This window comes from Nonomuraea sp. ATR24, from assembly GCF_041950485.1.
Lineage (GTDB): Bacteria > Actinomycetota > Actinomycetes > Streptosporangiales > Streptosporangiaceae > Nonomuraea > Nonomuraea ceibae.
The window spans coordinates 112,369-227,711 of record NZ_JBGNUU010000008.1 but is presented as its reverse complement, the minus strand read 5'-3'; the positions used below and the strand labels follow the sequence as shown (position 1 = coordinate 227,711).

Below are 115,343 nucleotides of genomic sequence, written 5' to 3'. Positions count from 1 at the left end.
CTCAGCCAGCTCAGCACCTCCTGCACGTCGTGCCGGGCGCCCGCCAGCGGGTCGCGCGAGCGGGCCAGCAGGCCGCCGAACCCGTCACCGCCGAACCCGCCGCCGCCCGGCTCGTCCAGCGCCGGCAGGCACGCCAGCACCGTCCGCGCGTCCATGTTGACCAGGTCCGGCACCGACAGCAGGTCGCGCACCAGCCGCAGTGGCAGCCACCGGAACCCCTCGGCCGCCGCCACCTCCTCGCCGACCTCCACGACCATGTTCCGGTTGCGCTTGCGGTAGAACCACGCGCCCTGCTCCGACTGGCGCACGTCGGCCAGCACCCGGCCGCGCCGCTCCCGGAAGAAGTCCAGGTACGGCACCGCCCGCCCCCGGTGCACGCCCGTGTAGTTGCTCCTGGTCGCCTGCACGGTGGGGGAGAGCTGCGGCCCGTCGACGTTGCCCGGCTCGTTCTTGGCCTGCATCAGCAGGTGCGGCACGCCGCCCGGCCGCTTGAGCAGGATGCCGAGGATGCCCGCTTCGGGCTGGTTGATGATGGGCTGCGTCCAGGCCGGCACCGCCCACCCGGGGCGGCGCACGTCCAGCCCCTCGACGGTGAAGAACCGGCCGCTGCGGTGGTGGATGTTGCCCGTCGCCGGGTCCTCGTGCCAGCCGGCCAGCTCCTCCAGGGGGAGCCGGGTCACGCTCATCGACGTGTGCCCGGCCATCTCGCGCAACCACTCGTGTACGTCGCTGATGGCAGGCTCCTCACAACGGTTTTCCCACCGCCGACGCTGCCACCGGCCACGCGAGCCGCTCAACCCCTGCCTTGCGCCCCCACCCCTGTCCCGCGCGAGGTCAGAGGATAGGGGTTCTGCACTGGGCCGCCGCATTCCTACCCTTCTAGGGTGGACGCCATGACCGATCACCGGGAAGTGCGGGCCAGTGACCACGACCGCGAGAGAGTCGCCGAGATGCTGCGCGTGGCCGTCAGCGAGGGACGCATCAGCTTGGAAGAACTGAACGACCGCGTCGACCGCACCTACTCCGCCCGCACGCTGGGCGAGCTGGACGACGTCGTGGCCGACCTGCCGCACCCCGGCCCGCCGTCCGCGGCGGTCGCGGCGACCGCGGCGCTGCCCGCACCCGTGGGCGGCGCGTTACAGCTGCACACGACCAGCGGCAAGCTCGCCCAGGTGGGCCGCTGGAGCGTGCCCGCCTACCTGAGCGCCAAGGCGGGCCGGTGGGGCAAGGTGCGCGTCGACTTCACCCGGGCCGACTGCCCGCACCGGGAGGTGCGGCTCGACATCGAGATCACCTCCTGGTTCGGCGACATCACCGTGGTGGTGCCGCGCGGCTGGATCGTCCGGGACGAGGAGGTCGTCCGCCGGTGGATGGGCGCCGTCTACAACCGCCCGCCCGTGCCGCTCGCGCCCGACGGCGTGACCGTGCGGCTCACCGGATACGTGCAGACCGGCGACGTCTGGGTGCGCTATCGCCGGGACACCGACTAAGGAGGAGCGCATGGCGTGCCGGATCTGCTCGGGCCGTCTCCACCCTTTCGCCGACTTCGGCCGCCAGCCGGTCTCCGACGCCTTCGTCCTCCCCGCCGACCCCGGGGAGGAGTTCTTCTTCGACCTGGCCGTCGGCGTGTGCGAGAGCTGCGCCATGGTGCAGCTCCTGCACGAGGTGCCGCGCGAGCGGATGTTCCATGACGGCTACCCGTACCTGTCGTCCGGCTCCGCCGTGATGCGCGAGCACTTCCGCGCCCTGGCCGGGCGGCTGCTCGCCACCGAGCTGACCGGGCCCGACCCGTTCGTCGTCGAGCTGGGCTGCAACGACGGCACCATGCTGGCCACGATCGCCGCCGCCGGCGTCAGGCACCTCGGCGTCGAGCCGTCCGGCGGCGTCGCCGACCTGGCCGCCGCCCGCGGCGTGCGGGTGCGCAAGGACTTCTTCGAGGCCGCCACCGCCGCGAGCATCCGCGCCTTCGACGGGCCCGCGGACGTCGTCTACGCCGCCAACACCCTGTGCCACATCCCCTACCTCGACTCGATCATGAAGGGGGTCGCCACGCTGCTGCGGCCCGGCGGCGTGTTCGTCTTCGAGGACCCGTACCTCGGCGACGTCGTCGAGCGCGCCTCCTTCGACCAGATCTACGACGAGCACTTCTACCTCTTCTCCGCCACCTCCGTGCGCGCGATGGCCCGCCGCCACGGCTTCGAGCTCGTCGACGTCGAACGGCTGCCCGTGCACGGCGGCGAGGTCCGCTACACGCTCGCCCGCGAGGGCGCCAGGACCCCCACGGCCGCCGTGGCCGAGCTGCTGGCCGCCGAGGAGGCCGCCGAGCTGGCCGCCCCCGCGACGCTCTCCGCCTTCGCCGGCCGCGTCGCCGGCATCCGCGACGGCCTCGTGGACCTGCTGACCGGCCTGCGCGCGCGGGGTGCCACCGTGTACGGCTACGGCGCCACCGCCAAGAGCGCCACCGTGCTCAACTACTGCGGCATCGGCCCCGGCCTCGTCCCGCTGATCTGCGACACCACCCCGGCCAAGCAGGGCAGGCTCACGCCCGGCTCGCACATCCCCGTCCTCGGCCCGGAGGCGTTCGCCGACCCGTACCCCGACTACGCGCTGCTGTTCGCCTGGAACCACGCCGAGGAGATCATGGCCAAGGAGACGGCGTTCCGCGACGCGGGCGGCTCCTGGATCCTGTACGTGCCGGACGTCCACCTCGTCAGGGGATGACCCGTGCGCCACCGTGAGCTCGCCGTGACCGGCGCCTTCGCCTTCGAGCCCGACGTCTACCCCGACCGGCGCGGCAGCTTCGCCTCCCCCTACCAGGAGAGCGCGTTCGCCGCCGCGGTGGGCCGCCCGCTGTTCACCGTCGCCCAGGCCAGCCGCAACGTCTCCCGGCGCGGCGTCGTGCGCGGCGTGCACTACACCTTGGTCCCGCCCGGCACCGCCAAGTACGTCTTCTGCGCCGGCGGCCGGGCCCTGGACATGGTCGTCGACCTGCGCGACGGCTCGCCCACGTTCGGCCGCTGGGACGCGGTCGAGCTCACCGCGGGCAACGGCCGGGCCGTCTACCTGCCGCCGGGCGCCGGGCACGCGTTCGCCGCGCTGGAGGACGACACCGTCATGTGCTACCTGCTGTCGTCGGAGTACCGCGCGGCCGACGACCTCACGCTGTCGGTGCTGGACGAGGACCTGGCGCTGCCGCTGCCGGCGGGGGAGACGCCGCTGCTGTCGGAGCGCGACGCCGCCGCCCCCACCCTGGCCGAGGCGGCGGCGCTCGGGCTGCTGCCCCGCTACGCGCCCGCTACAGCACCTTCAGCAGCGCCGCGATGACCCGGTCCTGCAGCTCCACCGGCAGCGACGGGTACATCGGCAGCGAGAAGATCTCCCCGGCCAGCGCCTCGGTCACCGGCAGGCTGCCCGCCCCGTGACCCAGATGCGCGAACCCCGACATCGTGTGGACCGGCCACGGGTAGCTGACGTTGAGCTGGATGCCGAAGCCGCGCAGCGCCTCCAGGATCTCGTCCCGGCGCGGGTGGCGCACCACGTACAGGTAGTAGGCGTGCTCGTTGCCCGGCGCCGTCTCCGGCAGCACCAGCCCGGTGCCGGCCAGGGCCTCGGCGTAGCGGGCGGCGACCGCCCGGCGGCCGTCCACGTAGCGGTCGAGCCGGCGCAGCTTGCGGCGCAGGATCTCCGCCTGCACCTCGTCCAGCCGCGCGTTGTGGCCGGGCGTGCTCACCACGTAGTACGTCTTCTCCATCCCGTAGTAGCGCAGCCGCCGCAGCGCCCGCTCCACCTCCGGGTCGGAGGTGATCGTCGCCCCGCCGTCGCCGTAGGCCCCCAGCACCTTCGTCGGGTAGAACGAGAACGCCGCCGCGTGCCCCATCGAGCCGGCGACCCGGCCGTGGTGGCGGGCGCCGTGCGCCTGCGCGCAGTCCTCCAGGATCACCAGGTCGTGCTCGGCGGCCAGCCGCTCCAGCGGCTCCATCTCCACGCACTGCCCGTACAGGTGGACCGGCAGCAGGCAGCGGGTGCGCGGCGTGATCGCCGCCGCCACCCGCTCCACGTCCATCAGGTACGTGCCGGCGCGCACGTCGACGAAGACCGGGACGGCGCCCACGGCGTCGATGGCCACCACGGTCGGCGCCGCCGTGTTGGACACCGTGATCACCTCGTCGCCCGGCCCGACGCCCAGCGCCTGCAGCCCCAGCTTGACCGCGTTCGTCCCGTTGTCGACGCCGACGCAGTGGCGCACCCCGTGATAGGCGGCGAACTCCTCCTCGAACGAGCGCACGCTCTGCCCCAGCACGAGCTGCCCCGAGGCGAACACCGTCTCCACGGCGTCCAGGATGTCGGCTCGCTCGGATTCGTATTCGGGCAGATAATCCCAGACGCGCGTGACCATTCGTCCTCCTGCTGGCTCCGGCGGCCCCAGAATAAACAGCGGGGCCCCGATCGGGGGAACCCCTAGAAAGCGCCGCGAAGGTGAGGGGGAAGCTAGGGGTGACCGATTCTCCCGCCCGTCCATAGATTGGGCAGCGCACGTAAATGCGCAATCATTGCGGGGAGGCCTCACATGACGGGGCGTTTTCTTTTCATGTGCCAGCCCGACCACGGACATGTCATTCCCGGCCTCGCCGTCGCGGCCGAGCTCGTCCGACGGGGCAACCAGGTCACCTATCTCACCTCGCCCGCCATGGCCGGGCTGGTGACGGGAGCCGGCGCCACCCTGCTCCCGTACGAGTCGATCTACCGGGACGTCGACCTGCGCAAGCTGGAGGACGACCCGCTCGGCCTGCTCTCGCTCTTCCTCGACGAGAGCGCGGCGATGCTCGCCGCCGCAGGCCCGGAACACCGGCCCGACGTGATCGTCTACGACGTGTCCGTCCTGCACGCCGGCCGCGTCCTGGCCAGGAAATGGGACGTGCCCGCCACGCAGTTCATCCCGGTGTTCGCCGCCAACGAGCACTTCTCCTTCCTCACCGCCGTCTACGCCGAGGACGGCGGCGGCGGGCCCGGCCCCGAGCTGCCCGGCTGGGTCGACGGCATGCTCGCCAGGACCCGCGACCTGGCCGCCGCCCACGGCGTCAGTGCCGACCCGGCCGAGCTGTGGTGGCAGGTGCAGGACTCCAACGTGGTCGCGCTGCCGCGCGCCTTCCAGTACGCCGGCGACACCTTCGACGAGCGGTTCGCCTTCGTCGGCCCCTGCCTGGACGAGCGCCGCTTCCTCACCGGATGGCAGCCGCCGGGCGACGGCCTGCCGATCGCGCTGCTGTCCTTCGGCACCGTGCTCACCAGCCGCCCCGAGCTCGTCCGCACCTGCGTGCGCGCCTTCGCCGAACTGCCCTGGCGGACCGTCGTCACCCTCGGCGACGGCCTCGACCCCGCCGAGCTCGGCCCGCTCCCGCCCACCGTCGAGGCGCACCGCTGGGTGTCCCACCTCGACGTGCTGCGCCACGCCCGCGTCGCCGTCACCCAGGGCGGCATGGGCACCGCGATGGAGGCGCTGCACTGGGGCCGCCCCGCCGTCGTCGTCCCCGCCACCGCCATCGACCGGGTCAGCGCCCGCCGCATCGCCGAACTCGGCCTCGGCCGCACCCTCGACCCCGCCGCCCTCACCCCCGGACAGTTGGTCGAGACGGTCCTCGACGTCGCCGCCGACGAGACCATGCACCGGGCCGCCGCCGCGATGCGCCGCGAGATCGCCGCCGCCGGGGGCACCGCCCGCGCCGCCGACGTGCTCGAAAGCAGGCTGACCGCCTGATGGACACCGCCTTCGAGTTCCGTGTGCTCGGCCCGCTCACCGTCGTCAAGGACGGCGCCGAACTGCCCATGAGCGCCCACCGCGAGCTGGTCATCCTGGCCAGCCTGCTCCTCAACCCCAACCGCGTGATGAGCGTCGAACGGCTCGTCGAGGCCGTGTGGGCCGGATCCGCGCCCCGCAGCGCCTGGCGGCAGGTCGCCATCTGCGTGTCGCGGCTGCGCCGCACGCTCGGCGCCGGGCTCATCGAGACCTCCAGCCCCGGCTACCTGCTGCGCGCCGCCCCGGCCAGCATCGACTGGCTCCGCTTCCGCGACCTCGTCGGACAGGCCCGGGGCCGGGCCGACGCCGCCGCCCGGGAGGACGCCGTCCTGCTGCTGCGCGACGCGCTCGCCCTGTGGCGCGGGCAGCCGTTCGAGGACATCCGCGGGCTGCGCTACGACGCCGCCCGGATGGCCGAGTCACGGCTGGAGGCGCTGGAGACCTGCCTGGAGCTGGAGATCGAGCTGGGCCGCCACCACCAGGTGATCCCCGAACTGCTCGCCCTCGTCGCCGAATCGCCCTTCCGCGAGCGCGTCCGCGCCCAGCTCATGCTCGCCCAGTACCGGGCCGGCCGCCGCGCCGACGCGCTGCGCACCTACCAGGAGACCCGCCGCTACCTGCTGGAGCAGATCGGCCTCGAACCCGGCCCCGCGCTGCGGCGGCTGCACGAGCAGATCCTGCGCGACGAGTCCGCCCTCATGCGCCCGCCCGCCGCCCCGGCCTCCGCCCGGCCGGCCGGCCGCGTCGTGCCGTGCCAGCTCCCGCCGCGCGTCCTGCCGTTCGTCGGCCGCGAGGCCGAGCTGGTCGCCCTCGACGCGATCCTCGGCTCCGCCCGCGCCCCCGGCCCCATGGTGCTCAGCGGGCCCGCGGGCGTCGGCAAGACCACCCTGGCCGTGCACTGGGCGCACCGCCGCCTCGACCGCTTCCCCGACGGGCAGCTCTACGCCGACATGGGCGGCACCGGGCCCGGCCCGGTCCTGGACCGGTTCCTGCGCGCCCTCGGCGCCCCCGACCTGCCTGCCGACCCGGCCGAGAAGCTCGCCCTCTACCGGAGCTGCACCGCGCGCCGGCGCGTCCTCGTCGTGCTCGACGGCGCCGAGAGCGCCGACCAGGTGCTGCCGCTGCTGCCCGGCGGGCCCGGCTGCCGCGTCATCGTCACCAGCGCCGACGCGCTCGACGACCTCGTCGCCCGGCAGGGCGCGCACCGGGCGTTCCTGCGGCCCCTCGCCGACGAGGCCGCCACCCGCCTGGCCGACCTGCTCGTCGGCGCGGCCCTCGGCCCCCAGGCGGTCGCCGACCTGGTCGGCACCTCGGGCGGCAACCCGCTGTCCCTCCGGCTCGGCGCCGCCCGCCTCCGCTCCAGCGCCGCCGCCTGACGCCCCGGCCCCGCGGCTCACCGTCCGTGCCCCAGCACCCCGGCCAGCGCCTCCGCGAGGGCCCGCGCCGACGCCGGGCCCGCCGCGGACCGCCAGGCGACATGCCCGTCCGGCCGCACCAGCACCGCCCCCTCCGGGCCGACCCCGTACTCCTTGGCCCACGTCGCGGACACGTACGGGGCCCGGGCCGATCCCCCCGCGTCCGGCGGCGCGGCGAGGTCGTCGGGGGCGATCTCCACCACCGAGAGGGAGGCGGTGAGGTGGGCGGACGCCGCGAGCCAGCCGCTGCCCGACGGGGTGAGCAGGGTGAAGCGGGGGCCGAGCAGGTCCAGGGTCGACAGGCGGCCGCCGGGGCCGGACAGCCAGACGTGCGGCGCCCGGTGCCCGGGACGCGCGGCGGGGACGTACGTGCGGTACGGGTCGGCGGGGGCGGGCGGCGCGGTGCCGTCGGGCAGCACGGCGGCGGAGTCGTAGGCGAACCCCAGCACCAGGCCCTCGTTGCTGCGCCGTCCCGCCTGCCGCTCGATCGCCTCCCGCATCGACAGCCGCCCCTCCATCATCTCGAAGGTGATCAGCGCGTTGTTCAGGCTCTCGTCCACGGTACGGACGGCCACGGGCCGGCGCTCGGCCTCGTAGGTGTCCAGCAGCGCCTCGCCCGCGGCGCCGCGCAGCACGGCGGCGAGCTTCCAGGCCAGGTTGTGCGCGTCCTGGATGCCGCAGTTCATGCCGAACCCGCCCTGCGGCGTGGCCACGTGCGCGGCGTCGCCCGCCAGGAAGACGGGCCCGGCGCGGAAGGCGGCGGCGACCTTGGCCTGCTGCAGCCACGGCATCACGCCGAGCAGCGTGACCGGCAGGTCCGGGACGCCGACGGCCGCGCGCACCGCCGCCAGGCACACCTCCTCGGTGAAGTCCGCCGGGCTGCCGCCCAGCTCGGGCTCGTAGCCGGTCTGCACCATCCAGCGCCGTTCGTGGTCCACGGCCTCCATGGCGCACGGCGGGTCGCGCAGGAACGACAGCGCGGCCCGCCGGTCGGGCGGCAGGAAGCCCAGGTCGGCCTCGAACATGATGCTGATCATGTGCCCGAGCGGCGGGGGGCCCTCGACGGCGATGCCGAGCGCGTCGCGCACGCCGCTGCGGCTGCCGTCGGCGGCGACCACGTACCGGCAGGTCACGGACGTCTCGCGGCCGCTCTCGTCGCGCAGGCCCGCCGTCACGCCGCCGGGGCCGGGCCGCAGGCCGGTCATGGTGACGCCGAACCGGATGTCGGCGCCGGGCAGCGACCCGGCGTGGCGGCGCAGGATCACCTCCAGCCGGTCCTGCGAGCACAGGAACGTGTACGTGGGGCTCTGCGGGGCGTCGCGGTCCAGCTCGGCGGCCGAGCGGACGAAGTCGGGCGCGGTCAGGGAACTGCCGACGCCCACCGCCAGGTACTCCTCGCGGGGCATGCCGGCGCGCTCGACCTCCTCCTGGAGGCCCCAGGCGCGCAGCAGCTCCATCGTCCTGGTGGTGATCAGGCGGGCCTTGGGGAAAATCGCCGTGCCCTCGTGCCTTTCCACCAGGAGCACCGATATTCCGTGGCGGGCGAGCTCAATGGCGGCGCACAGCCCGACGGGCCCGCCACCGACGACCAGAACTTCCGCATTGAGCTCATTCATGGCCCCAGAGTCATATATCGCGATTATTCAGGTCAATGCGCAGATATCTGCGTGATACAGGGGTGATATCGGGGCTTAGTAGCTTATGGGGAGAAGATCCAGTTGATCGATCCGGTGATTATCGAATTCCTGGAGAGATGATGCTCTTTGCCCCAGGATCCGTGGCCGTGGTGACGGGCGGGTCGCGCGGCATCGGCCGGGCCGTCGCCCTCGACCTGGCCCGCGAGGGCGCCCACGTCGTCGTGAACTACGCCCGCTCCGAGCACGACGCCAAGGAGGTCGCCGGCCTGATCACGGCGGAAGGCGGCAGCGCCGCCGCCGTACGCGCCGACGTCACCGACGAGGACGAGGTCAAGCGCCTCTTCCGCGACGTCCGCGCCGAACACGGCCGCCTCGACGTGCTCGTGACCAGCGCCGGAGTGACCCTGGACCGCTACCTCATCGCGATGAGCCTGGAGCAGTTCCGCACCCCCGTGGACACCAACCTCGTCGGCACCTTCCTCGCCTGCCGCGAAGCGCTCAAGATCATGCAGCACCAGCGGAGCGGGTCGATCGTGACGATCTCCTCCTCCAGCGGCCTCGACGGCGGCTTCCCCGGCCAGACCAACTACGTGGCGTCCAAAGGCGCGATCATCGCCTTCACCCACGCGCTGTCCAACGAGGCCGCCCCGCACGGGGTCCGCGCCAACGTCGTCGCCCCCGGCTTCGTCTCCACCGACATGACCCGCAAGGTGCCCGCCGACATCAAGAAGCGGTACGAGTCGCGCATCCGCCTGGGCCGCATGGGCCGCCCCGAGGAGATCGCCGCCATCGTCAGCTTCCTCGCCTCGGACAAGGCCTCGTACATGTCCGGCTCAGTGGTCGTCGCGCACGGCGGCGGCCTGCAGTGACCCGCCCCGACCAGCAGCAGCCCGGCGCACAAGGAGAACCCATGACCATCGACGAACTGCGGGCCAGGGCCGCGCAGCGGCAGCAGACCTGCAGCCAGATCAAGAAGATGATCGTCTCGCGGCTCGACCTGGAGATCGAACCCGGCTGGATCACCGACGACCAGCCCCTGTTCGGCCGCGGCCTCGAACTCGACAGCCTCGACGTGCTCGAACTGTACGTCGCCATCGAGGCCGAGTTCGGCGTCGCGCTCTACGACAGCGACATGGCCGTGTTCGGCTCGGTGTCCCGCCTCGCCGACGAGGTCGACCCCAGCCTGCGGGCCACGGCATGACGGTCGCCGAACAGGCGCCGCCCGTCTCCGGGCTGAATCACGACCAGATCCGCGCCGTCCTGCCGCACCGCTGGCCGATGCTGCTCCTCGACCGCGTCGGCAAGGTCGTCCCCGGCGTCAAGGGCACCGCCACCAAGAACGTCACCGGCACCGAGCTGTGGTTCCAGGGACACTTCCCCGGTGAGGCCGTCCTGCCTGGCGTCGTCATGGTCGAAGCCATGGCCCAGCTCGCCGGCGTCGTCTTCGCCCTGGCCGGCGCCAGCGAGATCAGCTACCTGGCGGGCGTCAGGGCGATGCGCTTCCGCCGCCCCGTCGTGCCCGGCGACCAGCTCGTGCTCACCGCCGAGCGCACCGGGGGCGGCGGCGGGTTCGCCGAATACCGGGTCTCGGCCCGCGTCGACGGCCAGATCGCCGCCGAAGGAAACCTCACCATCGCCGACCCGGCGAACCAACGTTCCGTGCGAAAGGTGTGAACATGGCAAGCGTCCTCGCGACCCGGCATCCGGAGGACACCGTCTACGGCCAGGTGGGCGACGTCACCGTACCGCTGCGCTTCTCCACCCTCGCGGGGGAGTACCAGGTGCTGCGCGAACGGGCGGCCGTGCTCGACCTCGGCGGGCACCGCCTCATCGAGATCACCGGCCCCGCCGCCGTGGACTTCGCCCAGCGGATCCTCGCCCGCGACGTGGAGTACCTGACCTCCGACCGCTGCATGATGAGCCTCGTCCTCGACGACTCCGGCCAGGTCGTCGACCAGGTCATCGCCTTCGGCAGGGAGGACGGCCTGCTCCTGGAGAGCTCCTGCGGCGCCGGCTCCAAGCTCCTGGACCACCTGAACGCCCACGCCGTCGACGGCGCCGAGATCACCGACCGCTCCGCCGAGCTGACCGTCATCGGCCTCGAAGGGCCCTACGCGTGGGGCGTCGTCGGCCGGCTCATCGACGGCGAGCTGGCCTCCCTGCCGTTCGAATCGGTCGTGGACGCCACCTGGGAGGACGTGGACATCGTCTTCGCCAGGACCGGCTACACCGGCGAGTACGGCTACCAGATGATCGTCCCGCGCGAGGCCGCGTCCCGCCTGTGGGCCGGAGCGCTGGAGCACGCCCAGGCCGCCGGGCAGGAGGCGCTGGAACTGGCCATGCTGGAGGTGCGCCAGCCGATCCCGCGCCACGAGGCCACCCCCGGCGCCACCGTGATCGAGATCGGCGCCAACTGGCTGGTCGACATCACCAAGGACGACTTCGTCGGACGCGAGGCCGTACTCGAGGCGTTCGAGAGCGGGGACGGGCGGCGCACGGTCGGCTTCACCGGCTGCGAAGGCGTCCCCGCGCCCGGCACCCGGGTGCTCGCCGGCGGCCAGGACGTCGGCGAGGTCGTCCACGCCGTCCACAGCACCGGCCTCGGCGCCACCCTCGGCCTGGCCCGCGTCGACCCCGAGCTCGCGGCGGCCGGACTGGACCTGACCGTCGGCGGCCTCGGCGTCACCACGCTGACCAGCCCGTACATCGTGCCCAAGAGCTGGAGCATCCCGATCATCTGATCGGCCGGTCACGCTGAGAAGGAGGCAGAGCATGGCGCTGCGGCCCGTCGTGGTCACCGGTCTGGGCATCATCTGCGCGGCCGGCAGGGACCCCGCGGAGTTCTGGACGCGGCTCACCACGGCCAGGGGCGGGCTCGCCCCCATCGAGGACCCGGCGTACGCCGTGTTCGCCGCCAGGCACGCCGGGCAGGTGCCCGACGCCTGGATCGACACCCAGCTCCCCGCCGGCGTCGAAGCCGGCGACCGTACCGCCAGGCTCGCCCTGGTCGCCGCCCGCCAGGCGATCGAACAGGCCGGCCTGCCCCTCCCGGACCCCGCACCCGGCCCCGGCCCTGGCTTCGGCTCCGGCGTCGGCGGGCCGGGCCCGGCGGGGCCCGATCCCGGGCGGTTCGGGATCATCCTCGGCAAGTGCCAGGCGACCCCCGGGCCGCAGGGGCGCTACCAGCCGATGCACCACACCGCCGACGTGGTCGCCCGGCGGCTCGGCCTCGGCGGCCCGCGCGTCCTGGTCTCCACCGCGTGCGCCGCCGGAGGCAACGCCGTCGGCCTGGCCCGCGACAAGATCCTCACCGGCGAGGCCGACGCCGTCCTCGCCGGCGGGGTCGACCCGCTCCTGTTCGGCACGTACGCGGGCTTCGCCGGGCTCCAGGCGCTCAGCACCGGGCCCTGCCGCCCCTACAGCCACTCCGACGGGCTCAACCTGGGCGAAGGCGCCGCGTTCCTGCTGCTGGAGCCGCTCGACCTGGCACTCGCCCGCGGTGCCACCCCGCTCGCCGAAGTCGCCGGCTACGGGCTGTCCGCCGACGCCTACCACGCCACCGCCCCCGACCCCACCGGCCGAGGCGGCGCCGGCGCCGTCCGCCGCGCGCTCGCCGACGCCGGGCTCACCCCCGCCGACGTCCACTACGTCAGCGGTCACGGCACCGGCACCCCGGCCAACGACGCCATGGAGGCCAAGGTCATGCGCCTGGTCTTCGGCGAACGCGCCCCCCAGGTGCCCACCAGCAGCATCAAGTCGTTCGTCGGCCACACCCTCGGCGCCGCCGGAGCCGTCGAGGCCGTCGCCTCCGTCCTCGCCCTGCGGCACGGCGTCGCGCCCCCCACGATCGGCTTCGACGACGACTCCCGCGCCGACCTCGACTACGTGCCCAACGACGCCCGCCCGATGACCATCGACACCGTCGTCTCCAACAACTACGCCTTCGGCGGCAACAACGTCTCCCTCGTGCTGACCCGGCCCCGCACCGGCGCCGGGCCCGGCCCGTCCGGCCAACCCCGCCCGCACGACCCGCCGGCCCGCCGCGACGCCGTCATCACCGGGCTCGGACCGGTCACCGGCGCGGGCACCGGCATCGCCGAGACCGCCGCGGCCATCACCGCCGGCCGCCGCGCCGACGGGCGCGCCCCCTCCTTGGAAGGCCGCACGTTCGCGCCCCGGTCGCTGTGGCGGCACATGAACCGGTTGTCCCGCCTGGCCATCGCCGCCTCCCGGCTCGCCTGGGAGGACGCCGGGCTCAAACTGCCCCGCCGGGCGCTCGACGACGTCGCGCTGGTCTTCGCCACCGGCGCCGGGTCCGCCGAGAGCACCGGCGGGTTCGACGACAGCATCGCGCTCAACCCCAACAAGCCCGCCGTGCTCAGCTTCTCCAACGTCGTCCTGAACGCCACCGGCGGCGCCGTCTGCCAGACGCTCGGGCTGCGCGGGCCCACCACGACCATCTGCAACGGCGCGGCGTCGGCGTCCATCGCCCTCGACTGCGCCCTGGAGATGATCGCCGCGGGCAAGGCCGACGTCGTCCTGGTGGTGGCCGCCGACGAAACCCCCGCTCCCCAGGCCACCGCCACCCCGGAGGGCGCGGGCTCCGCGTCCGCCGCCTCCGCTCCGTCCGCGCATTCGGGCTTTCCGTACGGGCTCCCGACCTCGGCTTCCGGTGCCGAGGGGGGCGTACCCGGGGTCGCGGGCGGTGAGGGGGCTTCCGGGCCTGTGGCTCAGGGAGCCGGGTCGGGGGCGGTGGCGTTCGTGGTGGAGTCCGCCGAGCACTGCGCCCAGCGTGGCGGCAGGCCGTACGCGCGGGTGGCCGGGACGCGGCACGTGGCGGGCGAAGGGGCCGAGCCGGTGGCGCGCAGCCTGGAACTGCCCGGTGCGGCGCCCGGCCTGGTCGTCGGCGCCGCCACCGGGCTGCCGCGCGACGCCGAGGAGGCGGCGGCGGTCCGGGCACGCATGCCGGACGCGCTCCTCACCGCCTCGGCGGCCCTGATCGGCGACTGCCAGTCGGCGACCGGCGCCATGAACATCGCCCTGGCGGCCCTCGCCGTCCGCGACGGCATCACCCCCGCCCTGGCCGGAGCCTCCGGTCCGGAGGTTGCCGGGTCCTCTGGCGGTGAGGCGGCCGGCGGGCCGTATGTCGCGGGGCCGGAGCTGGCCGGGGCGGTGGAGCGGGCGGTGGCGCTGACGGCGGCGCACGACTCCGTGCGCGGGGCCGTACTGCTGGAGGCGGTGTGAGCGAGAGGCCGTTCGACGTGGCCGAGACGGACAGGCTGCTGACCACGACCAGGTCGGTGCGTCGGCGGCTGGACCTGGACCGGCCCGTGCCGCGCGAGATCGTGCGGGAGGCGCTGGAGGTGGCGGTCCAGGCGCCGACCGCGAACAACCACCAGAACTGGCGCTGGCTGGTGATCACCGAGGCGGGCGTCAAGGAGAAGCTCGCCGAGATGATCCGCTCGTCGTGGACGTTCCACCGCAACGACATGTGGACCAACGCGGGCCGGCGGCGCAACGACGCGCAGGCCCGGCGCAACTTCGACTCGGCGCGGGCGCTGACGGAGACGATCGCGGCGGTGCCCGTGCTGGTGATCCCGTGCGTGCTGGGCCGGCCGCCGGACATCGCCGAGATCAACGCCCGCTGGCGGGAGCGCATGGCGAGCAAGGTCGCCGAGGACCCCGGCCACCTGGTGCAGCACGGCGAGACGCGGGCCAGCATCTTCTACGGCTCGATCTTCCCCGCGATCTGGTCCTTTCAGCTCGCCCTGCGCAGCCGGGGCCTCGGCAGCACGATCACCTGCCTGCACGTGCCGCACGAGCGGGAGACCGGGCGGCTGCTCGGCATCCCGTCCGGGGTCACGCAGGTGTGCATGATCCCCGTCGCCTACACGCTGGGTGACGGCTTCCGCCCGGCGGCCCGCTACAGCGCCGGTGAACGCACCTATTGGGAGAGGTGGGGGCAGTGACCCGACCCGAGCAGCCCGACGTCGTCATCGTCGGCGGGGGCATCGCCGGCGCCTCCGCCGCCTGCAAGCTGACCGCCGGCGGGTTGTCGGTGGTGCTGCTGGAGAAGCAGGCGACCTACCACGATCTCGTACGCGGCGAGTGGCTGGCGCCGTGGGGGATCGTGGAGGCGCAGCGCCTCGGCGTGGACGACTGCTTCTCGGCCGGTGGCGCCTGGGAGATCCGCGAGTGGATGACCTGGGACGAGGCCGTCACCGAGGACGAGGTCGAGGCGGTGGACATGACCCGGTTCATCCCGGGTGTCGGCGGCCCGATGTCGTTCCCGCATCACGCGGTGTGCGCGCTGATGGCCGAGCAGGCGGTGGCGGGCGGCGCCCGGCTGGTGATGGACGCGGCGAGGATCCGCGTCGTCGCCGGCGAGCGGCCCGTCGTCACCTACCGGACGGAGGAGGGCGAGCACGAGCTGCGCCCCCGCCTCGTGCTCGGCGCGACGGGACGCGGCTGCACCGTGGGCCGCCAGATCGGCGTCACCATGCGCAACTCCATGCACCACTGGGGCGGCGGCATGATGGTCGAGGGCATGGACGGCTGGCCGCCGGACGTGCAGGCGATGGGCACCGAGGGCGACGTCATGTTCATGGTGTTCCCGCAGGGCTACGGCCGGGCCCGCCTCTATCTGAACTTCCCCGTGGCCAACAAGCACCGCTACCGGGGCCCGGGCGGCGTGGAGCGGTTCCTGGCCGCGTACGCGCTGAAGTGCCTGCCCGACCGCGGCAGGGCGGTGACCGGGGCCAGGCCCGCGGGCCCGCTGTCGGTGTGGCCGTCGGTGTCGAGCGTGCCGGAGGGGCCGCCGCTGACCGACGGCGTCGTGCTCATCGGCGACGAGGCGGGCAACGCCGACACGGTGCTCGGCACCGGCCTGTCGTGCGCCATGCGTGACGCCCGTACCGTGTGCGACATCCTGCTGGCCTCCTCCGACTGGTCCCCGGCGGCGTTCGAGCCGTACGTGAAGGAGCGGGGCTCGCGGCTGGAGCGGCTGGACTTCGGCGCGTCCATCATCAGCAGGCTGCACGTGGAGTTCGGGCCGGCCGCGGTGGAGCGCAGGCGGCGGGTCCGCAGGCTGATGGCGCGCAACTTCGCCGCCCAGGTGACCGGGCTGCTCAACATGGTCGCGCCCGAGGACGTACCGGAGTTCGGCTTCAGCGAGTTCTTCGCTGAGCGCCTGTTCAGGGAGACCGCATGACCGAGAAGAAGACCGTAAGCGTCAACGACATCGAGCTCGCCTACATCGACGAGGGGGAGGGCGACCCCGTCATCCTCCTGCACGGCTTCCCCGACTCCTCCTACCTGTGGCGGCACCAGATCCCGGCGCTGGTCGATGGCGGCTTCCGCGTGATCGCGCCGGACCTGCGCGGGTTCGGCGACTCCAGCAAGCCGCAGGAGGCCGAGGCGTACGGCATGCAGACGATCGTCAACGACGTCGTGGCGCTCACGCTCAAGCTCGGGATCAAGCGCCCGCACCTGGTCGGTCACGACTGGGGCGCGGCGATCGCGTGGATGTACGCCTTCCTCATGCCGCGCAGGCTCGACCACCTGGTGGTCCTGTCGGTCGGGCACCCGGGCGTCTTCGCCACGCCGTCGCTGGAGCAGCGGGCGGCCTCCTGGTACATGCTCTTCTACCAGTTCCCCGGCGTGAGCGAGGAGCTGCTGCGGCGCAACGGCTGGCGGCTGTTCAAGGAGATCATGGGCCGCGACGGCGACTACGACCGCTACCTGCGCGACCTGGCCCGGCCGGGCGCGCTCACCGCCGGGCTCAACTGGTACCGGGCCAACCGCTCGCCGGAGGCCGAGCTGCGCCCGGCCCGGCCGTTCCCGCCCGTGTACGCGCCGACGCTCGGCATCTGGGGCGCGGGTGACAAGGCGCTGCTGGAGGAGGGCATGACCGCCTCCGGCAAGTACGTGAAGGGCCCCTGGCGCTACGAGCGGATCGAGGACGCCGGTCACTGGCTGCCCCTGGACGCCCCCGACGAGGTCAGCAAGCTGCTGCTCGGTTTCCTCGGCACCGAGCGGCCCGCGCACGAGGAGCGGCGCCCCCGGCGCCGGCTCTAGAGGGGACGGCACATGCTCGGCTATCTCTTCCCCGGGCAGGGGACGGTCCGCGTCGGCATGGGCGCCTGGCTGCGCCGCAGCCCGGCGGCCCGGCGGCGGCTCGACGAGGTCGACGCGCTGCTGGCGCGGCCGATCTCGCCGCTGTGCGCGCGGGGGCCGCTGGACCGGCTGGTCGCCACCGAGCACGCCCAGATCGCGGTGACGGCGTGCAACCTGGCGGCGCTGGCCGTGCTGGACGAGGAGGGGTACGAGCCCGCCGTCGTGGCCGGGCACAGCGTGGGCGAGCTGAGCGCGCTGCACGCGGCGGGCGCCCTGGACCTGGCCGCGACCGTGCGGCTGGTCGAGCTGCGGGCCCGGCTGATGGCCGGGGTGGCCGCGTCGGGCGGGATGCGGGCGGTGATGGGCCTGCCGGTGGAGCGGGTCGAGGAGCTGGCCGGGGCCGCGTCGGAGCCGGGGGAGCCGGTCGTCGTGGCGCTGGAGAACGCGCCCGGCCACGTGGTGGTGTCGGGCGCGCCGCCCGGCCTGGACCGGCTGGCCGGGCTCGCCCCCGACGTCAAGATCGTGCCGCTGAAGGTGGGGGACGCCTTCCACTCGCCGCTGATGGCCGGGGCCGAGGCCGCGTGGGCGGCGGCGGTGGCCGGGGCGCCGCTGCGGCAGCCGCGCGTCCCCGTCGTCCCGAACGTCACCGGCGAGCCCACCACCGACGTGGACGTTCTGCGCCGCGCCCTGGTCGCCCAGCTCACCGGCCGGGTCCGCTGGACCGCCACGATGGCGGCGGTCGCACCGCTCGCGCCGTCCCTCGTCGAGGTGGGCGACAGCAAGGTGCTCGCCGGGCTGGCCCGCCGCGCCGGGGTGCGCTGCCTGAGCATGGCCGACCCGGCCACGCCGCGACGCCTGGCCAAGGGGGTGGCGGCGTGAGGCGGTGGGGCAGCGCGATCGTCGGCCACGCCGGGCTCGGCGGCCCGCGCGACCTGGTCGCCGGCATGCCGCTGGAGGTCGTCTTCACCCGCGCCGAACGGGTCAGGTCGGGCGGGCGGACGCTGCAGCGCTGGGCGGGCCGGCTGGCCGCCAAGCGGGCGGTGCTGCGCCTGCTCGGGCTGCCGGCGGACGCCGAGCGGCTGGGCCAGGTGGAGATCCTGCCGCTGCCGACCCCGGCCTGCGCCGCGGACGCGGCCTGCCGTGACGGGCATCCGCCGTCGGTGCGCCTGCTCGGCGACCTGCCGGCGCTGGCCGCGTCCGTGCCCGGGTGGATCCGGGTGTCGGTCAGCCACACCGACCTGCGCGCCCTGGCCCTGGCCGTCCGCACCCCCCGCCTCCCCGAGGACGGGTCCCGGACCGAGCGGACAACCCGCCTCCGCGACGAATCCCGGACCGAGCCCACGACCCGCCTGCCCGAGGACGAGGCCCGGGCCATGCGGACGAACCGGCTGATCGAGGGCGGGGGCCGCTGATGGACGCCAGGAAGCTCGCCGAGGCGCATCTGGAGGCGTGGGGGTCCGGTGACGCCGAGGCCGTCGCGGCCACCGCCGCCACCTACGCCGATCCCGACACCGGGGCCCCGCTGGCCGGGGAGGCGCTGGCCGCGCACGCCGCCGCCACGCTGTCCCGCTTCAGGAACGCCCGCTTCGACGTGGAGCGCGTCACCGGCGACGAGGGCGCCGCCGCCGTGTCGTGGCGGCTGACCGCCGACCACCGCGAGCCGTACCTGGGCATGCCCGCGACCGGCGGCGCCGTCGCCGTCGACGGCGTCGACCTGGTCACCGCCGGCGCGGACGGCCCGCACGTGCGGCGCACGTTCGACCGGCTCGCCCTCGCCGCGGCGCTCGGCCACACGGCCCGCTTCACGCCCGGCTCCGACGGGACCCGCGAGTTCGGCGTGAGCGCCAGGGCCGCCACCGGCCGCACCGAGCGGCCCGGCGCGCTCGTCCTGACCTGGCTGGAGATCCGCGACGACGCCGAGGCCGCCGACGTGGACCTGCTCAGCGTCGAGATCGTCAAGTCGCTGCGTGCCACGCGCGGCTTCCTCGGCGTGACCACGTTCGACGTCGGCGGGCGCAAGTTCACGCTGAGCGCCTTCGACCGGCCCGAGTCGATGCGCGCCGTGCACGCCCGGCCGCACCAGCGGGCCATGCGCCGCTTCTTCAGGAGCGGCCTGTGCACCCGCGTCCACACCAGCGTCTGGTACCCCGCCTCCGCGCGGGACTACGCCCGCTGCCCGACGTGCGAGCAGGTCGTCGCCTCGGGGGCGGCCTGCGGGTGCGGCTGGACCCCCGACGACGCCCCGACGCTGTGACTGGAGCCACGATGAGGGAATTCACCACCGAGCACCGGCTCGGCGACGCGGACACCGCCGTGGTGTTCATGTCCGCGCTGTTCGCCGGCGGCTGGATCTGGGACCACCCCTACCGCAGCCTGGAGCGGGCCGGCGTGCCGGTGCTGCGCACGAACGAGCCGATCTGCGGCCTGGACCGGCGGCTGGCCGGCTCCATCGAACGGCTCGGCGACGCGCTGCTCGACGCCTGCGACGCCGCCGGGGCGGACGGCCAGGTCGTCGTCTGCGCCAACTCCCTCGGCGGCCTGGTCGCGATCGACCTGGCGGGCCGCCGCCCCGACCGGGTGCGCGGCATCGTGGTGAGCGGCGCCCCCGGCCTGTCCGCCGACCCCGACGTCGGCCTGAGCTTCGACCGGCGCGGCAGCATCCGGCCGACCGGCGAGGACTTCGGCCGCCGCATGGTCGCCGCCCTGTTCCACGAGGGCTGCCACTTCTCCGCCGAGCGCATGGCGGAGGCGGGCGAGCTGCTGGCCCGCCCCGAGTCGATGGTGTCGATGGCGCGCAGCCTCAAGGCCACCCGCGCCTACCGGGTGCCGCCCGCGCTGGACAAGGTGACCTGCCCGGCCCTGTACGTGTGGGGGCGGCACGACAGGATGACGCCCGTGGCGCCGTGGGCGGAGGCGCTGGCCGGGCGCGACGGGCACGAGCTGCTGCTCGTCGAGGACAGCGGCCACATCCCGATGGTGGAGCGGGCCGAGGAGTACACGGCGGCCCTGACGTCCTTCGTCGCGGGGACCGGCGCGGGGACCGGCGCGGGGACGCTCGCGTGAGCGCGCCGGCCGTCCTGCTGGGCGTGGACATCGTGGAGGCCGACCGGCTGGCCGCGGCCGTCGGCCGGGGCGGGCACCTGCTGGCCCGCCACGTCGCCACCGCCGCCGAGCGGAGCCTGGGAGCCGGCCCGGTCGCCGTCTCGGTCAAGGAGAGCCTGATCAAGGCCGTCGGCGGCCGGCCGCCCGGCTTCACCTGGCACGACTTCGAGGCCGTGAAGGAGTCCCCGGCCGCGTGGGCGCGCCCGCTGCTGGACGAGGCGGCCTGCGAGCTGGCCGACTCCACCGGGCTCCCCCTGACGGGCGGGGCGGCGTACCGGGTGAGCGGCGCCAGCGCCCGCGCGGCCCTGCTCCGGCTGGCAGCTCCGGAGAACGCCCCCGAGAAGGCTCCAGCGGCCGCCGCCGGGAGCAGCTCCCCCGGCGGCGCGCCCCGGTCCCGGACCGTGGCCGCCGCCGCCCGGTGGGGCGAGGGCGGCGGCGTGTTCGTGTCGCTGGCGATCGTCTACCTGGCCGAGAAGGGGAACGCATGTCCGTGACGAGAACCGTCCGCCCCGGCGAGCCGATCCAGCGCGCCCTCGACGAGGCGGGCCCCGGCGCCCGCATCGTCCTGGAGGAGGGCACGTACCGGGAGAGCGTCTGGATCAGGCACCCCGGCGTGACGCTGACCGGAGCCGGGGCCGGGCGCACGGTGCTGGAGCCCGGCGGCGGCGGCCCGGCCGGCGTCCCCCGGCTGCACGACGCCGCCGAGGACGTGGTCAGCGGCGTCACCGTGTACGGCGAGTCCGCCGGCGGCGTGCGCGTCGAGGCGCTGAGCGTGCGCGGCTTCTCCGGCGCGGGCGTCTACGCCCACACCGTCGCCGGGGTGAGCGTGCGGGACGCCGAGCTGCGCGGCAACGCCGTCTGGGGCGTCTACCTGCGCGAGTCCACCGGCTGCCGGGTGGTGCGCTGCCACGCCTCCGGCAGCCAGTACGGCGGCGTCGCGCTCAGCTTCTGCCCCCGCTCCGACGCGGAGATCACCGGCAACGAGTGCACCGGCAACGCCTTCGGCGTCTTCGTCGACAACTCCTCGCAGGCGCGCGTGACGGGCAACTCCTGCCACGGCAACGCGATCGGCATCCTGCTGCTCAACCAGGTGTACGAGGGCGAGCCCGAAGGCGGCGTGCGCGACTGCCTCGTCTCCGGCAACGACCTGTACGGCAACGTGCTCGCCGCGGGCGCCGAGCCGGACGGGCTGGGCGCGGCCGGGCCGCCGATCTCCGGCGTCGGCCTCGCCCTGATCGGCGCGCACCGCGTCACCGTCGTCGACAACCGCATCCACGACAACCACCCCAGCGGCGAGTCGGTGATGGGCGCCGGGCTCGTCCTGGGCTCGTCCAAGGACTTCGGCGGCGACGACGTCGACGGCTGCCACCTGCTGTGGAACCGGGTCACCGGCAACAGCCCGCTGGACTACCAGCTCGGCGCCGACCCCGCCCGGCAGGTGTACGCGGGCAACACGGCGGGCAAGGGCGACCCGCAGGACGCGCCCGGGTGGCGGCGATGACGGCCGCACTCGCCTGCCGGGGCCTCGGCAAACGCTACGGCGACCTGGTCGCCGTGGACGACGTGGGCTTGTCCATCGCCCCCGGGCAGGCGTACGGGCTGCTCGGCCCGAACGGAGCCGGCAAGACCACCACGATCTCCATGCTCGTCGGCCTGCTCCGCCCCGACGCCGGCGAGGTGCTGGTCGGCGGCGTCGACCTGGCCCGCGAGCCGCTGCGCGCCAAGGCGCGGATCGGCTACGTCCCGCAGGAGATCGCCCTCTACCCGGAGCTGACCGGGCGGGAGAACCTGCGCTTCTTCGGCCGCCTGTTCGGCCTGCCCCGGCGTGGCCTGGCCGCCCGCGTCGACGAGGTGCTCGACCTGATCGGCCTGGCCGACCGGGCCGACGGCAAGCTCGGCGCCTACTCCGGCGGCATGAAGCGGCGCGTCAACATCGGCGCCGCCCTGCTGCACCGCCCCCAGGTGCTCATCCTGGACGAGCCGACCGTCGGCGTCGACCCGCAGAGCCGCAAGGCCATCCTCGACGGCCTCGAACGCCTCGTCGCCGACGGCATGGCGCTGCTGTACACCTCCCACTACATGGAGGAGGTCGAGCGCGTCTGCGACCGGGTGGCGATCATCGACCACGGCCGCATCGTCGCCGACGGCACCCGCCGCGAGCTGGTCTCCCTCGTCGGCGGCGCGGACACCGTGGAGCTGGTGCTGGACGGCGACGTCGCCGCCGCGTTCGGGAAGCTGCGCGCGGTCGAGGGCGTGAGCGAGGCCGCCAGGACCGGGGAGTCGTCCGTGCGGCTGCTCGCCGACGGCGGGCGCTACCTGCTGCCATCGCTCATCACCGCCGTGGAGGGACATGCCACCGTGACCGCCGCCCAGGTCGTCGAGCCCGACCTGGAAGCCACGTTCCTGCACCTCACCGGCACCACCTTGCGGGACTGACATGGGGCGGGCCCTGCTCACGGTGAGCGCGCACGAGCTGCGCACGAGGCTGCGCGACGGCACCGCGATCGTCATCGCGCTGATCGTCCCCGTCACGCTGGCCACGCTGTTCGGGCTGGCGCTCGGCGGTGACGACCCGCCGCTGCGCGCCACCATCGGCCTGGTCGACCTGGACGGCGGCGAGTTCCCGGCGAGCGTGCGCCGCGAGGTGGCGGGCGCCGAGGAGCTGAAGGGCAGCGTGACGCTGCGCGACCTGCCGGACGGCGGGGAGGCGCGGCGGGCGCTCGACGCCGGCGAGATCGGCGCGGCCATCGTCTTCCCCGCCGGGTTCAGCGCCCGCGTCGGCGCGGGGGAGGGCGGCGACGTCACCGTCCTCACCTCGGCCGGATCGCCGCTGGCCGGCGTGGTCGCGGGCGCGGTCGTGGACCGCATCTCCGCCGTCGTGGACGCCAGGACGCTGGCCGTGCGGGCCGCGCTGCTCGCCGGGGTGCCCGGCGACGAGGTCAAGGAGCTGGTCGAGCGCAACGGCGCCGCCGGTCCCGCGCTCGCGCTCACCGGCGACCCGCTGGCCGGCGGCAAGGTGGACCTGGCCGTCTACTACGGCTCCGGCATGGCGGCGCTGTTCGCCTTCTTCGTCGTCGGCGCGTCCTTCCGCAGCCTGCTCACCGAGCGCAAGCTCGGCACCCTCGACCGGATGCGCGCCGGGCCGCTCGCCGCCTGGGTGCCGGTCGCGGGGAAGGCCGTCGTCGGGTTCGGGCTGGCGATGGTCAGCGTCTGCGCCACCTGGGCGTCCGGCACGCTCATCTTCGGCTCCTCCTGGGGCGACCCGCTCGCCGTGCTGACCGTGCTGACCGCGCACGTGCTCGCCGCCGCCGCGATCACCATGCTGGTCGCCGCCCGGGTCAGGACCGACGCCCAGGCCGACGGGGTGATCATGGTGATCTCGTTCGTGGCGGCGTTCCTCGGCGGCAGCCTCGTACCCCTGCACAGCCTGCCCGGCCCGCTGCAGACGGCGGCGCTGCTCACCCCCAACGGCTGGACCGCCACGGCGCTGGCCGAGCTCGCCGGGTCCGGCGCGGGCGTGGCCGCCGTCGCGGGCCCCGTCGCCGTCCTGCTGGCGATCGCGCTCGGCGCGGGCGGCCTGGCCGTCCTCGGCCTCAGGAAGGGGATGCTGCTGTGACGCCCCCGCAGGCACCGCACCGGCCCAGGCCGGTGGCCGCGCTCGTGGCCGCCAACCTGCGCAGGCACGCCCGCGACCGCACCGGCCTGTTCTTCATGGTGATCATGCCGTTCGTGTCGATCCTGTTCGTCGGCATGGCGTTCGGTGGCGGCGGCTCCGGCAAGCTGCCCGTCGGCGTCGTCGCCGAAGGCTCCGACCCCGTCACCGCCGCCCTGCTCGCCGAGCTGCGCGCGCACGCCGACCTCGACGTGCGCGCCATGACGGATACGGACGACGTACGCTCGGCCGTGCGGTCGGGGGAGCTGGCCGCCGGGCTGATCATCGGGCCCGGCGCCGGCCGCCTCGACCTCGTCATGACCCAGGCCAACGGCAGCGGCCTGGCCGCCCGCGGCGCCGTCGACGGCGCGGTCGCCAAGGTCGCCGCCGTCCTGGAGGCCACCCGCGCCGTCCGGGCCGCGGGCGCCACCGCCGAGGAGGCCGCCGCCCACGTACGCCGGGCGCAGGCCGAGTCGGGGCGCGTCGGCGTGACCGGCACCGCAACCGGCAGCGGCGACCCGGGCGGCTTCGCCTACACCGCCCCGGCCAACCTGCTGCTGTTCACGTTCATCAACTCGATGGCCGTGGCCGCCGCGCTCGTGGAGAGCCGCCGGCTCGGCATGCTGCAGCGGGCGCTCACCGCGCCCGTGACCCGCCGGTCGGTGCTGCTCGGCGAGGCCGTCAGCCGCCTGATCGTCGCGCTCGCGCAGGCGGCGCTCATCGTCGTGGTCAGCGCGCTGCTGTTCGGCGTCTCGTGGGGCGACCCGGTCGGCGTGGCGGCGGTCGTGGGCGTGTTCGCGCTCGTCGCCACCGGCGCCGCGATCCTCACCGGCACCCTGCTCAGCTCGCCCGACCAGGCCCCCGCGATCGGCCCGCCGCTCGGCGTCGTCCTCGGGATGCTCGGCGGCTGCCTGTGGCCGCGCGAGTCCTCGCCGGACGTGCTCAACGCGATCGGCCACCTGTTCCCGCACGCCTGGGGCATGGACGCGCTGCTGCGGCTCGCCGAGCCCGGCACCGGCCTCGGCGCGGTGCTGCCGCAGCTCGGCGTGCTCGCCGGGATGGCGGCCCTCCTGCTGTCCGCCTCACTTGTCCTGTTCAGCCGCCGCACGCCGGCGTGAGAGAAGGAGTGACGACCATGTCCATGACAGCGCTGTTCACCGGCAGGTCCGCCTCCGACGGCGGGCACGAGACCGACGTCTACCACTACGCGGCCCGCAAGGGAGCCATCGAGGCCGTCGACGTGGCCGCCGCCGACCTGGGCATCGACGTCCACCTGGTCAGCCAGGCCGTCCAGCACCTGGTGGAGAACCGGCTGCTGCGCGCCGACGCCGCCACCATCGGCCGGTACGTGCCCGTCGACCCCGATCTCGCGGTCGCCTCGCTGGTCTCCTCCGTCGAGCGGGAGATCTACCGGCGGCGCGAGCTCATCGACCAGATCCGCGAGGGCGTCGGCTTCCTCGGCGGCGGCGACGCCGCCCGCAGCACCGTGGACTACCTCGTCGGCGACCTGGAGGTGCGTGGCTTCCTCAAGACGGCCGGTGACGCCTGCCGGGACGAGCTGCTCGTGCTCCAGGCCGGGATCGGCGAGGCGGGCGACCTGTCGCAGATGTACCTCGTGCTGGTCGCCAGGGGCGTGACCGTGCGCGTCATCTGCCAGCACCGCAGCCGCGCCGACGTGGCCACCCGGCTGGCGATGAAGCGGCTCACGGACGCCGGGGTCGAGGTCTACACCGTCAGCAACGTGCCCCGCTCGGCGATCGTCTTCGACCGCTCGCTCGTCGCCCTGTTCGGCGACGGCGACGGCGACGTGTCACTGGCCCGGGTGCGCAACCAGGGGATCGCCCGGTTCTTCCTCGACATGTTCAACCACCTGTGGGAGAGCGCGACCCCGCTGGAGGGCGTCGAGTTCGGCTACGGCACCGTCGCCGACGACCTCCAGCAGTCCATCGCCGCCCTCATGGCCAAGGGCTACACCGACGAGGTGGTGGCCAGGAAGCTCGGCATGTCGGTGCGCAGCTGCCGCCGCCACATCGCCACGCTCATGCGCGACCTGGACGCCACCAGCCGCTTCCAGGCAGGGGTGGAAGCGGCCAGGAAGTTCCTCAAGACGGGCTGAAGGGGGCCTGAGCGCCCGTGGCGACGACCACGCCGGCCAGGTCGCGGGCCCGCTCCACGACCAGGTCGAGCCCGAGCACCAGATCCTCGAACGGCATCCGGGCGTCCAGGCAGATCCGGACCGTGCTGTTGGCGTCCTCCGCGTCCAGGCCGATCGCCGTCAGCACGTGCGACGGCTCCTGCGACCCTGAGTTGCACGCCGACCCGGTGGCCAGCGCCACCGACGACAGGCTCGACACCAGGCTCTCCCCGCGCACGCCGGGCAGCACCACGCTGAGCACGTGCGGCACGCCGTGGCGCGGGTCGCCGTTGACCCGCACGCCCGGCAGCCCCGCCCGCAGCATGTCCAGCGCGGTCGCGCGCAGCTCGGCGGCCCGCGCCCGCTCGGCCTCCAGCCGGGCCAGCGCCAGCTCGCACGCCTTGCCCAGCCCCACCACCAGGTGCGCCGGGATCGTCCCGCTGCGCAGCTCGTACTGGCCGCCGCCGAACATCACCGGCCGCAGCCGGTGCCGGATCTCCGGCCGCACGTACAGCGCGCCGACGCCCTTCGGGCCGCGGATCTTGTGCCCGGAGATCGACAGCGTGTCGGCCGCCGCCTCCCGCACCCGCATCGGGATCCGCCCGGCCGCCTGCGCCGCGTCCACGTGCAGCAGCGCGCCCGCCTCGTGGCAGAGCGCGGCCAGCTCCGCCACCGGCTGCACGGTGCCGATCTCGCTGTTGACCCACGCGGCGGTCGCCACCCGCGAGTGCAGGTCGAGCCGCCCGGCCAGGTGCTCCAGGTCGATCCGGCCGTCCGGGCCGACCCGCATCATTCGCACGTCCACGCCGCGCCCGGCCAGCGCCCGGCCGATCGCCAGCGACGACTTGTGGTCCGTCGGGCAGAACAGCCCGTTGACGGGCGCCCGGTCGTCGTGGCCGAACACGCCGAGCAGCGCCAGGTTGTTGCTCTCGGTCGCGCCCGAGGTGAACACCACGTCGCCAGGGTCGGCGCCCAGGAGCGCCGCCACCGACGCGGCCGCCTCGTCCACCGCCCGCCTGGCCCGCTTGCCCAGCACGTGCGGGGACGACGGGTTGCCGTACTCCTCGCGCAGGAACGGCAGCATCGCGTCCAGGACCTCGTCGTCCACCCGCGTCGTCGCGCAGCCGTCCAGATAGATGACCTTCATGGCGTCAGCTCCCGAACGTGCTGACGGTGACGAGCTTGCCGTAGATCTCCTCGGCGGACATCTCGCCGCTGCCGCCAGGATCGGCGATCACCACCCGCATGCCCGGCAGCTCGTACAGGTTGAGCGCGATGTCCACGCCCGTCTGCACGGGCATCAGGCACTCGCCCGGCGCGAAGATCAGGATGGCCCGGTAGCCCGCCCGGTACACCTCGGAGACCATCTCGGTGATCTCGCCGGCGCAGCCGGTGATGCCGCAGCTGATGAGCGTGCGGTAGTTGCCGTCGGCGTCGAGGAAGGCCACCTCGCTGTCGCCGTTCCCCGAGTCGAGGTAGCGCTTCTCCAGCCGGCCCTGCTTGACCAGCCGGTCGGCGGCCTTCTGGAAGCGGTACTTCAGCCACGTCTCCGGGAACGCCAGCGGGTGCTTCCTGCTCGGCAGCACGTCCTCGGCCGACAGCCCGGCCTCGCGCAGGATCTTCTCGTACGAGCCGGGCAGCTCGGCGAAGCCGGCGAAGAACTCCGCGCGCAGCTCGGAGGCCGGGCGGCCCGCCGACGGCACGTACTGCCAGTCGTTGACGAGCAGCAGCAGCCGGGTGTCGACGCCGGCGGCGGCGTAGTCGCGCAGCAGCCCGGCCGACAGCTGCCAGGTGTAGCCGGGGAAGATGCCGACGCGGCCGGCGATCCGGCGGCGCATCGTCTCGTCCGCCTGCTCCTCGATGACGCCCGGGACGAGCCGCCCCGACGCCGCGTCCTCGAACAGCATGAAGTGGCCGCCCATGACGACCAGGTTGGCGAGGTCCTCGCCGGGCAGTTCGCGTGCTATCGCGTCGCGGAGCTCCCGCTCCGAGGCGACCAGGCGCTGTGACCTGGTCACCTGGCCGGTGGATGCGTGGTTCATGGTCTCACTCCGAGTGTGCCTGGTTCTGGTGAAGGCGCCCCTGGGCCAGCCGGGAGGCCAGCGCGCCCAGCGGTGCGGGCCCGGCGAGCTGGTTGAGGGTCAGACCCTCCCAGCCGCGCCGCGCGAGCTCGGCCAGCACCTGCGGGATGCGCAGGACCTGGCCTCCGGCGAGGGTGTAGCTGTCGGAGAGATCGAGGGGGCCGAGGCCGTGCGCCTCCCGCACGGCGTCGGCCAGGGCGCGGGCGGCGGGGCCGGCGTGACCGTGCCACGTCTCCAGCGGGACGGGGGCGGGCGGCGCGCCCGCCGGGGCGAACCCGGCGATCCGGGCCGCCTCGCCGAGCGTCGGACCGGGCGCGCCCTCTTGTGACGCGCGGGCGTCGCAGGTGAGGACCAGCGCCTCCATGCCGCGCAGGAACCGCTCGACGTCGCCGGCGTCCATGACGGACGAGGCGGCGTGCAGCGACAGGGCGACCGCGTCGCGCCACTCGTCCACCCGCAGGTACGTGTCGTCGCCGTGGTGCGCCCACGCCCACGGCACCGGGTTCCAGGTGAAGGCGGTGCGCCGGCCGCCGTACTCGCGGGTGCGCTGCTTGATGAAGTTGATCTCCGAGCCGAGCCGTACGGCGACGCCGCGCCGCGACCCCTCCCGCGACACCATCTCCACGACCTTGTCGTAGGGCACGTACGCGTGCTCCCCGGCCCGCCCGTACGCGGCGGCCACCCGGCGCAGCAGCTCGCCGAACGAGGGGTCCCCCGCGCAGCTCACCCGCACCAGCATCGGCGAGAACATGCACGTCAGCACGTCGGGGCACGGGTGCGACTCACGGTTGCTGACGAACGCCAGGTGCGCCACGTCCTCACGCCCGGTGTAGAGGGCCGCCATCGCCGTGTAGGCGGCCACGTGCACCAGCGACGGCCACACGCCGTGCCGGGCGGCGATCCGCCGCGACGCCGCCAGCATCGGCGGCGAGATCAGCGTCGCGTGCCCGGCCGGAGGGCCGTCTGCCCGCTCGGTCCGGCGCGCCGCGAACGGGTCGGCCGGCAGCACGCCGACCTCCTCCTGCCAGTACGCCATCGCGCGTGACGCCACGATGGCGGCGTCCGCCGACGCCTCGTGGCGGGCCAGGTCGGCGGGCTGGTGGCGGACCGGCGGCAGCGCGGCCGGGCGCCGGGCGACGGCCCCCGCGCTCTGCGTGCGCAGCTCCCGCTTGATCTCCCCGAGCGTCCACATGTCGACCGCCAGGTGGTTGAACACCAGCACGCAGTGCCGCGGCGCCCCGCCGGAGGTGATCAGGCACGCCCGCACCGGCCACTCCCCGGCCAGGTCGAACGGCCGCGTGCTGAGCTCCTCGACCACCTCGGCGGGCGTGGCGCCGCCGTCGCGCTCGGCGGTCACCACCGTGACCGGCAACGGCGCGGGCGGGCGCACCCGCTGCTCCGGCCCCGGGCCGAAGGTCGTGCGCAGGATCTCGTGCCGCCGCGTCAGGTACGTGAGCATCGCCCGGCAGGCCGCGACCGTCAGCCCCGCGGGCAGGTCGAACCGCAGCACCACGTGCGTCTCGTGCTGGTGGCCGGGCGGCAGCTGGTGGACCCGCAGCCACATGTAGCGCTGCCCCCAGCACAGGCTCGCGGATTTCATTTTCTCCCACCCCCGGCGGTCGGCGGACACATTCGAGGATCGGCTTTCGGGACAGCCGGCACAACCGCTGTTCAATGGCAGGTTCCGGCCGTGGGAAACGGCCAGGAGCGCCATTGTTGACCGATGATCCGCCGTTCGGCAGCCTGAATATTCACCACTGGATTGGGGGTAACGCGATGCTGGAAATTCCGGACCGGTTCCAGAGCATTCTGCGCGCGCATCTGCCGTACGCGGAGTCGGCCGGGCTCACCGCCCGCGACGAGCTGTCGGCGCTCGGTCTCGACTCGATGGGCGTGGTGCGGCTGATGGTCGACATCGAGAACGGCTACGCGGTCGAGCTGCCCGACGAGCTCCTGGACGAGTCCACGTTCGCGACCGTCGGCTCGCTGTGGCTGGCGCTGTCCACGCTGATGACGACCCGCCCGGACCGTCCCAGGCCCTTCTGAGCGGGGCCGTCCCGCAGCCGTCACCCGCGCAGGACCGCCGCCACGGCCCGGCGGTCCACCTTCCCGTTGGCGTTGAGCGGCAGCTCCGCCACCGGCGTGACCGAGCGCGGCACCATGTAGCCGGGCAGCACCTGCGTGACCCCCTTGACCAGCGCCACCGGATCCAGCGCCGCCCCGTCGAGCCCGGTGCAGGCGGCGGCCAGCTCCGGCTCGCCGTCCGGGCCGGGCAGCGCCAGCACGACCGCCTCCTGCACGCCCGGCTGCCCGCGCAGCGCGCACTCCACCTCGCCCAGCTCCACCCGGTGGCCGGAGATCTTCACCTGCTGGTCCAGCCGGCCCAGGTGCACCAGCACCCCGTCACGCCAGGCCACCCGGTCCCCGGTGCGGTACCACAGCTCCGGCGCCGCCGTCGCGCCCGTCTCCGCGCCGGTCGCGACCCGCCCGTCGAACGCGGCGAACCGGCCCGCGTTCACCGCCGGATCGGTGTAGCCGGGGAAGCGCTGCACGCCGCGCAGGCACAGCTCGCCCTCCTCGGCCGGCCGCCCGTCGCCGTCGATCACCAGGTGCTCCACGCCCGGGTACGGCAGGCCGATCGGCACCGTCCCGTTGGCCGTCACGGGCCAGCGGGCCGGGTCGGCGGGCAGGCGGTACTCGGTGCAGCTCAGCGTCAGCTCCGTCGGCCCGTACACGTTCTCCAGGACGCTGTCCGGCGCCGCAGCCCGCCACGCCGCGGCCTGCCGCAGCGTCAGCGGCTCCCCGCAGAACAGGCTCCACCGCAGCGACGGCATCGACCCCGGTGCCAGCCGGCGCAGCCGCATCGCCACCGACACCACCGACGGCACCGAGAACCAGTGGGTCAGCCGCTCCCGGGAGACGAACGCGACCGGTTTGAGCAGGTCGTAGCGGCCCGGCACGACCAGCGTCGCGCCGCTGCCCCAGGTGGCGAACAGGTCGAACACCGACAGGTCGAACGTCAGGTCGAAGGTCTGCGACACCCTGCACCCCGGCCCGAGCCCGTACCGGGGGATCACGTGCCGCAGGTAGGCGTCCACGCTGCGGTGACGGATCGGCACGCCCTTCGGCGTCCCCGTCGAGCCCGAGGTGAACAGCACGTAGGCGACGTCGTCGGCCTGCGCCCGCGCGGACGGCGCGGGACCGGACGGGTGCGGCTGCCCGGCGGCGGCACGGACCACGCGGACGCCGTCCGGCAGCCCGGGCGGCTCCAGGCCCGCTTCCGACAGCACCGCGCCGAGCCCGGCGGACGCGGCCACCAGCCGGTTGCGGGCGGGCGGCGCGGCCGGGCTCAGGGGTACGGCCGCCGCGCCGAGCCGCTGGATCGCCAGGTACCCGGCGTAGGCCAGCGGGCCGCGGCCCGCGTGCAGCCCCACCCGCGACGGCGGCCCGTCGCAGGCGCCGGCGATCAGCGCCGCCAGCCGCCCGGACAGCGCCTCCAGCTCGGCGTACGTCCAGCGTTCGCCGCCGGCCTCCAGGGCGACCCGGTCGCCGTGACGCGCCGCCGACGCGGCGAACCACTGGTGGAGGGTGCGTGCCATGGCCTCTCCCTCGATGACGGCCCGCTACCGGGACGACCCAGTCGGGCTCGGCGGGCCGGGCGGGCTGGGCGGGTTCGCCGGGAACAGCGCCGGGGGCAGCTCGGCGCCCGCGCTCCACAGGTCCTTCAGCGCCCGGTCCGGCTCCGTCAGCGCGAGCTGGATCCCCATCGGGATCGTCCGCATGAGGTCCGTCATCGCCTCGGCCGGCAGCACGTCGGGGTCGCCCAGCATGAGCACGCCGGTGCGCCCGCCCCGCACCTCCACCCGCACCCGGAACGCCTGCCCGTACGGCTGGGCGACGGGTGTCCAGGCCAGCTCGGCCGGCGTCTGGTCGGCGGGGTCGCTCGGCCGCCGGTCCACCTGCACGTAGTTGAACCAGGCGCGGAAGAAGTGGTTGACCCAGCAGCCGTGCTCCGGCGCGGGCCCGGCCACCTCGGTGACGCGGTCGAAGTCGTAGCTGCCGTGCCGGTAGGCCCTGGCCCCCGCCCAGTGCAGCCGCTTGATGTGCTCGGCGAGCGTGGCCCGCCGGTCCACCTCGGTCACGACGGGGACGAGCTGGTTCATGGTGCCGATGAGGTGCTGGTCCTCCGGGGCGAACCGGTTGGACGACATCAGGCTCATCGTCACCCGGTCGGTGCCCAGGTGGCGGGCCAGTCCGGCGGCGACGAACGCCATCACCACCGCCGGCGCGGTCACGCCGTGCTTGCGCGCGGCCTCCGCCGCCAGGCCGCCCAGCCGCCGCGAGTGCAGCGTCAGCTCCAGCCGCTCGCGCTTGACCCGCGCGGGCAGCGTCGGCAGCTCGTCCGTCAGCCCCTCGGCCAGCACCGACCGCCAGTAGCGCTCGGCGCCCTCCTGGCGGGGCCGCCAGGCGTCCGCGCGCTGCCGCCGCGCCACCTCGCGCGGCGGCGGGCCCGCGGGCGCCGGGCGGGCGCCCGACGTGAGCGCCTTGAACTCGTCCTGGAGGTGGTGGATCGACCACAGGTCCACGATCAGATGGGAGAACACCAGCGTCAGGTACACCGGGGCGCCGCGCGAGCACACCAGCCGGCCCCGCCAGTTGAGGTCGTCCGCCATCGCGAACGGCACCGCCACCAGCTCCGCCTTGGTCCGCTCGTGCTCGGCCGGGTCGGTCACCACCCGGTCCACCCGCTCGATCGGCAGCGCCACGCTCTCGTGCACGCGCTGCACCGGCGTGCCGCCGCCCGGGTCGTACGTGGTCCGCAGGGCCTCGTACCGGGCGACGAGCCGCTCCAGCGCGGCGGTCACCTGCCCGACGGACAGGCCGCGCAGGTCCCAGGTGGCAGGCAGGTTCGCCTCGGCCAGCCAGTCCTCCGGATACCGCTCGATCTCCCGCCAGCTGAACAACTGGCCGTGACTGAGCGGAGACTCGACGGGCATGCGCCCTCCTCCCGCGGCTTCGTCCGTCCGTCATTCATCCCCGACCGCCGGCGCCCGGGTCAAGGGGCCGGACGGTCGGCGGCGATGGCAACAAATGGCGGCAACAAGGTGCCGCCTGCGACCTGTGCCCGCGGTCCGAACCGCCAATTAGGGTCTCACTCACTATGCAATGGCCGCGAACTCGTCCGGCTGTCGGTAAATGCTTCACAGCCGTTCGGATAAACGGCGTCAATTGGACGCCCGAGGCTTTGGGGTGGCGCATTGATGGGTGAGTCGGGACAGCGGAGCGAGCCGGACGCGATCGCCGTCATCGGCATGGCGTGCAGGCTGCCGCGGGCAACGGATCCGGACAGTTTCTGGAAACTCCTGCGCGATGGCGAGGACGCGGTCACGGACGCGCCCGAAGGCCGATGGCCCGAGGCGGCCGAGTACCGGCGGGGCGGGTTCCTCGACGACGTCGACGGCTTCGACGCCGCCTTCTTCGGCATCTCGCCGAACGAGGCGGCCGCGATGGACCCGCACCAGCGGCTGGCGCTCGAACTCGGCTGGGAAGCCCTCGAGCACGCCCGCGTCGTGCCCGCCGCGCTGCGCGGCAGCGCCGCCGGCGTCTTCCTCGGCGCGATCTCCCAGGACTACGCCGCCCTGCGCGACCGGGCGCCCGGCCCCGGCCGCCACGCCTACACGGGCGTCAACCGGGCGCTGATCGCCAACCGGATCTCGTACGCGCTCGGGCTGCGCGGCCCCAGCCTCACCCTCGACACCGGCCAGTCGTCGTCGCTCGTCGCGGTCCAGATGGCCGCGGCCAGCCTGCGGCGCGGCGAGAGCGACGTGGCGCTCGCCGGCGGCGTCAACCTGAACCTGCTCGGCGAGACCACCGCCGCCATCGGCGCGTTCGGCGCGCTGTCCCCCGACGGCCGCTGCCACGTCTTCGACGAGCGGGCCAACGGGTACGTGCGCGGCGAGGGCGGCGCCGTCGTCGTGCTCAAGCGGCTCGCCGACGCGCTGGCCGACGGGGACCGGGTGCACGCGGTGATCCTCGGCGGGGCCGTCAACAACGACGGCGGCGGCGAAGGGCTGACCGTGCCCAGCGCCCGGGCCCAGGAGGAGGTCATCAGGCTCGCCTGCGCCGAGGCCGGGGTGACGCCCGGCGAGGTGCGTTACGTCGAGCTGCACGGCACCGGCACCAAGGCCGGCGACCCGGTGGAGGCCGCCGCGCTCGGCGCCGCCTACGGGGCCGGGCGGGCCGAGCCGCTGCTGGTCGGGTCCGTCAAGACGAACATCGGCCACCTGGAGGGCGCGGCGGGCATCGCTGGGCTGCTCAAGGTCGTGCTCGCCGTCAAGCACCGCGAACTGCCCGCCAGCCTGCACTTCCGCACGCCGCCCGCCGCCATCCCCCTGGACGCGCTGCGCCTGAGCGTCGTCGCCGAGACCCGCCCCTGGCCGGACGGCGGCCGCCTGCTCGCGGGCGTGAGCTCGTTCGGCATGGGCGGCACCAACTGCCACCTCATCCTCGCCGAACCCCCGCCGCCCGTCCCCGGCGCGGCGGCAACCGCCGCGACCGAAGCCGCAGCCGAAGCCGGGGCCGTGACGGGAGCGGGCGATCAGGCACCGTGGGTGCTGTCCGGGCGAGCGGAAGGGGCCCTGCGTGAGCAGGCCGCCCGGCTGGCCGCGCTCGCGGCGGACCCCGCCGTCGCGCCGGTGGACGTGGCGCTCAGCCTCGCCGCCACCAGGACGCCGTTCGAGCGGCGCGCCGTCGTCCTCGCCACCGGCCGCGAAGCCCGGCGGGACGCGCTCGCCGCCCTGGCCGAGGGGCGTCCCCACGACTCCGTCGTCACCGGCGCCGCCGTGCCCGGCGGGTGCGCGTTCGTCTTCCCCGGCCAGGGCTCCCAGTGGCCCGGGATGGCGCGCGAGCTGATCGACGCCTCCCCGGTGTTCGCCGCCCGCCTCGCCGAGTGCGCCGACGCCCTCGCGCCCTTCGTCCCGTACGCGCTGATGGACGTCCTGCGCGAGCGCCCCGGCGCGCCCGGCCTGGACCGCGTCGACGTCGTGCAGCCCGCGCTGTGGGCGGTCATGGTCGCGCTGGCCGGGACGTGGCGCGCCCACGGCGTGCACCCCGCCGCCGTCGTCGGCCACTCGCAGGGCGAGATCGCCGCCGCCGCCGTCGCCGGGGCGCTCACGCTGGGCGACGCCGCCAGGGTCGTCGCCCTGCGCAGCCGCGCCATCGCCGGCATCACCGGCAAGGGCGGCATGATGTCGGTCGCCGCCCCGCTGGACGTGGTCGAGCCCGTGCTGCCCGGCGGTGTCTCCGTCGCCGCCTACAACGGGCCCCGTTCGCTGGTCGTCTCCGGCCCCCGCGAGGCGCTGGCCGAGCTCGCCACCCGGCTGCCCGGGCACCGCACCAAGATCATTCCGGTCGACTACGCCTCCCACTCGCCCGAGGTCGAGGCGGTGCGCGAGGACGTGCTGGCCGCGCTCGCCCCGATCCGGCCGGTGAGCGTGGAGACGACGTTCGTCTCGACGCTCACGGGCGAGCCGATGGACACCGCCGGGCTCGACGCCGCCTACTGGTACCGCAGCCTGCGCCGCCCCGTCCGCTTCGGCCAGGCGGTGCGCGCCGCCCTGGAGGAGTGCGCGCTGTTCGTCGAGTGCAGCCCGCACCCGGTGCTGGTCACCGGCGTGGAGGAGACGGCCGAGGACGCGGGCCGCGACGTCGCCGTGACCGGCACCCTGCGCCGCGGCGAGGGCGGCGCCGAACGGCTGACCCGGTCGCTGGCCCAGGCGTACGCGCAGGGCGCACCGGTGGACTGGGCCCGCCTCTGCCCCGGCGGACGCCCGATCGACCTGCCCACGTACCCGTTCCAGCACCTGGCCCACGGCGCCTCCGCCACGCCCCGCCGCACCGCGCCGGCGACGCCGGTCCCGGTGGACGCCGAGCCGCGGGAGGCGGCGTCGCGCGGCGGGACGTCGCGCGCCGAGGTGCGCGAGCTGGTGCTGGACACGACGGCGCGGCTGCTCGGCTACGGCGAGGCGGCGGCGGTCGAGCCCGGCCGCACGTTCAAGGACCTCGGCATGGAGTCCGCCACCGCCGTCGAGCTGCGCGACAAGCTGCGCTCGGCCACCGGGCTGCGGCTGCCCGCCGGGCTGCTGTACGACCACCCCACGCCCGACCGGCTGACCGCCTTCCTGCACGGGCTGCTCACCGGAGCGGAGCCGGAGCCCGCCACCGCCGCCGCCGTCACCCCGGCGCGGACTGACGACGACCCGATCGCGATCGTCGGCATGGGCTGCCGCTACCCCGGCGAGGTCACCTCGCCCGAGGACCTGTGGCGGCTCGTCAGCACCGGCTCCGACGCCATCACCGAGTTCCCCGCCAACCGGGGCTGGGACTTCGGCACCCTGTTCGGCTCGGGCGGCTCCGGCACCAGCGACACCAGGCACGGCGGGTTCCTGCACGACGCCGACCGGTTCGACGCCGCGTTCTTCGGCATCAGCCCGCGCGAGGCCACCGCCATGGACCCGCAGCAGCGCCTCCTCCTGGAGATCTGCTGGGAGGCCGTCGAACGCGCCGGCATCGACCCGGCGGCGCTGCGCGGCTCCCCGACCGGCGTGTACGTCGGCGCGATGGCCCCCGACTACGGGCCCCGCCTGCACCAGCCGGACGGCGCCTCCGACGGCCACCTGCTGACCGGCACCGCGCTCAGCGTTGTCTCCGGCCGCATCGCCTACACGCTCGGCCTGCGCGGCCCCGCGATCACCACCGACACGGCCTGCTCCTCCTCGCTCGTCTCGATCATCCTGGCGATGCGGGCGCTGCGGCGCGGCGAATGCGCGCTGGCGCTGGCGGGCGGCGTGACCGTGATGTCGACGCCCGGCATGTTCGTCGAGTTCAGCAGACAGGGCGGGCTGGCCCGCGACGGGCGGTGCAAGGCGTTCTCGGCGCAGGCCGACGGCACCGGCTGGGCCGAGGGCGCCGGCATGCTCGTGCTCGAACGTCTCTCCGACGCCCGCCGCCACGGCCACCGCGTCCTCGGCGTCCTGCGCGGCGGCGCCGTCAACCAGGACGGCGCCAGCAACGGGCTCACCGCCCCCAGCGGGCAGGCCCAGCGCGAGGTCATCAGGCAGGCGCTCGCCGACGCCCGGCTCACCGCCGCCGACGTCGACGCCGTCGAGGCGCACGGCACCGGCACCCGGCTCGGCGACCCCATCGAGGCCGACTCGGTCATCGCCGTCTACGGCGAGGGCCGCGACCCCGGCCGGCCGGTCTGGCTCGGGTCGCTCAAGTCCAACATCGGCCACACCCAGGCCGCCGCCGGCGTCGCCGGGGTGATCAAGATGGTGAAGGCGCTGGAGCACCGGACGCTGCCGCCCACCCTGCACGCCGCCGACCCGACGCCGCACGTCGACTGGGCCTCGGCCGGGGTCGGCCTGCTCACCGAGCCGGTCGAGCTCACGGGGGACCGGCCGCCCCGGGCCGGCGTCTCCAGCTTCGGCATCAGCGGCACGAACGCGCACGTCATCGTGGAGGCCGCCCCGCCGCCCGCCGAGCTCCCGTACGAGGAGCCGGTGGCCGGCACGGACGCCGGGCCGATCGTCTGGGTCGTGTCGGCCCGCACCGAGGCCGCCCTGCGCACCCAGGCCGCCCGCCTCCACACCCACGCCGAAACCCTCATCACCCAGACCCCCACCTCGGAACCGACCGACCCCACCGCCGGGTCGGCCGCCACCTCCGCGGACGCCGACGTCCCCGGCGGTGAGTCCGCCGACGCGGTGGCGGGTGGCGTGATCGGGGTGCTGGTGGACGCGGGGCGGGCGCTGGCGCGGCGGGCGGTGTTCGCGCACCGGGCCGTGGTGGTCGCCGCGGACCCGGACGAGCTGCTGGCCGGGCTCGCCGCCCTGGCCGCCGGGACGCCGCACGCCGCCGTCACCAGCGGCGTCGCGCCCGCCGAGGCCAAGCCGGTGTTCGTCTTCCCCGGCCAGGGCTCCCAGTGGGCCGGCATGGCCGTCGACCTGCTGGACGGCAGCCCCGCCTTCCGCGAGCAGGCCGCCCGCTGCGACCGCGCCCTGTTCCCGTACACCGGCTGGTCCGTCATCGACGTGCTGCGCGGACGTCCCGGCGCGCCGCCGATGGAGGGCTCCGACGTCATCCAGCCGGTGCTGTTCACGGTCATGGTTGCGCTGGCCGGGCTGTGGCGCACGCTCGGCGTCCAGCCTGCCGCCGTCGTCGGCCACTCGCAGGGCGAGATCGCCGCCGCGTGCGCCGCCGGGGCGCTCTCCCTGGAGGACGCCGCCCGCGTGGTCGTGCTGCGCAGCCGGGCGCTGACGAGACTGGGAGACAAGGGCGGCATGCTCGCCGTGTCGCTGCCCGCCGCCCGCGTCGGCGAGCTGCTGGAGCCGTTCGCCGGACGGCTGTGGCCGGCCGTGTTCAGCGGCCCGTCCAGCACGGTCGTGGCGGGCGACGCCGACGCGCTCGACGAGTTCGCCGCCGCCTGCGGCGACGCGGTGCAGACCCGCCGCGTCGCCATCGGCTACGCCGCCCACACCCCGCACATCGACGAGCTGCGTGAGGAGATCCTGCGCGTCCTCGACGGGGTACGGCCCCGCGACACCGAGGTGGCGTTCTGCTCCTCGTACGCGGGCGAGTTCATCGACCCTGGCCTGCTCACGGCCGAGTACTGGTTCACCGGGCTGCGCAACCCGGTCCGGTTCCAGCAGGCGATCGAGGCGGTCGCGGCGGCGGGGACACCGGTGTTCGTCGAGGCCAGCCCGCACCCGGTGCTGACCGGCCACGTCCAGGACACGCTCGCGGCGGCCGGCGCGCCCGGCGGCGCCACGGGCACGCTGCGGCGCGGCGACGGCGGCGCGCCGAGGCTGTTCAAGGCGCTCGGCCAGGCGTGGGTGCTCGGCGCTGGCGTCGACTGGGCTGCCGCGCTCGGCACGGCCCGCCGCCACCACGAGGCCCTGCCCGGCTACCCGTTCGAGCGGGCCCGGCACTGGCTCACCGCCCCCTCGGGCGGCTCGGGAGAGCTGTTCGGCCTCGCCGCGCCGGGCTCCGGGCACCCGCTGCTGGGCGCCGTGCTGCCGGTGGCCGCCGACGACGGGTTCCTGCTGGCCGGGCGGCTGTCCGTGCCGGCCGTGCCGTGGCTGGCCGACCACGCGATCGACGGCGGCGTCCTGCTGCCCGGCACCGCCTTCGTCGAGCTGGCGCTGCAGGCCGCGGCCGCCGCCGGCTGCGACGCCGTCGAGGACCTGACCCTGGAGACGCCGCTGCCGCTCCCGCCGGAGGGCGCGGCGCACGTGCAGGTCAGCGTGTCGGGGCCGGACGAGCAGGGCCGCCGCGCCCTGACCGTGCACGCCCGCCCGGCGGGCGACGCCGACGCCCCCTGGACGCGCCACGCCACCGGCCTGCTCGGCCCCGGCGCCGGGGACGCCCCCGAGTGGCTGCCCGGCTGGCCGCCCGAGGCCGGCCCGATCGGCCTGGACGGCCTCTACGAGCTGCTCGCCGAGCGCGGTTACGCGTACGGTCCCGCGTTCCAGGGGCTGCGGGCCGCCTGGCGCGACGGCGGCGACGCGTACGTGGAGGTGGCGCTGCCCGAGCAGGCGCGCGCCGACGCCGGCCGGTTCGTGCTGCACCCGGCGCTGCTGGACGCGGTGCTGCACCTGGTGGTGCTGGAGTCGGCCGACGACCCGTCGGCGCTGCTGCTGCCGTTCTCCTGGAGCGGCGTGCGCGTCACCGCGCTGGGGGCCGAGACGGTGCGCGCCCGGATCACCGACCTGGGCGACGACCGGATCGCGCTGGCGCTGTTCGACGGCACGGGCGCCCGGATCGCCGCCGCCGAGCTGGCCCTGCGCCGCCTGCCGCGCGGCGCGGCCCGGCCCGCCGCCGGGGCCGCCGGGCACACGCTGGACTGGACGCCGCTGCCCGAGCCGTCCGCGGCCGGGGCCGGCGGCTGGGCGCTCGTCGGGTACGACGAGGCCGCCGACGAGCTGGCGGCCGAGCTGGAGCGGGCGGGGATCGCCGCGCCGCGCCACTACGACCTCGCCTCGCTGGCCGGCATGAACGCGGGCGGCGTGCCCGCCACCGTGCTGGCTCCTGTCCACGTGGACGGCGACGACCTGCCGTACTCGGCGCACGACGCGCTGCGCGAGGTCCTCGACCTGGCGCAGGGGTGGCTGGCCGACGATCGCTTCGCCGGGTCGCGGCTGGTGTTCGCCACCCGGCCGGGCGGGCCGGGGGCGGCCGCCGTCTGGGGCCTGCTGCGGTCTGCCCAGTCCGAGCACCCGGGCCGCTTCGCCCTGGCCGAGGTCGCGCCCGGCTTCACCGCCTGGGAACGCCTCGCCGCCGCCGTCGCCTCCGGCGAGACCCAGCTGGCCACGGCCGACGAGCAGTTGCTGGCGCCGCGCCTGACCCGGCAGGAGCTCACCTCGGGGACATTGCCCGAAATTTCGGGACCTGTGCTGGTGACTGGTGGCACGGGTGGTCTGGGCGCGCTGGTGGCGCGCCGTCTGGTGACGGTTCACGGTGTGCGGGATCTGCTGCTGGTGTCGCGGCGTGGTGAGTCCGCTCCGGGCGCCGGTGAGCTGGTGGCCGAGCTGGAGGAGCTGGGCGCCCGGGTCAGGGTCGCGGCCTGCGACGTGTCGGACCGCGACGCTCTGGCCGCCCTGCTCGCGGACGTGCCCCTGGCCGGGGTCGTCCACACGGCGGCCGTGCTCGACGACACCGTCCTGGAAGGGCTGTCCGGGGCCCGGCTCGACGCGGTGCTGGCGCCCAAGGCCGACGCGGCCTGGTACCTGCACGAGCTGACCCAGGATCGCGAGCTGTCCTTCTTCGTGCTCTTCTCGTCGCTGGCCGGGGTGCTGGGGAACGCGGGCCAGGGCAACTACGCGGCGGCGAACGCGTTCCTCGACGCCCTCGCCGCCCACCGGCGGGAGCTGGGCCTGGCGGCGGTGTCGATCGCCTGGGGCCTGTGGGACACCGCATCGGGCATGTCGGGCGGCCTGTCCCAGGCCGACGTGGCCAGGCTGGCCCGCGCGGGCATCGCCCCGCTCACGGTCGAGCAGGGCCTCGACCTGTTCGACACGGCCCTGACCAGCTCTGAGCCGCTGATCGTGGCCGCCCGCTGGGACACCGCCGGGCTGCGCGCCCGAGCCGAGGCGGGCGACCTGCCGCCCATGCTCCGCGGCCTCGTCCGCACCCCTCGGCGCGCGACGACGGCGGCGAGCACGGCGGCCGTCGCCGGACCCGGCGGGCTGACCGAGCGGCTGGCCGGGATGGCCGAGGCCGACGGCCGCGCCCACCTGGTCGAGCTGGTCCGCTCGCACGTCGCCGCCGTCCTGGCGCACGGCAGCCCCGAGGACGTGGACGTCGACCGGGCCTTCAACGAGCTGGGCTTCGACTCGCTCACCGCCGTCGAACTGCGTAACCGGCTCAACGCCGACGCCGGGCTCCGGCTGCCCGCCACGCTGGTCTTCGACCACCCGACCGTCACCGCGCTGGCCGCCTACCTGTTCGGCGCGCTGGCGCCCGAGGCGCCGTCGGCCGAGGACACGCTGCGGGCCGCCGTGGACCAGGCCGAGTCGATGCTGCGGACGGCCAACGGCGAGGCGGACGCCATGCGCGGCCAGCTCGTCGCCATCCTGCAGAGCGCTCTCACGAGGATCGGGGCCACCAGCGCCGTCCCCTCCGCCGACCCCGCCGGCAGCGGCGGCGCGGCGGAGATCGGCTCCGCATCGGACGAGGAGATCTTCGCCCTGATCGACAACCGGGCGATGACGTCCCCCCTGTCTATGGAAAGGCCAGAACGTGGCGAATGACGAGAAACTCCGTGCCTATCTCAAGCGTGTGACCGTCGAGCTGGCGGAGACCCGCCGGCGGCTGGCCGACGAGGAGGGCCGCCGGCACGAGCCGGTGGCGATCGTCGGCATGGCCTGCCGTTTCCCCGGCGGGGTGACGGGCCCGGAGGAGTTGTGGGACCTGGTGGCGTCCGGGGGCGACGCGATCACCGAGTTTCCCGCCGACCGGGGCTGGGACGTGGACGGGCTGTACGACCCCGACCCGGAGGCGTCCGGGAAGTCCTATGTGCGACACGGCGGGTTCCTGCACGACGCGGGGGAGTTCGACGCGGGGTTCTTCGGGATGAGCCCGCGCAGCGCGCTGGCGACGGATCCGCAGCACCGGCTGTTCCTGGAGTCGTGCTGGGAGGCGCTGGAGCGGGCCGGGATCGACCCGGGCACGCTGCGCGGCAGCCGCACCGGCGTCTACGCGGGCAGCATGTACGAGCTCTACTCCACGCGCTTCCTCGACCGGGTGCCCGAAGAGGTCGAGGGCAGCCTGCTCACCTCCAGCACGCCGAGCGTCCTGTCCGGGCGCGTCTCGTACACGCTGGGGCTCGAGGGACCGTCCATCACCGTGGACACGGCCTGCTCGTCGTCCCTGGTCGCGCTCCACCTCGCCACGCGCGCCCTGCGCCAGGACGAGTGCACGCTCGCGCTGGCCGGCGGCGTCACCGTGATCGCCGCGCCGGACATCTTCGTCGAGTTCTCGCGGCAGCGGGCGCTGTCGGCGGACGGGCGGTGCAAGTCGTTCTCCGCCTCGGCCGACGGGGCGGCGTGGTCCGAGGGCGTGGGCGTGCTGGTGCTGGAGCGGCTGTCGTCGGCGATCCGCAACGGACGGCGCGTGCTCGCGGTGATCCGCGGATCGGCTGTCAACCAGGACGGCGCCAGCAACGGGCTGACCGCGCCCAGCGGCCCGGCCCAGGAGCGCGTGATCGGCCAGGCCCTGGCGGACGCGCGGCTCGACACGCGGGACGTGGACGCCGTCGAGGCGCACGGCACCGGCACCCGCCTGGGTGACCCGATCGAGGCCGGGGCGCTGCTGGCCACCTACGGCCGGGGCCGCGCCGACGACCGGCCGGTGTGGGTCGGCTCGGTCAAGTCCAACATCGGCCACACCCAGGCCGCCGCCGGGGTGGCCGGAGTGATCAAGATGGTGCAGGCCATGCGCCACGAGGTGCTGCCGCCCACCCTGCACGTCACCGAACGCACCCCGCACGTCGACTGGGAGTCCGGGCGGGCCGAGCTGCTGACCTCGGCCCGCGCCTGGCCCTCGGGGGAACGGCCGCGCCGGGCCGGGATCTCCTCGTTCGGCATCAGCGGCACCAACGCCCACCTCATCATCGAGGAGGCCCCCGCCGCCGAGCCCGCCACCGAGCCCGAGCCCGAGCCCGGGCCCGTGACGCCGGAGGCGCCGGAGCAGGTCGCCTGGCCGATCAGCGCCCGCAGCCCCCGGGCCCTGCGCGCCCAGGCCGCCCGGCTGCACGCCGCCGTCACCTCCGGCGAGCCGCCCCGGCCCGCCGACGTGGCGCGCACCCTCGCCGGACGCGCCGCCCTCCCGCACCGCGCCGTCGTCCTCGGCCCCGACCACGCCGCCCTCACCACCGCCCTCGCCGCGTACGCCACCGGCACACCCGCCCCGGCCGCGCACGCCACCGGCACACCCGCCCCGGCCGCGCACGCCAACGGGAGCTCCCCGAGCGGCGGGCCCGCCGCGGCGGCCGTGGTGGAAGCGGCAGTGGTGGAAGGGGTGGCGGGGGAGCAGCCGAGGACGGCGTTCCTGTTCACCGGGCAGGGCGGGCAGCGGGCCGGGATGGGCCGCGAGCTCGCGGCGGCGTCGCCCGTGTTCGCCGCCGCCCTGGACGACGTGTGCGACGCGCTGGGCCCGTACCTCGACAGGCCGCTGCGGGACGTGATGTGGGCCGAGCCCGGCAGCGCCACCGCCGCTCTGCTCGACAGGACCGCCTACACGCAGCCGGCGCTGTTCGCCTTCGAGGTGGCCGCACTCAAGCTGCTCGCCTCGCACGGCGTGCGGCCGGACGCGGTCGCCGGGCACTCGGTGGGCGAGTACGCCGCCGCGTACGCCGCCGGGGTGTGGTCCCTGGCCGACGCCGCCCGCCTCATCGCCGCGCGCGGCCGGCTCATGCAGGAGCTGCGCGAGCCCGGCGCGATGGTGGCCGTGGAGGCCACCGCCGAGGAGGTCGCCGGGTCGATCGCCGGGCTGGAGTCGCGCGTGAGCGTCGCCGCCGTCAACGGCCCCGCCGCCGTGGTCGTGTCCGGCGCCGAGCGGGAGTGCCTGGCCGTCGCCGAGCAGTGGCGGGCCCGGGGCCGCCGCATCCGCCGCCTGCCGGTCAGCCACGCCTTCCACTCGCCGCTGATGGAGCCGATGCTGTCGGCGTTCGCCGCCGAGCTGGCGGGGGTGACGTTCGGCAGGCCGCGCACCACGGCCGTCCCGGGAGCGGGCGGCACGTGGGCGAGCACCTCCTACTGGCTCGACCAGATCACCGGGCCGGTGCTGTTCCGGGCGGCGATCTCCCGCCTGGAGGACGAGGGCGTCGGCGTCTTCGTGGAGGTGGGGCCGCAGGCGGTGCTGTCCGGGATGGCGCACGACTGCGTCACCCGCGAGGACGCCGCGATCGTCCCCCTGCACCGCCGCGACCGTACCGAGACCGACGGGCTCGCCGGCTGCCTGGCCCGCGCCTGGACGGCGGGGGTGCGCGTGGACTGGCCCGCGCGGGCGGCGGGCGGCCGGCTCGTGGACCTGCCGACGTACGCCTTCGAGCGCGAACGCTACTGGCTCGCCCCGCCCGCGCCCGCCGCCGACCTGGCGGCGGCCGGGCTGCGCGAGGCCGGGCACCCGCTGCTGAGCGCGGCCGTCGACCTGCCCGAGGACGGGCCCGTGGTGCTGACCGGGCGCCTGTCGGTGGCCACGGCGCCCTGGCTGGCCGGGCACGCGGTGTCCGGGACGGTCGTGCTGCCCGGGGCGGCGCTGGCCGAGCTGGTCCTGGAGGCGGCCGGGCGGGTGGACTGCGACGCGGTCGAGGAGCTGGTGTTCGAGTCGCCGCTGACGCTGCCGCCGGAGGGCGCGGTGGCCGTCCGGGTGGTCGCCGAGAGCTCCGACGACGCGGGGGCCAGGCCGGTACGCGTGTACTCGCGGCCCGCCGGCGACCCCGACGCCGACTGGACCCGCCACGTGTCCGCCACCGTCACGGCGGGCGGCGCCCCGCACGCGGCCGCGTACCCGTGGGCCGGGACCTGGCCGCCGGAGGGCGCCGAGCCGGTCGAGGTCGAGGGCGGTTACGAGCGGCTGGCCGAGCGCGGTTACGAGTACGGCCCGGCCTTCCAGGGGCTGCGCGCGGTGTGGCGGCGCGGCGACGAGCTGTTCGCCGAGGTCGCCCTGCCCGGCGACGTGGACCCCGAGGGGTTCGGCATCCACCCCGCCCTGCTCGACGCGGCCTTCCACCCGCTGCTCGTCGCCGGGGACGACGAGAGCGTGCGGCTGCCGTTCGAGCTGCGCGGCCTGCGGCTCCTCCATCCCGGCGCGGACCGGCTGCGGGTGCGCCTGACCGGCGCGGGCGGCGACGAGTGCGCGCTGGAGGCCGCCACCCCGGCGGGACAGCCGGCGCTCTCCTTCGCCTCCCTGCGCGTGCGGGCGGTCCCGTCCGGGACGCCGGCCGGGCCCGCGCAGGCGGTGTACGCCGTGGAGTGGTCCGAGACGCCGCCCGGCAGCGGCGTGGCCGAGGCCGTCGTCATCCCGTGCGTCACCGACCGTCCCGGCGACGTCCCCGCCGCCGTCCGCCGGCTCACCCAGCAGGTGCTGACGGCGATCGGCGACGCGCGGATGGCCGAGTCGCGGCTGGCGTTCGTCACCCGCTCCGGCGACCCGGCGGGCGCCGCCGTGTGGGGGCTGGTGCGCGCGGCGCAGGCCGAGCAGCCCGGCCGGTTCGTGCTGGCCGAGGTCGAGGACGGCCACGCCGACTGGGGCAGCCTGGCCGCCGTCGCCGAGCCCCAGGTACGGGTCCGCGACGGCAGGGTGCTGGCCCCGGCCCTCGTCCGCCGCAAGCCCGAAACCCGCCCATTGCTGGAAATTTCGGGGCCTGTGCTGGTGACTGGTGGCACCGGTGGTCTGGGCGCGCTGGTGGCGCGCCGTCTGGTGACGGTTCACGGTGTGCGGGATCTGCTGCTGGTGTCGCGGCGTGGTGAGTCCGCTCCGGGCGCCGGTGAGCTGGTGGCGGAGCTGGAGGGGCTGGGCGCCCGGGTCACGGTCGCCGCCTGCGACGTGGCCGACCGCGACGCCCTGGCCGCGCTGCTCGCGGACGTGCCCCTGGCCGGAGTCGTCCACACCGCGGCAGTCCTGGACGACGCGCTGATCGAGAGCCTGACCCCCGAACGCATGGACGCGGTGCTGCGCCCCAAGGCCGACGCCGCCTGGCACCTGCACGAGCTCACCCGCGACCGGGACCTGGCGTTCTTCGTGCTGTTCTCGTCGCTGGCCGGGGTGCTGGGGAACGCCGGTCAGGGCAACTACGCGGCGGCGAACGCGTTCCTCGACGCCCTCGCCGCCCACCGGCGGGAGCTGGGCCTGGCGGCGGTGTCGGTCGCCTGGGGCCTGTGGGACACCGCATCGGGCATGTCGGGCGGCCTCTCGCAGGCCGACGTGGCCAGGCTGGCCCGTACCGGCATCGCCCCCCTCACCGTCGAGCAGGGCCTCGACCTGTTCGACACCGCGCTCACCAGCCCCGATCCCCTCGTCGTCGCCGCCCGCTGGGACACCGCCGGGCTGCGCGCCCGAGCCGAGGCGGGCGACCTGCCGCCCATGCTGCACGGCCTCGTCCGCACCCCCCGCCGCACCGCCAAGCCCGCCGGCGTGGCCGAGCTGATGTCCCGGCTCGCCACCCTCACCAGGGACGAGGCGCTGCGCCTGCTCACCGAACGGGTGCGCGGCCACGTCGCCGTCGTGCTCGCCCACGGCAGCCCCGACAAGGTCAGCGTCGACCGCGCCTTCAACCAGCTCGGCTTCGACTCCCTCACCGCCGTCGAACTGCGCAACCGGCTCAACGCCGACACCGGCCTGCGCCTGCCGCCCACGCTCGTCTTCGACCATCCGACGATCAGCTCGCTCGCCGAGTACCTGTTCAGCACCCTCGCGCCCGCGCCGCCCTCCCCGGAGGAGACCCTGCGCGGCGCGCTCGAACGTGTGGGATCCATGCTCACCAGCGCCACGGGCGACGGCGAGGCCATCCGCAGCAAGCTCGTCGCGGTGCTGCAGAGCGGCCTGGCCAGGTTCGGCGCGGCTCCGGACGGCGCGGGCCGTCCCGACACGGTGATGGACAAGATCGATTCCGCTTCCGACGAGGAGATCTTCGCCCTCATCGACAACGAGATGTGACGCCATGACCGAGACCGGAAGGGCCAGACCGATGGGCACCGAGGACAAGCTCCGCGCCTACCTCAAGCGCGCGACCGTCGAACTGGCGGACACCCGCAGGCAACTCGCCGACGAGGAGGGCCGCCGGCACGAGCCGGTGGCGATCGTCGGCATGGCCTGCCGCTACCCCGGCGGGGTGACGAGCCCCGAGGAGCTGTGGGACCTGGTGGCGTCCGGGGGCGACGCCATCACCGAGTTCCCCGCCGACCGGGGCTGGGACCTGGACGGCCTCTACGATCCCGACCCCGAGGCCGCGGGCAAGTCGTACGTCAGGCACGGCGGCTTCGTCCACGACGCCGGGGAGTTCGACGCGGGGTTCTTCGGCATGAGCCCGCGCAGCGCCCTGGCGACGGATCCGCAGCACCGGCTGTTCCTGGAGTCGTGCTGGGAGGCGCTGGAGCGGGCCGGGATCGACCCGGGCACGCTGCGCGGCAGCCGCACCGGCGTCTACGCCGGATGCATGTACGAGCACTACTCCACCCGGTTCCTGGAGCTGGCCCCCGGCTCGGTCGAGGGCACCCTGTTCACCTCCAGCGCCTCCAGCGTCCTGTCGGGGCGCGTCTCGTACACGCTCGGGCTGGAAGGCCCCAGCCTGACCGTCGACACCGCCTGCTCCTCCTCGCTCGTCGCCCTGCACCTGGCCGTGCAGTCGCTGCGGCGCGGGGAGTGCGCGCTCGCCCTGGCCGGCGGCGTGACGGTGATGGCGTCACCGGTGCCGTTCATCGAGTTCTCGCGGCAGCGGGCGCTGTCGGCCGACGGGCGGTGCAAGTCGTTCTCCGCCTCGGCGGACGGGGCGGCGTGGTCCGAGGGCGTGGGCGTGCTGGTGCTGGAGCGGCTGTCGTCGGCGATCCGCAACGGGCGGCGCGTGCTCGCGGTGATCCGGGGTTCGGCGGTCAACCAGGACGGGGCAAGCAACGGCCTGACCGCCCCCAGCGGCCCCGCCCAGGAACGCGTGATCGGCCAGGCCCTCGCCGACGCCCTGCTGGACACCCGCGACGTCGACGCCGTCGAGGCGCACGGCACCGGCACCCGCCTGGGTGACCCGATCGAGGCCGGGGCGCTGCTGGCCACCTACGGCCGGGGCCGCGCCGACGACCAGCCCGTGTGGGTCGGCTCGGTCAAGTCCAACATCGGCCACACCCAGGCCGCCGCCGGCGTCGCCGGAGTGATCAAGATGGTGCAGGCCATGCGCCACGGCGTGCTGCCGCGCACCCTGCACGTCACCGAGCCCACCGCGCACGTCGACTGGGAGTCCGGCGGCGTCCGCGTGGCCACCGAGGAGGTCGCGCTGCCCGCCGACCGCCCGGCCCGCACCGGCGTGTCCAGCTTCGGCGTCAGCGGCACCAACGCCCACGTCATCCTCGAAGCCGTCCCCGCCCCCACCGGCACGCCCGCCACGACCGGCGAGCCGCTCGTCTGGACCGTGTCCGCCAAGACCGAGACCGCCCTGCGCGCCCAGGCCGCCCGCCTGCGCCGCTACGCCGCCACCGCCACCGACGCCGACCTGCGCGCCACCGGCCGCGCCCTGGCCCGCCGCGCCGCGTTCGCGCACCGCGCCGCCGTCGTCGCCGACGGCCGCGCCGAGCTGCTCGACGCGCTCGACGCCCTCGCCACCGGCGCCCCGCACGCCGCCGCCGTCCTCGGCGAGGCGCTGCCCGCCCCCCGGCCGGTGTTCGTCTTCCCCGGCCAGGGCTCCCAGTGGGCAGGCATGGCCGTCGACCTCCTCGACACCAGCGACGTCTTCCGCGACCGGCTGCTGAGCTGCGACGAGGCACTGCGCCCGCACACCGGCTGGTCCGTCGTCGACGTGCTGCGCGGCACCGGCGGCGCCCCCGCGCTCGACGGCACCGACGTCATCCAGCCCGTCCTGTTCGCCGTCATGGTCTCGCTCGCCGAGCTGTGGCGCTCGCTCGGCGTCCAGCCCACCGCCGTCCTCGGCCACTCCCAGGGCGAGATCGCCGCCGCCTGCGTCGCCGGGGCGCTCACCCTGGAGGACGCCGCCCGCGTCGTCGCCCTGCGCTCCCGCGCCCTGCTGCGGCTCAGCGGCACCGGCGGCATGATGGCCGTCGCCCTGCCCGCCGCCGACACTCAGGCGCGGATCGAGCCGTGGGCGGGCCGCCTCTGGGTGGCCGTGCACAGCGGCCCCGCCTCCTGCGTCGTCGCCGGTGAGGACGCCGCCCTGGACGAGTTCGCCGCCGCCTGCGGCGACGCCGTCCGGACGCGCCGCATCGCCGTCGACTACGCCTCCCACACCCCGCTCGTCGAGCCCATCGCCGAGGAGCTCGCCGCCGCCCTCGACGGCGTACGGCCGCAGGACACCGGCGTCGCCTTCTGCTCCTCCCTCGACGGGCGCTTCGTCGAGCCGGAGCGGCTCACCTCCGGCTACTGGTACGACAACCTGCGCAACCCAGTGCTGTTCGACGAGGCGGTCCGGGCCTTCGCCGGGACCGGCACGCCCCTGTTCGTCGAGTGCAGCCCGCACCCGGTGCTCGGCGCCGACGCCGACGACAGCCGGCACGCCGCCGGCATCACCGCCGGGGTCTGCGCCTCCCTGCGGCGCGGCGCGGGCGACTGGCCGCGCATGCTGGCCGCGCTCGCCCACGCCTGGGTGCTCGGCGCGCCGGTCGACTGGCTCACCGCCCTGGCCGCCGCCCCGTACCCGGCCGCCGAGCCGCCCACCTACGCCTTCGAGCGGCGCCGCTACTGGCTCGGCGACCACGAGGCGCCCGCCCGCCCCGCCGGCGCGGGCATCGACGGCTCCCGGCACCCGCTGCTCGCCGCCGTCGTCCCCGTCGCGGGCGACGCGTACGTGCTGTCCGGCCCGCTGTCGGCGCGGGGCGCGCCCTGGCTCGCCGACCACGCCGTGGAAGGCGGCGCGCTGCTGCCCGGCGCCGCGTTCGCCGAGCTCGCGCTCGAAGCCGGCGCCCACGCCGGGTGCGGCCGCCTGGACGAGCTTGTCATCGAGGCCCCGCTGCCGCTCCCCGACAGCGGCGCCGTCACCCTCCAGGTCACGGTCGACCCGCCCGGCGACGAAGGACGCCGCGCCGTCGCCGTCCACTCCCGCACCTCCGACGGCTGGCAGCGGCACGCCTCCGGCGCCCTCACCCCCGGCGCCCCGCACACGGCCGCGTACCCGTGGGCCGGGACCTGGCCTCCGGAGGGCGCCGAGCCGGTGGAGGTCGACGGCGGTTACGAGCGGCTGGCCGAGCGTGGTTATGAGTACGGTCCCGCCTTCCAGGGCTTGCGCGCGGTGTGGCGGCGCGGCGACGAGCTGTTCGCCGAGGTCGCCCTGCCCGACGGCGTCGACCCCGCGGGGTTCGGCATCCACCCCGCCCTGCTCGACGCCGCGCTGCACCCGCTCGTGCTGGCCGGCGGCGACGACGAGCTGCGGCTGCCGTTCGCGTTCGGCGGCGTCGCCCTGCACGCCTCGCAGGCCCCCGAGCTGCGCGTACGCCTCGCCGTGGACGGCGACGACACGCACGTCGAGGCGGCCGGCCCCGACGGCGCGCCCGTCCTGTCGATCGGCAGCCTGCGCGTCCGCGCCGCCGCGCCCCGCCGCGCCGCCACCGGCACGGCCGCGCACGGCGTGGACTGGGTCGAGGCCCCCGCCGCCGCGGCCGGAGCCGCCGACCCCGTGGTGATCCCGTGCGTCAGCGACCACCCCGACGTGCCGTCCCGCGTGCGCGAGCTGACCACGCGCGTCCTCGACGCCGTCGCCGCGCAGCCCGACGACGCCACCGTGGTCTTCGCCACCCGGCCCGGCGACCCGGCGGCGGCCGCCGTGTGGGGGCTGGTGCGCTCGGCGCAGTCGGAGCAGCCCGGCCGGTTCGTGCTGGCCGAGGCCCAGGAAGGCCACACCGACTGGGCCCTCGTCACCGCCACCGGCGAGCCCCAGGTCCGCGTCGTGGACGGCAAGGCCCTCATCCCGCGCCTGGCCCGCCGCAAGCCCGACCCCCACCCGTTACCCGAAATCTCCGGAACCGTGCTGGTGACCGGCGGCACCGGCGGCCTGGGCGCCCTCGTGGCCCGCCGCCTCGTGACAGGCCACGGCGTACGGGACCTGCTGCTGGTGTCGCGGCGCGGCGAGGCCGCCCCCGGCGCCGCCGGCCTGGTGGCGGACCTGGAAGAGCTGGGCGCCCGCGTCACCGTCGCGGCCTGCGACGTGGCCGACCGCGACGCCCTGGCCGCCCTGCTCGCGGACGTCCCGCTGGCCGGGGTCGTCCACACCGCCGGAGTCCTCGACGACGGCCTCGTCGAGAGCCTGACCCCCGGCCGGATCGACACCGTGCTGCGCCCCAAGGCCGACGCCGCCTGGCACCTGCACGAGCTCACCCAGGACCGCGACCTGGCGTTCTTCGTCCTGTTCTCCTCCCTCGCGGGCGTCCTCGGCAACCCCGGCCAGGGCAACTACGCCGCGGCGAACGCCTTCCTCGACGCCCTCGCCGCCCACCGGCGGGAGCTCGGCCTGGCGGCGGTGTCGATCGCCTGGGGCCTCTGGGACACCGAATCCGGCATGACCGGCGCCCTCACCCAGACGGACGTCGCCAGGCTCGCCCGCGCCGGCATCGCCCCCCTCACCGTCGAGCAGGGCCTCGACCTGTTCGACACCGCGCTCACCAGCCCCGACCCACTCGTCGTCGCCGCCCGCTGGGACACCGCCGGACTGCGCGCCCGAGCCGAGACCGGCGACCTGCCGCCCATGCTCCACGGCCTCGTCCGCGCCCCCCGCCGCACCGCCGGCGCACCCGCCGGAGCCGGACCCGGCGCCCTCGCCGCCCGCCTCGCCACCCTGCCCCGCCAGGACGCCCACCGCCTGCTCGTCGACACCGTACGCGCCCAGGTCGCCGCCGTCCTCGCGCACGGCAGCCCCGACAGCGTCGAACTCGACCGGCCCTTCAACCAGCTCGGCTTCGACTCCCTCACCGCCGTCGAACTGCGCAACCGGCTCAACGCCGACACCGGCCTGCGCCTGCCGCCCACGCTCGTCTTCGACCACCCCACCGTCAACGCGCTGGCCGCCTACCTGGCCGGCGTCCTCGCCCCCGCGCCGCCCTCACCCGAGGACACCCTGCGCATGGCGCTGGAGCAGATCGACGACCTGCTGCTCAACGCCAACGGCGAAGGAGACGCCATCCGAGGCCGGCTCGTACCGATCCTGCAGGGCGCGCTCACCAAGCTCGGCGCCGCCCCCGCGGACGCGGGCGGCGTGATGGACAAGATCGACTCTGCTTCCGACGAGGAGATCTTCGCCCTCATCGACAACGAACTGTGACGACATGACCGCGACCGGAAAGGCTCGACCGATGGGGACCGAGGACAAGCTCCGCGCCTACCTCAAACGCGCAACCGTCGAACTGGCCCAGACCCGCCGCAGGCTCGCCGAGGTGGAGGAGCGCCACGACGAGCCCATCGCCGTCATCGGCATGGCCTGCCGCTACCCCGGCGGCGCCGGCACCGCCGACGGCTACTGGGACCTGCTGCGCGACGGCCGCCACGCGGTCCGCGAGGTGCCGTCCGCCCGCTGGGACATCGACGACTACTACGACCCCGACCCGCGCGCCCCCGGCGGCATCTACACCCGCTACGGCACCTTCCTCGACGACGTCGCCGGCTGGGACGCCGAGTTCTTCGGCCTGTCACCCCGCGAAGCCCTCCGCATGGACCCCCAGCAGCGCATCCTCCTCGAACTCGCCTGGGAAGGACTGGAGAGCGCCGGGCTGTCACCCACCCGCATGCGCGGCAGCCGCACCGGCGTCATGGTCGGCTTCATGGACACCCTCCAGTACGGGCGGCTCCAGATGGAACGCCAGGGCCGCGACGCCCTGTCCGACCCGTACCTCGGCCAGGGCGCCATCCCCAGCGTCGCCGCCGGGCGCATCGCCTACCAGCTCGACCTGATCGGGCCCACCCTCACCGTCGACACCGCCTGCTCCTCCTCGCTCATCGCCGTCCACCTCGCCGCCCAGGCCCTGCGCCGCGGCGAGTGCGACCTGGCCCTCGCCGCCGGAGCGTCCCTGTCGCTGCACCCCACCCTCTACATCCAGGCGTGCGCCGGGCTCATGATGTGCGCCGACGGCCGGTGCAAGACCTTCGACGAGTCCGCCGACGGCTACGTCATGGGCGAAGGCGGCGGCCTCGTCGTCCTCGAACCCCTCTCCAAGGCCCTCGCCAACGGCCGCCGCATCCGCGCCGTCCTGCGCGGCTCCGCCGTCAACCAGGACGGGCGCAGCAACGGGCTCACCGCGCCCAGCCGCAAGGCCCAGGCCGACGTGATCACCCGCGCCCTCGCCGCCGCCCGCGTCACCCCCGGCGAGATCGACTACGTCGAGGCGCACGGCTCAGGCACCCACCTCGGCGACGCCATCGAGCTGTCCGCCCTCCACGACGTCTTCGGCGGCCGGAGCGCCGACCGGCCCCTCCGCGTCGGCGCCGTCAAGACCAACATCGGCCACACCCAGGCCGCCGCCGGCGTCGCCGGGCTCATCAAGACGGTGCTCATCCTGGAGAACGAGCTCATCCCGCCCAGCCTCAACCTCACCACCCCGGCCGCCGCGATCCCCGCCGACGGCACCGTCCAGCCGGTCACCGCACCCGTGCCGCTGCCCCGCCGCGACGACGCCCCCCGCCTCGCCGGCGTCAGCTCCTTCGGCCTCTCCGGCACCAACGCCCACCTGATCCTCCAGGCCGCCCCTCCGCACCCTTCCCCCCAGCCGGAAGCGACCACCCTCGCGTACGCCGGAGCAGCGGCGCCCACCGCAGGACCCACCCACCCCGCAACCCCCGCCCCCACCGGAGCGAGCACGCCCCTCGGAGGGACCTCCAGCGGAGGGGCCTTCCGCGCCGGAGCGGACGCCCACTCCGGTGGGGTCGCCGCCTCGGCCGGAGGGGACGGCCCGGCCCCCATCTCCGCGGGCACCCCTCTCGGAAGGGCGGCCTCGGACGGAGGGCCGGTGCCCGCCGCCGGGGGAGGGGCCGCCTCCCTCGTAGGGGCCACGCCCCTCGGAGGGGCCGCTCACCTCGAGGGGGGGCGCCCCGGGGAGGGGCGGGGTCCCGGGGAGGGGGAGGCCGCCGTGGGCGGACGGGGTGGGGCGCCGTACGTGCTGCCGCTGTCGGCGGCGAGCGGGCCGGCCTTGCGGGAGCAGGCCGAGCGGCTGGCCACCTGGCTGGAGGCGCGCCCCGGGACCGGGCTGGCGGACGTGGCGCACACGCTCCAGACCGGCCGCGCGGAGCTGGACCACCGCCGCGCCCTCGTCTGCGACGACGCCGCCGACGCCGTGGCGCGGCTGCGGGCTCCGGGCGACGGCCACCGGGTCAAGCGCCGCCCCCGCCTGGCGTTCCTGCTGCCGGGCGTCGGCGACCAGTACGCGGGACTCGGCAGGGACCTGTACGCCGCCGAGCCCGTGTACGCCGAGGCCGTGGACCAGTGCGTCGACCTCGTACGCCGCCGCTCCGGCGTGGACCTGCGCCCCCAGTTCTTCCCGCAGGGCGCGACCGCGGCCCCCGCGAACGGCGACCTGGCCGCCCTGCTCGGCCGGTCGGGGGAGACGCGCGACGCCCACGACCCGCTCGACCAGGCGGCGATCGCGCACCCGTTCCTGTTCACCGTCGAGTACGCGCTCGCCAGGCTCCTGCGCCACTGGGGCGTCACCCCGGACCTGCTGGTCGGCTACAGCCTCGGCGAGTACGTGGCCGCCTGCCTGGCCGGGGTGTTCACCCTGGAGGACGCCCTGCACGTGGTCGTGGAGCGCGCCCACCTGATCAGCGCGGTGCCCGCCGGCCGCATGGTGGCGGTGGCGGCCCCGCAGGACCGCGTCCTGGAGGTGCTGGCCGGGACGGGCGCGGAGGTGGACGTCGCCGCCCGTAACGGCCCCGCCATGACGGTGCTGAGCGGCCTGCCGGCCGAGATCGAGGCCGCGACGGCCGCGCTGGCCGCGACCGGCCTGGCCTGCCGCCCGCTCCGGTCGGCGCACGCGTTCCACTCCACGCTGCTGCAGCCGGCCCGCGAGAAGCTCGCCGCGGTGCTCGACACGGTGACGCGCCGCCCGCCGGACATCACGATCGTCTCCAACCTCACCGGCCGCCCGCTGACCGCCGAGGAGGCCACGAGCACCTCGTACTGGGCCGACCAGCTCGTCAGCACCGTCCGCTTCGCCGACGGCGTGCGGCACTGCCTGGAGGAGGACGTGTCGGCGTTCGTCGAGCTCGGCGCGGGACAGACGCTCGGCGGCCTCGTACGGCAGAACCTGACGGGCGGCCGGACCGCCGTCCTCGGCACGCTCGCCCCCCACTGGAACGCGAGCCCCGAGCCCCACGGCGACCTCGTCTCCACCTGCGCCACCCTGTGGGAGCTGGGCGCCCCGGTGAACTGGGACGCGGCCAGGCCGGGCGGCGGGCACGTCGCCGACCTGCCCACGTACCCCTTCCAGCGCACCCGGTTCTGGCCGGAGACGACGGCGCAGCCCGTCGCCGCCGAGCCCGCCCCGGCCGCCGGACCGGCCGACCACCTCTTCGCCCCGCTGTGGCGGCGCGACCCGGCCGCCGCCGCCCCGCCCGCCGGGCTCGCGCTGCCCGGCCCGCTGGTGGTGTTCGCCGACCCGGGCGGCGTCGGCGGCGCGCTCGCCGACCTGGCCGCCGCGTCCGGCGTCCGCGTCGTCGAGGTCGTCCCCGGGACCGGGCCGCACCGCGACGGCCGCCGCCTCACCATCGACCCGTCGGACCCCGCCCAGTACGCGGAGGTCTTCGCGGGGCACGGCGACGGGCCCGTGCACGTGGCGCACCTGTGGAGCCTCGCCACCCCCGCCGCCACGGGCGACGACGACCTGCGCGCCGCCGTCGGGCACGGCTTCGACAGCCTGATGCTGGCCGTACAGGCACTGGGGGAGCGGCCCGCCCGCCTCCTCACCGTCACCCGGGGCGCGGCCGACATCCTCGGCGGCGACGCCACCGCCCCCCACCAGGCGCTCGCCCACGGGCTCGGCCGGGCCGTCCGCCACGAGTACCCGAACCTCACGTGGAGCGGCGTCGACCTCGACCCCGGCGAGCCGCAGCCGCCCGCCGGGACCGCGCAGCAGCTCGCCGCCGAGCTGCTCACCGAGCCCGGCGCGGGCGACACGCCCGAGTCGGCCGACCCGCTCACCGGCTGGCGCCGGGGCCGCCGCTGGACACGCGGCTGGGCCCCGATCCCCGACCGGCCCGGCGCGGAGGGGACGCCGGTGTGGCGGGCGGACGGCGCCTACCTCATCACCGGCGGCACCCGCGGCCTCGGCCTGGCCCTGGCCCGGCACCTCGTACGCGCCGGCGTCCGCCGCCTGGCGCTGCTCGCCCGCACCCCGCTCCCCGACGGCGACGCCGACGTCGCCGCCCTGACGGCGGCGGGCGCCGAGGTGCTGCTCCTCACCGCCGACGCGGGCGTGCCGGACGAGCTGCGCGCCGCCCTGCGGCGGGCGCGCGAACGGTTCGGCCGCCTGCACGGCGTCATCCACGCCGCCGGCCTGCCGGCCGGCGGGCTGCTGCAACGCCGCACCACCGCCGAGGCGGCCCGCGTGCTCGCCCCCAAGGTGTACGCGATGGGCCCGCTCGCCGAGCTGACCGGCCCCGGCACCCCCGAGGAGGAACGGCCCGAGCTGCTCGTCCTCTACTCCTCGGCCGTCACCGCGTTCGGCGGCATCGGCGAGGGCGACTACTGCGCCGCCAACACCGTGCTCGACGCCTACGGCGAGGCCCTGGCCGCCGCCGCGCCCGCCACCCGCGTCGTCTCCGTCGCCTGGGGGCCCTGGCAGCACGACGTGTGGCAGTCGGAGAACCTCAAGGGCAGCGGCGGCCTGGCCGAACGCGTCGCCGACTACCGCGCCCGCTACGGGTTCGCCGACGACGCCGGATGCGCGCTCCTCGACCGGATCGTGGCCGGCGGCCACGGCAGCGTCATGGCCGTCAGGCAGCCGCTGCGCGACGTGCTCGCGTCGTGGACGAGCATGCTCGACCTGGACGGCCTGCTCGCCACGGCCGCCCCCCAGGGCGAGCGCTTCCCCCGCCCCCGGCTCCGCACCGACTACGCGCCGCCCAGGACCGAGGCCGAGGCCAGGATGGCCGACCTGTGGGGCGCCTACCTCGGCATCGACGGCGTCGGCGTGCACGACCCGTTCTTCGACCTCGGCGGCAACTCCCTGACCGGCATGGCCATGGTGCTCGCCATCGAGAAGGACCTCGGCCGCCCCATCGCGCCCGCGGTGCTGTTCGAGCACCCCACCGTGGCCGCGTTCACGGCCGCACTGGACGGCGGCGGCGACCAGGGCGCCCAGGAGGCGCTCTCCACCAGTTCCGCACGGGGGCAGCGGCGGCGCCGGGCCCGTTCCAGCAACCGGAAATGAGGACCCAAGACGTGATCGACGACATCGAAGGAGCCGGCACCGACATCGCGATCGTCGGCATGTCCGGCCGGTTCCCCGGCGCTCCCGGCGTCGCCGAACTCTGGTCCGCCATCCGCGCGGGGGACTCGGGGATCACCCGCTTCACCGACGACGAGCTGCGCGCCGCCGGCGTCCCCGCCGACCTGCTGGACGATCCCGCGTACGTGAAGGCGGCGCCCGTCATCGACGGCGTCGAGGAGTTCGACGCGGCGTTCTTCGGCATCAGCCCGAAGGAGGCGCAGATCCTCGACCCGCAGCACCGGCTGTTCCTGGAGCACAGCTGGGCCGCGCTGGAGGACGCCGGCTGCGACCCCACGCGGTTCGACGGCGCCATCGGCGTGTTCGGCGGCTGCGCCCACAGCTCCTACATGCAGAACAACCTGCTGCCCAGCGGCATCACCGCCGTCATGGGGGACCTGGCCGTCGGCCTGGCCAACGACAAGGACTCCCTCACCACCCGCGTCGCGCACACGCTCGGGCTGACCGGCCCCAGCTACGGCGTGCAGAGCTACTGCTCCACCTCGCTCGTCGCCGTGTGCGCCGCCGCCTCCAGCCTGGCCGGGTTCGAGAGCGACCTGGCGCTCGCCGGCGGCGTCGCCGTCAACGTGCCCCACCGCGTCGGCTACCTCTACCAGCAGGGCGGCATCGCGCCGCCCGACGGCCTGTGCCGCGCCTTCGACGCGCGCGGACTCGGCAGCCCGCTCGGCAGCGGCGTCGGCGTCGTCGCCCTGCGGCGGCTGGAGGACGCGCTCGCCGACGGCGACCAGATCTACGCCGTCATCCGGGGCTGGGCCGTCAACAACGACGGCGGGCGCAAGGTCGGCTTCACCGCCCCCGGCGTCCAGGGGCAGGCCGCGGTCATGGCCGAGGCGCTGGCCGCCGCCGACCTCGAACCCGGCGACATCGACTACATCGAGGCGCACGGCACCGGCACCGCACTCGGCGACGCCGCCGAACTGGCCGCCCTCCAGCAGGTGTACGGCGGCCGGTCGCTGCTGATCGGCTCCGTCAAGCCGAACGTCGGCCACCTCGACCGGGCCGCCGGCGTCACCAACCTGATCAAGGCGGCGCTCGCCCTGCGGCACGACGAGATCCCGCCCACGCTCCACCTGTCGGAGCCGAACCCGCAGCTCGGCACCGGCGAGGCCCGCCTCGACGTCGTCACCCGGCTGCGCGGCTGGCCGCGCGAGGCGGGCCGCATCCGCCGCGCCGGGGTGAGCGCGTTCGGCATCGGCGGGACCAACGCGCACGTGGTGCTGGAGGAGGCGCCGCTCGTCCCCAGGACCGAGGAGGAGCCGCGCCCCGAACCGCTGATCTGGTCCGCCCGCACCGCCGCCGCGGCCGACGAGATGACCGCCCGGCTCGCCGCCCACCTCGCGGCCGACGGACAGGAGCTCCGGCTCGCCGACGTGGCCCACACCCTCCAGGCCGGACGGCAGCAGTTCGGCCACCGCAGGATGCTCGTCGCCGCCTCCCCGGCCGAGGCCGCCGAGGCGCTGGCGGGCGGCGCCGCGCTCGGCCGCGCCGAGACCCGCGCCGACCGGCCCGCCGCCTTCCTCATCGCGGGCGCCGGGGAGCAGTACCCGGGCATGGCTGCCGACCTGTACGCGACCGAGCCCGTCTTCCGCGAGGCGCTCGACGAGTGCCGCACCCGGCTGCGCCGCCTCATGGACGGCGCCGACCCGCTCACCGACCTGCTCGCCCCCCGCCCCGGCCCCGGCTCCGGCGGCGGGCTCGGCGCCCTGCTCGGCCGCACCGCCGAGCCCGCCGCCACCCCCACCGAGACGCTCCAGCCCGCCCTGTTCGCCGTCGAGTACGCGCTCGCCACGCTCGTCCGGTCGTGGGGCGTCGAGCCGGCGATCCTGGCCGGCTACAGCCTCGGCGAGTACGTCGCCGCCTGCCTGGCCGGCGTGCTCACCCTCGACGACGCCGTCGCCCTCGTCACCCACCGCGCCCGCCTCATCGGCGAACTCCCCGAAGGCGCCATGGCCGCCGTGCCGCTGGCCGCCGCCGACGTCCTGGACCGCATCCGCCGCGCCGGCATCACCGGCGTCGGCGTCGGCGCGATCAACGGCCCCGAGCTCACCGTCCTGTCCGGCGAACCGCAGGCCGTCGCCGCCGCCCGGGCGCTCCTGGAGGCCGACGCGGTGCCGTGCCGGCCGCTCGCCACCACCCACGCCTTCCACTCCGCGATGATGGAACCCCTCCGGGACCGCCTCACCGCGTGGATCGCCGCCCACGTCACCCTCCACCCGCCCCAGATCCCGTACGTGTCCAACGTCACCGGCGAGATCGCCACGGCCGGGCAGGTCACCGACCCCGCCTACTGGGCCCGCCACATGTGCGAGCCCGTCCGCTTCCACGACATGCTGCGCACCCTCCTGCGGCACGACGGCGAACCCGCGCTCCTGGAGATCGGGCCCGGCCAGTCGCTGGGCGCCATGGCGCGCGGCCACGCCGACTGCCCGCCGGACCGCTGGCCGCTCGTCGTCGCCACCCTGCCCGGCGCCGCCGACCCGCGCCCCGCCCGCGCCGTGCTCGCCGAGGCCGCCGGGCGGCTCTGGCTCGCGGGCGTCCCCGTCGACTGGGCCGGCTACCGGCAGGACCGGCCCGTCGCCAAGGTCGGGCTGCCCACCTACCCGTTCCAGCGCGAGCGCTTCTGGGTGAACCCGCCCGCCGCCCTCCCCGCCGCCGCCTCGCCCGCCGCCGAGCTCCCGGCGGACGCCGCGCCCCGGGCCGGGCACGTGTCCCTGCTGTCCCCCCGCTGGACCCCCGCCCCGCCCGCGTCGTCCGAGCTCCAGGCCACCCGCTACGTCCTCCTCACCGACGGCCCCGGCGGCGCCGGCGACACCCTCGCCCGGACCCTGCGCGCCACCGGCGCCGACGTCGTCACCGCAGTCCCCGGCGACGCCTTCACCGAGACCCCCGACGGCTGCACGTTCGACCCCGCCGACCCCGCCACCCTCGCCACCCGCCTCACGACGGACGGCCTCACGATCCTCGACCTCCGCCTCCTCACCCCGCCGACCGGCCCCGCCACCCCGTACGGCGGGACCGTCCCGTACGGCGAAGCGGTCCTGGCGCACGGACCCAGCCTCCCGAACGGGGCCGCATCCCCCACCGTCCCGGCCGGAACCCCCGGCCCCGACGGCGGCGCCGGCCCGGACGGCGGCGACGACCGCGACGGACAGGACGGCGAGGTCGGCCCGGACGGCGGCGACGGCCGCGACGGCACCGGCCCCGACGGCGGCAACGCCCACCACACCACCCCCGACACCACCGCAACCTCCCGCACCCCCGACCCCTCCACCACCGACGAGCCCGCAACCCCCGACGGACGGGCGCTCCCCGAAGGGGCCGCCACTTCCGAAGGGCGTGCACTCCCCGAAAGGGCCGCCACCCCCGACGGGCGTGCTCTCTCCGAGAGGGCCGCTGTCATCGGAGGGGATGGGCGGGGGGCGGTGTTGCCCGTGGCGGCGATGCTGGCGGCCTGGGGGGAGGCGACCGCCGAGACGGCGGCGCGGGTGATCGTCGTGACGCGCGGCGGGCAGGCCGTGGCCGCGGGGGAGCGCCCCGACCCGGGGATGGCCGCCGCCGCGACGCTGCCGATGGTCGCCAACCAGGAGTACCTGAACCTCGACTGCGCCACCGTGGACGTGGCCGGGGACGCGGACGCCGCCGAGGTGGCCGAGGCGCTGGAGGCGGAACTCCGCACCCCGCCCGGCGACGTCTTCGTCGCCTACCGCCACGGCACCCGCCTGACCCGCGCCTACACCCCCGACGACGCCACCCCGGCGGACGGGGCCCCGGTGCGGCGGGGCGGGACGTACCTGGTGACGGGCGGGCTCGGGGACGTGGGCCTGCTGCTGGCCGGGCACCTGGCCCGCGCCGGGGCGGGCAGGCTGGTCCTGGCCAGCCGGGGCGGCGTGCCGGACGACCCGGCCCACCCGCGGCGGCACGCGGTCGACGCGCTGCGGGAGCTGGGCGTCGAGGTGAGCGCCCCCCGCGTGGACGTCACCGACCCGGCCGCCGTGCGCGCGCTGCTGGCCGGGCTGGACCGGCTGGACGGCGTCGTGCACGCCGCCGCCGTGACCACGCCCGACACGTTCCGCCCGCTGCGCGAGCTGGACGCGGACGCGGTGGCCCGGCACTTCGACGCCAAGGTCGGCGGCGCGCTGGCGCTGGCCGAGGCGCTGGCGGGCACGGAGCTGACGCCGGACTTCTGCGTGCTGTTCGCCTCCACGTCGTCGCTGCTGGGCGGCATCACGTTCGGCAGCTACGCCGCCGCGAACGCGGCGCTGACGGCGATCGCCCACCGCCACCACGGCGGCGCCACCCGGTGGACGGCCGCGAGCTGGGACACCTGGGCGGTGACGCTCGACCGCATCGAGGGCGGCCTGGGCGCGGCGATGGCGGCGCACTCGATGACGGCGGAGGAGGCCCTGGCGGCCTTCGACCGGGTCCGGGCCGGCGCCGCCCCGCACGTCGTGGTCGCCGCGGGCGGTCTCGACGACCGGCTCCCGCGTGCCATGAGCGCGCCGGGCCCGGAGGCGGCCGGGAGCGGCGACCGCTTCCCCCGCCCCGAGCTGCCCCAGCCGTACACGGCCCCGATCACGCAGGCCGAGCGGGACCTGGCGGCGCTCTGGTCGGAGGTGCTGGGCGTGGAGCCCGTCGGCACCCGGGACAACTTCTTCGACCTCGGCGGCAACTCCCTGGTGGCGCTGCAGATGCTGGCGCTGGTGAAGAAGCGGCACGGGATCGCGGTGCCGACGGTGACCCTGTTCGAGGCGCCCACGGTCGCCACGCTGGCCGCCGTGCTCGACGAGCGCCGTTCCACCGCCGCGCCGCAGGCCGAGCCCGTACGGGCCGCGCGGGTGGAGCGCGTCACCGAGGACGAGGACCGGCGGATCGCGATCGTCGGGATGGCGGGCCGTTTCCCCGGCGCGCCGGACGTGGACGCGTTCTGGCGGAACCTGCGCGAGGGCGTCGAGTCGATCACGTTCTTCTCCGAGGACGAGCTGCTCGCCGCCGGGGCCGACCCCGAGCAGGTGCGCGACCCGGCGTACGTGCCGGCGCGGCCGGTGCTGGACGACGTCGGGGGCTTCGACGCGGCGTTCTTCGGGATGAGCCCGCGCATGGCCGCCATCACCGACCCGCAGCAGCGGGCGTTCCTGGAGGTGTGCTGGGAGGCGCTGGAGCAGGCCGGTTACGCCGCGCCGGAGCGGCGGGGCCGGGTGGGCGTGTTCGGCGGCGCCAACATCAGCACCTACCTGCTGAGGATGACCGACCACCTGCTCGGCGCGGGCGGCAAGGCGGGCTTCAGCGACTTCGAAGTGATCATGGGCAACGACAAGGACGCGCTGCCCACGACCGTGTCGTACCTGCTCGACCTGCACGGGCCGAGCGTCGCCGTGCAGACGTTCTGCTCCACGTCGCTGGTCGCCGCGCACCTGGCGGTGCAGTCGCTGCGCAACGGCGAGTGCGAGCTCGCGCTGGCGGGCGGCGTCTCCATCCGGGTGCCGGACCGCGTCGGCCACCTGTACGGGCCGGGCGGGCAGGAGTCGCCCGACGGGCACGTGCGCACGTTCGACGCGCGGGCCAAGGGCAGCATGTTCGGCGACGGCGCCGCCGCCGTCCTGCTCAAGCGGCTGCCGGACGCGCTGCGCGACGGCGACCACGTCTGGGCGGTGATCCGCGGCACGGCGATGAACAACGACGGCGCGCTCAAGGTCGGCTACACCGCGCCCAGCGTCGTCGGCCAGTCGCGGGTGATCGCCGACGCGATGGCCGACGCCGGCGTCACCGGCGAGGACATCAGCTACGTCGAGGCCCACGGCACCGCCACCGAGCTGGGAGACCCGATCGAGGTGGCCGCGCTCGCCCGCGCCTTCGGCCCGACCAGCGAGCGCCGCTACTGCGCGATCGGGTCGGTCAAGACGAACGTCGGCCACCTGGACCGGGCGGCCGGGGCGAGCGGGCTGATCAAGACCGCGTTCGCGATCCGCGACGGCGTGATCCCGGCCAGCCTGCACTACACCAGCCCCAACCCGGAGATCGACTTCGAGTCGAGCCCGTTCTACGTCAACACCGAGCTGTCGCCGTGGCGGACCCGTGACGGCCGCCCGCGCATCGCCGGGCTGAACTCGCTCGGCATGGGCGGCACCAACGTCCACATGGTGATCGAGGAGCCCCCGGCCGTCTCCCGCGACGCCGAGCCGCAGGGCCGCCGCTACCAGGTGCTGCCGGTGTCGGCCCGCGCCGCCGCGGCGGCCGACGAGGCGTGCCGCAGGCTGGGCCGGCACCTGGCGGCCGAGCCGGGCGTCCGGCTGGCCGACGCCGCGTACACGCTGCAAGCCGGGCGGAAGACGTTCGAGCACCGGCGCGCGCTGGTGGCCGCCGGCGCGGCCGGCGCGGCGGCCGCGCTGGACGGCGGCGCGGGCCTGCTCTCCCGCACCGACACCGCGCAGGGCCGCCGGGTCGCCTTCCTGCTGGCGGGCGTCGGCGAGCAGTACCCGGGCCTGGCCGCCGACCTGCACCGCCACGAGCCGGCCTTCCGCCAGGCGCTCGACGACTGCCTGGCGGCGCTGGCCGGCGTCATGGACGTGACCGGCGTCGCGGACCTGCTCACCGGCGACCGCGCCACCGCCCCCGGCCTGGCCGCCCTCCTCGGCCGGGAGACCGCCTCCGGCGGCGGGCCGGACGGGGCGCGGGCGGCGACGCTGGCGCGCACCGAGCTCGCCCAGCCCGCCCTGTTCGCCGTGGAGTACGCGCTGGCGCGCACCCTCATGGCGTGGGGCGTCCAGCCGGAGATCATGCTCGGCTACAGCCTCGGCGAGTACGTCGCCGCCTGCCTGTCGGGCGTGCTCTCCCTCCAGGACGCCGTCGCGCTCGTCGCCCACCGGGCGAAGCTCATCGCCGAGCTGCCCGGCGGGTCGATGCTCGCCGTCTCGATGCCCGCCGCCGCGCTGGCCCGCCGCTTCCGGCTGGAGGAGCGCGGCCTGGACGTCGCCGCCGTCAACGGCCCCCAGGTCACCGTCGTCGCCGGCCCCGCCGAGCCCGTCGCCGCCCTGGCCGCCGAGCTGCGCGCCGCCGAGATCCCGTGCCGCCCCCTGGAGACCAGCCACGCCTTCCACTCCCGCATGCTCGAACCGGCCGCCCACGACCTCACTCAGTGGGTCAAGGCCAACGTCACGCTCAACCCGCCCGCGCTGCCATACGTGTCGAACGTGACCGGCGACGTCGCGGACGCCGCGCTGGTGTGCGACCCCGGCTACTGGGCGCGGCACATGTGCGCGACGGTGCGGTTCGCCGACGGCGCGGAACGGCTGCTCGCCGACCCGGAGCTGGCCGTCGTGGAGATCGGGCCGGGACAGTCGCTCGGCGCGCTGGTCCGCGCGACCGGCTGCCCGCCCGAGCGGTGGCCGCTGATCACCCACACCATGCCCGCCGCGAGCGACGGCACCCCCGGCGACGAGACGCTGGCCGGCTGCCTGGCCCGGCTGTGGCTGTGCGGCGTCACCCTCGACTGGGACGCCTACCACGGCCGCGACGGCGGCGACGGCGGCGCGGCCGGGGCACCGGGCCGGATCCCGCTGCCCACCTACCCGTTCCAGCGGCAGCGCCACTGGATCGACCCGCCCGCCCGCGCCAAGGCCGTCGCCGCCGAGCCGGAGGACCTGTTCGAGGCCGTCGCCGGGCTGCCCAAGCTGCCCGAGGACCGGTGGCTCTACCTGCCCGTGTGGCGGCAGACCGCGGCCCCCGCGCCCGCCGCCGCTCAGCCGGGCTCCTGGCTGGTGTTCACCCGCGACGGCCTGGCCGACGAGGCCGCCCGCAGGCTGGCCGCCACCGGCGCCACCGTCACCCTGGTCCGCCCCGGCGACGCCTACACCGCGACCCCGGACGGCCACACGGTCCGGCCCGGCAGCGTCGACGACCTCCTCGCCCTGCTGCGCGACCTGCGCGCCGCCGGCCGGCCGCTGGAGCGCGTCGTCCACCTGTGGTCGCTGGAGCCGGGCCCGCACGAGGTCACCGTCACGCGCGGCCTGCACACGCTCGTCGCGCTCGCCCGCGCCGCCGGCGAGTCCGGCATCGGCGGCTGGTCGCTCGACGTGGCCGTCTCCGGCACCCAGCAGGTGCTCGGCGAGGAGGTCGCCGACCCGTCCGGCGCCACCCTGGCCGGACCCTGCCTGGTGATCCCGCTGGAGTACCCCGGCGTGACCACCCGCCTCGTCGACCTGCCCGGCGACCCGGCCGCGACCGACCTGGACGCGCTCACCGCCGAGCTGGCCCGCCCGCACGGCGACCGCACCGTGGCGCTGCGCCGGGGCCGCCGCTGGCTGCCCGGCTACGACCCGATGCCCGTGCCCGACGCCCCCGACCCGCTGCGCGACGGCGGCGTCTACCTGATCACCGGCGGCCTGGGCGGCATCGCCCTCGGCCTGGCCGGTCACCTGGCCCGCGAACGCGCCGCCAAGCTCGTCCTGCTCGCCAGGACCGGCCTGCCGCCCCGCGCCGAATGGCCCGCCGTCCTCTCGGGCGAGCGGCACGCCGGGGAGACCACCAGGCGGCGCGTCGCCGAGGTCACCGCCCTCATCGAGGCGGGCGCCGAGGTCGAGCTCGTCACCGGCGACGCGGCTTCCGCCGCCGACGTGCGCCGCGCCGTCGACGCCGCCCTCGACAGATTCGGCGCGCTGCACGGCGTCCTGCACGCCGCCGGGGTCCCCGCGATGGGGCTCATGCAGTTCAAGCGGCCCGAGGAGCTCGACGACGTGCTCGCCCCCAAGGTCGGCGGCGTCCACGCCGTCGCCGAGGCGCTGCGCATCGGCGAACCCGGCGAGATCCCGCTCGACTTCCTCGCCCTGTTCTCCTCCATCACCTCCGCCACCGGCGGCGGCCCCGGCCAGGTCGACTACTGCGCCGCCAACGCCTACCTGGACGCCTACGCCTGCCGGCTGGCCGCCACCGGCCGCCGCGTCGTCGCCATCGGCTGGGGCGAATGGACGTGGAACGCCTGGGAGGCCGGGCTCGACGGCTACGAGGAGGCGCTGCGCGACTTCTTCCGCGACAACCGGGCCAGGATCGGCATCGGCTTCGACGACGGCTGGCGCTCCCTGCGGCGCGCCCTGGCCACCGGCGAGCCGCGCGTCGTCGTCTCCACCCAGGACTTCCCCACCCTCGTCGCCGGCAGCGCCCGCTTCACCCTGGAGGCGGTGACCTCGCCCGGCCTGGGCGGGACCGGCGGCGAACGGCACCCCCGCCCCGAACTGCTCACCCCCTACCAGGAGCCGTCCGGCCACGCCGAGGAGACCATCGCCGCGATCTGGGCGGAGTCGCTGCGGCTGGAACGCGTCGGCGTGCACGACAACTTCTTCGAACTCGGCGGCAACTCCCTGCTCGGCGTCTCGATCGTGGCGGCGGTCCGCCGCGCGTTCGAGCTGGCCGAGCTGCCGCCGCACATCCTCTACGAGTCGCCCACCGTGGCCGCGCTCGCCGGCACCGCCGAGGCCCTGGCCTCCGGCACGGCGCCCGCGGCCGCCGACCCAGGCGGCAGCCAGGTCCGCGCGCAGCTGCGCAGATCCGGGCTCGAAGCCTCCGCCGCCCGCAGACGCGGCCGGTGACACCCCAACCTGAAGGAGCGGACATGACCGTGATCGGCGTGATCGGCGCCGGCGTGATGGGCGTCGGCGTGGCCCAGAACCTCGCCCAGACCGGCCACGAGGTCGTCCTGGTCGACAAGGACGAGCGCATCCTCGCGGACGCGCTGGCCACCATCGGCCGCAACGCCCGGATGAGCCGCCTCATGGGCGGTCCCGCCCTGGACCCCGACGAGATCCTGTCGAGGATCACCACCGCCGTCGGCGCCGCCGGCGCGGCCAAGGCGAGCCTCGTCATCGAGAACGTGACGGAGAACTGGGACGTCAAGCGCGAGGTGTACGAGACGCTCGACGCCGAGTGCGGGCCCGACACCGTCTTCGTCGTCAACACCTCGGCCATCCCCATCACCAAGATGGCGGCCGTCACCGGCCGCCCCGACAAGGTCATCGGCGTGCACTTCATGAACCCGGTGCCCGCCAAGCCCGTCGTGGAGCTGATCCCCGGCTTCCACACCTCGCCGGAGACGATCCAGCGCACCAGGGACCTGCTGACGGCGATGGGCAAGAAGGCCGTCGACGTCAAGGACTCGTGCGGCTTCATCTCCAACCGGGTCCTCATGCTGACCGTCAACGAGGCCGCCTACCTGGTGCACGAGGGCGTCGCCGACGCCGAGTCGGTGGACGAGGTGTTCCGCGGCTGCTTCGGCCACCCGATGGGCCCGCTGGAGACCGCCGACCTGATCGGCGTCGACACCATCCTCTACAGCGTCGAGGTGCTCTACGAGCACTACGCCGACAGCAAGTACCGCCCCTGCCCCCTGCTCAAGCAGATGACCGACGCCGGCCTGCACGGACGCAAGTCAGGCCGCGGCTTCTACACCTACACCACCCAGAGCTGAAGGAGTCACCCATGTCCAGCAAGACCCAGATCCTCGACTTCATCCGCGGCCGTTACCCGCAGGCGGAGATCGACGAGTCGCAGGACATCTTCGCGCTCGGCTTCGTCAACTCCCTGTTCGCCATGGAGCTCGTCATGTTCGTCGAGAAGACGTTCGGCGTCACCATCCCCAACGAGGAGCTGCGCATCGACAACTTCCGCACCGCCGACGCCATGTCCGCGCTGGTGGCGCGGCTCACCTCCGACCTGGCCGTCGCGTGACCCTCACCAGCACGGCGCCCGCTCCGGCGGGCGCCGCCCCCGTCACCGGCCGCAGCTCGGCCCGCGCGTTCGTGGACACCCACGTCGTGCCGTACGCCGACGCCTACGACAGCAGCGGGCGCGTCCCCGAGGACCTGCTGCGACGGGCCGCCGAAGCCGGGCTGTGGGACCCGCTGTCGATGGACATGGTCACGCTCGGTGAGGTGCACGAGGAGGTGGGCCGGGGCTGCTCGTCGCTGCGCAGCCTGCTGACCGTGCACACGATGGTGTCGTGGACGCTGCGCCGCTGGGGCACCGACGCGCAGCGCGACCGCTGGTCGGCGCCGCTCGCCGCAGGGGACGCGCTCGGCGCGTTCTGCCTGTCGGAGCCCGGCGCCGGCAGCGACGCCGCCGGCATCACCACCACCGCCACCCAGACGGGCGACGGCTGGGTGATCGACGGGGTGAAGACGTGGACGACCGGCGGCCAGCGGGCCGACGTGTTCCTCGTCTTCGCCCGCACCGCCACCAGCATCGGCGCCTTCCTGGTGCCGAGGGACACGCCGGGCGTGACGGTCACGCCGATCGACGACATGCTCGGCACCCGCGCGTCCATGCTGGCGACGATCACGTTCGACGGCGTCGCCCTCGGCCCCGACGCGCTGCTCGGCCCGAGCGGGTTCACCGCCGGCATGGTCCTCACCGGCACCCTCGACCTGGGCCGCTACAGCGTCGCCGCCGGGTCGCTCGGCATCGTCCAGGCGTGCCTGGAGGCGTCGGCCGACTACGCCGCCCGCCGCGAGGTCGGCGGCCGGCCCCTGGCCGAGCTGCCGCTCATCCAGGCCAAGCTCTCCGACATGGTCACCGACGCGCGGGCGGCCCGGCTGCTCGTCGCCGAGGCCGGCCGGCTCAAGGACGCCGGCGAGTCCGCCACGATCATGGCCACCTGGGTGGCGAAGTACTTCGCCTCCACCGCCGCGGCCAGGCACGCCTCCGAGGCCGTCCAGATCCACGGCGCCAGCGGCTGCGCCCCCGGCTCCCCGGTGGCGCGCTTCTACCGTGACGCCAAGGTCATGGAGATCATCGAAGGCAGCAACGAGGTCCAGCGGATCACCATCGCCGGCCAGGCAGAACGGGAGACGACCAGATGACCGTGACCACCGAGCGGCCAGGCGCGCTGCCCGCCAAGCCCGCCCGCGGCCGCATCAAGTGCATCGTGTGGGACCTCGACAACACGCTGTGGAACGGCGTTCTGCTGGAGGACGGCGACGTCACCGTGCGCGCCGCCGTGGTCGAGCGCATCCACGAGCTCGACCGCAAGGGCGTGCTGCACTCCGTCGCCAGCAAGAACGACCACGACGCGGCCATGGCCAAGCTGCGCGAGCTCGGGCTGGAGGACATGTTCCTGCACCCGCAGATCAACTGGAACGCCAAGTCGGAGTCCATCAAGGTCATCGCCAAGGCGCTCAACCTCGGCCTGGACGCGTTCGCCTTCGTCGACGACCAGGAGTTCGAACGCGCCGAGGTCGCCCACGAGGTGCCCGACGTCACCTGCGTCGACATCCTGGACCTGGAGGAGGCGCTGGCCAGGCCCGAGTTCCGGCCCCGGTTCGTCACCGACGAGTCGGCCCAGCGGCGCGCCATGTACCAGGGCCAGATCGCCAGGGACGAGCTGGAGCAGGAGTTCGTCGGCACCAGCGAGGAGTTCCTCGCCGGGCTCGGCATGACGTTCACCATCGCGCCCGCCCGCCGGGAGGACCTGCAGCGGGCCGAGGAACTGACCGTCCGCACCAACCAGCTCAACTCCACCGGCCGCACCTACTCCTACGACGAGCTCGACGCGCTGCGCGAGTCACCCGACCACCTGCTCCTCGTCGCCTCGCTCACCGACAGGTTCGGCAGCTACGGAAAGATCGGGCTGGCCCTGGTGGAGAAGGAGGAGAAGAGCTGGCGGCTGTGCATGATGCTCATGTCGTGCCGGGTCATGTCCCGCGGCGTGGGGATGGTGCTGCTCAACCACATCCTGCGGCTGGCGGCCGAGGCGGGCGTCGCCGTCCGCGCCGACTTCGTGGAGACCGGCCGCAACCGCATGATGCAGATCACGTACGCCTTCGCCGGGTTCAGGGAGGTGAGCCGGGACGGCGCGCAGGTGGTGCTGGAGGCCGACCTGGACGCCGTGCAGCCGCCTCCCGCCTACGTGAAGCTGGAGATCGCCGAATGAGGGACCGACCATGACCGTCCATGATCTGACCAGCGACGACGTGCTCGTCCGCTGGCTGCCGTTCCGGACGCTCACCGGGGCCGAGCCGGGGGCGCTGCCGCTCTACTGCCTGCCCCACGCCGGCGGCGCCGCCTCGGCGTTCCGGCTGTGGCAGCGCAAGCTCCCGGGCGTCGCCGTCCAGCCGGTGCAGCCGCCCGGCCGGGAGGGGCGGCACAAGGAGCCGCCGTACCTGAGCATGCCGGAGCTCGTCTCCGACCTGGCCGACGTGGTGCTCGCCGACGTCGAGCTGTCGGCCGCCGGCCGCCGCTACGCCCTGTACGGGCACAGCCTCGGCGGGCTGGTGGCCTTCGAGCTCGTCCGGGAGGTCCGGCGGCGCGGCGGGCCGGAGCCGGTGCACCTGTTCGTCTCCGGCGCCGACGCCCCGCACGTCACCTACGAGCCCGGCCCGCCGGTGCGCGGGATGAGCGGGCCCGAGGTCGTCACCCTGCTGCGCCGGCTCGGCGGGACGCCCGAGTGGCTGCTGTCCGACCCGGAGGCGCTGGCGATGATCCTGCCGGCCGTCCAGGCGGACTTCACCGTCAAGGAGACGTACGTGTACCAGGAGGAGCCGCCGCTGGACGTGCCGATCTCGGCGCTGCCCAGCGCGTCGGACCCCCGGGTCGCGCCGGAGAAGGTGGCGCGCTGGCGCGACCAGACGGCCGCCCCGTTCGCGCTGCACCCGTTCGACGGCGGCCACTTCGCCGTCTTCGAGCAGGCGGCGCGCACGCACCGCCTCGTCGCCCAGGCGCTGCGCCCGTGGGTGTGACCAGCCGGCGGGTCTGGGGGGACCCGCCGGCCCCACCCCCCACGGCGTCCGCCGAACCCTCCGGCCCCCGCACGCCGCGCACCCTCCCGAGGTCGCGCGCCGCCGTGCGGGGGCCCGCTCCTTCCGGGAACGCCGGGAACGCCGGCGTGGCGGCCCGGGTGTCGCCGGTGGGAGTCCCCGGCGGTGGGGTGCGGGTGTGGCGGGTCGATCTGGACCGGCCGGACGCGGCCCGGGGGTGGCGGCTGCTGTCCCAGGAGGAGCGCGAGCGCGCGCTGGGGTTCGCGGACGGCGGGGAGCGCCGCCGTTACGTGGTGGCGCACGCGGCGCTGCGCGCGATCCTGGGGCGGGCGCGCGGCGCCGACCCGGCGGGGCTCGGGTTCGGCCGGGACGAGGCCGGGCGGCCGTGCCTGGCGGACGGCGGCGGGCCGGACTTCAACCTGTCGCACTCCGGCGGCTGGGCGCTCGTCGCCGTCGCCCCGCCGGGCGGCCGGGTGGGCGTCGACGTGGAGCGCGTCCGCGCCGACGCCGACCACCTGGCCCTCGCCCGGCGCTTCTACCAGCCCGAGGAGGCCGACCGCGTGCGCGCCGAGGGCCCGGACGCGTTCTTCCGCCTGTGGACCGTCAAGGAGGCGTACGTGAAGGCGTCCGGCGCCGGCCTGGCCGCCCTGAGTGACGTCGTCGTACGCGAAAGGAGCGCGACGCACGCCACCGTGCTGTCACGCTCCTCGCGCTTCCCCGAGTGCCACGCCCACCGGCTGGACGTGGCCCCCGGCTACAGTGCCGCCGTGGTGGTCACGACCGCTTGGACACCGGCACCACGTACCGGCTGAACACCAGCTCGCGCAGCACGTCGTCGCCGCCCTCGACGATCGACACGTACCGCATGTCCCGCAGCAGCTTGCCGATGACGGACTCGTGCGTGTAGCCGAGCCCGCCGAACATCTCCGACGCGGTCGAGGCGATCTGCCACCCCGTCTGCCCGCAGAACATCTTCGCCGTCAGCGCCTGCTTGAGCGTGCCGAGCCGCAGGAACTCCTCGCCCGCGTCCGGCCGGGCGGCGATGGCGTCGTAGGCGCGCGCCGCCGCCAGGCACTGGTTGGCCATGACCTCGATCTGCATCTCCATCTGCCCGAGCCGGCCGGCGAACACGGCGTTGCCGGTCAGCGGCGCCCCCTTGACGGTCTTGGCGGCGCCGTACTCCATGCACACGTCACGCACCCGACGGGCGATGCCGAGGGCGGTGGCCGCGATGAGGATGCGGCTGGCGTTCAGCCCCACCTCCAGCAGCCGCAGCCCGTTGCCGCGCAGCACGTTCGCGGCCGGGACGCGGACGCCCGACAGCGACACCTGGTAGGTCGCCGACGAGCGCAGCCCGATCACGTCCCAGCGCTTGTCCACGGTGATGCCGGGCGTGTCGCGCGGCACCAGCACGGCCAGGTAGCCGGCCGGGTCGTCCTGGGCGCGCGCCACGACGACGAGGAAGCGGGCGAAGTCGGTGTTGGTGGAGAACGCCTTGGTCCCGTCGAGGACGACGTCGCCGCCCTCGGTGCGCGCGGTCGTGGTGATCCTGGCCAGCTCGCTGCCCGCGGCGTGCTCGCTGCCGAGGGTGGCGGCGAAGCCGTTGGTCGCCACGAGGTCGCCGAGGTGGCGCTTGGCGAGCTCCTCGCTGCCGTACCACGTCACCATGCTCGTGGTCAGGATCGGGATGAACAGGGTGAAGGCCACCCCGGCGTCGGCGTAGGCGAGCTCGGCGGTGATGCGCACGCTCTCCTCCAGCCCGAGGCCGGGCCCGCCTGCCTCCTTGGGCAGCCACCAGTTGGCCAGGCCGGTGGCGCCGAACCGCTCGTACAGCGGCAACGGCGCCTCGGCCAGCGAGTCCAGGTACGCGTCCTTGCCCGCCAGCTCGCGGCGGGCGAACCCCTGCACGGTCCTCAGGTACGCGGGCTGCTTCATGGGTCGCTCACTCCTGTTCGTCGCGGGCGTCGAGCAGCTCGGCGAGCTGGCGCACCGTCGGGCACTCCAGCAGGCCGGTGACCGGCACCGACGCGTTCAGCGCCTTGCGGACGCGGGTGGTGAGCTCGATGGCCAGCAGCGAATGCCCGCCGAGCTCGAAGAAGTTGTCCAGGGCGCCGATCGGGTCGATGCCGAGCACGCGGGACCAGATCGCGGCCAGCGTGGCCTCGGTGCCCTCGCGCGGCTCCACGTAGGCGTTGTTCAGCTCGGGGCGCGGGTGCCGCTCCTGGTCGTCATCGTCGTCGCCGGCCTCGTGGATGTCGCCGGTGACCCACTGGGCGATGCGGGCGTCCAGGGAGCCGGTCGAGATGACGAAGTGGCCGGCGTGCCCGGCGGCCGACAGCGCCCGCTCGAACACGTCCACGCCCTCGGCGGGCGTCATCGCGTAGTCGACGACGGCGCCGCTGTGGCCGGCCACCCGGTCGGGGTCGATGTTCCAGGTGTCCCAGTCGACCGTGACCCACCGCCCGCCGCCGCTGGTGCGGGCCACCCGCACGTACGCGTCGAGCGCGGCGTTGGCGGCGGCGTACGGGCCGAGCGTCATGCCGCCGAGCACGGCCGCGATGGACGACAGCGTGATGCGCCGGTCCGGGCAGTGGTCGCCGAGCACCTTCTGCAGCACGTGGAATCCGGTCACCTTGGCCGCCAGGTGGGCGTCGCACTGCTGGCGGTCCATCAGGTGGGCGAAGTTGAAGTAGGCGCCGTCCTGCACGCCGGCGCCGTGCACGACGACGTCGATGCCGCCGAACCGCTCGACCGCCTCGGCCACGACGGCGCGCATGCGCTCCTCGTCGGCCACGTCGGCCGACAGGGCCAGCACCGTCGCGCCCCGGCTCTCCAGGTCGCGGATGTTGCGGATGTGGCGGGCGGTCCGCTCGCCGCCGGGCGGCACGTCCGCCAGGTAGGCGTCCCACTCCTGCCGGGGCGGCAGCGGGGAGCGGCCGGTGAGCACCAGCCGGCAGCCGTACGCGTCGGCCAGGTGGCGCGACAGGACGAGCCCGACGTCGCCGAGGCCGCCGGTGATCAGCACGGTGTCGCCGTCGCGGAACGGCCGCCGCGCCGGGTCCGGCTCGGCGATGGGGAACGGCTCGTAGTGGCGCAGCCACGTCTCGCCCGCGCGCACGGCCATCGGGCCCTCGTGCTCGCAGACGGCCGCGGCCAGCGCGGCCTCCACCCCGCCGGCCAGGTCGCCCAGGTCGGCCAGGTCGTCGAGGTCGTCGAGGTCGTCGAGATCGACGTGGCGGCAGCGCAGGCGCGGGTTCTCCTGCTGGAGGCTGGGGGCGAGCGCCGCCAGCGTGGCGTGCTCGGGGTGGCGCAGCTCGGCCCCGGCGACGTTCACCGCGTGGGAGGTGAGCAGGACCAGCTCCGCCCGGGGCGCGGACCCGGTGTTGTCGACGAGCTCGCGGGCCAGCTCCAGCGCCGAGTAGAAGCCGCGGTCCTGTTCGGCGGCGAAGTGCGCCACCGGATCGGCGCCGGGTCCGGGCTCGGCGGCGGCCAGGCTGAAGCCGTGCACGATCGCGCGCGGGCTGACGACCAGCGAGTACAGCAGTTCGGCGAGGTCGCCGGCCTTGCCGGAGCGGATGGTGAAGCTGCCGTCGTCGTGCTGCTCGAACCGGTCGCCGTCACGCACGGCGGTCACCTCGGCCCCGGCCCGCGTCAGCCGCTCGACCAGGGCCTCGCCGCGCCCGTCGGCGGTGAGCACCAGCCACGGCCCGGCCTCGCGCAGCCGCTCGTCGAGCCCTTCGGCGGGCAGCGGGCGCTGCTTCCACGACGGCAGGTGGGTCCACCGCGACCGGTCGAACGTCTTGCCCTCGCCCGCCGGCTGGCGCTGCTGCCCGGTGGGCGGCTTGACCCAGAACCTGCGCCGCTGGAACGGGTAGGTCGGCAGCTCGACGCGCCGCCCCTCGCCGCCGTGCAGCTTGGCCCAGTCGACGACGCTGCCGGCCAGCCAGAGCCGCGCCAGCGCCGACAGCAGCCACGAGGCGGCGTCCACGCCCTCCTCGGGGGTCACCGTCAGCTCCACGGCCTGCGCGTCGCCGTCGACGACCTGGACGCCGATCCCCGTGAGCCCGTCGGCCAGCGCGCTGAGCGCCTCGTCCCGTCCCGCCGTCCCGGCGGGGGCGGGCTGGCCGAGCACCGAGGACGCCGCCGCGCGCAGCTCCGCCCACCAGGAGTCCGGGGTCCCGTCCTCCGGCGCGGCCAGCCGTACCTTGGGGTTGCGCCGCTGGGTCTTGCCGTCGATCCAGCGGGACGGGTCGGCCAGCGCGGCGAGCGCGTCGTCGCGGTCGCGGCAGACGACGGCGCGGCGCAGCGCGAACGCGCCCCGCGACACCTGGAGCGTGAACGCCACGTCCGCCAGGTCGGAGCGGTCGCCGGTCAGGTGCCGGCGCAGCCGCTCGGTCAGGTCCGTCAGCGCCTGGTCGTCGGCGGCGGAGAACACCAGCAGGTGCGGGCCGGGCCTGGCGGGCCGCTCCGGCCGGGGCGGCGCCTGCTCCATCACCACGTGCGCGTTGGTGCCGCCGAGCCCGAACGAGCTCACCCCGGCCCGGCGCGGGTGCGGGCCCTCCGGCCAGGGCCGGTTCTCGGTCAGCACGGTGAAGCGGTCGCGCGCCGACGCCAGCGCCGGGTTCGGCGTCTCGTAGCCGGGCGTGCCCGGCAGCAGCTCGTGCTTGAGAACGAGCGCGGCCCGCATCAGCCCGGTCACGCCGGAGGCGCGGTCGAGGTGGCCGAGGCTCGGCTTGACCGACCCCAGCACCGTCGGCGTCTGCCCGGCCTGCGTGAACACCCGGCTCATCGCCGCCAGCTCGATCGAGTCGCCCAGCATGGTGCCGGTCGCGTGGCACTCGACGTAGCCGACGGTCTCCGGCTTGACCCCGGCCACGCCGAGCGCCGACTCGATCACCTCGGCCTGGCCGTCCACGCCCGGCGCCGTGTAACCGGCACGCAGCCGGCCGTCGTTGTTGGACGCCGACCCGAGGATCACCGCGTGGATCACGTCGCCGTCGGCCAGCGCGTCGGACATGCGCTTGAGCGCCACCGCGCCCGCGCCGCTGCCCATGACCGTGCCGCCCGCCTCGGCGTCGAAGCTGCGCACCCGCCCGTCGGGCGACATGATGCCGCCCTGCTCGTACAGGTAGCCGGCGGGCTGGGGGAGCGGCGTGAACGCGCCGCCCGCCACGGCCACGTCGCACTCGTAGGTGAGCAGGCTCTGGCACGCCAGGTGCACGGCCACCAGCGACGTCGAGCAGAACGTCTGCACCGACACCGACGGCCCGCGCAGCCCCAGCTTGTAGGAGACCAGCGAGGCCAGCGAGTCGCGCTCGTTGCCGACGGCCATGAGCAGCGCGCCGCCCGGCTGCGAGGTGAGGTGCTGGATGTTCTGCACGACGTAGTCGGGGAAGCCGCAGCCGCCGAACACGGCGACCTGGCCGGGCACGTCCGTCGGGCAGTAGCCGGCGCCCTCCAGCGCCTCCCACGAGCACTCCAGGAACAGCCGGTGCTGCGGGTCCATCGTCTCGGCCTCGCGCGGGTTGATGCCGAACACCCCGGCGTCGAACCGGTCGAGCCCGTCCAGCGGGCCGCCGACGCGCACGTAACGCGGGTCGGCCAGCGTGCCCGGGTCCACCCCGGCCTCGCGCAGCTCCTCGTCGGTGATCGTCCGCAGGCCCTTGACGCCCGCCAGCAGGTTGTCCCACAGCTCGGCGACGCCCGAGGCGCCCGGGAAGCGCCCGGACATGCCGATCAGCGCGACCGCGGAGTCGTAGTCGGTTCCGGTCATGATGTCCTTCCGCTCCTGAGCATGTTGCGCCGCTGCGCGATCCTGGACCGCTGCTGCTCGCGGGCCTCGGCCGGCTGCTCGCCCGCCTCCTCGCCCGCCCTGGCCGCCTCGGCCAGCGAACTGATCGTCGGGGCCTGGTAGAGGATGTGCGGCGGCAGGTAGGACAGCTCCAGCGCCTTGCGCACCTCGGCGATGATCTCCATGCCGAGCAGCGAGTTGCCGCCGAGCTCGAAGAAGTTGTCGTGCACGCCGACCTGCTCCAGGCCCAGCGCCTCGATCCACACCTGGGCGATGGCCTCCTCGGCGGGCGACTGCGGCTCGACGTAGGCGGTCGACAGGTCGGGTCTCGGGTGGCGGCCGAAGGCGTCGCGGATCTTCTTCACCGTCGCCTGGTGGCTCTCGATCGACGAGCGGCGGCTCATCGCCACCATCGGCGCGAAGTCCTGCGTGGACGCGACCACGTGCCGCTCGCCGCTGGCCAGCGCCCGCAGCAGCGTCTGCCAGCCCTGGTCGAAGGTGAGGCCGAAGTTCTCCCGGTACCACTCGAAGTACTGCCGGGAGCCCTCGTCGTAGTTGTCGAGCCCGTCGGTCCAGCCGTTCCACGTCCACTCGCACCAGTCGATGGAGGTGACGGTCACGCCGGGCAGCGGGTCGCTGAGCGCGAAGGAGTCCAGGAACGCGTTCGCCGCGCAGTAGTCCACCTGGCCCGCGCCGCCGCCGGTCGCCGACGTCGTGGACGAGAACAGCGCCAGGAAGTCCACCGGCCGCTCGCGCAGCACCTCGGCCAGCGCCAGCGTGCCGGCCACCTTCGGCGCCAGCACCCGGTCCATGTCGGCGACGGTCTTGAACTGCATGAGGCCGACCGCAGGCACGCCCGCGCAGTGCAGGACGCCGTTGAGCTCGCCGAACCGCTCCACCGCCGCCTCGACGGCGCGGCGTACGTCCTCCACGCGGGAGACGTCGCCCGCCACGGTGAGCACGGCCGAGCCGGCCGCCTCCAGGCGGCGCAGGCCCTCGAGCCGCCTGCGGACCTCGCCCGCGGCGTTCCCGGCGGCCAGGATCGACTCCCACTCCTCGCGGGGCGGCACGGGCGTGCGGCCGAGCAGCACCAGCCGCGCCCGGTACTGCTCGGCCAGCCTCTCGGCCATCGCCAGGCCGATGCCGCCGAGCCCGCCGGTGACCAGGTACACGCCGCCTTCGCGGACGCGCGCCGCGGGCTCGGCCGCGTCGATGACGGCGGCGTCGAGCACCTCGTAGTCGGGGATCCAGCGGCGGCCGCCGCGCAGCGCGACCACCTGGTCGGCCGGGTCGGCGCGCAGCTCGGCGAGCAGCGCGGCCGTGACCGAGCCGGGGTCGAGGTCGATCAGCCGGGTGCGGGCCTTGGGGTACTCGACGGGGATCAGCCGGGTCGGGCCGAGCAGGGTGCCGCTCGCGGCGTCGACGCGGTCGCCCGGGTGCACGCGGTGCGCGCCGGTGGTGACGATGTCCAGGCTCCAGCCGGGCAGTCCCAGGTCGCCGGAGGCGCGGGCGAAGGCGACCAGCGTGTGCAGGCCGCGCCGCAGGCTCTCGCCGATGGGCCGCTCGCCGCCGGCGTTCCACAGGTGCACGACCCGTTCGGGCGTCCAGTCGCGGCCGGTCAGCTCGCGCAGCGCCGAGACGGCGTCCTCGGGCGAGCCGGGCCGCACCCGCAGCCCGTCCGGGCCGCTGGAGAACTCCTCGCCCGGCCGCACCAGCACCACCTCGCGGCCGGTCGCCGCCAGGTGCGCCAGCAGCGGCGCGGCCAGCGCGTCCGCGGCGCCGTCGTCGGTGTAGACGAGCCAGCGGGACGCCTCCTCGGCCACCGGCGGGCGGGTCGTGGTCTCGCGCCAGACGGGCGCGTGGATCCACCGCGTGTCCGGCAGCCGGGGGTAGGCCTTGGCGATGCTCTTCGGGTCGCTCTCGTCGAACGCCGCCGCGCCACCGCCGCCGCCCAGCGCCGACTCGTCGATCTCCAGCCAGTAGTCCTGGTGCTCGAACGGGTAGGACGGCAGCGGGACGCGGCCGGGCGTCCAGCCCTCGTGCAGCGCCGCCCAGTCGACCGGCACGCCGGTCAGCCACAGCTTGGCCACCGCCGTGGCCAGCGCCGCGCCCGCGTCCTGCGTGTCGCCGGCGGCGGGCAGCGTGGTGACGATGAGCGGCCAGCGGCCGCGCTCGCAGGCCGGGTGGCCGCGCGTCAGCGCGCCCAGCGACTGGCCGGGCCCGATCTCGGCCAGCGCCAGCTCCGGGATGCCCAGCACGTGGTCCAGGCCCGCCCCGAACTCGACGGTCTCGCACATGTGGCGCGCCCAGTAGCCGGGGTCGGTCACGTCCTGTGCCGTCGCGGGCGCGCCCGTCACGTTGCTCAGGTACGGCAGCGCGGGCGGGCGCAGCGTGATGTTGTCGGCGATCCACGCGGTCAGCTCGGCGGCGACCGGCGCGAGCATCCGCGAGTGGAAGGCGTGCGTGGTCTCCAGCCGCCGGTGGCCGATCTTGGCCTCCAGCAGCCGGGCCGCGGCCGCCTCGACCGCGTCCACCGGCCCGGCCAGCACGAGCTGGGAGCCCGCCCGCACGGCCACGTCCAGCTCGCGCATGCCGTCGTCGCCGAGCAGCGCGGCCAGGCGCCGCTCGTTCGCCGAGACGGCCAGCATCGCGCCCTCGGGCTGGGAGGTGATGAGCTTGGCCCGGTAGGCGACCAGCCGCAGCGCGTCGGGCAGCGACAGCACGCCCGCCAGGCAGGCGGCGACGTACTCGCCCAGGCTGTAGCCGATCATGATCTCGGGGGTCAGCCCCCACCGCATGAGCCGGCGCGCCAGCGCGTACTCGGCGACGAACACGGCGGGCTGCACCAGGTGCGCGTCCGTCGTGGAGCGCGGCGCGCCGCCCGTGGCCCGGCCCAGCAGCCTGGCCAGGTCGCTCTCCTGCTCCGCGGCGGGCCCGGCGGGCGCGAACACGTCCGAGAGCTGCTCGGGGCCGGTGAGCCCGAGCACGGCCAGGCACTCGTCCACGTCCGCGCGGAAGCCCGCGTCCTCGGCGTAGAGGGAGGCCACCATGCCCGGGTACTGCTCGCCGACGCCGGCGATGAGGAAGCCGACCTTACGGCCGACCGTCGCGTCCGTACGGCCCAGCGGCCCGGCCGGGTCGGCCAGCAGCTCCGCCGCCTGGCCCGCCGAGTCGGCGACCACGACCTTGCGGTGGTTGAACACCTTGCGCCCGGCCTGCAGCGTGTACGCAACGTCGGCCAGGTCGTCGGCCGTGGCGGCCAGGTGCTCGGCCAGGCGGGCGCAGGAGCGTTCGGCGGCGGCGGCCGAGCGGGCCGACACCGGCAGGATCTGCCAGCGGTGCGGGCGGGCCGGCCGCTCGGCGGGCAGCGGCGCCTCGGTGACGATCGCGTGCGCGTTCGTGCCGCCCATGCCCAGCGAGCTGATGCCCGCGATGCGCGGCCGCTCGTCGCTGCGCGGCCACGGCGTCGGCTCGGCGGTGACGCGGAACGGGCTGGCGGCGAAGTCGATCTCGGGGTTGGGGGAGCGGTAGTGCAGCGTGCCGGGGATCAGCTCGTTGCGCAGCGACTGGACGACCTTGATGAGCCCGGTCACGCCGGAGGCCCGGTCCAGGTGGCCGACGTTCGGCTTGATCGAGCCGAGCACGCAGTACTGCTTGCGCTCGGTCTCGCCGAACGCCCGGGTCAGCGCCGCCACCTCCATCGGGTCGCCGACCTCGGTCGCGGTCCCGTGCGCCTCCACGTAGGAGATGTCGGCCGGGTCGACGCCCGCGCGCGCCAGCGCCGACGACACGCAGCGCCGCTGGCCGTCGATGCTGGGCGCCAGGTAGCTGAACTTCATCGCGCCGTCGTTGTTGATCGCCGAGGCGCGCAGCACGGCGAAGACCGTGTCGCGGTCGGCGACCGCGTCCGAGAGGCGCTTGAGCGTCACCACCGCGGCGCCGTCGCCGAACATGCTGCCCCGGCCCTCGGCGTCGAACGTGCGCACGTGCCCGTCGGGCGACTCCTGGCCGCCCTCCTCCCACAGGTAGCCGATCCGGTCCGGGATGCGCACCGACACGCCGCCGGCCAGCGCCATGTCGCACTCGCCCCGGCGCAGGCTCTCGCTCGCCAGGTGCACCGCGACCAGCGACGTCGAGCAGAACGTCTGCACCGAGATGCTGGGCCCGTTCAGGTCGAGGCGGAAAGAGACGTTCGTGGCCAGCGAGTCCTTGTCGTTGCCGATCATCAGGGCGGAGGTGTCGATGCCCATCTCGAACGCCCTGAGCCGGGTCAGCAGGTAGCCGCTGATGTTCATGCCGGCGAACACGCCGACGCTGCCGCGGTTCTCGGGGGCGGCGTACCCGGCCGTCTCCAGCGCCTCCCACACGCACTCCAGGAAGATGCGCTGCTGCGGGTCGGCGAGCGTGGCCTCGCGCGGGTTGTAGCCGAAGAACCCCGCGTCGAAGCCGCGGATGTCGTCCAGGATCGGCCGCGACCTGACGTAGTTCGGCTGCTGGAACGTGGCCGGGTCGACGCCCGCGCTGATCAGGTCCTCGTCGGAGAAGCGCGTGAACGACTCCACGCCGGTGCTGATGTTGCGCCAGAACGTCCCGATGTCGGTCGCACCGGGGAAGCGCCCGGCCATGCCGATGATCGCGATGTCGCCCGGTGAATGTCCGTGATCCATCAACCTGCCTCTATTCACTGGAGTTGCGGTACTCACAACAGCCCGCCACGGCCCCAGCCGCGGGCGAGCCTGCGGGCGGCGAACACGCCCGACAGCAGGCCGATCGCCAGCACGACGCCCGCCGGGCGCAGCGTCCCCGCCACGTCCCCGGCGACCGCGGACTGCATCATCACCAGCGCCCAGTAGCCGGGCGACGCGTGCGCGGCCAGCTGCGCCCATTCGGGCATGAGGCTCAGCGGGACCAGCGCCCCGCCCAGCGAGCTGAGCGTGAGCGCCCCCACGTCGGAGATGACGCTGAGCTCGCCGTGGCTGCGCACCAGCGTGGCCAGCGCCGCCCCGATCGCCAGCAGCGCGAACGCCCAGATCAGGATCGCCAGGAACACGAGGTGCGGCATCGACGGCACGGGCAGCCCGATCGCCAGGCAGCCGTAGACGAGCAGGATCGCCTGCTGGGCGACCATCACCACGAACAGCGGCAGCGTCTTGCCGACGAGCAGCTCGGCGGCCGGGGCGCGGGTCACCCGCAGCCGGTCCCAGGTGCGCCAGGTGCGCTCGGACAGGATGGCGTTGCCCGCCAGCGAGATCGCGAAGACGGAGAACATGACCATGAGGCCGGTGGCCACCTGAGTGGCGCCGCCGTCCAGCGCCCGCACGTACAGGGGCTTGAGCACCAGCATGAGGACCATCGGCATGGCCACGTAGCTGATCATCTGGCCCGGGTCGCGCAGCCGCAGCGTCATGTTGTGCCTGGCCAGGGCGCCGATGCGGTGCGCGGACCCGAGCAGGGAGCCGAGCCGGCCCGGGCCGGGACGTGAGACGTCAAGGAGCATCGTGGACCGCCAGGGATCGGTAGAGGTCGTCCAGGGAGGCGTTGCGCACGTCGACCGAGCTGATCGGCCGGTCGGTGCGGTGCAGCAGGTCGATGAGCGTCGCCGCCGGGTCGGAGGTGGAGATCCTGATCTCCTCCTCGTCCTCCAGCGTCACCCGCACCTCGCCCGGCAGGTCCCTGGCCAGCTCCTCGTAGGTGCCGCGGGCGATGACCCGGCCGTCGCGCGCCACCGCGATCGTGGCCTGCAGCTCGGTCAGCTCCGGCAGGTAGTGGGTGGTGTAGACGACGGCCGCGCCCTCGCCGGCGCGCTGCTTGACGACGTCGAGCATCGCCTGCCGGGTCTCCAGGTCGGCGCCCGCGGTGGGCTCGTCCAGGAGCAGCAGGGCGGGCCGGTGCACGAGCGCGGTCGCGGCCTGCGTGCGCCGCTGCTGGCCGCCCGAGAGCTTGCCGGCCCGGCGGTCCATCAGGTCGGTGAGCCGCAGCATCACCGCGAGGTCGTCGATGGCCGAGCTCAGCGCGGCCCGGCGCAGGCCGGACAGCCTGCCGTACAGTTCCAGGTGCTCGCGGACGGTCGCCGACGGATAGAGCGCGAGATGCTGGGGCGCCACGCCGACCTGGCCGCGTACGGCGGAGGGCGGCTTGCCGTCGATGGTCACCGTGCCGCCGTCCTGGCGGATCAGGTGCGACACGATCTCGACGAAGGTCGTCTTGCCCGCGCCGTTGTGTCCCAGAAGCCCGACGATCTCTCCGGCGGCCACGCTCAGCGTGAATCCGTCGAGTGCCTGGATTTCGCCATACCGTTTGACGAGGCCGGTTGCCACCAGCAACGTGTCACCTCCCCATATTCAATGGAATAAGCAGGTGAGTGGGGGTTGAATCCATGTTCGTCTCACGGTAGCGACAAATATCGGGCCGCCCGGTGGCAGCTAGTTGCCGGAAAAACCGGTCACCGCGCTGAGGTACAGATTTATTGGCTTTACCGGCTAATCTGACTTATATGCAGGTTGGTTCGTTGATCGCCGCCGGATACGACTGCGAGATTTTCGACGCCGGCCCCGGCCGCGTCGTCCGCCGCTCGCGCGACGGCCGCAGCCTCGAACGCGAGGCCGCCGTCATGCGCCACGCCAGGCGGCACGGCTTCCCCGCCCCCGAGGTCTACGACGCCGACGGGGGCGACATCCTCATGGAGCACGTCGACGGGCCGAGCCTGCTCGAGGAGACGGCCCGCGACCCCGGCCGCGCCGCCGAGCACGGCGCGCTGCTCGCCGGGCTGCTGCGGCAGCTCTCGGCCGTGCGGGCGCCCGGCTGGCTGCGCGCCGCCTCCGGCCGCCCCGGCAACCGGCTGCTCCACCTCGACCTGCACCCCGGCAACGTGCTCGTCACGGCCGACGGCCCCCGGGTGGTCGACTGGGCCAACGCCGCCCGGGGCGCGCCCGGCGTCGACGCCGCCTGCACCTGGCTCATCCTCGCCACCGCCCCCGTCGCCACGCCGGAGCTCGCCGGCGCGCGGGCCGGGCTGCTCGCCGCCTTCCTCGACGGCGTCGACCCCGACGCCGCCCGCCCGCACCTCGGCTCCGAGGCCGCCCGCCGCCTGGCCGAACGCGACCTGCCCGCCGGCGAGCAGGACGCCATCGCCCGCTTCCTGGCCGACGCCGGAGCCCCGTGACCCGCACCCTCCGCCCACGTCCGCATCAGCCCCCCACGGAGGTCGACATGGCAGAGCACCGCGACGTGCGGGCCTCGGACGCCGACCGCGAGGCCGCCGCCCGCCGCCTGCGCACGGCGGTCGAGGAAGGCTGCCTCGACCTTCCCGAGTTCGACGACCGCGTCGGGCGGGCGCTCGGCGCCACCACCCGCGGCGAGCTGGCCGTGCTCCTCGCCGACCTGCCCGCCGAACCGCGCCCGGCCCCGCCGCCCGCCCGCCCCGCCGGGACGCCGCGGTGGCTGAGGACGCTCTGGGCCGTGTGGGGCGCGATCCTCACCGTCAACGTCGTGGCCTGGGGCGTGGTCAGCGTCGCCGAGGCATGCCCCGCCGAGTTCTGGCCCAAGGACCTGCTCGGCCCCGCCCTCGTGCTCGCCGTCGTCACCGCCGTCAACGCCGCGCGCCGGCGCGGCACGCCCCCGGGCGGGCTCTCGGGGGGCGGGGCGTGAGCGCACCGGCCCCTCCCAGGGGTGAGCGGCGCGGCGAGGTCGACCTGCTGCGGGTCCTCGTCGTCGCCGGGCTGGTGCTGTTCCACTCCGCGCTCGTCTTCGACGCCCGCGACGACTTCTACGTCAAGAACGCCGAGACCACCGGCCTCACCCTGGTCGTCTCCGTCCTCGGCGTCCTCTGGGCGATGCCGCTGCTCTTCTACGTCGCCGGGCTCGCCGCCCGCCACTCGCTGAGCCGCCGCGGCCCCGCCCGCTACGCCGCCGAACGGTTACGCCGGATCGGCGTGCCCCTCGTGTTCGCCACCGTGGCCGTCGTCCCGGTGCCGCAGTGGCTACGCCTGCGCGCCGACCCCGCCTACCACGAGTCCTACCTGGAGTTCCTGCCCCGGTTCTTCCGGATCGAGCTGGACCCGGCCCAGTTCCCGTTCGTGCTCCAGGGCGAGCATTTCGAGACCGGGCACCTGTGGTTCCTGGTGCTGCTGCTGACGTTCTCGCTGCTGCTGGCCGCCGTCGCCCGATGGGGACCCGCCTGGCGGCCGGGGGAGCGGATCGCCGCCCTCGCCGACCGGCGCGGCGCCGTGCTGCTCGCCGCGCTGCCCCTCGCCCTGATCAGCGCGCTCCTCGGCCTGGAGGAGGAGTACGCGGGCTGGAGCCGGTGGGCGTACCTGGTCTTCTTCGCCTACGGGTTCGCCTTCGCCGCCGACCACCGCTTCCGCCGGGCGCTCCGCCGCGACCTGCGCCTGGTCGCCGCCTGCGGGCTCGTGCTGTTCGCGGCCGGGGTGCCGGTGCTGCTCGGCGCGGGCGACGACGCCTTCACCGCCGCCACGCCTCTCGCCCTCGCCGGCCGCGCCCTCTACGGGGCCGCCGGGTGGTGCTGGCTGCTCACCATCCTCGGCGCCCTCGACCGCCCCGCCGCCACCGCCGCCCCCGCCGTTCCCGGCACGGCGAGCGCGGGCCGGGCTCCCGTCGGGCCGGGCGTGCGGCGCTACCTGGCCGAGGCGGTGCTGCCCCTGTACGTGCTGCACCAGCCGGTGGTGGTCGCGGTCGCGTTCTGGGTGGTGCGGATGGAGGCGCCCATCGCGGTCAAGTACGTGATCATCGCGGTCGTGTCGTCGGCCCTGACGCTGCTCGCCTACGACCTGCTGGTGCGGCGGACCCGGGTGACGCGGTTCCTGTTCGGCATGCGTACCCGGGAGAAGGCCGCGGCGGCCGAGCGCGCGTGACTCAGGCCAGCCAGGCGCGCACCCGCTCGGCGAACCAGGCCGGGCGCTGGAGCGGGATGCCGTGCCCGGCCCCTTCGACGATCTCCAGCCCGCTGCCCGGCAGCGCCTCGTGCAGCAGCCGGGCCGACGCCAGCATGACGCGCCGCTCCCGCCCGCCCGCGAGGACCAGCGCCGCCCGGGGGAAGCGCGCCCACCCCGGCGGGACGGTGAAGCGGATGTTCTCGCCCACGGCCGCCAGCAGGGTCTGCTTCGACACGGCCGCGGACGTGCGGACGTAGTCGCCGAGCAGCTCGTCCGGCACGAACAGCGCCTTGGCCTGCGCCCTGGCGAACCACTCCCGGCCGGCCAGCCCCGCCGTCGCGCCGAGCAGGCCGAGCGTGAGGCCGGGTGCCGCGCTGGGCCGGGCCTGCGCGCTCACCACCATGACCCGCTCCACCAGCTCCGGCGCCTCGGCGGCCAGCAGGACGGCGAGCTGAGCGCCCAGCGAGAACCCCGCCACGCGGACGCGCCCGCCCTGCTCGCCGAGGATCCGGATCAGCGCCTCGACCGTGCGGCCGTGGGAGTGGTACGGCTCGCCGGCGCTGCGGTCATGGCCTGGCAGGTCCGGGACGATCAGCCGGTGATCGCGCGACAGCCGCTCGCGGACCGGCTCCCACATCCAGCCGGCGACCCCGCCCCCGTGCAGCAGGAGCACCGGCGGCGCGCCGGCCGGACCGTACGTCTCGACATGCATCCGAACAGCTCCCCGTATCACCTGCGGCGGACCGCCAACCTATCGCGCCGGGCCGGGGCGCCTCGGGCCCGGTGCCGGTCACAGGTCGTGGCCGTACTCGTCGACGTCGAGCTCGGCGCGGGTGGCGCGCAGGAAGTCCAGGACGTGCCGGTCCAGATGCCATCCCAGCGGCCGGTCCGGGGTGCCGGCGGCGGGGGCCTCGTCGGTGAAGAAGCGGACCACCTGGAGGGTCGCCGAGTTCCCCGGCTCGCGCCGGTCCAGCTCGCCGGCCAGGTCGCCGATCGCCTCCGCGTACGGATACAGGCGCTCCACCCGGGTCAGGATCATGTCGTCCAGCGGCAGGCTCGACCGGGGCGGGCCGTCGACCCGCCACACGTGCACGGCCGGGTGGGGCGGGTCGGGCAGTTTGCCGCCCATGACCGTGATCCTGTCCGGTTCGAGGGCGAGGCGGGCCGTCATCTCCGCCGCTGGCATGCGTTCACTCTTCAGTGCGAAATACACGTACTGCTCGACCTGCACGGCCCTCCGTTCCCGAACGTGTCCCCGGCCGCCCGGACGTGCCCGGTCCAGGGCGTGGTCCGTCGGCCGAGGGTGCCGCCCGACAGCATGTCATGATCGGCCACACGGCTGTCGCGTCGCCGCACCGGCCGGCGGCCCGGACACCGGCAGCGGGCTGACCTGCCGGGGACGGAACTCTCCGGACAGGACCCGCGCCGCGACGGATCCGGTGATCAGCAGCAGTACGGCACACGACACGATGGCCCAGCCCCGTCGGCGCACGGCCGTAGAAGGTAGCAGAGCGGTGGAAACGGCTGGCCGCCCCTGTTCCGGTAGGGCCCGCCCTACCGGAACAGACGCGCCCGCATGACTGATCTTGACCCCGGAACGCCCAAAGATGAGGACATCACCACCTAACGCAGGAGATGTCCTCTGATGCACAAGCACCTCGCCGTCGCTGCCGCCGCTGTCACGCTGCTGGGAGCCGTCGCCGCGCCCGCCGCGGCCGCCACCCCCCTGAGCGTGCAGCAGCAGGCCGATCGGTTGACCCGGCAGGACGGCCTGGCCGGCGCGGTGGTCTCGGTGCGGGAGCGCGACGGCCGGACGGCCACGTGGACCTCCGGCACTGCCGAGCGGGGCACGGGCAGGCCGATGGTCGGCGGCGACGGCCGCTTCCGCGCCGCCAGCGTGACCAAGCCGGTGATCGCGGCGACGGTGATGCGCCTGGTCGCGGCGGGCAAGGTGAGCCTGGACGAGCAGGCGGAGCACTACCTGCCCGGCTCGCTGGGCGGCGCCCGCGTCACCGTGCGCCAGCTGCTCCAGCACACCAGCGGCCTGCCCGAGTACTTCGACCTGGTCGACTGGACCAAGCCGGCTTCCCCCGCCGAGCACCTGGCCCTCGCCCTGACCCGCCCGCTGGGCAAGCCGGGCGCGCAGTGGTCCTACTCCAACACCAACTACCTGGTCATCGGCATGATCATCGAGAAGGTGACCGGCAAGGACTTCCGGCGCGTGTCCGAGCAGGGCGTGCTCAAGGGTCTGCCCGGCACGTACTGGCCCAAGCCGGGCGAACTGGGCATCCGTGGCCGGCACGCCCACACGTACGGGCTCAACCCCGCCGCGCCGGAGGACGGCGAGACGGACACGACGCGGCTTCCCGCCCACGCCTTCGGCGCCGGCGGCGGCCTGGTCTCCACGCCGGACGACCTCAACCGCTTCTGGCAGAGCATCCCCGAGCGCACCCTGCGCACCATGCTCGCCGGGGCCGTCCCCGCCTCCGACCCCCGGGGCAGCCGGTACGGGCTCGGCGTCTACACCTATCCGCTGAGCTGCGGGCGGGTCTGGATGCACGACGGCGGGCTGCCGGGCACGCGCGTGCTCAGCGGGCGCACCCGCGAGGGCCGGGCCGCCACCGTCTATGCCACGGGCACCCCGAAGAGCGACCGGCACCTGTTCGCCACCCTCGACGCCGCCCTGTGCTGACTTCGGTGAATCCGGGAGTCCGCGCCCGCCGCGCCCGCCGTGCCCGCCGCGCCCCCGCCGTGCCCCCGCCGTGCCCCCGTGCGGAGCCCTTGCTAAGATCACCTTTCGTACCATACGGGATGGTATGTTGATCACGCTGGGGGTAAGACGGTGACTTCCTCGTCCGCGCTCGTCGTCGGCGGCGGCATCGGCGGTCTGGCGACCGCGATCGGGCTTCGCCGTAACGGCTGGCAGGTGACGCTGCTGGAACGCGCGCCCGCGTTCCGGCCGCTGGGCTCCGGCATCACCCTGGCGCCCAACGCCGTGCGCGCGCTCGACGCGCTCGGACTGGGCGCCGAGCTCCGCGCCAGGGGAATGGCGCAGGGCTCGGCCGGGCTGCGCAGGCCGTCAGGGCGCTGGATCATGCGCGGAAGGGTCCAGGACCTGGAGCGCCGCATGGGCGTGCCGGCCTTCGCGCTGCACCGGGCCGACCTCCACGACCTGCTGATCGGCGCACTCCAGGACGCCGACATCCGGCTCGGTCACACGCTCACCGGCCTGCCGGGACCGGGCACGGTGGCCTTCGACGGGCCCGACGGCCCGGGGGAGCTGACCGCCGACCTGATCGTGGGGGCGGACGGCATCCGCAGCAAGCTGCGCCGGATCCTGTTCCCCGCCCATCCGGGCCCCGTCTACGCCGGCTATATCACCTGGCGCGGCATCGTCGCCGCAGATCGCACTCCCCCCGGGATGCCCAGGTCCATCACCGAGAGCTGGGGACGTGGACGGCGCTTCGGCGTGATCCCCCTGGCCGACGGGCGCGTCTACTGGTACGCCACCCAGTCCTGCCCCGAGGGCGCCGGGGCGGGCGACACCCTGGCCCAGCTCGGGGCCCGGTTCGCGAGCTGGCACCGGCCCATCCCCCAGCTCCTCGCCGCCACCTCGCCCGACGCCCTGATCAGGCACGACATCCACTCCCTCGTCACCCCCCTGGAGACCTACGTCTCGGGCCGGGTGGCCCTGCTGGGCGATGCGGCGCACGCGCTGACCCCCGACCTCGGGCAGGGCGCGGCCCAGGCGCTGGAGGACGCGGTCACCCTGACGGCATTCGCGAGCTCCCGCGGCGGCGTCGAGGAGGCGCTCGTGCGCTACGACCGGGCGAGGCGGCCCAGGGCGCAGCAGGTGGTGCGGACGTCGGCCCAGGTCGGCCGCATCATCCAGCTCCGCAACCCCGTGGGCGCGGCCGTGCGCGACACGCTCGCCTCCCTGGTCCCGGCCGACACCTACCTGAACGCGACCGCCCGGACCCTCGACTGGCACCCGCCCCGCCCGGCCTGAGCCGGCCGCGGATCGGCAATGGCCGGACTTTCGCCCGGGGTGCCGTTGTTCCGGACCCATGAATTCATTCCGTGAATTATGCCTTTTCTGCCTTCATGCTATTTTGGCATTTCGCGATAAAAGAAAAGGCATCAATTCATGCTGTGGGAGTCGTCGATGGATTCGCTGGTCGTCGAGCGGGTGGAGACCTTCGTCGTGGAATTGCCGGCGATCCGGTCGTTCAGCATCTCGGGCGGGAGCGTCACCAGCCCCGACCGGCCCGCCGTCCGCGTGCTGGTGAAGGTGACCGCCGGTGGGCTCACCGGCTGGGGTGAGGCGACGCCGACGCCCGCGTGGACGTACGAGACCACCGAGTCGATCTCGACGACGATCCACCACTACCTCGCCCCGGCCCTGATCGGCCGGCCCGCCTGGGACTTCGACGGGGCCGGCGCGGCCTTCGAGAGGGTGATCAACCGGGGGCTGACGATCGGCTCCCCGATCGCCAAGTCGGCGCTCGACCTGGCGCTGCACGACCTGATCGGGCGGGCGCTCGGCGTGCCCGTCGGCGTGCTGTGGGGGCAGCGCAGGCTCGACCGGATCAAACTGGGCTGGATCGTCGCGGGTCAGACCGCCGACGAGGTGCGGCGGGCGGTCGAGGAAGGCCGCGAGCACGGCTACGGAGCGTACAAGGTCAAGGTGGGGCTGCACGACGAGGCGACGGACTTCGCCGTCGTGGCGGCGGTCCGGCGGGCCGCGCCGGACGCGCCCGTCTGGGTGGACGCCAACCAGGCCTACACCGTCGACGGCGCGCTGCGGATGGCCCGCCGGCTGGCCGACCTGGACGTGTCGGCGTTCGAGCAGCCGCTGCCCGCCAACGACCTCACCGGCCTGCGGCGCCTGCGCGACCACAGCCCGCTGCCGGTGGCCCTGGACGAGAGCCTGCGGCACCCGTCGGACCTGGCCACGTTCGTGAAGCTCGACGCGGTGGACATCGCCATCGCCAAGGTGCAGCGGTCGGGCGGCCTCACGCTGTCGCGCCGCCTGTGCCAGCTCGCCGAGGACGCCGGGCTCCGCATCATGGGGTCGGGGCTGACCGACACCGACCTCGGGTTCGCCGCGTCGCTGCACCTGTTCGCGGCGTTCGGCGTGGACACGCCGGTGGACCTGAACGGCCGGCAGTTCGTCCGGTCGGCGTACGTCGGGGGGAGCACGGTGGAGGTCGTGGACGGCGCCGCACTGGTGCCGTCCGGTCCGGGGCTCGGGGTCGAGGTGGACGAGCAGGCCGTCCGCTCGCTGGCCACCGCCCACTGGACCGCCTGACCCCTCGAACGGCCGGAAGGACTGGGGCGGTCCTCCCGCCCCGGCCCTTCCGGCCCGCGCGCCGGGTCAGCGGAGCCAGTCGTCCAGGTGGGCGGCCACGAAGTCGTCGTCCACCAGCCACGGGTACGCCGCTCGCACCCGGGCGATCTCCTCCGCCTGCCCCGGCGACAGGGTCTCCTCCGGGTCCAGGCACCACGTCCCGGCCAGCAGCCCCTGCCCGCGCAGCACCTCGTGCACGCCGGCGACGCAGCCGCGGAAGCCGCCCGCCACGTCGAAGACGGCGCCGTTGGCGTCGGTGAGGTCGGCGGCGCGGGCCAGCAGCGAGCGCAGGGCCGCGTCGTCCCCGGCCCGCGCCCGCCGCACCTCCTCGAACATGAGCACGGCCGCCCGGGTCCACACCGCCCACTGGCCGAGCAGCCCGCCGGCGACGCGGTGGCCGGCGAACGAGGTGAGCAGGTCGCCCAGGATGTTGTCGTCGTTGCCCGTGTAGAGGGCGACGTCGCCGCCGCGGCCCGACTCGGCGACCGCCCTGGCCACGTCCACCGTGCGGTAGCGGTCGAACGGCGCCGTCTTGATCGCCACCACGGACTCCTGCCGGCTCAGCCCCCGCCAGAAGGCCGGGCTCAGCCGCTGTCCCCCGACCGCCTCCTGCAGGTAGAAGCCGATGACGGGCAGCACCTCGCCGACGGCCCTGGCCCGCTCCAGCAGCTCCGGCTCGCTCGCGCCGGGCACGGAGGGCGACAGCAGCACCGCGTGGTAGCCGAGCGAGGCGGCCAGCTCCGCCTCGGCGACGGCCTGGGCGGTGCCGCCGCAGGCCCCGGCGACCAGCACGAACGGCCGTCCGGACTCCTTGGCCACCACCTCCGCGGCGAGCTCCAGGACCGGCCGGAGCAGCCCGGCCTCGCGGATGGCGAACTGCGTGGTGTGCACGCCGACGGCCACCCCGCCGGCCCCGGCGGCCAGGTAGTAGCGGGTGAGCGCGCGCTGGCGGCGCTCGTCCAGGGTGCGGGCGGCGGTGAGCGCCAGCGGGTGGGCGGGGATGACGCTCCCCTCCCTGAGCAGGTCGATCGACACGTCAGAACCTCCCGTCGCGTACGGAGAACTTGGTCGGCTTGCCCGCCAGCGGCAGGCCGCGCGTCAGCCAGGCGGCCTGCCAGGCGACGAGGGTGTCCAGGGGGACGTCCGGGTAGCCGAACAGGCCGTGGCAGCGGGAGGCGTCGCTGAGCAGCGCCGTGCCGGACTCCTCCCCGGCGAAGCGGGGCCCGGCGCCGAGGAGTGCGGCCAGCCGGGTGGCGGCGCGCCGCACGGAGGCGGTCTCCGGCCCGGTCAGGTTGAGCACGAACGGCTCCGGGGCGCGCGCGTGCAGCAGCGACCGCAGCGCGACCTCGTTGGCGTAGCCCTGCCAGACGACGTTGACGTGGCCGGTCGTGACGTCCACGGGCCGGCCGTCCCGCACGGCCGAGGCGAGGTCGGCCAGCACGCCGTAACGCAGGTCCACGGCGTAGGACAGCCGCAGGATCGCCACCCGCGCGCCGAGGACGGCGGCGGCGTGCTCGAAGACGCGTTCGCGGCCCAGGCAGCTCATGGCGTACTCGCCGACCGGGCCGGGCTCGTCGTCCTCGGCGCTGCCGCCCCGGGCCACGTCCACGAGCGGGTACACGTTGCCGGTGGAGAACGCGGCGATGGCGGCGTCGCGGTAGCGGCGCCCGACCGCGGCGGGCAGCGCGGCGTTGACCGCCCACGCCCGGTACGGCTCGGCCGAGGTGCCGAACTTGGCCCCGGCCAGGAACACGACGCCGCCGGCGTCGGGCAGCCCGGCCAGGTCGTCGCCGCCCATGAGGTCGTGGCGGACGACGTCCACCCCGTCCTCGCGCAGCGCCCGCGCCGCCGCCTCGTCCGACCAGCGCGAGACCGCGTGCACGCGGGTCCCGGAACGCCCGGCGGCGTCCAGGGCGCGGCGGGCCAGCCGGGCCAGGCTGGGGCCCATCTTGCCGCCGGCGCCGAGGAGGACGAGGTCGCCGTCGAGCCGGGCGGCGTCGGCGACCAGCGCGACCGACGGGGTGGCCAGCCGCTCCTCGAGCTCCTTCTCAGACCCGAACATGCCGCGCTCCTTCCGCGAGGCCGGAGGCCCCGGCGTGGCCGGGCCGCCGGTAACGCACGCCGAGCTCGTCGAGCAGCGGCAGGTGGGCCGACAGGCGGCGGGTGAAGCCGCCCGGGTCCCGGCCCCGTGACCAGGCGGCCTCGGCGACCGCGCACAGCCGGGGGAAGGCGTTGTAGTCGAACCGCTCGCGCGTGGGCAGGTACTCGCCCCACAGCTGGGCCTGCAGGCCGAGGACGGCGTCACCGGCGTCGAACCCGTAGACGGTCTCCAGCGGCAGCGGCCCGGAGATGCTGACGGGCTCGCCCGGCCCGTCGGACTCGGCGTAGTCGAGGTAGGTGTGCGTGTGCGGGGCGGCGACCACGTCGTGCCCGGCGCGCAGCGCGGCCTCCACCCGGTCCACGCCCCGCCACGCCATGATCACCATGTCCTCGGGCGGGTCGTGGTCGAGCATGTCGTCCCAGGCGACCGCACGACGGCCGAGCCCGCGCAGGTGACCGGCCAGCAGGCGGCCCCACCAGCCGAGCAGGGCGGCGGGACCGGGCAGCCCCTCATCCGCCACGCGCCGCGCGGCCTCGGGGCTGCGCGCCCACTCCTCGCCGCGGACCTCGTCCCCGCCGATGTGCACGTACGGGGACGGGAACACCTCGCACAGCTCGTCGAGCACGTCGCGGGCGAACGCGACGGCGCGGTCGCCGACGTTCAGCACGTGCGGCGAGATGCCCCAGGTGGTGCGCACCTCGACGGGCTCGTCACCGGGGTGGCCGAGCCACGGGCAGGCGGCAACGGCGGCCTGGGAGTGGCCGGGGAACTCGATCTCGGGGACCACGGTGACGCCGCGCGCCGCCGCGTACACGGCCAGTTCCCGCAGCTCGCGCTGGGTGTAGAAGCCGCCGTGCGGGGTGTCGTCGGACACGCCGTCGCGGGCGTGCCCGGCCGGGGACCGCCTCCGGTACGCGCCGGCCTCGGTGAGGCGGGGATGGGCGCGGACCTCGAAGCGCCAGCCCTGGTCGTCGGTGAGGTGCAGGTGCAGGACGTTGAACTTGTGCAACGCCAGCAGATCCACGTACGCGTACAGGAAGGACAAGGGCCGCCACCAGCGGGCGACGTCGATCATGACGCCGCGCCAGGCGTGCCGGGGGACGTCCCGCACGGCGCCGCACGGCAGGCCGGCGGGGGTGCGGAGCTGGCGCATGGTCTGCACGCCCCACCGCAGCCCGGCCTCGGCGGCGGCGGCCACGTCGGCGCGCTCGGGGGTGACGGTGAGGACGTAGCCCTCCGGACCCAGGGCGGCGTCGTCCACGAGCCGCAGCGTGATCTCGGCCGGGCCGTCGCCGTCCGGGGGCAGGCCGAGCAGGTCGCGGGCGAGCCCGGCCTGCGGCCCGCGCACCCGCGCGCCGGCGCCGAGCGGGAACAGCCCTGCGCCGGGCCGCCACGAGGTGACCTGGGGGATCATCGGCCGAGCACCTCCCGGAAGGCGGTCAGGGCCGCGCCGACGGGCGGCGCGTCGGGGTACCAGACGCGCTCCCACTCCAGGGCCAGGTAGCCGGCGTAGCCGATGCGGTCCAGCTCGGCCAGCACGGCGGGCACGCCGACGGCGCCGTGGCCGGGCAGCACCGGCGCCAGGTCGGCGGGCGAGGCGGCGTCCTTGATCTGCACGTGCCGCAGGTGCGGCGCGAGCACGTCGGCGGTGCGCGCGGGCGGCTCGCCGGCCCGCCACGGGTTCACGACGTCCCACAGGGCGCCGACGCGCTCCGAGCCGACCCCGGACAGCACCGCCGCCACGGCCTGGCCGGTGAGGAACACGTCGTGGGTCTCCAGCAGGACGTCCACGCCGTTACCGGGCAGCCGGGCGGCGACCTCGGCCAGCCGCTCGGTGGCGGCCGGGGCGGGGTCGGCCTGGCCTTCGACGCCGCCGAAGACGCGGACGTAGCGGGCGCCGAGCGCCTCGGCGATCTCGACGTGGCGCAGCACCTCGGCGACGGGGTCGCCGTCGGGGCGGGCCACGCGGGTGTAGGAGCAGACGGCGACGATCTCGACGCCGGCCTCGGCGAAGGCGCGCTCGACCGCGCGCAGCTCGGCGGCCGTGCTGTCAGGCGCGATGAGGTCGCCGTCGGCGCACCGCAGCTCGACGCCGGCGCAGCCGTGTTCGGCGGCGATCCGGACGACCTCGTCGACAGGGGCTCCGGGGGTGCCGAGCGTGCTGAAGGCGAGCGGGTTCACGGGTGTCCTTTCACGGTGACGGTGGAGCCGAGACGGGCCGACTCGTAGACGGCCAGGGCGACGTCCAGGACGGACAGCGCGTACTCGGGGGTGACCTGGGGCGGGGTGCGCCCGGCGCAGGCGCGGGCGAAGTCGTCGAGCTGGGCGGCGAAGGCCGCGGCCATCTCGCCGGGCTCGGGGGCGGCCACCTGGGTGGCGGCGCCGGCGCGGAAGGACCACACGCCGTCGCCGCGGCTGATCCGCACCGCCCCCTCGCCGCAGACGATCTCGGTCTCGTCGGTGAACGGCAGGCCGGTGCCGGTGACGTTGATCGTCGAGCGGGTGCCGTCCGCGTGCCGGGCCAGCGCGACCGCCTCGGTCTCCACGGCCTTGCCGCCGGGCACGGCCACGTGCGCGGTCACCTCGGTGATCGGGGAGCCGACGAGCATCTGGAGCTTGTCGATGCTGTGGGTGCCGACGTTGAGCACGATCCCCCCGCCCGCCATGCCGGCGTCGAGGAACCAGCGCGGCCGGGCCGGGTCGGCGTAGTCGGCGGTGCGCCGCTCGGAGGCCACCACGACGCCGCCCAGCTCGCCGGAGGACAGGTAGGCCGCCGCGGTGCGCAGCGTCGGCACGAAGCGCAGCACGTGGCCGGCGGCGAGCACGACGCCGGCGGCGCGGCACGCCTCGATCATGGCGAGGGCGTCCTCGCGCGTGGTGGCGATGGGCTTCTCCACGAGCACGTGCAACCCGGCCGCGGCGGCGTCGAGCGTGATGGGGGCGTGCAGGGCGTGCGGGACCGTGACGACGACCGCGTCGAGGCCGCCCGCGTCGAGCATCGCCCGATGGTCGGTGTGGACGCGGGCGCCGGCCTCGGCGGCCAGCTTCTCCGCCGCCTCGGCGCGCACGTCGCACACCGCGACGACGTTCACCCGCCCGGCGCTCCGGCGGGCGGCCGCCAGGTGGAACTCGGCGATGGTGCCCGCGCCGATGACGCCCAGGCGCAGCCCGGATGTAATGGTCACGATGTCCTTTCTGAGGTGGACGGGGCTGAGAGGGGCTCAGCCCTTGAGTCCCGCGGACATGGTTCCGCGGACGAAGTAGCGCTGGGCCAGCACGAACACCACGAGCATCGGCAGGAGGCTCATCATGGCCGCGGCCGTGACGAGCTGGTCGTTGCCCACCCACTGCCCCTTGAGGCTCAGCACGCCGACGGGCAGCGTGTAGTTCTCCGGCGAGGTGAGGTAGATGACCGGCTCCAGCACGGCCTTCCACGAGGTGGTGAACGTGAAGACGGCCAGCGTGGCCAGGGCGGGCTTGGCCAGCGGGAGGTGCACCCGCCAGAACACCTGCCACGGGTTGGCGCCGTCCAGGCCGGCGGCCTCCTCGAAGTCCCTGGGGATGGCCAGGAACGTCTGCCGCATCAGGAAGATCCCGATGGGCGTGGCGAGCCAGTACGGCACGATGAGCGGCAGCAGCGTGTCCAGCCAGCCCAGCGACCGGAACAGCAGGAAGTTCGGCACGATCGTGATGACGGTGGGCAGCATCATCGTGCCGAGCGCCATCGTGAGCAGGGCCTGCTTGCCGGGCAGGCGCATCCTGGCCAGGGCGTGGCCGACGGTCGCGCTGGTGACGACGTTGCCGATCACCGCCAGCACGGCGATCACGAGGCTGTTGACCAGGTAGATCCCGAACGGGGCGCGTTCCCACACCTCGGCGTAGTTGCTCCACTGGACGGGGTCGGGGACCCACACCGGCGGCACCTGGATGTACTGGGCGAAGCTCTTGAGCGAGTTGCCCAGCGCCGCCAGGAACGGCACCAGCATGACCGCCGCCCCCGACAGGACCAGCAGGTACGACAGCGTCTTACGCATAGTGCACCCACCTGCGCTGGAGCCGGAACTGCACCAGGGTGAGCACGAGCACCAGCACGAACAGCACCCACGCCACGGCCGAGGCGTAGCCCATCTGGAAGAACTGGAAGCCCTGCCGGTACAGGTAGAGGACGGTCAGCTCGCTGGCGCCGTGCGGGCCGCCGTCGGTCATCACGTACACCTGCTCGAACGACTGCAGCGTCTCGATGGAGGTGAGCACCAGCACCAGGAACGTCGTGCCGGAGATCCCGGGCAGCGTGATGTAGCGGAAGCGGTTCCACGCCGAGGCGCCGTCGATCTTGGCCGCCTCGTACCGCTCCTCGGGGATGGCCTGCAGCCCGGCCAGGAACAGCACCATCATGTAGCCGACGCCCTTCCACACCGCGACGGCGGCCAGGGTGGGGATGACCAGGGCGGGGTCCTGCAGCCAGTTCTCGGCCGGCAGCCCGACCAGGGCGAGCACCTGGTTGGCGATGCCGGTCTGCGGGTTGAACACCGAGTCGGCGACGTAGGCGACCACCACCCACGAGGAGACCACCGGCACGAAGTAGGCCGCCCGGAACAGGGCCATGCCGCGCAGCCTCTGGTTGAGCGCCATCGCCAGCAGCAGCGCCAGCGCCGTCTGGGTGGGCACGAACAGCACCGCGAAGTAGGCGGTGTTGCCGAGCGTGCGCCAGAACACCTCGTCGCCGAGCAGCCGGGAGAAGTTGCCGAACCCGACGAACGTGGGCGGGGACATCAGGTCGTAGTCGGTCATGCTGAAGAACAGCGAGGCCAGCACCGGCCAGGCGGTCAGCGCCACCAGGTGGAGCAGGTAGGGGGAGGCGAAGGCCAGGGCCCAGGCGCGTTCCCTGGCCCTGCGCGTGCGCGCCGTCGCGGGAGGCCCGGCGGCGACCGGCCGCGCCTTGCGGGTGAGGACCGTCACTGCGTCTGCCCCGCGTAGAAGCGGTCGATGACCTGCTGGGCCTCCTTCTGCCCGGTCGCCAGCGCCTCGGCCACCGGGGTGGCGCCCGACAGCGCCTCGTTGACGCGCTTGGCCAGGGCCTCGGTGTACTCCGACCAGACGGCGTTGGTGCCGAGCGTGTCGGAGGCGTCCAGCGCCTCCAGGAACACCGGGCCCCGGTCGGCGGGCAGCGCCGTGGCGGCGGCCTTCTTGTTGATCGGGATGGCCTCGCCGAGCTCGGCCCAGCGGCTCTGCGGCTTCTCGCCGGAGAAGTACGTGATCCACTTCCAGGCGGCGTCGGCCTGCTCGGGCGTGGCGGCCTTGCTGACCACCCACGAGTTGACGATGGCGACGTTCCCCCGGCCGCCGGGCCCCTTGGGCAGCGGGGCGACGCCGAAGTCGACCTTCGCGCTCATGGCGGGCAGGGTCCGGGCGTAGATGCCGTACGACATGGCCACGCGGCCGGTGGCGAACAGGGTGTGCACGGCGCCCTTGCCGAACGACTCGGTGGTGACGTAGTCGGGGGCGAACCCGTCCTTGCCCATCGCGGCCAGCATCCAGTCGAGCGCGGCCCTGGACTCGGGGGTGTCGATGGCGACCTTGCGGTTGCCGTCGGTGACGACGTCGCCGCCGAACGCCTTGACGATGGGCCACCAGCTCTCGGTGAAGCCGGGGGAGTAGGCGCGGAAGCCGTAGGTGTCGGGCCTGCCGTCGCCGTTGGTGTCCTTGGTGAGCTTCCTGGCGGCGGCGGCCAGGTCGTCGTAGGTCCAGTCGGCGGTCGGCTCGGCCACGCCGGCCTCGGCGAACAGCTTCTTGTTGTAGAACAGCACGGGCGTCTGGGCGCCCTGGGGGAAGCCGTGGACGCGGCCCTTCCCGTCGCGGTTCAGCTCCAGGCCGGAGTAGGCGGCGGCGTCGACGGTCCTGACGCGGTCGGTGAGGTCGGCCAGCGCGCCGCGGGCGGCGAACTCCTGCACGAGCACGCCGTCCGACAGCCACACCTGCGGCGCCTGGCCGCCGGCGATCTGCGTGCGCAGCCGCTCGAAGAACTTGACGTACGGTGCGACCTCCAGCTGCACCTTGATCGACGGGTTGGCGGCGGTGAACTCCTTGACCAGTTCCCGCATGAGCGTGTCGGCGGGGTCTCCGGCGCCGGCGTAGAAGCCGAGGCGCAGGGTGACGGCGCCCGGCTCCCCGGCCGGGCCGCCTCCGCACGACGCCGTCCCGGCCAGGGCGAGCACGGCCAGCGTGCCGGCGGCGAGCATGCGAACTTTCATGGGTCCTCCACGGGCGAAGGGGGGATCAGGGGGGTGAAGGGGACGAGCGCGTGCCTGGGACCGCGCGCGCCTCTCGGGGGGCGTGCGCGGTTGCCGGACCGTGCGCGTTCTGGGGGTGTGCGTTCTGGGGGTGTGCGTTCTAGGTGGGGACGCGTACTTCCACGAGGCTGCCGGAGGCGGCGCCGCAGGAGGCGCGCACGGCCAGGCGGGGCTGGAGCACCACGCGGCAGACCGGGGCGGCCGGGCCGAGCTCGATGCGGCGCAGCAGCAGCTCGGTCGCCATGCGGCCGACCTCGGCCTTGGGCGGCGACACGGCCGTCAGCGGCACCTCAGACAGGTCGGCGACCTCGTCGTCGTAGGCGACCACGGCGATGTCGTCGGGGACGGTGAGCCCGACCCGGCGCAGGTAGGGCAGCAGGGCGGTGGCCTCGCGGTCGCCCAGGCACACGACGGCGCGCACCTTCTCGGCGACCAGGGCGTTGGCGTAGGCGAGCAGGTCGGGGCCGGTCCAGACGGCCTGCCGGGCCGTGGCCGCCGGGATCTCCGGCAGGCCGAGGTCGGCGACGGCGCTGCGGAATCCGGCGAACACCTGCTCGGAGGTCGCGGTGCCGACGCGGCCGAGGTAGCCGATCCGGCTGCGGCCGAGCCCGCTCAGGTGCTGCACGGCCGCGTAGCCGCCGCCGGGCACGTCGGTGCAGACGTAGGAGGTCGGGTCGGCCGGCCTGGGGTCGGCCGGCCGGCGCTCGACCAGCACGTACGGCACCGGCAGCGTGCGCAGCCTGGCCAGGTGCGCGGCGGGGTCGGCGGCCAGGTGCAGGTTGGGCACCAGCAGCAGGCCGGCGACGCCGACGTCCACGAGCTGCTGGAGCTGGGCCGACTCGGTGGCGGGGTCGTAGTTGGAGCACGCGAGCACGAGCCGGACGCCGGCCGCGGTGGCGGCCCGCTCGATGCCCTCGACGATCCGGGGGAAGTAGTAGGTGGTGGACGGGACGAGCGCACCGATGAGCCGCGGCCCGGCGCCCGGGGTGGCCGTGACGGAGTTCGCCACGAACGTGCCCGACCCCTGCCGCCGGCGGACGAGCCCCTCCTCGACCAGGAGGTCCACGGCGCGGCGCACGGTGTTGACGCCGACCGCGTAGGTCCGGGCGAGCTCGGCCTCCGTCGGGAGTCTCGCGCCGACCGGCCAGCGGCCCTGGGCGATCTCCTGCCGCAGGCGGGCGGCGAGGGTGCGGAAGCGCCGACCCCTGGGGAGGGAATTCATTCCATCGGATGGCTCCATGACCGGATTCTTCGCCATATTCCGTCCATAAGTCAATCCTGAATTCATGCTTTATCCATTCGATAAATAGTATGAATTCATTCCTTTATTGCGGGCGCGCGTGCAGGGGTCACCAGGACGCGGTGACGTCCCGGTCGCGGTCGTAGGCGCCGGCCCAGTAGCGGTCCGGGGCCGTCAGACGGTGCACGGCGAAGCCGGTCTCGCCCGTCGCCTGCTTCAGCGTCTCCGACGTGGCTGTGGCCCATCCGCCGGCGTCGGCGGTCACCGTCACGTACCGGCCGGCGGAGAAGGTGAACCGGCCCCGCACGGTGGCGGCCACCGGCTCCCCGGTCTCCTGGTCCACCACGCGCAGCCGCACCCGCGCCACGCCGTTCTCCAGCGTGACCGCCATCGACTCCACCACCGCCGGGCGCAGGCCGGTGCCGCCCGTCGTCACCGTCACCGGCGCGGAGGCGGGGCCGCGGTTCCCGGCCACGTCCACCGGGACGACCCGGTAGTGGTAGGCGGTGCCCGGCAGCAGCCCCGTGTCGGTGTGCGCCAGGCCGCGCGCCCGCCCGGCGAGCGTGTCCGCCCCCGGCGTGAAGCCCGCCCGCGCCGACCGGTGCACCTCGTAGAAGGCCACCTCCGTGTCGTCGCCGGCCCGGCCGTAGGCCAGGTCGACCGTGGCGTGCTCGAACGCCGTGGCCGTCGGCGGGGAGGCCACGCCGGTCGGCGGGCCCGCGTCGGCCGGCGGGTCCGGCCACCGGGCCGACGGCCCCCAGACCGTGGGCAGCTCGCGGTAGGAGTCGTAGTGGTGCAGCGCGACCCCGGCGAAGGCCGGGCTCGCCGAGAACGCCGCGTACACCTTGGCCAGCTCGGCCTCCAGGGCGTCCCTGCCCTCCTCGCGGAAGGTGATGCTGGAAGGGTCGCCGCTGGTGGCGATGTCGAGCGTCTCGACCCCGACCACGACCGACAGCGGCTTGCCGATGCGCTCGGCGTAGGCCAGCTCGCCGGCGGCCTGCGCGATGATGCCCGCGCTCCCGTCGGCCGTGTCGCGGTAGTCCATGATCGCGATGTAGTCGGACAGGTCCTGCACGTGCTCCGACAGCGGCCGGGTGACGCCGCCGTACGGGACGGCCGTGCAGCACGCCGACACGTCCAGCCAGCGGGGCACCGCCGGCCCGAACAGCAGCGGCTGGCCGGAGGCGTCCCGTCGGGCGATCATCGCCCGCAGCGTGTCCAGCCACTGGATCTGCGGCTCCGGCTTGGCGCTGGCGAACCACGGCAGGATGTACGGCTCGATGTCCACGTTGATCCCGTCGAAGCGCTGCTCGGGCGCGGAGGACAGGTTGTAGTTCAGCACCCGCTCCATCTCCCGCACCGCGCGGTCGCGGTAGCGGGGCAGCGCCCCCAGGTACGGCGGCCGGGTGCCGCCGGCGACGGTGGCGTGCACCCGCATGCCGCGGCGGTGCGCCCAGGCCACGAAGTCGCGCAGCCGGGGCCGGGCGTCCTCGATCACGTCGCGCCCGGCGTGGACGTCCACGCCCAGGTAGATCGTCGAGCCGGGGTCGAGGACGGTCTCCAGCAGGCGGCGCGAGCCCGGGTTGAGCACCAGGTTGTAGGAGGCCTTCTCCCAGATCCACATCGCCCGGTCCTGCCGGTGCGGCACCGGCCGTTCCTTCTCGGCCGTGCCCAGCAGCACGTACCTGGTCGCGGACCGGGACACGTGGCCGCGCGCGTCCACCGCCTCGGCCTCCAGGCTCGCCGCCACGTCACCGTGGTGGGAGGGGGTCAGCAGCGCCGTGTAGCGCCCGGCCGCGCCGGTGGCGCGCGTCCACGGCCCGCCGTTGACCCGCACCCGCACCGTGCGCACGTCGTGGTCCCGCACGTCCACGCGGATCGGGGTGGGTTTGGAGAGCCGGGCGCCGTCGGCGGGCGCGGTGATCGCCACCTCGGGCGCGCGGGCCGCCGGGTCGTCCAGCCGCAGCGTCGTCGGCCGCGACCACACGCCGTAGCGGGTGCGGGCGTCGCTCGCCCTGGCGTAGACCTCGACGTCCCCGTGCAGGTCGCGGGTGTCCAGGTCGTAGGACCAGGTGCCGGTGTCGTCGGCGTCGGGGTCGCTGACGCGGGCCCGTTCGATCCGCTCGCCGCCGACGACGAGGGTCACGTCGTACGCGCCGGTGAATCGCCCGGCCAGGCGGACGACGCCGGGAGCCGTCTCGGCGGAGTCGATCACCACCGAGGGGGGTTCGACGGCGCCGGCGGCGGGCGGCGGCAGGGCCGCGACCCCGGTCAGGGCGAGCAGCAGCCCGCCGGAGATCCGCGAGAACCGTAAAGGCATGAGAGGCCACCTCCATAGGAATGAATCAGGGCCGGAGGAAGGAATGTCCGGGCAGAGCGCCCAGGAATGGCGCAACAATAACGGGAGGTTTCCGGAATAAAAATGGCGTGAATTCCCTCCCGCACGGCAGGCGGCATCAGAGCGGCCGCCTGCAGAAATGTTTCGATGGCCTGACATGCGGCTTGTATGCTGCTGGGGACCCATCCCCCCGAAAAGTTTCGAGGTGCCGGCTTGCCGGACGAGCCCCGCTGGGTGACCACCTGGGCCTCGGCCCCCCAGCTCACCGAACCGGGCGACCTGCCGCCCGCCCCCTACACGCGCGACGGCCTCACCCTGGCGGGCAGCACGCTGCGGCAGACCGTGCGCGTCTCCGCCGGTGGGCCGAGGATCCGGCTGCGGCTGTCCAACGCGTTCGGCGGCGCCCCGCTGCGGCTCACCCGCGTCCTGCTGGCGCTGCCCCGCGACGGCCGGTCGGGGGAGCGCGCCGTCCGGCCGGGCACGTCCCGGCCGGTGACCTTCCACGGCCGGACCCCGGCCGTCGTGCCGCCCGGCGCGCACGTCGTCTCCGACCCGCTCGACCTGGACGTGCCGCCGCGCGCCGCGCTCACCGTCACCCTCCACCTCGCCGGCGGGCACCCGGCGGCGGGCCTCACCTCCCACCCCGGCTCCCGCACCACCTCCCACCTCGCTCCCGGCGACCAGGCAGGCGCCGCCGACCTGGCCGGCGCCACGCCCGTCGACCACTGGTACCTGCTCAGCGGCGTCGAGACGTGGTCCACGGCCTCCGCGCTCGCCCTGCTCGGCGACTCGCTCACCGACGGCCGGGGCTCCACCACCAACGGCGACGACCGCTGGCCCGACCGGCTCCTCGACCGGCTGCCGCCCGGCGCGGCCGCCGCCGTCGTCAACCAGGCGGCGGGCGGCAACCGGGTGCTCGCCGACGGCCTCGGCCCCGCCGCGCTGTCCCGCCTCGACCGCGACGTGCTCGCGCAGAGCGGCGTCGACCGGCTGCTCGTCTTCGAAGGCGTCAACGACCTCGGCACCGCCCCGCCCGCCCCGGACGCGCAGAAGGACGTCGGCGGCGAGCTGATCGCCGCCTACCACCAGATCGTCGTGCGCGCCCAGGCGCGCGGCATGCTCGTGTACGGCGCCACGCTCACGCCGTTCGGCGGCCACGTCCCGTACGACGATCCGGACGGCCACCGCGAGGCCGCCCGGCAGGAGGTCAACGCCTGGATACGCGGCGGCGGCGCGTTCGACGCGGTGGTGGACTTCGACCGGGCGGCCCGCGACCCGGCGGACCCCCGGAGGCTGCGCCCGGCCTACGACGAGGGCGATCACCTGCACCTCAACCCGGCCGGCTACCGGGCGCTCGCCGCCGCCTTCCCGCTGGATCTGCTCACGGCGACGCGGTGACGGGCCACGTCTCTTTTGGTGATTTTTCAGTCGTAAACACGTGATGACGCGCAGTCACGGATCGCCCGCGTCCAGTCGGCCAGCGCGGGATCGCCCGCCGTGGCCTCGCACATCCGCTGCCACAGACCGGCCCTGGTCCAGCGGGTGAACCAGCGGTGCGCCGTGGGCACGGTGACGCCGAACGCCGCCGGCAGGTGCTGCCACGCGCAGCCGCTCGTGACCACGTACACGACCGCCGTCATGACCGTGCGCGCGTCGGCGGCGGCCCGGCCGCCGCCCTGGCGGCGGGGCGGCGGCTCCGGCACCAGCGGACGGGCCGCCTCCCACAGCTCATCAGGGACCAGACGCCGGGCGAGTGCCTCCATGACGCAGATCCTCCTCCATGATCCGCGCGCACGCGCGCTGAGCTGCCAAATGAGACGTGAGCCGAGGTGCGCGACGGCGATCGGCGCGGCTAGCCTCGGCGCTCGATCGGCGGCCCCCGGCCGTCCGCCGAGGGGACTCTCGGCGCCATCGACGAACGGAGCACAGCTATGACGATCCTCGTGACCGGCGCGACGGGCACGGTCGGGCGCATCGTGGTCGACCGCCTGCTGCGGGCCGGGCAGCGCGTCCGGGCCCTGACGCGCAACCCGGCGGGCGCCGCGCTGCCCGACGGCGTGGAGCTGGTGGCCGGGGACCTCGCCGGCGCGGCGGCGGCGCTCGACGGCGTGGACCGGGTCTACTACCTGGCCGGCATGCTCGCCCCCGAGACCGCGGCCGAGCAGGCCCGCGCGTTCGCCCGGCGGGCGGCCGAGGCCGGGGTGACCCGCGTGGTGACGATGACCGGCCTGGCGGTCACGGTCCGGCGGCCCGGCAGCTACGAGATGCTGCTCGAGGCGGAGGAGGCCGTCGAGGCGTCCGGCCTGGAATGGACGCACGTGCGGCCGGGCGAGTTCGCCGCCAACAAGCTGGACCTGTGGGCGCCGTCGATCCGGGCCGAGGGCGTGGTGCGCAGCGCCTTCCCCGACGCGCTGGGCGTGCCGATCCACGAGGCCGACATCGCCGAGGTCGCGGTCGCCGCCCTGCTGGAGGACGGGCACGCCGGTCGCGCGTACTCGCTGAGCGGCCCGCAGGCGCTCAGCCACCGCGAGCAGGCCGCCGCCATCGGCGACGGGCTCGGCCGGACCCTGCGCTTCGAGCCGCTCACGTACGGGCAGGCGCGCGCCGCCTGCATCACCGCGGGCATCCCGGCCGAGATCGCCGAGTATCTGCTCGGCTACCAGGCCGAGTACGCCGAGGAGCCGCCCGCGGTGCTGCCCGACGTCGAGCGGGTGCTCGGGCGGCCGGCGCGCACGCTCGCCGAGTGGGCCGCCGACCACCGGGCCGACTTCACCCCGGCCGCGTAGCGCCGGTCAGCGGGCCGCCTGCTGCGCCACGGGAGGACGGGCGCGCCGCGGGCGGGGGAGGAGCTGGACGAGCCCGGCGACGGCCAGCGCCACGGCGATCACGTAGATCAGCCCGTGCTGGAACGCCTGGCTCACCCCGCCCGCCAGGCCGCCGTAGAAGACGATTCCGACGATCCCGACGCCGAGCGCGGCCCCGACCTGCTGGACCGTCGTCAGCACCCCGGCCGCGGACCCGGCGTGACGGGGCGCGACCCCGGCCAGCACCGTGCCCATGATCGGCGCGAGCGCCAGCCCCATGCCGAACCCGTCCACGGCCAGGATCGGCACCAGCCACCCGAGCGGCGCCTGCGCCGCCACGGCGGCGAGCAGCACGGTGAGGGCGACCGCCCTGGTCAGCCCGCCCGCCGCGATCGCCTGACGGCCGAGCCGCGCGACGAACCTGGGCGCGAGCCGCGAGGCCGCCAGGTAGCCGAGCCCGATCGGCGTGAAGACCAGCCCGGCCTCCAGCGCGTCCAGCCCGGCCGCGCCCTGCACGTACAGGGCGAAGATCAGGAAGTACGCGGCCATGCCCATGGTGAAGGCGAGCTGGGTCAGCAGGCCGGCGGTGAACGCCCGCTCGCGGAACAGGGCCAGGTCGATCAGCGGCGAGGCGTGCCGGCGCCGGCCGTAGGCGGTGAAGAGCGCGAGCGCGACGAACGGCGACAGCCACGTCCACAGCGGCCAGCCCTGCTCGCGCCCCTCGATCAGCGGCAGCAGGGTCGCCACCAGCGCGCCGGTGACCAGGGCGGCCCCGCCCAGGTCGAGCCGCGCGGCCGTGCCGGCGCGGCTCTCGGGCACCACGGCGCGGGTCAGCGCGAGCGCCGCCACGCCGATCGGCACGTTGATCAGGAAGCAGGCCCGCCAGCCGAGCCCGAACAGGTCGGCCTGGATCAGCACGCCGCCGATGAGCTGCCCGAACACCGCGGCCAGCCCCATGGTCAGCGCGTAGGCGTTGAGGGCCCTGGCCTGGGCGGCGCCGCTGTAGGCGGTGCGCAGGATGGCGAGCACCTGCGGGGTGAGTGCCGCCGCGGCCAGTCCCTGGGCGACACGGGCGGCGATGAGCGTGGCCGCGTCGGGGGCAAGGCCGCACGCCAGCGAGGCGAGCGTGAACAGGGCCAGCCCGATGGCGAACACGCGGCGGCGGCCGAACAGGTCGCCGAGCCGTCCGCCGAGGATCAGGCCGGACCCGTAGGCCAGGCCGTAGCCGGCGACGATCCACTCGACCTCGGCGGCTCCGGCGTGCAGGTCACGCTGGATGGCGGGGATGGCGACGTTGACGATGAAGAAGTCGAGGATCGTGACGAACACACCGGTCAGCACTGTGGGAAGGGTGCCCGCGCGGGGCATGGCAGCTCCAATAGATAGAACGGTCGGTATACGCCGCCATTAGATAGAATGGTTGGTCTAAGTGTCAATCCGCCGTTCTTCGATCGGATGCGTGATGAGCAGACCGGGCCCGCGCGAGCGGCTTCTCGAAGCCGCCAGCGACCTCACCTACGAGCACGGCGTCCACGTGGGCGTGGACGCGATCCTCAAGCGGGCCGACGTTGCCCGCCGCTCGCTCTACCAGCACTTCGGCGGCAAGGACGGGCTGATCGCCGAGACGCTCGCGACCGCCGGGCTCGACGCCCGCTACCGGCAGGTGATGGACGGCGCCGGCGACGACCCCCGGGACCGGGTGCTGGCCGTCTTCGACGCGCTGGACGAGATCACCACGCGGCCGACGTTCCGCGGCTGCCGCTACACGGCGGCCGACCTGGCCCTCACCGACCGGGACCACCCCGCCCACGCCGAGGTCCGCGCGTACAAGGAGAGGCTGCGGGGGCTGTTCGAGGACGAGCTGCGCCGCCACGGGCACCCCGAGCCCGGCTTCGGCGCCGAGCAGATCCTCGTGCTGATCGACGGGGTGCTCGCGCACGCCGTCACCCGCCCCGGCGCCCACCCCGCCCGCGCCGCCCGGGCGATGGCCGAGGCGGTGCTCGACCGGCGCGCCTAACCGGCCAGCGTCTTGCGGAGCAGCTCGGCGAACGCGGCGGGGTGGGTGCTGAGCCCGGTGTGCCCGCCGGGGAAGTGCACGAGCTCGGTGCCGAACCGCACGGCCAGGCAGGCGGCGGGGCGGTAGGGCAGCTCGCCGCGCGATTCGTCGCCGGCCGCGAGCACCAGCCGGCCGGCCAGGGCCGCCAGCCGGTCCACGTCGGGGGCGTAGGCCATGAAGGCGGGCACGATCCGGCCGAGGAAGTAGGGCAGGTTGGCCATCGTCCGCTCCGCCCGGGCCGCCGCGCCGGGCGGCAGCTCGGCCGGGGCGGCGGATTCGGCGGGCCCGGCGGGTTCTGCGCCGCCGGGCCGCCGCAGGGCCGCCGCGAACTCGGCGACCGCCGGCATCAGGCCCTCGCGGCGGAAGGTGTCCTGGACGCGGGCGAGCATCGCGCGGTGCTCGGCGGCGTCGGGCAGCACCTCCACCACGGGCGGCTCGTGCGCCACCACGCGCTCGACCCGGTCCGGGTGGGTGGTGAGCAGGTGCAGCGCGACGATCGCCCCCGAGCTGCACCCGGCCACGCGGGCGGGCGCGCCGGGCGACAGCAGCTCGATCAGCCGGTACGCGTCGTCGGCGTGCGAGGCGACATGCTGCTCGGCGCCGGGGTCGTCGAGCGGGCTGCGCGACATGCCGCGCGCGTCGTACGAGGCCACCGTCCAGTCGGCGGCCAGCACGTCGGCGACGCCGTCGTAGGAGGCGGCGTCGCCCGCGCCGCCGGGGATCAGCAGCAGGAGCGGGCCCTGCCCGCGCACCTCGTAGTGCAGGGTCGCGCCTGCCACGCGCAGGCGGCCGGTGGCGGGGACGGTCATGACGGATCTCCTTCACGTGCGGGCCAGCGCTCCAGGAGCGCGTGCAGGGCGTCGAGGCAGCGGACCCAGGAGTCCGCGGCGGGCCGCGCGTGCGCGAACCCGCCGGCCGCCTCCAGACTGACGAAGCCGTGCAGCGTGCTGCGCACCAGCCGGACCGCGTCGGTCAGGTCGGGCTCGGCCAGCGCGTAGGCGCGCAGCATGCTGTAGGTGAGCTCGATCGCGCGCCGCGGCCCGGGGGCCCGGGCGGCCAGCTCGGGATCGATCCGCGCCGGGACCTGCGTCGCGGTGTAGCGGCCCGGGTGGTCGTGGGCGTAGGACCGCCACGCGTCCGCGAACGCCACCAGCGCGTCCTTCCCGGCCCGCCCGGCGGTCGCCTCGGCGATGCGGATCGTCTTCTCGTCCGCCGCCAGCAGCGCGATCCGGCCGCGCAGGTCCTCCAGCCCGCGTACGTGCACGTACAGGCTCGCGTCCTTGACGCCGAGCCGCCGCGCCACCGCCGACATGGTCACGTGCTCCAGCCCGACCTCGTCCGCCAGCTCGGCGCCCGCGGCCGTCACCCGGTCCGCCGTCAGCCCTGCCCGCGCCATCCGCACTCCTAGAGTCGCTAAACAAAACCTAATGAGCCTAGGCTATTCCTCGCTGTTCCAGGATGGCAAACTGGTTCGATGACGTACGAACAGGACGCGGCGACCGCTCACGCCTGGGCCGCGCTCGGCGGGCCGCCCGAACTGGCGGCGACGGTCGCGTACGAGGGGGCGGGCGACGTCCTGGCCGCGCGGCTGCCGGTGCGGGAGCTGGCCCGGGCGAGCGTGGGCGTGTGCTCGCTGGCGGCGGCCGAGCTGCTGGCGCGGCGCAACGCGACGCCGCTGCCCCCGGTGCGGGTCCGGGAGGCGGCGGTGGCCACGGCCTTCGCCAGCGAGCGGCACCTGCGCGTCGGCGGCAAGTCCCCGCGGGCGTTCGCGCCGCTGTCGCGCTTCTGGCGCGCGGCCGACGGCTGGGTCCGCACCCACGCCAACTACCCGCACCACCGCGCCCGGCTGCTCGGCGCCCTCGGCGTGGCCGACACGGGGGACGACCCGGACCTGGCCGAGACCCTGGCCGCCGAGCTGGCCGCCCGCCCCGCCCGGTGGATCCAGGAGACCGTCTACGCGGCCGGCGGCCTGGCCGTCGCCGTCGCCCCGCCCGGCGGCGCCGCCCACCCGCTCGTCGAGACCGCCCCCTCGGACGTGAGCCGCCGGGACCCGCTGCCCCCGGCGCCGCTGCCCGCCGCCGGGGTGCGCGTCCTGGACCTGACCCGGGTCATCGCCGGCCCCGTCGCCACGCGCACCCTGGCCCTGCTGGGCTCCGACGTGCTGCGCGTCGACCCGCCGAACCTGCCGGAGAGCGCCGACAGCCACGCCGACACCGGGATGGGCAAGCGCTCGGCGCTGCTGGACCTGACCGCCGCCGACGGCCGGGCCGCCTTCGCCGAGCTCGTCGCCACTGCCGACGTCGTCGTCCACGGCTACCGCCCCGGCACGCTGGAGGCGCTCGGCCTCGGCGACGTGCTCGCGAGGCGTCCCGGCCTGATCGTCGCCCGGCTGTGCGCCTGGGGCTGGTCGGGGCCGTGGGCCGCGCGGCGCGGCTTCGACAGCCTGGTGCAGGCGGCGAGCGGCATCGCCGTGATCGAGGCGGGCCCCGACGGCAGCCCCGGCGCGCTCCCCGCCCAGGCGCTGGACCACGGCACCGGCTACCTGCTGGCCGCCGCCGTCCTGCGCGCGCTGACCGACCGGCAGCGCACCGGGCTCGGGCGCTCGGTCCGGCTCTCCCTCGCGGGCACCGCGTCCTGGCTGATGAACGACCTCCGTCCCGTCCCGGTCGAGGGCGACGGCTACGACGCGGGCCCGTGGCTGGCCGAGACCGGCTCCCCGTACGGGCTGCTCCGCCACGCGCTGCCGCCGGTCCACTACGAGGGCGCGCCCCGCACCTGGCGCACCCCGCCGTCCCTGTGGGGCGGCGACGCTCCCGCCTGGACGCCCGGCTAGCCGCGCCGCATTCCGGGCGCTATCCCCGCCGGGCCTCGAGCGCGTCCAGGATGAGGTCGAGGCCGTAGCCGAACTCCTCCGCGTAGTCGTAGCCCGGCCGCAGCGCGTGGTCGGTGATCATCTCCCGCAGGTACGGCAGGCCGTCCGGGAGGTGCTCCAGGATGTCGCCGGCCACGTCCTCCATCTCGGCGGGCGTGGACAGCGGCAGGTTCGCCTCCTGCAGCACGAAGCCGCCGACGTAGCTGTCGACGAGCGAGACGGCGTGGGCGGCCATCGGCAGCGAGAACCCCGCCTCCCGCAGCACGCCGAGGACGGCGTCGTGGTGGCGCAGCGTCGCCGGGCCCGGCGAGCGGCGGGAGTCGATCAGGCCGAGGGCCCAGCTGTGCCGCGAGAGCACCGCGCGGGCGGAGCGGGCGCGGGCCCGGATCGCCGCGCGCCAGTCGCCGTCGCCGGGCCGGGGCAGCTCGATCGCCGCGAACACCGCGTCGACCACGCCGTCGAGGATCGCGTCCTTGTTCGGCACGTGGTGGTAGAGCGACATCGCCTCCACGCCCAGCTCCTGTGCCACCCGCCGCATCGTGATCGCCTCGGCGCCGCCGCGGTCGGCGACCCGGATCGCGGCCTCCAGCACGAGCTGCCTGCTGAGCGGCTGGCGAGGTGGTGACACGACGGCTCCCGGGACGGCGGCAGGGGTTGACAGCCTTACGAGTGTAAGTCAGCCTTACGGGCGTAAGCCCGAGATGAGGAGATGCCGATGCCGATGCCGCTGTGGTGGGGGCGCCTGAACAAGCGCGTGTTCAACCCCCGGGCGGTCGCCCGGGGGTCGTGGCCGGTCCTGACGCACGTCGGCCGCGTCTCCGGCGCCACCTACCGCACGCCGCTCGACGCGCACCCGGTCGACGGCGGCTACCTGTTCGTCCTGGTGTACGGGTCGGGCGCCGACTGGGTGCGCAACATCCTGGCCGCCGGGGAGGCGCGGCTGCGGGTCGGCGGCAAGGAGGTGGCGCTCACCGCCCCGCGCGTCGTCGGGCGGGAGGAGGCGTTCCGGGCGCTCCCCGCCGGGGTCAGACGCCCACCGAGGCTGCTGCGCATCACCGAGTTCCTCCGCATGGACACGGGAATGGACACGACCCCGGAGGGCTGAGGAGCCCTCAGGACGCGCCGCCGTCCGTGCGCACCGGCAGCGCGGTCAGGGCCCGCTGCATGCCCGGCCGCCAGCCGATCTCGGCCGCCGGCACGGCCAGCTCCAGGCCGGGGAAGCGGTCGATCAGCGTGCGCAGCGCGATCTGCGTCTCGGCCCTGGCCAGCGCCGCGCCCAGGCAGTAGTGGATGCCGTGGCCGAACCCCAGATGGGCGTTGTCCCCGCGGCCCACGTCGAGCAGCTCCGGCCGGTCGAAGCGGCGCGGGTCCCGGTTCGCCGCCGCGTACACCACCTGCACCGCCTCGCCCGCCGGGATGCGCGTGCCGCCGAGCTCCACCGGCTCCAGCGTGTAGCGCATCACCGCGATCTCGGCCGGTCCGGTGACGCGCAGGAACTCCTCCACGGCCGCCGGGACGGCGTCCAGGTCGTCGCGCAGGCGCGCGAGCAGCTCCGGGCGGGTGAGCAGCAGCCGCACGCTCTGGCTGATGAGCGAGACCGTGGTCTCGTGCCCGGCGATCAGCATGCTGATCCCCAGCGCCACCAGCTCCTCGTCGGCCAGCCGGTCGCCGTCGTCCTCCTGGACGCGGACCAGCGCCGACAGCAGGTCCTCCGCGCCGTCGACGCCGTCCGTGCCGGCGGCGCGCTTGGCCGCGACCAGCTCGCTCATGTACGCGACCAGGCCCCGCGCCCCGGCGGCGATGCGGGCGGGGTCGGGCGCGGTCAGGTCGCCGGCCCACGCCCGCCAGATGTCGCGGTCGGCTGAGGGCACGCCGAGCAGTTCGCAGATGACCTGGATGGGCAGCGGGTACGCGAACCGCTCGATCAGGTCGAACTCCACCGGCAGCCCGTCGAGCAGCGCGTCGGTGATCTCCTGGATGCGCGGGCGCAGCCGCTCCACGCGCCGGGCGGTGAACCCGCGCGACACCAGCCGCCGCAGCCGCGTGTGGTCCGGCGGGTCGTAGGCGCCGAGGGTGCGCAGCAGGTAGGGGGCCACGTCGTCGGGCAGCCCGGCGGCGGCGGCCACGTCCAGCTTGGACTGCCGGGAGATGTCGCTGCTGAAGCGCGGGTCGGTCAGCGCGGTCACGCACTCGTCGTAGCCGGTGACCAGCCAGATCAGGGTGCCGTCCAGGTAGCGGCCCCGGCTGACCGGTCCGTTGCCGGCCAGCCCGGTCAGGAAGGCGTCGCGGTCGGCCGCGGTCATCAGGCCGAGGATCTGCGGCTCGGTGGTGCTCATGCTCATGACTCCAGAAGGTCGGGGGGAAGGGGGGGGAGACGCCGTCATGGGGACCGCCGCTCCTCGCGGACCGCGTCCCAGGCGTCCAGGACGCGGTCGTCGGTGAACAGGCCGCGGGTGAAGATCTCGATCCCGGCGCGGGAGGTGCGCAGCGTCCGGTCCGTCTCGGACCCGCCGCCCGGCAGCGCCCGCGTGAGGTGCTCGCCGAACGTCAGCGGCGCCAGCAGCCACGTCACGTAGACGGCGGCGCGGGCGCGCGGGTCGTCGCTGGGACGCACCCGGCCGGTGCGGACGCCCTCCTCCAGCCAGCGTTCGGCCGCCGCGACGATGTCGTCGAACAGCGCCGCCGCCGCCGGGCTGCCGTCGAGGAACGCGCGCCCCAGGTAGAGCCGCATCGCCGAGCTCGCCTCCAGCATGGCCGCCAGGCCGCTGACGTCGTCGAGGTCCGCGCCGGGGCCGCCGCGCACCATCTCGACCACGTACGCGTCGCACGCCTTGCGCAGCCCTTCCTTGGAGCCGAAGTGGTGCAGGACCAGCGCGGCGGACACGCCCGCGCGGGCGGCGATGGCGCGCACGCTCACCCGGTTGACCCCTTCGGCGCCGAACAACTTCAGTGCCGCGTCCCGGATCCGGGCCCGCCCGGTCAGGTCACTGTCTGAACGCATGAACAGGATGCTAAACGATTGTTCAGCTCGATGGGAAACTACTAACTGGCTTAGTAGCTGGTCGGCATGTCGCTGCTGGGTTTATGGGGTTCTTACTACGGCGCGTAGTAGCCTGCCGTTCTGGTCGTCACAGGAGGAGCGGTGGGAGTTCGGCAGCGGCGTCTCGCGATGCGTGTCGCGCGTGCCGTCCTGCTGGTCGCCGTCGCCCTGGGCGTCTACGGCATGCACACGCTCGGCCACCACAGCGGCCACCACGGCGGCCACCAGGCTGGCGGGCATCACGCGCACGAGCCCGGGTTCGCCCAGGGGCAGGAGCTGCCCGATCTCGACCCGGCCGCCGTGTGCCTGGCGGTGCTGACCTCGTTCCTGATCGTCGCCACGGCGGCGGCGTGGATCGTGCGACGGCGGGGGAGCGCGACCCCTGGGCGGGCCCCCTCGGCGCGGCGGGTCGCCAGGCCGCCGCCCGACCCCGTCTCCGTGCGCCTGGCACGACTCTCGGTGCTGCGCATATAGGCCGGCGTCCGCCCCCGCGACGGATGCCCGTACCCACGAACCGAGAGAACGACAACCATGCGCACCAACCGTACGATCACGATCACCGTCACCGCCGGCGCGCTCGCGCTTCTGACCGCGTGCGGCGCCACGGCATCGAACGACGCCGCTCCGGCCGCGAGCGCCACTGCCACCGCCGCTACGGCGGCGACGCCGTCGCAGGCCGGGTTCAACGACGCCGACGTCATGTTCGCGCAGATGATGATCCCGCACCACGAGCAGGCGGTCGAGATGGCCGAGCTCGCCCCGGACCGCGCGGGCGACCCGCAGATCAAGGAGCTGGCGGCCCGGATCAAGGCGGCGCAGGACCCCGAGATCGCGACCATGCAGGGCTGGCTGACCACGTGGGGCAGGCCCGCCCCCGAGGGAGGCATGGGTCATGAGATGCCCGGCATGATGTCCGAGGCGGACCTGGCCAAGCTGAAGTCCGCCAAGGGCGCGGAGTTCGACAGGCTCTTCGCCGAGCAGATGATCGCCCACCACGAGGGCGCGATCGAGATGGCCCGCACCGAGCAGGCCGGCGGCGCCGACCCGGCCGCCAAGGAGCTCGCCAAGACGATCGAGACCGCCCAGCGGGCGGAGGTGGCCGAGCTGCGGAAGATCCTCGACCGGCTCTGAGCCGGGCTAGAAGGGCAGCACCGCGTGACAGTGGTGCACCAGCAGGGCGCTCAGCCCGGGCGCCGCGGCCAGCG

The 115,343-nt window shown here is 75.1% G+C and carries 81 protein-coding genes (2 of these 81 only partly in view); 48 read left to right on the top strand and 33 right to left on the bottom strand.

What is annotated here, in order from left to right:
* A protein-coding gene (locus tag ACBI99_RS21890; protein WP_219509614.1) for an NDP-hexose 2,3-dehydratase family protein crosses the window boundary here: on the bottom strand, nt 1–869 show its 5' portion. 625 nt of this gene lie to the left of the window's left edge; the window shows 869 of its 1,494 coding nt (coding positions 1–869); it begins with the start codon at nt 867–869; its stop codon lies off the left edge, out of view.
* Between the two features lie 24 nt (nt 870–893).
* Here ACBI99_RS21890 and ACBI99_RS21885 point away from each other — a divergent pair, with 24 nt between their 5' ends.
* From ACBI99_RS21885 to ACBI99_RS21875, 3 genes are read left to right on the top strand one after another with little or no spacing between them, the layout of a single operon-like run.
* Nucleotides 894–1,490, top strand: a complete 597-nt coding sequence (locus ACBI99_RS21885; protein ID WP_219509615.1) for a DUF1707 domain-containing protein — start codon at nt 894–896, stop codon at nt 1,488–1,490.
* Nucleotides 1,491–1,500: 10 nt separating this feature from the next.
* Nucleotides 1,501–2,721 carry a class I SAM-dependent methyltransferase gene (locus tag ACBI99_RS21880; RefSeq protein WP_357588081.1) on the top strand — a complete coding sequence of 407 codons (1,221 nt, stop codon included), beginning with the start codon at nt 1,501–1,503 and terminating at the stop codon, nt 2,719–2,721.
* A gap of 3 nt (nt 2,722–2,724) precedes the next feature.
* Entirely contained in the window at nt 2,725–3,324 is a 600-nt protein-coding gene (locus tag ACBI99_RS21875) for a dTDP-4-dehydrorhamnose 3,5-epimerase family protein (RefSeq protein WP_357588079.1), read from the top strand.
* Here ACBI99_RS21875 and ACBI99_RS21870 read toward each other — a convergent pair.
* A complete protein-coding gene (locus ACBI99_RS21870; RefSeq protein WP_364170726.1) occupies nt 3,296–4,396 on the bottom strand; it encodes a DegT/DnrJ/EryC1/StrS family aminotransferase in 1,101 nt (366 codons plus the stop codon). The two genes, ACBI99_RS21875 and ACBI99_RS21870, sit on opposite strands and share 29 nt — an antisense overlap.
* 171 nt (nt 4,397–4,567) lie before the next feature.
* Here ACBI99_RS21870 and ACBI99_RS21865 point away from each other — a divergent pair, with 171 nt between their 5' ends.
* Together ACBI99_RS21865 and ACBI99_RS21860 are read left to right on the top strand one after the other, a co-directional pair.
* On the top strand, nt 4,568–5,755 hold the full coding sequence (locus tag ACBI99_RS21865; RefSeq protein WP_375073285.1) for a macrolide family glycosyltransferase: 1,188 nt from the start codon (nt 4,568–4,570) through the stop codon (nt 5,753–5,755).
* A complete protein-coding gene (locus ACBI99_RS21860; RefSeq protein ID WP_219509619.1) occupies nt 5,755–7,170 on the top strand; it encodes an AfsR/SARP family transcriptional regulator in 1,416 nt (471 codons plus the stop codon). Before ACBI99_RS21865 ends, ACBI99_RS21860 begins: the two co-directional genes overlap by 1 nt.
* Before the next feature lie 17 nt (nt 7,171–7,187).
* Here the strand turns inward: ACBI99_RS21860 and ACBI99_RS21855 are convergent, their stop codons facing one another.
* On the bottom strand, nt 7,188–8,825 hold the full coding sequence (locus tag ACBI99_RS21855; RefSeq protein ID WP_375073284.1) for an FAD-dependent oxidoreductase: 1,638 nt from the start codon (nt 8,823–8,825) through the stop codon (nt 7,188–7,190).
* A gap of 161 nt (nt 8,826–8,986) precedes the next feature.
* On the opposite strand from ACBI99_RS21855, the gene fabG reads away from it, so the two are divergent.
* Genes fabG through ACBI99_RS21765 form a run of 18 tightly spaced genes read left to right on the top strand, consistent with a single transcriptional unit; the run spans nt 8,987 to nt 25,831 of the window.
* Nucleotides 8,987–9,715 carry a 3-oxoacyl-ACP reductase FabG gene (gene fabG / locus ACBI99_RS21850; protein ID WP_308125978.1) on the top strand — a complete coding sequence of 243 codons (729 nt, stop codon included), beginning with the start codon at nt 8,987–8,989 and terminating at the stop codon, nt 9,713–9,715.
* A 41-nt stretch (nt 9,716–9,756) separates the two neighbouring features.
* A complete protein-coding gene (locus ACBI99_RS21845; protein WP_219509622.1) occupies nt 9,757–10,047 on the top strand; it encodes an acyl carrier protein in 291 nt (96 codons plus the stop codon).
* A complete protein-coding gene (gene fabZ, locus ACBI99_RS21840; protein WP_219509623.1) occupies nt 10,044–10,520 on the top strand; it encodes a 3-hydroxyacyl-ACP dehydratase FabZ in 477 nt (158 codons plus the stop codon). Before ACBI99_RS21845 ends, fabZ begins: the two co-directional genes overlap by 4 nt.
* 2 nt (nt 10,521–10,522) lie before the next feature.
* A complete protein-coding gene (locus ACBI99_RS21835) occupies nt 10,523–11,587 on the top strand; it encodes a glycine cleavage T C-terminal barrel domain-containing protein (RefSeq protein WP_364170735.1) in 1,065 nt (354 codons plus the stop codon).
* Nucleotides 11,588–11,618: 31 nt separating this feature from the next.
* On the top strand, nt 11,619–14,090 hold the full coding sequence (locus tag ACBI99_RS21830) for a beta-ketoacyl synthase N-terminal-like domain-containing protein (RefSeq protein WP_375073282.1): 2,472 nt from the start codon (nt 11,619–11,621) through the stop codon (nt 14,088–14,090).
* Nucleotides 14,087–14,815, top strand: coding sequence for a nitroreductase family protein (locus ACBI99_RS21825; protein ID WP_219509626.1), 729 nt, complete (start codon nt 14,087–14,089; stop codon nt 14,813–14,815). The genes ACBI99_RS21830 and ACBI99_RS21825 overlap by 4 nt, the downstream gene beginning before the upstream one ends.
* A complete protein-coding gene (locus tag ACBI99_RS21820) occupies nt 14,812–16,056 on the top strand; it encodes an FAD-dependent oxidoreductase (protein WP_364170740.1) in 1,245 nt (414 codons plus the stop codon). Before ACBI99_RS21825 ends, ACBI99_RS21820 begins: the two co-directional genes overlap by 4 nt.
* On the top strand, nt 16,053–16,922 hold the full coding sequence (locus tag ACBI99_RS21815; protein WP_219509628.1) for an alpha/beta fold hydrolase: 870 nt from the start codon (nt 16,053–16,055) through the stop codon (nt 16,920–16,922). Before ACBI99_RS21820 ends, ACBI99_RS21815 begins: the two co-directional genes overlap by 4 nt.
* A 12-nt stretch (nt 16,923–16,934) precedes the next feature.
* The gene (locus tag ACBI99_RS21810) at nt 16,935–17,840 is read left to right on the top strand and encodes an ACP S-malonyltransferase (protein ID WP_375073281.1); all 906 of its coding nucleotides are present in this window, start codon (nt 16,935–16,937) and stop codon (nt 17,838–17,840) included.
* Complete coding sequence (locus ACBI99_RS21805; protein WP_375073280.1) at nt 17,837–18,373, top strand: phosphopantetheinyl transferase; 537 nt, start codon at nt 17,837–17,839, stop codon at nt 18,371–18,373. Before ACBI99_RS21810 ends, ACBI99_RS21805 begins: the two co-directional genes overlap by 4 nt.
* Nucleotides 18,373–19,215, top strand: a complete 843-nt coding sequence (locus tag ACBI99_RS21800) for an ester cyclase (protein WP_375073278.1) — start codon at nt 18,373–18,375, stop codon at nt 19,213–19,215. The genes ACBI99_RS21805 and ACBI99_RS21800 overlap by 1 nt, the downstream gene beginning before the upstream one ends.
* 11 nt (nt 19,216–19,226) lie before the next feature.
* Nucleotides 19,227–20,024 (top strand): alpha/beta fold hydrolase, encoded by a 798-nt coding sequence (locus tag ACBI99_RS21795; protein WP_375073276.1) that lies wholly within the window; start codon nt 19,227–19,229, stop codon nt 20,022–20,024.
* Nucleotides 20,021–20,557, top strand: a complete 537-nt coding sequence (locus ACBI99_RS21790) for a hypothetical protein (RefSeq protein WP_375073275.1) — start codon at nt 20,021–20,023, stop codon at nt 20,555–20,557. The genes ACBI99_RS21795 and ACBI99_RS21790 overlap by 4 nt, the downstream gene beginning before the upstream one ends.
* A complete protein-coding gene (locus tag ACBI99_RS21785) occupies nt 20,548–21,564 on the top strand; it encodes a nitrous oxide reductase family maturation protein NosD (protein WP_375073274.1) in 1,017 nt (338 codons plus the stop codon). Before ACBI99_RS21790 ends, ACBI99_RS21785 begins: the two co-directional genes overlap by 10 nt.
* On the top strand, nt 21,561–22,499 hold the full coding sequence (locus tag ACBI99_RS21780; RefSeq protein ID WP_357588059.1) for an ABC transporter ATP-binding protein: 939 nt from the start codon (nt 21,561–21,563) through the stop codon (nt 22,497–22,499). The genes ACBI99_RS21785 and ACBI99_RS21780 overlap by 4 nt, the downstream gene beginning before the upstream one ends.
* Nucleotide 22,500: 1 nt before the next feature.
* Nucleotides 22,501–23,679 (top strand): ABC transporter permease, encoded by a 1,179-nt coding sequence (locus tag ACBI99_RS21775; protein WP_246645975.1) that lies wholly within the window; start codon nt 22,501–22,503, stop codon nt 23,677–23,679.
* Nucleotides 23,676–24,833 carry an ABC transporter permease gene (locus ACBI99_RS21770; protein WP_219509634.1) on the top strand — a complete coding sequence of 386 codons (1,158 nt, stop codon included), beginning with the start codon at nt 23,676–23,678 and terminating at the stop codon, nt 24,831–24,833. The genes ACBI99_RS21775 and ACBI99_RS21770 overlap by 4 nt, the downstream gene beginning before the upstream one ends.
* A 17-nt stretch (nt 24,834–24,850) precedes the next feature.
* A complete protein-coding gene (locus ACBI99_RS21765; RefSeq protein ID WP_219509635.1) occupies nt 24,851–25,831 on the top strand; it encodes a hypothetical protein in 981 nt (326 codons plus the stop codon).
* On the opposite strand, the gene ACBI99_RS21760 is transcribed toward ACBI99_RS21765, so the two are convergent.
* From ACBI99_RS21760 to ACBI99_RS21750, 3 genes are read right to left on the bottom strand one after another with little or no spacing between them, the layout of a single operon-like run.
* Nucleotides 25,818–26,996 (bottom strand): cysteine desulfurase family protein, encoded by a 1,179-nt coding sequence (locus ACBI99_RS21760; protein ID WP_375073272.1) that lies wholly within the window; start codon nt 26,994–26,996, stop codon nt 25,818–25,820. The genes ACBI99_RS21765 and ACBI99_RS21760 overlap by 14 nt on opposite strands.
* A gap of 4 nt (nt 26,997–27,000) precedes the next feature.
* On the bottom strand, nt 27,001–27,891 hold the full coding sequence (locus tag ACBI99_RS21755; protein ID WP_219509637.1) for an LPD16 domain-containing protein: 891 nt from the start codon (nt 27,889–27,891) through the stop codon (nt 27,001–27,003).
* 4 nt (nt 27,892–27,895) lie between these two features.
* Nucleotides 27,896–29,530, bottom strand: a complete 1,635-nt coding sequence (locus ACBI99_RS21750; RefSeq protein WP_375073271.1) for a condensation domain-containing protein — start codon at nt 29,528–29,530, stop codon at nt 27,896–27,898.
* Nucleotides 29,531–29,706: 176 nt separating this feature from the next.
* Here ACBI99_RS21750 and ACBI99_RS21745 point away from each other — a divergent pair, with 176 nt between their 5' ends.
* Nucleotides 29,707–29,976 (top strand): phosphopantetheine-binding protein, encoded by a 270-nt coding sequence (locus ACBI99_RS21745; protein WP_219509639.1) that lies wholly within the window; start codon nt 29,707–29,709, stop codon nt 29,974–29,976.
* 20 nt (nt 29,977–29,996) lie between these two features.
* Here the strand turns inward: ACBI99_RS21745 and ACBI99_RS21740 are convergent, their stop codons facing one another.
* Both ACBI99_RS21740 and ACBI99_RS21735 read right to left on the bottom strand, forming a co-directional pair.
* Nucleotides 29,997–31,529: an AMP-binding protein gene (locus tag ACBI99_RS21740; RefSeq protein WP_375073270.1), complete on the bottom strand. Its 1,533-nt coding sequence runs from the start codon at nt 31,527–31,529 to the stop codon at nt 29,997–29,999.
* 24 nt (nt 31,530–31,553) lie between these two features.
* Complete coding sequence (locus ACBI99_RS21735; RefSeq protein WP_375073269.1) at nt 31,554–32,927, bottom strand: condensation domain-containing protein; 1,374 nt, start codon at nt 32,925–32,927, stop codon at nt 31,554–31,556.
* A gap of 264 nt (nt 32,928–33,191) precedes the next feature.
* Here ACBI99_RS21735 and ACBI99_RS21730 point away from each other — a divergent pair, with 264 nt between their 5' ends.
* From ACBI99_RS21730 to ACBI99_RS21680, 11 genes are all read left to right on the top strand, one after another.
* Nucleotides 33,192–41,738 (top strand): type I polyketide synthase, encoded by an 8,547-nt coding sequence (locus tag ACBI99_RS21730; RefSeq protein WP_375073268.1) that lies wholly within the window; start codon nt 33,192–33,194, stop codon nt 41,736–41,738.
* A 28-nt stretch (nt 41,739–41,766) separates the two neighbouring features.
* Entirely contained in the window at nt 41,767–47,145 is a 5,379-nt protein-coding gene (locus ACBI99_RS21725) for a type I polyketide synthase (protein WP_375073266.1), read from the top strand.
* A 4-nt stretch (nt 47,146–47,149) separates the two neighbouring features.
* A complete protein-coding gene (locus ACBI99_RS21720) occupies nt 47,150–52,456 on the top strand; it encodes a type I polyketide synthase (RefSeq protein ID WP_375073264.1) in 5,307 nt (1,768 codons plus the stop codon).
* A 31-nt stretch (nt 52,457–52,487) separates the two neighbouring features.
* Nucleotides 52,488–57,551 carry an SDR family NAD(P)-dependent oxidoreductase gene (locus ACBI99_RS21715; RefSeq protein WP_375073262.1) on the top strand — a complete coding sequence of 1,688 codons (5,064 nt, stop codon included), beginning with the start codon at nt 52,488–52,490 and terminating at the stop codon, nt 57,549–57,551.
* Entirely contained in the window at nt 57,548–67,207 is a 9,660-nt protein-coding gene (locus tag ACBI99_RS21710; RefSeq protein WP_375073260.1) for an SDR family oxidoreductase, read from the top strand. The genes ACBI99_RS21715 and ACBI99_RS21710 overlap by 4 nt, the downstream gene beginning before the upstream one ends.
* 23 nt (nt 67,208–67,230) lie before the next feature.
* Nucleotides 67,231–68,082: a 3-hydroxyacyl-CoA dehydrogenase family protein gene (locus tag ACBI99_RS21705; protein WP_219507382.1), complete on the top strand. Its 852-nt coding sequence runs from the start codon at nt 67,231–67,233 to the stop codon at nt 68,080–68,082.
* A gap of 11 nt (nt 68,083–68,093) precedes the next feature.
* On the top strand, nt 68,094–68,342 hold the full coding sequence (locus ACBI99_RS21700) for an acyl carrier protein (RefSeq protein WP_219507381.1): 249 nt from the start codon (nt 68,094–68,096) through the stop codon (nt 68,340–68,342).
* Complete coding sequence (locus ACBI99_RS21695; RefSeq protein ID WP_375073258.1) at nt 68,339–69,472, top strand: acyl-CoA dehydrogenase family protein; 1,134 nt, start codon at nt 68,339–68,341, stop codon at nt 69,470–69,472. The genes ACBI99_RS21700 and ACBI99_RS21695 overlap by 4 nt, the downstream gene beginning before the upstream one ends.
* Nucleotides 69,469–70,542 (top strand): HAD-IIIC family phosphatase, encoded by a 1,074-nt coding sequence (locus ACBI99_RS21690; RefSeq protein WP_357589573.1) that lies wholly within the window; start codon nt 69,469–69,471, stop codon nt 70,540–70,542. The genes ACBI99_RS21695 and ACBI99_RS21690 overlap by 4 nt, the downstream gene beginning before the upstream one ends.
* Before the next feature lie 10 nt (nt 70,543–70,552).
* Nucleotides 70,553–71,347: a thioesterase domain-containing protein gene (locus tag ACBI99_RS21685; RefSeq protein ID WP_357589575.1), complete on the top strand. Its 795-nt coding sequence runs from the start codon at nt 70,553–70,555 to the stop codon at nt 71,345–71,347.
* 146 nt (nt 71,348–71,493) lie between these two features.
* Nucleotides 71,494–72,177 carry a 4'-phosphopantetheinyl transferase family protein gene (locus ACBI99_RS21680; RefSeq protein ID WP_375073256.1) on the top strand — a complete coding sequence of 228 codons (684 nt, stop codon included), beginning with the start codon at nt 71,494–71,496 and terminating at the stop codon, nt 72,175–72,177.
* On the opposite strand, the gene ACBI99_RS21675 is transcribed toward ACBI99_RS21680, so the two are convergent.
* Genes ACBI99_RS21675 through ACBI99_RS21655 form a run of 5 tightly spaced genes read right to left on the bottom strand, consistent with a single transcriptional unit; the run spans nt 72,140 to nt 83,473 of the window.
* Nucleotides 72,140–73,300 carry an acyl-CoA dehydrogenase family protein gene (locus ACBI99_RS21675; RefSeq protein ID WP_357589578.1) on the bottom strand — a complete coding sequence of 387 codons (1,161 nt, stop codon included), beginning with the start codon at nt 73,298–73,300 and terminating at the stop codon, nt 72,140–72,142. The two genes, ACBI99_RS21680 and ACBI99_RS21675, sit on opposite strands and share 38 nt — an antisense overlap.
* Nucleotides 73,301–73,307: 7 nt before the next feature.
* A complete protein-coding gene (locus tag ACBI99_RS21670) occupies nt 73,308–77,138 on the bottom strand; it encodes an SDR family NAD(P)-dependent oxidoreductase (protein WP_375073255.1) in 3,831 nt (1,276 codons plus the stop codon).
* Nucleotides 77,135–81,823: an SDR family NAD(P)-dependent oxidoreductase gene (locus ACBI99_RS21665; RefSeq protein WP_357589582.1), complete on the bottom strand. Its 4,689-nt coding sequence runs from the start codon at nt 81,821–81,823 to the stop codon at nt 77,135–77,137. Before ACBI99_RS21665 ends, ACBI99_RS21670 begins: the two co-directional genes overlap by 4 nt.
* A 32-nt stretch (nt 81,824–81,855) precedes the next feature.
* Complete coding sequence (locus ACBI99_RS21660; RefSeq protein ID WP_219507370.1) at nt 81,856–82,653, bottom strand: ABC transporter permease; 798 nt, start codon at nt 82,651–82,653, stop codon at nt 81,856–81,858.
* A complete protein-coding gene (locus ACBI99_RS21655; protein ID WP_308125846.1) occupies nt 82,643–83,473 on the bottom strand; it encodes an ABC transporter ATP-binding protein in 831 nt (276 codons plus the stop codon). Before ACBI99_RS21655 ends, ACBI99_RS21660 begins: the two co-directional genes overlap by 11 nt.
* 176 nt (nt 83,474–83,649) lie before the next feature.
* On the opposite strand from ACBI99_RS21655, the gene ACBI99_RS21650 reads away from it, so the two are divergent.
* From ACBI99_RS21650 to ACBI99_RS21640, 3 genes are read left to right on the top strand one after another with little or no spacing between them, the layout of a single operon-like run.
* Complete coding sequence (locus ACBI99_RS21650; protein ID WP_375073254.1) at nt 83,650–84,318, top strand: phosphotransferase; 669 nt, start codon at nt 83,650–83,652, stop codon at nt 84,316–84,318.
* 47 nt (nt 84,319–84,365) lie between these two features.
* Nucleotides 84,366–84,803, top strand: coding sequence for a DUF1707 domain-containing protein (locus ACBI99_RS21645; protein ID WP_357589588.1), 438 nt, complete (start codon nt 84,366–84,368; stop codon nt 84,801–84,803).
* Nucleotides 84,800–86,026, top strand: a complete 1,227-nt coding sequence (locus ACBI99_RS21640; protein WP_375073253.1) for an acyltransferase family protein — start codon at nt 84,800–84,802, stop codon at nt 86,024–86,026. The genes ACBI99_RS21645 and ACBI99_RS21640 overlap by 4 nt, the downstream gene beginning before the upstream one ends.
* A 1-nt stretch (nt 86,027) precedes the next feature.
* Here the strand turns inward: ACBI99_RS21640 and ACBI99_RS21635 are convergent, their stop codons facing one another.
* Both ACBI99_RS21635 and ACBI99_RS21630 read right to left on the bottom strand, forming a co-directional pair.
* On the bottom strand, nt 86,028–86,759 hold the full coding sequence (locus ACBI99_RS21635; protein WP_375073252.1) for an alpha/beta fold hydrolase: 732 nt from the start codon (nt 86,757–86,759) through the stop codon (nt 86,028–86,030).
* Between the two features lie 78 nt (nt 86,760–86,837).
* Entirely contained in the window at nt 86,838–87,233 is a 396-nt protein-coding gene (locus ACBI99_RS21630; protein WP_375073250.1) for a DUF4279 domain-containing protein, read from the bottom strand.
* Between the two features lie 459 nt (nt 87,234–87,692).
* On the opposite strand from ACBI99_RS21630, the gene ACBI99_RS21625 reads away from it, so the two are divergent.
* The 3 genes from ACBI99_RS21625 to ACBI99_RS21615 all read left to right on the top strand — a co-directional run bounded on the left by ACBI99_RS21625 (nt 87,693) and on the right by ACBI99_RS21615 (nt 91,358).
* The gene (locus ACBI99_RS21625; protein ID WP_375073249.1) at nt 87,693–88,739 is read left to right on the top strand and encodes a serine hydrolase domain-containing protein; all 1,047 of its coding nucleotides are present in this window, start codon (nt 87,693–87,695) and stop codon (nt 88,737–88,739) included.
* Between the two features lie 150 nt (nt 88,740–88,889).
* Entirely contained in the window at nt 88,890–90,056 is a 1,167-nt protein-coding gene (locus tag ACBI99_RS21620; protein WP_375073247.1) for an FAD-dependent monooxygenase, read from the top strand.
* A gap of 156 nt (nt 90,057–90,212) precedes the next feature.
* Nucleotides 90,213–91,358 carry a mandelate racemase/muconate lactonizing enzyme family protein gene (locus ACBI99_RS21615; protein WP_219507358.1) on the top strand — a complete coding sequence of 382 codons (1,146 nt, stop codon included), beginning with the start codon at nt 90,213–90,215 and terminating at the stop codon, nt 91,356–91,358.
* A 66-nt stretch (nt 91,359–91,424) separates the two neighbouring features.
* Here ACBI99_RS21615 and ACBI99_RS21610 read toward each other — a convergent pair whose 3' ends face one another.
* The 10 genes from ACBI99_RS21610 to ACBI99_RS21565 all read right to left on the bottom strand — a co-directional run bounded on the left by ACBI99_RS21610 (nt 91,425) and on the right by ACBI99_RS21565 (nt 103,348).
* Complete coding sequence (locus ACBI99_RS21610; RefSeq protein WP_219507356.1) at nt 91,425–92,432, bottom strand: dihydrodipicolinate synthase family protein; 1,008 nt, start codon at nt 92,430–92,432, stop codon at nt 91,425–91,427.
* Nucleotide 92,433: 1 nt separating this feature from the next.
* Complete coding sequence (locus tag ACBI99_RS21605) at nt 92,434–93,459, bottom strand: NAD-dependent epimerase/dehydratase family protein (protein ID WP_375073245.1); 1,026 nt, start codon at nt 93,457–93,459, stop codon at nt 92,434–92,436.
* Complete coding sequence (locus ACBI99_RS21600) at nt 93,446–94,912, bottom strand: beta-N-acetylhexosaminidase (RefSeq protein ID WP_375073243.1); 1,467 nt, start codon at nt 94,910–94,912, stop codon at nt 93,446–93,448. The genes ACBI99_RS21605 and ACBI99_RS21600 overlap by 14 nt, the downstream gene beginning before the upstream one ends.
* Nucleotides 94,909–95,679 (bottom strand): sugar phosphate isomerase/epimerase family protein, encoded by a 771-nt coding sequence (locus ACBI99_RS21595; protein ID WP_375073241.1) that lies wholly within the window; start codon nt 95,677–95,679, stop codon nt 94,909–94,911. Before ACBI99_RS21595 ends, ACBI99_RS21600 begins: the two co-directional genes overlap by 4 nt.
* Nucleotides 95,676–96,683 carry a Gfo/Idh/MocA family protein gene (locus tag ACBI99_RS21590; RefSeq protein WP_375073240.1) on the bottom strand — a complete coding sequence of 336 codons (1,008 nt, stop codon included), beginning with the start codon at nt 96,681–96,683 and terminating at the stop codon, nt 95,676–95,678. The genes ACBI99_RS21595 and ACBI99_RS21590 overlap by 4 nt, the downstream gene beginning before the upstream one ends.
* A 36-nt stretch (nt 96,684–96,719) precedes the next feature.
* Nucleotides 96,720–97,532 (bottom strand): carbohydrate ABC transporter permease, encoded by an 813-nt coding sequence (locus ACBI99_RS21585; RefSeq protein ID WP_364170809.1) that lies wholly within the window; start codon nt 97,530–97,532, stop codon nt 96,720–96,722.
* Nucleotides 97,525–98,457 carry a carbohydrate ABC transporter permease gene (locus tag ACBI99_RS21580; protein WP_219507349.1) on the bottom strand — a complete coding sequence of 311 codons (933 nt, stop codon included), beginning with the start codon at nt 98,455–98,457 and terminating at the stop codon, nt 97,525–97,527. The genes ACBI99_RS21585 and ACBI99_RS21580 overlap by 8 nt, the downstream gene beginning before the upstream one ends.
* On the bottom strand, nt 98,454–99,749 hold the full coding sequence (locus tag ACBI99_RS21575; RefSeq protein WP_219507348.1) for a sugar ABC transporter substrate-binding protein: 1,296 nt from the start codon (nt 99,747–99,749) through the stop codon (nt 98,454–98,456). Before ACBI99_RS21575 ends, ACBI99_RS21580 begins: the two co-directional genes overlap by 4 nt.
* Nucleotides 99,750–99,888: 139 nt before the next feature.
* On the bottom strand, nt 99,889–101,010 hold the full coding sequence (locus tag ACBI99_RS21570; protein ID WP_219507346.1) for a GntR family transcriptional regulator: 1,122 nt from the start codon (nt 101,008–101,010) through the stop codon (nt 99,889–99,891).
* A gap of 127 nt (nt 101,011–101,137) precedes the next feature.
* Nucleotides 101,138–103,348: an Ig-like domain-containing protein gene (locus ACBI99_RS21565; protein ID WP_375073239.1), complete on the bottom strand. Its 2,211-nt coding sequence runs from the start codon at nt 103,346–103,348 to the stop codon at nt 101,138–101,140.
* A gap of 231 nt (nt 103,349–103,579) precedes the next feature.
* Between ACBI99_RS21565 and ACBI99_RS21560 the strand changes: the two genes are divergently transcribed.
* Nucleotides 103,580–104,764 (top strand): SGNH/GDSL hydrolase family protein, encoded by a 1,185-nt coding sequence (locus ACBI99_RS21560; protein ID WP_357589609.1) that lies wholly within the window; start codon nt 103,580–103,582, stop codon nt 104,762–104,764.
* 26 nt (nt 104,765–104,790) lie between these two features.
* On the opposite strand, the gene ACBI99_RS21555 is transcribed toward ACBI99_RS21560, so the two are convergent.
* Nucleotides 104,791–105,129, bottom strand: coding sequence for a transposase (locus ACBI99_RS21555; RefSeq protein ID WP_357589611.1), 339 nt, complete (start codon nt 105,127–105,129; stop codon nt 104,791–104,793).
* A 168-nt stretch (nt 105,130–105,297) separates the two neighbouring features.
* Here ACBI99_RS21555 and ACBI99_RS21550 point away from each other — a divergent pair, with 168 nt between their 5' ends.
* The gene (locus ACBI99_RS21550) at nt 105,298–106,152 is read left to right on the top strand and encodes an NAD(P)H-binding protein (RefSeq protein ID WP_375073238.1); all 855 of its coding nucleotides are present in this window, start codon (nt 105,298–105,300) and stop codon (nt 106,150–106,152) included.
* A gap of 6 nt (nt 106,153–106,158) precedes the next feature.
* On the opposite strand, the gene ACBI99_RS21545 is transcribed toward ACBI99_RS21550, so the two are convergent.
* Nucleotides 106,159–107,511 carry an MFS transporter gene (locus ACBI99_RS21545; protein WP_375073237.1) on the bottom strand — a complete coding sequence of 451 codons (1,353 nt, stop codon included), beginning with the start codon at nt 107,509–107,511 and terminating at the stop codon, nt 106,159–106,161.
* 121 nt (nt 107,512–107,632) lie between these two features.
* Between ACBI99_RS21545 and ACBI99_RS21540 the strand changes: the two genes are divergently transcribed.
* The gene (locus ACBI99_RS21540; protein WP_375073368.1) at nt 107,633–108,187 is read left to right on the top strand and encodes a TetR/AcrR family transcriptional regulator; all 555 of its coding nucleotides are present in this window, start codon (nt 107,633–107,635) and stop codon (nt 108,185–108,187) included.
* On the opposite strand, the gene ACBI99_RS21535 is transcribed toward ACBI99_RS21540, so the two are convergent.
* Nucleotides 108,184–109,035, bottom strand: coding sequence for an alpha/beta fold hydrolase (locus ACBI99_RS21535; RefSeq protein WP_375073236.1), 852 nt, complete (start codon nt 109,033–109,035; stop codon nt 108,184–108,186). The genes ACBI99_RS21540 and ACBI99_RS21535 overlap by 4 nt on opposite strands.
* Complete coding sequence (locus ACBI99_RS21530; RefSeq protein WP_357589621.1) at nt 109,032–109,622, bottom strand: WHG domain-containing protein; 591 nt, start codon at nt 109,620–109,622, stop codon at nt 109,032–109,034. The genes ACBI99_RS21535 and ACBI99_RS21530 overlap by 4 nt, the downstream gene beginning before the upstream one ends.
* Before the next feature lie 78 nt (nt 109,623–109,700).
* Here ACBI99_RS21530 and ACBI99_RS21525 point away from each other — a divergent pair, with 78 nt between their 5' ends.
* The gene (locus tag ACBI99_RS21525; RefSeq protein ID WP_375073234.1) at nt 109,701–111,059 is read left to right on the top strand and encodes a CoA transferase; all 1,359 of its coding nucleotides are present in this window, start codon (nt 109,701–109,703) and stop codon (nt 111,057–111,059) included.
* A 19-nt stretch (nt 111,060–111,078) separates the two neighbouring features.
* Here the strand turns inward: ACBI99_RS21525 and ACBI99_RS21520 are convergent, their stop codons facing one another.
* Entirely contained in the window at nt 111,079–111,726 is a 648-nt protein-coding gene (locus ACBI99_RS21520) for a TetR/AcrR family transcriptional regulator (protein ID WP_357589625.1), read from the bottom strand.
* A gap of 87 nt (nt 111,727–111,813) precedes the next feature.
* Here ACBI99_RS21520 and ACBI99_RS21515 point away from each other — a divergent pair, with 87 nt between their 5' ends.
* Complete coding sequence (locus ACBI99_RS21515) at nt 111,814–112,203, top strand: nitroreductase family deazaflavin-dependent oxidoreductase (RefSeq protein ID WP_357589627.1); 390 nt, start codon at nt 111,814–111,816, stop codon at nt 112,201–112,203.
* A 7-nt stretch (nt 112,204–112,210) separates the two neighbouring features.
* Here the strand turns inward: ACBI99_RS21515 and ACBI99_RS21510 are convergent, their stop codons facing one another.
* Both ACBI99_RS21510 and ACBI99_RS21505 read right to left on the bottom strand, forming a co-directional pair.
* A complete protein-coding gene (locus ACBI99_RS21510; protein ID WP_375073233.1) occupies nt 112,211–113,434 on the bottom strand; it encodes a cytochrome P450 in 1,224 nt (407 codons plus the stop codon).
* Between the two features lie 44 nt (nt 113,435–113,478).
* Nucleotides 113,479–114,099 (bottom strand): TetR/AcrR family transcriptional regulator, encoded by a 621-nt coding sequence (locus ACBI99_RS21505; protein WP_375073232.1) that lies wholly within the window; start codon nt 114,097–114,099, stop codon nt 113,479–113,481.
* 168 nt (nt 114,100–114,267) lie between these two features.
* On the opposite strand from ACBI99_RS21505, the gene ACBI99_RS21500 reads away from it, so the two are divergent.
* Together ACBI99_RS21500 and ACBI99_RS21495 are read left to right on the top strand one after the other, a co-directional pair.
* Nucleotides 114,268–114,612, top strand: a complete 345-nt coding sequence (locus tag ACBI99_RS21500; RefSeq protein ID WP_375073231.1) for a hypothetical protein — start codon at nt 114,268–114,270, stop codon at nt 114,610–114,612.
* Between the two features lie 57 nt (nt 114,613–114,669).
* On the top strand, nt 114,670–115,269 hold the full coding sequence (locus ACBI99_RS21495; RefSeq protein WP_357589633.1) for a DUF305 domain-containing protein: 600 nt from the start codon (nt 114,670–114,672) through the stop codon (nt 115,267–115,269).
* 6 nt (nt 115,270–115,275) lie between these two features.
* Here the strand turns inward: ACBI99_RS21495 and ACBI99_RS21490 are convergent, their stop codons facing one another.
* Nucleotides 115,276–115,343 carry the 3' portion of a M56 family metallopeptidase gene (locus ACBI99_RS21490; protein WP_219507323.1) on the bottom strand. The gene runs 883 nt beyond the window's last position, so 68 of the gene's 951 nt are visible here — the last part of the coding sequence; its start codon lies off the right edge, out of view — the gene reads right to left on this strand; its stop codon occupies nt 115,276–115,278.

Excerpts from the sequence above, each read along its gene's own strand:
- ACBI99_RS21625 (WP_375073249.1), top strand. The coding sequence starts at position 87,693 with ATGCACAAGCACCTCGCCGTCGCTGCCGCCGCTGTCACGCTGCTGGGA.
- ACBI99_RS21705 (WP_219507382.1), top strand. The coding sequence starts at position 67,231 with ATGACCGTGATCGGCGTGATCGGCGCCGGCGTGATGGGCGTCGGCGTG.
- ACBI99_RS21810 (WP_375073281.1), top strand. The coding sequence starts at position 16,935 with ATGCTCGGCTATCTCTTCCCCGGGCAGGGGACGGTCCGCGTCGGCATG.
- ACBI99_RS21505 (WP_375073232.1), bottom strand. The coding sequence starts at position 114,099 with ATGCGTTCAGACAGTGACCTGACCGGGCGGGCCCGGATCCGGGACGCG.
- ACBI99_RS21515 (WP_357589627.1), top strand. The coding sequence starts at position 111,814 with ATGCCGATGCCGCTGTGGTGGGGGCGCCTGAACAAGCGCGTGTTCAAC.
- ACBI99_RS21605 (WP_375073245.1), bottom strand. The coding sequence starts at position 93,459 with ATGTTCGGGTCTGAGAAGGAGCTCGAGGAGCGGCTGGCCACCCCGTCG.
- ACBI99_RS21660 (WP_219507370.1), bottom strand. The coding sequence starts at position 82,653 with ATGCTCCTTGACGTCTCACGTCCCGGCCCGGGCCGGCTCGGCTCCCTG.
- ACBI99_RS21755 (WP_219509637.1), bottom strand. The coding sequence starts at position 27,891 with ATGAACCACGCATCCACCGGCCAGGTGACCAGGTCACAGCGCCTGGTC.
- ACBI99_RS21760 (WP_375073272.1), bottom strand. The coding sequence starts at position 26,996 with ATGAAGGTCATCTATCTGGACGGCTGCGCGACGACGCGGGTGGACGAC.
- ACBI99_RS21570 (WP_219507346.1), bottom strand. The coding sequence starts at position 101,010 with ATGAATTCCCTCCCCAGGGGTCGGCGCTTCCGCACCCTCGCCGCCCGC.
- ACBI99_RS21635 (WP_375073252.1), bottom strand. The coding sequence starts at position 86,759 with ATGCATGTCGAGACGTACGGTCCGGCCGGCGCGCCGCCGGTGCTCCTG.
- ACBI99_RS21765 (WP_219509635.1), top strand. The coding sequence starts at position 24,851 with ATGTCCATGACAGCGCTGTTCACCGGCAGGTCCGCCTCCGACGGCGGG.
- ACBI99_RS21885 (WP_219509615.1), top strand. The coding sequence starts at position 894 with ATGACCGATCACCGGGAAGTGCGGGCCAGTGACCACGACCGCGAGAGA.
- ACBI99_RS21525 (WP_375073234.1), top strand. The coding sequence starts at position 109,701 with ATGACGTACGAACAGGACGCGGCGACCGCTCACGCCTGGGCCGCGCTC.
- ACBI99_RS21795 (WP_375073276.1), top strand. The coding sequence starts at position 19,227 with ATGAGGGAATTCACCACCGAGCACCGGCTCGGCGACGCGGACACCGCC.
- ACBI99_RS21500 (WP_375073231.1), top strand. The coding sequence starts at position 114,268 with ATGCGTGTCGCGCGTGCCGTCCTGCTGGTCGCCGTCGCCCTGGGCGTC.
- ACBI99_RS21745 (WP_219509639.1), top strand. The coding sequence starts at position 29,707 with ATGCTGGAAATTCCGGACCGGTTCCAGAGCATTCTGCGCGCGCATCTG.
- ACBI99_RS21710 (WP_375073260.1), top strand. The coding sequence starts at position 57,548 with ATGAGGACCCAAGACGTGATCGACGACATCGAAGGAGCCGGCACCGAC.
- ACBI99_RS21735 (WP_375073269.1), bottom strand. The coding sequence starts at position 32,927 with ATGCCCGTCGAGTCTCCGCTCAGTCACGGCCAGTTGTTCAGCTGGCGG.
- ACBI99_RS21880 (WP_357588081.1), top strand. The coding sequence starts at position 1,501 with ATGGCGTGCCGGATCTGCTCGGGCCGTCTCCACCCTTTCGCCGACTTC.
- ACBI99_RS21675 (WP_357589578.1), bottom strand. The coding sequence starts at position 73,300 with ATGAAGCAGCCCGCGTACCTGAGGACCGTGCAGGGGTTCGCCCGCCGC.
- ACBI99_RS21685 (WP_357589575.1), top strand. The coding sequence starts at position 70,553 with ATGACCGTCCATGATCTGACCAGCGACGACGTGCTCGTCCGCTGGCTG.
- ACBI99_RS21860 (WP_219509619.1), top strand. The coding sequence starts at position 5,755 with ATGGACACCGCCTTCGAGTTCCGTGTGCTCGGCCCGCTCACCGTCGTC.
- ACBI99_RS21665 (WP_357589582.1), bottom strand. The coding sequence starts at position 81,823 with ATGGATCACGGACATTCACCGGGCGACATCGCGATCATCGGCATGGCC.
- ACBI99_RS21835 (WP_364170735.1), top strand. The coding sequence starts at position 10,523 with ATGGCAAGCGTCCTCGCGACCCGGCATCCGGAGGACACCGTCTACGGC.
- fabZ (WP_219509623.1), top strand. The coding sequence starts at position 10,044 with ATGACGGTCGCCGAACAGGCGCCGCCCGTCTCCGGGCTGAATCACGAC.
- ACBI99_RS21780 (WP_357588059.1), top strand. The coding sequence starts at position 21,561 with ATGACGGCCGCACTCGCCTGCCGGGGCCTCGGCAAACGCTACGGCGAC.
- ACBI99_RS21630 (WP_375073250.1), bottom strand. The coding sequence starts at position 87,233 with ATGCCAGCGGCGGAGATGACGGCCCGCCTCGCCCTCGAACCGGACAGG.
- ACBI99_RS21690 (WP_357589573.1), top strand. The coding sequence starts at position 69,469 with ATGACCGTGACCACCGAGCGGCCAGGCGCGCTGCCCGCCAAGCCCGCC.
- ACBI99_RS21830 (WP_375073282.1), top strand. The coding sequence starts at position 11,619 with ATGGCGCTGCGGCCCGTCGTGGTCACCGGTCTGGGCATCATCTGCGCG.
- ACBI99_RS21510 (WP_375073233.1), bottom strand. The coding sequence starts at position 113,434 with ATGAGCACCACCGAGCCGCAGATCCTCGGCCTGATGACCGCGGCCGAC.
- ACBI99_RS21775 (WP_246645975.1), top strand. The coding sequence starts at position 22,501 with ATGGGGCGGGCCCTGCTCACGGTGAGCGCGCACGAGCTGCGCACGAGG.
- ACBI99_RS21700 (WP_219507381.1), top strand. The coding sequence starts at position 68,094 with ATGTCCAGCAAGACCCAGATCCTCGACTTCATCCGCGGCCGTTACCCG.
- ACBI99_RS21530 (WP_357589621.1), bottom strand. The coding sequence starts at position 109,622 with ATGGCGCGGGCAGGGCTGACGGCGGACCGGGTGACGGCCGCGGGCGCC.
- ACBI99_RS21845 (WP_219509622.1), top strand. The coding sequence starts at position 9,757 with ATGACCATCGACGAACTGCGGGCCAGGGCCGCGCAGCGGCAGCAGACC.
- ACBI99_RS21720 (WP_375073264.1), top strand. The coding sequence starts at position 47,150 with ATGACCGAGACCGGAAGGGCCAGACCGATGGGCACCGAGGACAAGCTC.
- ACBI99_RS21870 (WP_364170726.1), bottom strand. The coding sequence starts at position 4,396 with ATGGTCACGCGCGTCTGGGATTATCTGCCCGAATACGAATCCGAGCGA.
- ACBI99_RS21865 (WP_375073285.1), top strand. The coding sequence starts at position 4,568 with ATGACGGGGCGTTTTCTTTTCATGTGCCAGCCCGACCACGGACATGTC.
- ACBI99_RS21600 (WP_375073243.1), bottom strand. The coding sequence starts at position 94,912 with ATGATCCCCCAGGTCACCTCGTGGCGGCCCGGCGCAGGGCTGTTCCCG.
- ACBI99_RS21800 (WP_375073278.1), top strand. The coding sequence starts at position 18,373 with ATGGACGCCAGGAAGCTCGCCGAGGCGCATCTGGAGGCGTGGGGGTCC.
- ACBI99_RS21585 (WP_364170809.1), bottom strand. The coding sequence starts at position 97,532 with ATGCGTAAGACGCTGTCGTACCTGCTGGTCCTGTCGGGGGCGGCGGTC.
- ACBI99_RS21645 (WP_357589588.1), top strand. The coding sequence starts at position 84,366 with ATGGCAGAGCACCGCGACGTGCGGGCCTCGGACGCCGACCGCGAGGCC.
- ACBI99_RS21750 (WP_375073271.1), bottom strand. The coding sequence starts at position 29,530 with ATGAAATCCGCGAGCCTGTGCTGGGGGCAGCGCTACATGTGGCTGCGG.
- ACBI99_RS21535 (WP_375073236.1), bottom strand. The coding sequence starts at position 109,035 with ATGACCGTCCCCGCCACCGGCCGCCTGCGCGTGGCAGGCGCGACCCTG.
- ACBI99_RS21495 (WP_357589633.1), top strand. The coding sequence starts at position 114,670 with ATGCGCACCAACCGTACGATCACGATCACCGTCACCGCCGGCGCGCTC.
- ACBI99_RS21715 (WP_375073262.1), top strand. The coding sequence starts at position 52,488 with ATGGGGACCGAGGACAAGCTCCGCGCCTACCTCAAACGCGCAACCGTC.
- ACBI99_RS21670 (WP_375073255.1), bottom strand. The coding sequence starts at position 77,138 with ATGACCGGAACCGACTACGACTCCGCGGTCGCGCTGATCGGCATGTCC.
- ACBI99_RS21565 (WP_375073239.1), bottom strand. The coding sequence starts at position 103,348 with ATGCCTTTACGGTTCTCGCGGATCTCCGGCGGGCTGCTGCTCGCCCTG.
- ACBI99_RS21785 (WP_375073274.1), top strand. The coding sequence starts at position 20,548 with ATGTCCGTGACGAGAACCGTCCGCCCCGGCGAGCCGATCCAGCGCGCC.
- ACBI99_RS21730 (WP_375073268.1), top strand. The coding sequence starts at position 33,192 with ATGGGTGAGTCGGGACAGCGGAGCGAGCCGGACGCGATCGCCGTCATC.
- ACBI99_RS21650 (WP_375073254.1), top strand. The coding sequence starts at position 83,650 with ATGCAGGTTGGTTCGTTGATCGCCGCCGGATACGACTGCGAGATTTTC.
- ACBI99_RS21550 (WP_375073238.1), top strand. The coding sequence starts at position 105,298 with ATGACGATCCTCGTGACCGGCGCGACGGGCACGGTCGGGCGCATCGTG.
- ACBI99_RS21540 (WP_375073368.1), top strand. The coding sequence starts at position 107,633 with ATGAGCAGACCGGGCCCGCGCGAGCGGCTTCTCGAAGCCGCCAGCGAC.
- ACBI99_RS21740 (WP_375073270.1), bottom strand. The coding sequence starts at position 31,529 with ATGGCACGCACCCTCCACCAGTGGTTCGCCGCGTCGGCGGCGCGTCAC.
- ACBI99_RS21555 (WP_357589611.1), bottom strand. The coding sequence starts at position 105,129 with ATGGAGGCACTCGCCCGGCGTCTGGTCCCTGATGAGCTGTGGGAGGCG.
- ACBI99_RS21615 (WP_219507358.1), top strand. The coding sequence starts at position 90,213 with ATGGATTCGCTGGTCGTCGAGCGGGTGGAGACCTTCGTCGTGGAATTG.
- ACBI99_RS21815 (WP_219509628.1), top strand. The coding sequence starts at position 16,053 with ATGACCGAGAAGAAGACCGTAAGCGTCAACGACATCGAGCTCGCCTAC.
- ACBI99_RS21855 (WP_375073284.1), bottom strand. The coding sequence starts at position 8,825 with ATGAATGAGCTCAATGCGGAAGTTCTGGTCGTCGGTGGCGGGCCCGTC.
- ACBI99_RS21575 (WP_219507348.1), bottom strand. The coding sequence starts at position 99,749 with ATGAAAGTTCGCATGCTCGCCGCCGGCACGCTGGCCGTGCTCGCCCTG.